76 protein-coding genes and 3 pseudogenes are annotated in these 82,918 nt (G+C 72.6%); 40 read left to right on the top strand and 39 right to left on the bottom strand.

Annotation, left to right across the window (positions count from 1 at the left end; translation table 11 throughout):
- Positions 1 to 1,277 (bottom strand): annotated as a pseudogene (locus BG482_RS28320) (hypothetical protein); the annotation flags it as partial.
- A 292-nt stretch (positions 1,278 to 1,569) separates the two neighbouring features.
- Here BG482_RS28320 and BG482_RS28315 point away from each other — a divergent pair.
- Both BG482_RS28315 and BG482_RS28310 read left to right on the top strand, forming a co-directional pair.
- The gene (locus BG482_RS28315) at positions 1,570 to 2,400 is read left to right on the top strand and encodes a DeoR/GlpR family DNA-binding transcription regulator (RefSeq protein ID WP_069771991.1); all 831 of its coding nucleotides are present in this window, start codon (positions 1,570 to 1,572) and stop codon (positions 2,398 to 2,400) included.
- 52 nt (positions 2,401 to 2,452) lie between these two features.
- A complete protein-coding gene (locus BG482_RS28310) occupies positions 2,453 to 2,923 on the top strand; it encodes an SRPBCC family protein (protein ID WP_069771990.1) in 471 nt (156 codons plus the stop codon).
- Positions 2,924 to 2,952: 29 nt separating this feature from the next.
- On the opposite strand, the gene BG482_RS28305 is transcribed toward BG482_RS28310, so the two are convergent.
- A complete protein-coding gene (locus BG482_RS28305) occupies positions 2,953 to 4,077 on the bottom strand; it encodes a PLP-dependent cysteine synthase family protein (RefSeq protein ID WP_069771989.1) in 1,125 nt (374 codons plus the stop codon).
- A gap of 343 nt (positions 4,078 to 4,420) precedes the next feature.
- On the opposite strand from BG482_RS28305, the gene BG482_RS28300 reads away from it, so the two are divergent.
- Positions 4,421 to 4,744 carry a hypothetical protein gene (locus tag BG482_RS28300; protein WP_069771988.1) on the top strand — a complete coding sequence of 108 codons (324 nt, stop codon included), beginning with the start codon at positions 4,421 to 4,423 and terminating at the stop codon, positions 4,742 to 4,744.
- A gap of 243 nt (positions 4,745 to 4,987) precedes the next feature.
- Entirely contained in the window at positions 4,988 to 5,497 is a 510-nt protein-coding gene (locus BG482_RS28295; protein WP_256096493.1) for an ATP-binding protein, read from the top strand.
- A gap of 117 nt (positions 5,498 to 5,614) precedes the next feature.
- On the opposite strand, the gene BG482_RS28290 is transcribed toward BG482_RS28295, so the two are convergent.
- Positions 5,615 to 5,890: an SHOCT domain-containing protein gene (locus BG482_RS28290; RefSeq protein ID WP_069771987.1), complete on the bottom strand. Its 276-nt coding sequence runs from the start codon at positions 5,888 to 5,890 to the stop codon at positions 5,615 to 5,617.
- Positions 5,891 to 6,175: 285 nt separating this feature from the next.
- Here BG482_RS28290 and BG482_RS28285 point away from each other — a divergent pair, with 285 nt between their 5' ends.
- On the top strand, positions 6,176 to 6,361 hold the full coding sequence (locus BG482_RS28285; RefSeq protein ID WP_069771986.1) for a DUF1272 domain-containing protein: 186 nt from the start codon (positions 6,176 to 6,178) through the stop codon (positions 6,359 to 6,361).
- Between the two features lie 73 nt (positions 6,362 to 6,434).
- Here BG482_RS28285 and BG482_RS28280 read toward each other — a convergent pair whose 3' ends face one another.
- The 3 genes from BG482_RS28280 to BG482_RS28270 all read right to left on the bottom strand — a co-directional run bounded on the left by BG482_RS28280 (position 6,435) and on the right by BG482_RS28270 (position 9,442).
- Entirely contained in the window at positions 6,435 to 7,337 is a 903-nt protein-coding gene (locus tag BG482_RS28280) for an NAD(P)-dependent oxidoreductase (protein WP_069771985.1), read from the bottom strand.
- 169 nt (positions 7,338 to 7,506) lie between these two features.
- The gene (locus BG482_RS28275) at positions 7,507 to 8,751 is read right to left on the bottom strand and encodes an ROK family protein (RefSeq protein ID WP_069771984.1); all 1,245 of its coding nucleotides are present in this window, start codon (positions 8,749 to 8,751) and stop codon (positions 7,507 to 7,509) included.
- Positions 8,752 to 8,779: 28 nt separating this feature from the next.
- A complete protein-coding gene (locus BG482_RS28270; RefSeq protein WP_069771983.1) occupies positions 8,780 to 9,442 on the bottom strand; it encodes an alpha-ketoglutarate-dependent dioxygenase AlkB in 663 nt (220 codons plus the stop codon).
- A 78-nt stretch (positions 9,443 to 9,520) separates the two neighbouring features.
- Here BG482_RS28270 and BG482_RS28265 point away from each other — a divergent pair, with 78 nt between their 5' ends.
- A complete protein-coding gene (locus tag BG482_RS28265; RefSeq protein WP_069771982.1) occupies positions 9,521 to 10,660 on the top strand; it encodes a methyltransferase in 1,140 nt (379 codons plus the stop codon).
- Here the strand turns inward: BG482_RS28265 and BG482_RS28260 are convergent.
- From BG482_RS28260 to BG482_RS28240, 5 genes are all read right to left on the bottom strand, one after another.
- On the bottom strand, positions 10,647 to 11,489 hold the full coding sequence (locus BG482_RS28260) for a ketose-bisphosphate aldolase (protein ID WP_069771981.1): 843 nt from the start codon (positions 11,487 to 11,489) through the stop codon (positions 10,647 to 10,649). The genes BG482_RS28265 and BG482_RS28260 overlap by 14 nt on opposite strands.
- A 72-nt stretch (positions 11,490 to 11,561) precedes the next feature.
- A complete protein-coding gene (locus tag BG482_RS28255; RefSeq protein WP_069771980.1) occupies positions 11,562 to 12,443 on the bottom strand; it encodes an SIS domain-containing protein in 882 nt (293 codons plus the stop codon).
- A gap of 149 nt (positions 12,444 to 12,592) precedes the next feature.
- Complete coding sequence (gene htpG, locus BG482_RS28250) at positions 12,593 to 14,530, bottom strand: molecular chaperone HtpG (protein WP_069771979.1); 1,938 nt, start codon at positions 14,528 to 14,530, stop codon at positions 12,593 to 12,595.
- Between the two features lie 109 nt (positions 14,531 to 14,639).
- Positions 14,640 to 15,488 carry a hypothetical protein gene (locus BG482_RS28245; protein WP_256096492.1) on the bottom strand — a complete coding sequence of 283 codons (849 nt, stop codon included), beginning with the start codon at positions 15,486 to 15,488 and terminating at the stop codon, positions 14,640 to 14,642.
- A 90-nt stretch (positions 15,489 to 15,578) separates the two neighbouring features.
- A complete protein-coding gene (locus BG482_RS28240) occupies positions 15,579 to 16,160 on the bottom strand; it encodes a hypothetical protein (protein ID WP_107450788.1) in 582 nt (193 codons plus the stop codon).
- Between the two features lie 199 nt (positions 16,161 to 16,359).
- Between BG482_RS28240 and BG482_RS28235 the strand changes: the two genes are divergently transcribed.
- The gene (locus BG482_RS28235; RefSeq protein WP_069771977.1) at positions 16,360 to 17,106 is read left to right on the top strand and encodes a maleylpyruvate isomerase family mycothiol-dependent enzyme; all 747 of its coding nucleotides are present in this window, start codon (positions 16,360 to 16,362) and stop codon (positions 17,104 to 17,106) included.
- A gap of 13 nt (positions 17,107 to 17,119) precedes the next feature.
- On the opposite strand, the gene BG482_RS28230 is transcribed toward BG482_RS28235, so the two are convergent.
- Positions 17,120 to 17,524 carry a MarR family winged helix-turn-helix transcriptional regulator gene (locus BG482_RS28230; protein ID WP_069771976.1) on the bottom strand — a complete coding sequence of 135 codons (405 nt, stop codon included), beginning with the start codon at positions 17,522 to 17,524 and terminating at the stop codon, positions 17,120 to 17,122.
- Between the two features lie 86 nt (positions 17,525 to 17,610).
- On the opposite strand from BG482_RS28230, the gene BG482_RS28225 reads away from it, so the two are divergent.
- Complete coding sequence (locus BG482_RS28225; protein WP_256096491.1) at positions 17,611 to 19,176, top strand: MFS transporter; 1,566 nt, start codon at positions 17,611 to 17,613, stop codon at positions 19,174 to 19,176.
- Between the two features lie 74 nt (positions 19,177 to 19,250).
- A complete protein-coding gene (locus tag BG482_RS28220; RefSeq protein ID WP_069771975.1) occupies positions 19,251 to 19,538 on the top strand; it encodes a DUF6332 family protein in 288 nt (95 codons plus the stop codon).
- Here the strand turns inward: BG482_RS28220 and BG482_RS28215 are convergent.
- The 3 genes from BG482_RS28215 to BG482_RS28205 all read right to left on the bottom strand — a co-directional run bounded on the left by BG482_RS28215 (position 19,499) and on the right by BG482_RS28205 (position 23,024).
- Positions 19,499 to 20,164: a response regulator transcription factor gene (locus BG482_RS28215; RefSeq protein ID WP_069771999.1), complete on the bottom strand. Its 666-nt coding sequence runs from the start codon at positions 20,162 to 20,164 to the stop codon at positions 19,499 to 19,501. The genes BG482_RS28220 and BG482_RS28215 overlap by 40 nt on opposite strands.
- Positions 20,165 to 20,178: 14 nt before the next feature.
- The gene (locus BG482_RS28210) at positions 20,179 to 21,426 is read right to left on the bottom strand and encodes a sensor histidine kinase (RefSeq protein ID WP_107450786.1); all 1,248 of its coding nucleotides are present in this window, start codon (positions 21,424 to 21,426) and stop codon (positions 20,179 to 20,181) included.
- Between the two features lie 311 nt (positions 21,427 to 21,737).
- Complete coding sequence (locus BG482_RS28205; RefSeq protein WP_069771973.1) at positions 21,738 to 23,024, bottom strand: geranylgeranyl reductase family protein; 1,287 nt, start codon at positions 23,022 to 23,024, stop codon at positions 21,738 to 21,740.
- Positions 23,025 to 23,225: 201 nt separating this feature from the next.
- On the opposite strand from BG482_RS28205, the gene BG482_RS28200 reads away from it, so the two are divergent.
- The gene (locus BG482_RS28200) at positions 23,226 to 24,581 is read left to right on the top strand and encodes a dipeptidase (protein ID WP_069771972.1); all 1,356 of its coding nucleotides are present in this window, start codon (positions 23,226 to 23,228) and stop codon (positions 24,579 to 24,581) included.
- 201 nt (positions 24,582 to 24,782) lie between these two features.
- Here BG482_RS28200 and BG482_RS28195 read toward each other — a convergent pair whose 3' ends face one another.
- Positions 24,783 to 25,826: an NUDIX hydrolase gene (locus tag BG482_RS28195; RefSeq protein WP_069771971.1), complete on the bottom strand. Its 1,044-nt coding sequence runs from the start codon at positions 25,824 to 25,826 to the stop codon at positions 24,783 to 24,785.
- Between the two features lie 140 nt (positions 25,827 to 25,966).
- A complete protein-coding gene (locus BG482_RS28190) occupies positions 25,967 to 26,161 on the bottom strand; it encodes a hypothetical protein (RefSeq protein WP_069771998.1) in 195 nt (64 codons plus the stop codon).
- A 144-nt stretch (positions 26,162 to 26,305) separates the two neighbouring features.
- Here BG482_RS28190 and BG482_RS28185 point away from each other — a divergent pair, with 144 nt between their 5' ends.
- Positions 26,306 to 27,241, top strand: a complete 936-nt coding sequence (locus BG482_RS28185) for an ADP-ribosylglycohydrolase family protein (protein ID WP_069771970.1) — start codon at positions 26,306 to 26,308, stop codon at positions 27,239 to 27,241.
- 71 nt (positions 27,242 to 27,312) lie between these two features.
- Here BG482_RS28185 and BG482_RS28180 read toward each other — a convergent pair whose 3' ends face one another.
- Positions 27,313 to 28,257, bottom strand: a complete 945-nt coding sequence (locus BG482_RS28180; RefSeq protein WP_069771969.1) for an ROK family protein — start codon at positions 28,255 to 28,257, stop codon at positions 27,313 to 27,315.
- 229 nt (positions 28,258 to 28,486) lie between these two features.
- Here BG482_RS28180 and BG482_RS28175 point away from each other — a divergent pair, with 229 nt between their 5' ends.
- The 3 genes from BG482_RS28175 to BG482_RS28165 all read left to right on the top strand — a co-directional run bounded on the left by BG482_RS28175 (position 28,487) and on the right by BG482_RS28165 (position 30,784).
- Entirely contained in the window at positions 28,487 to 29,524 is a 1,038-nt protein-coding gene (locus tag BG482_RS28175; protein WP_069771968.1) for a LacI family DNA-binding transcriptional regulator, read from the top strand.
- A 7-nt stretch (positions 29,525 to 29,531) separates the two neighbouring features.
- Positions 29,532 to 30,269 carry a hypothetical protein gene (locus BG482_RS28170; protein WP_069771967.1) on the top strand — a complete coding sequence of 246 codons (738 nt, stop codon included), beginning with the start codon at positions 29,532 to 29,534 and terminating at the stop codon, positions 30,267 to 30,269.
- Between the two features lie 89 nt (positions 30,270 to 30,358).
- Complete coding sequence (locus BG482_RS28165; protein ID WP_069771966.1) at positions 30,359 to 30,784, top strand: VOC family protein; 426 nt, start codon at positions 30,359 to 30,361, stop codon at positions 30,782 to 30,784.
- 132 nt (positions 30,785 to 30,916) lie between these two features.
- Here the strand turns inward: BG482_RS28165 and BG482_RS28160 are convergent, their stop codons facing one another.
- Positions 30,917 to 32,224 carry an aldolase/citrate lyase family protein gene (locus BG482_RS28160; RefSeq protein ID WP_069771965.1) on the bottom strand — a complete coding sequence of 436 codons (1,308 nt, stop codon included), beginning with the start codon at positions 32,222 to 32,224 and terminating at the stop codon, positions 30,917 to 30,919.
- 183 nt (positions 32,225 to 32,407) lie between these two features.
- Here BG482_RS28160 and BG482_RS28155 point away from each other — a divergent pair, with 183 nt between their 5' ends.
- On the top strand, positions 32,408 to 33,328 hold the full coding sequence (locus BG482_RS28155; RefSeq protein ID WP_069771964.1) for an endonuclease/exonuclease/phosphatase family protein: 921 nt from the start codon (positions 32,408 to 32,410) through the stop codon (positions 33,326 to 33,328).
- A 65-nt stretch (positions 33,329 to 33,393) separates the two neighbouring features.
- On the opposite strand, the gene BG482_RS28150 is transcribed toward BG482_RS28155, so the two are convergent.
- The 4 genes from BG482_RS28150 to BG482_RS28135 all read right to left on the bottom strand — a co-directional run bounded on the left by BG482_RS28150 (position 33,394) and on the right by BG482_RS28135 (position 36,545).
- On the bottom strand, positions 33,394 to 34,356 hold the full coding sequence (locus tag BG482_RS28150) for an electron transfer flavoprotein subunit alpha/FixB family protein (RefSeq protein WP_069771963.1): 963 nt from the start codon (positions 34,354 to 34,356) through the stop codon (positions 33,394 to 33,396).
- 51 nt (positions 34,357 to 34,407) lie between these two features.
- Positions 34,408 to 35,196, bottom strand: a complete 789-nt coding sequence (locus BG482_RS28145; RefSeq protein ID WP_069771962.1) for an electron transfer flavoprotein subunit beta/FixA family protein — start codon at positions 35,194 to 35,196, stop codon at positions 34,408 to 34,410.
- A gap of 217 nt (positions 35,197 to 35,413) precedes the next feature.
- A complete protein-coding gene (locus BG482_RS28140) occupies positions 35,414 to 35,923 on the bottom strand; it encodes a flavin reductase family protein (protein ID WP_069771997.1) in 510 nt (169 codons plus the stop codon).
- Between the two features lie 208 nt (positions 35,924 to 36,131).
- Entirely contained in the window at positions 36,132 to 36,545 is a 414-nt protein-coding gene (locus BG482_RS28135; RefSeq protein WP_069771961.1) for a thioredoxin family protein, read from the bottom strand.
- Positions 36,546 to 36,620: 75 nt separating this feature from the next.
- Here BG482_RS28135 and BG482_RS28130 point away from each other — a divergent pair, with 75 nt between their 5' ends.
- Together BG482_RS28130 and BG482_RS28125 are read left to right on the top strand one after the other, a co-directional pair.
- Positions 36,621 to 37,037, top strand: coding sequence for a DUF4395 domain-containing protein (locus tag BG482_RS28130; protein ID WP_069771960.1), 417 nt, complete (start codon positions 36,621 to 36,623; stop codon positions 37,035 to 37,037).
- Positions 37,038 to 37,223: 186 nt separating this feature from the next.
- A complete protein-coding gene (locus tag BG482_RS28125; RefSeq protein ID WP_069771959.1) occupies positions 37,224 to 37,952 on the top strand; it encodes a 1-acyl-sn-glycerol-3-phosphate acyltransferase in 729 nt (242 codons plus the stop codon).
- A gap of 30 nt (positions 37,953 to 37,982) precedes the next feature.
- On the opposite strand, the gene BG482_RS28120 is transcribed toward BG482_RS28125, so the two are convergent.
- From BG482_RS28120 to BG482_RS28105, 4 genes are all read right to left on the bottom strand, one after another.
- A complete protein-coding gene (locus tag BG482_RS28120; RefSeq protein WP_069771958.1) occupies positions 37,983 to 38,576 on the bottom strand; it encodes a transglutaminase family protein in 594 nt (197 codons plus the stop codon).
- 110 nt (positions 38,577 to 38,686) lie between these two features.
- Positions 38,687 to 39,757 (bottom strand): low specificity L-threonine aldolase, encoded by a 1,071-nt coding sequence (locus BG482_RS28115; RefSeq protein WP_069771957.1) that lies wholly within the window; start codon positions 39,755 to 39,757, stop codon positions 38,687 to 38,689.
- Positions 39,754 to 40,500 (bottom strand): SDR family oxidoreductase, encoded by a 747-nt coding sequence (locus BG482_RS28110; RefSeq protein ID WP_069771956.1) that lies wholly within the window; start codon positions 40,498 to 40,500, stop codon positions 39,754 to 39,756. Before BG482_RS28110 ends, BG482_RS28115 begins: the two co-directional genes overlap by 4 nt.
- 41 nt (positions 40,501 to 40,541) lie before the next feature.
- Positions 40,542 to 41,939, bottom strand: a complete 1,398-nt coding sequence (locus tag BG482_RS28105; protein WP_069771955.1) for a DUF6421 family protein — start codon at positions 41,937 to 41,939, stop codon at positions 40,542 to 40,544.
- Between the two features lie 259 nt (positions 41,940 to 42,198).
- Between BG482_RS28105 and BG482_RS28100 the strand changes: the two genes are divergently transcribed.
- Entirely contained in the window at positions 42,199 to 42,882 is a 684-nt protein-coding gene (locus BG482_RS28100) for a glycerophosphodiester phosphodiesterase family protein (protein ID WP_069771954.1), read from the top strand.
- Between the two features lie 16 nt (positions 42,883 to 42,898).
- Here the strand turns inward: BG482_RS28100 and BG482_RS28095 are convergent, their stop codons facing one another.
- Positions 42,899 to 43,438 (bottom strand): GNAT family N-acetyltransferase, encoded by a 540-nt coding sequence (locus BG482_RS28095; protein WP_069771953.1) that lies wholly within the window; start codon positions 43,436 to 43,438, stop codon positions 42,899 to 42,901.
- Positions 43,439 to 43,511: 73 nt separating this feature from the next.
- Between BG482_RS28095 and BG482_RS28090 the strand changes: the two genes are divergently transcribed.
- Together BG482_RS28090 and BG482_RS28085 are read left to right on the top strand one after the other, a co-directional pair.
- Complete coding sequence (locus tag BG482_RS28090; protein ID WP_069771952.1) at positions 43,512 to 43,910, top strand: VOC family protein; 399 nt, start codon at positions 43,512 to 43,514, stop codon at positions 43,908 to 43,910.
- A gap of 257 nt (positions 43,911 to 44,167) precedes the next feature.
- Positions 44,168 to 44,905 (top strand): annotated as a pseudogene (locus BG482_RS28085) (VOC family protein); the annotation flags it as partial.
- A 30-nt stretch (positions 44,906 to 44,935) separates the two neighbouring features.
- Here the strand turns inward: BG482_RS28085 and BG482_RS41540 are convergent.
- Together BG482_RS41540 and BG482_RS28080 are read right to left on the bottom strand one after the other, a co-directional pair.
- Positions 44,936 to 45,415, bottom strand: a complete 480-nt coding sequence (locus BG482_RS41540; protein WP_079142241.1) for a MarR family winged helix-turn-helix transcriptional regulator — start codon at positions 45,413 to 45,415, stop codon at positions 44,936 to 44,938.
- Positions 45,416 to 45,621: 206 nt separating this feature from the next.
- Positions 45,622 to 47,334 (bottom strand): FUSC family protein, encoded by a 1,713-nt coding sequence (locus tag BG482_RS28080; protein ID WP_079142237.1) that lies wholly within the window; start codon positions 47,332 to 47,334, stop codon positions 45,622 to 45,624.
- Between the two features lie 162 nt (positions 47,335 to 47,496).
- Between BG482_RS28080 and BG482_RS28075 the strand changes: the two genes are divergently transcribed.
- The 5 genes from BG482_RS28075 to BG482_RS28055 all read left to right on the top strand — a co-directional run bounded on the left by BG482_RS28075 (position 47,497) and on the right by BG482_RS28055 (position 51,886).
- Positions 47,497 to 48,039 carry a DUF5134 domain-containing protein gene (locus BG482_RS28075; protein ID WP_069771951.1) on the top strand — a complete coding sequence of 181 codons (543 nt, stop codon included), beginning with the start codon at positions 47,497 to 47,499 and terminating at the stop codon, positions 48,037 to 48,039.
- 84 nt (positions 48,040 to 48,123) lie between these two features.
- Positions 48,124 to 49,059 carry a M56 family metallopeptidase gene (locus BG482_RS28070; RefSeq protein WP_069771950.1) on the top strand — a complete coding sequence of 312 codons (936 nt, stop codon included), beginning with the start codon at positions 48,124 to 48,126 and terminating at the stop codon, positions 49,057 to 49,059.
- A gap of 361 nt (positions 49,060 to 49,420) precedes the next feature.
- Positions 49,421 to 50,092, top strand: coding sequence for a phosphatase PAP2 family protein (locus tag BG482_RS28065; protein ID WP_069771949.1), 672 nt, complete (start codon positions 49,421 to 49,423; stop codon positions 50,090 to 50,092).
- Positions 50,093 to 50,324: 232 nt separating this feature from the next.
- Positions 50,325 to 51,014: an HAD family hydrolase gene (locus BG482_RS28060; protein ID WP_069771948.1), complete on the top strand. Its 690-nt coding sequence runs from the start codon at positions 50,325 to 50,327 to the stop codon at positions 51,012 to 51,014.
- A gap of 197 nt (positions 51,015 to 51,211) precedes the next feature.
- Positions 51,212 to 51,886, top strand: coding sequence for a TetR/AcrR family transcriptional regulator (locus BG482_RS28055; protein WP_069771947.1), 675 nt, complete (start codon positions 51,212 to 51,214; stop codon positions 51,884 to 51,886).
- On the opposite strand, the gene BG482_RS28050 is transcribed toward BG482_RS28055, so the two are convergent.
- Positions 51,874 to 53,376, bottom strand: coding sequence for an LVIVD repeat-containing protein (locus BG482_RS28050; RefSeq protein WP_069771946.1), 1,503 nt, complete (start codon positions 53,374 to 53,376; stop codon positions 51,874 to 51,876). The two genes, BG482_RS28055 and BG482_RS28050, sit on opposite strands and share 13 nt — an antisense overlap.
- Before the next feature lie 202 nt (positions 53,377 to 53,578).
- Here BG482_RS28050 and BG482_RS28045 point away from each other — a divergent pair, with 202 nt between their 5' ends.
- Positions 53,579 to 54,217, top strand: coding sequence for a DUF305 domain-containing protein (locus BG482_RS28045; RefSeq protein ID WP_069771945.1), 639 nt, complete (start codon positions 53,579 to 53,581; stop codon positions 54,215 to 54,217).
- Positions 54,218 to 54,284: 67 nt separating this feature from the next.
- On the opposite strand, the gene BG482_RS28040 is transcribed toward BG482_RS28045, so the two are convergent.
- Positions 54,285 to 54,911 carry a DUF6214 family protein gene (locus BG482_RS28040; RefSeq protein ID WP_370745897.1) on the bottom strand — a complete coding sequence of 209 codons (627 nt, stop codon included), beginning with the start codon at positions 54,909 to 54,911 and terminating at the stop codon, positions 54,285 to 54,287.
- A 201-nt stretch (positions 54,912 to 55,112) separates the two neighbouring features.
- Between BG482_RS28040 and BG482_RS28035 the strand changes: the two genes are divergently transcribed.
- Positions 55,113 to 56,456: an FAD-dependent oxidoreductase gene (locus BG482_RS28035; RefSeq protein WP_069771944.1), complete on the top strand. Its 1,344-nt coding sequence runs from the start codon at positions 55,113 to 55,115 to the stop codon at positions 56,454 to 56,456.
- Between the two features lie 201 nt (positions 56,457 to 56,657).
- On the opposite strand, the gene BG482_RS28030 is transcribed toward BG482_RS28035, so the two are convergent.
- On the bottom strand, positions 56,658 to 57,971 hold the full coding sequence (locus tag BG482_RS28030) for a PHB depolymerase family esterase (RefSeq protein WP_069771943.1): 1,314 nt from the start codon (positions 57,969 to 57,971) through the stop codon (positions 56,658 to 56,660).
- 508 nt (positions 57,972 to 58,479) lie between these two features.
- On the opposite strand from BG482_RS28030, the gene BG482_RS28025 reads away from it, so the two are divergent.
- Positions 58,480 to 59,457 carry a polysaccharide lyase family 1 protein gene (locus BG482_RS28025; protein WP_069771942.1) on the top strand — a complete coding sequence of 326 codons (978 nt, stop codon included), beginning with the start codon at positions 58,480 to 58,482 and terminating at the stop codon, positions 59,455 to 59,457.
- Positions 59,458 to 59,659: 202 nt separating this feature from the next.
- Positions 59,660 to 60,391, top strand: coding sequence for a pectate lyase (locus tag BG482_RS28020; RefSeq protein ID WP_176741478.1), 732 nt, complete (start codon positions 59,660 to 59,662; stop codon positions 60,389 to 60,391).
- An 80-nt stretch (positions 60,392 to 60,471) separates the two neighbouring features.
- Here the strand turns inward: BG482_RS28020 and BG482_RS28015 are convergent, their stop codons facing one another.
- Positions 60,472 to 61,224 (bottom strand): PaaX family transcriptional regulator C-terminal domain-containing protein, encoded by a 753-nt coding sequence (locus BG482_RS28015; protein WP_069771941.1) that lies wholly within the window; start codon positions 61,222 to 61,224, stop codon positions 60,472 to 60,474.
- Positions 61,225 to 61,297: 73 nt separating this feature from the next.
- On the opposite strand from BG482_RS28015, the gene BG482_RS28010 reads away from it, so the two are divergent.
- Positions 61,298 to 63,058 carry an acyl-CoA dehydrogenase family protein gene (locus BG482_RS28010; protein ID WP_079142239.1) on the top strand — a complete coding sequence of 587 codons (1,761 nt, stop codon included), beginning with the start codon at positions 61,298 to 61,300 and terminating at the stop codon, positions 63,056 to 63,058.
- A 358-nt stretch (positions 63,059 to 63,416) separates the two neighbouring features.
- On the opposite strand, the gene BG482_RS28005 is transcribed toward BG482_RS28010, so the two are convergent.
- A complete protein-coding gene (locus BG482_RS28005; RefSeq protein ID WP_069771939.1) occupies positions 63,417 to 63,998 on the bottom strand; it encodes a hypothetical protein in 582 nt (193 codons plus the stop codon).
- Between the two features lie 213 nt (positions 63,999 to 64,211).
- On the opposite strand from BG482_RS28005, the gene BG482_RS28000 reads away from it, so the two are divergent.
- Positions 64,212 to 65,363: a sialidase family protein gene (locus BG482_RS28000; RefSeq protein ID WP_069771938.1), complete on the top strand. Its 1,152-nt coding sequence runs from the start codon at positions 64,212 to 64,214 to the stop codon at positions 65,361 to 65,363.
- A gap of 245 nt (positions 65,364 to 65,608) precedes the next feature.
- On the opposite strand, the pseudogene BG482_RS45425 reads toward BG482_RS28000, so the two are convergent.
- Positions 65,609 to 65,894: pseudogene (locus BG482_RS45425) on the bottom strand (dihydrofolate reductase); the annotation flags it as partial.
- A gap of 372 nt (positions 65,895 to 66,266) precedes the next feature.
- Between BG482_RS45425 and BG482_RS27995 the strand changes: the two are divergent.
- The 6 genes from BG482_RS27995 (at position 66,267) to BG482_RS27970 (ending at position 75,728) form a co-directional block, all read left to right on the top strand.
- Positions 66,267 to 67,301, top strand: a complete 1,035-nt coding sequence (locus tag BG482_RS27995) for a LacI family DNA-binding transcriptional regulator (protein WP_069771937.1) — start codon at positions 66,267 to 66,269, stop codon at positions 67,299 to 67,301.
- A gap of 185 nt (positions 67,302 to 67,486) precedes the next feature.
- Entirely contained in the window at positions 67,487 to 68,731 is a 1,245-nt protein-coding gene (locus tag BG482_RS27990; protein ID WP_069771936.1) for an extracellular solute-binding protein, read from the top strand.
- A gap of 21 nt (positions 68,732 to 68,752) precedes the next feature.
- Positions 68,753 to 69,736 carry a carbohydrate ABC transporter permease gene (locus BG482_RS27985; protein ID WP_069771935.1) on the top strand — a complete coding sequence of 328 codons (984 nt, stop codon included), beginning with the start codon at positions 68,753 to 68,755 and terminating at the stop codon, positions 69,734 to 69,736.
- Positions 69,733 to 70,575: a carbohydrate ABC transporter permease gene (locus tag BG482_RS27980; RefSeq protein ID WP_069771934.1), complete on the top strand. Its 843-nt coding sequence runs from the start codon at positions 69,733 to 69,735 to the stop codon at positions 70,573 to 70,575. The genes BG482_RS27985 and BG482_RS27980 overlap by 4 nt, the downstream gene beginning before the upstream one ends.
- Positions 70,576 to 70,684: 109 nt before the next feature.
- Positions 70,685 to 72,448: an amylo-alpha-1,6-glucosidase gene (locus BG482_RS27975; protein WP_069771933.1), complete on the top strand. Its 1,764-nt coding sequence runs from the start codon at positions 70,685 to 70,687 to the stop codon at positions 72,446 to 72,448.
- Positions 72,449 to 72,533: 85 nt separating this feature from the next.
- Entirely contained in the window at positions 72,534 to 75,728 is a 3,195-nt protein-coding gene (locus BG482_RS27970) for an RICIN domain-containing protein (protein ID WP_069771932.1), read from the top strand.
- A gap of 138 nt (positions 75,729 to 75,866) precedes the next feature.
- Here BG482_RS27970 and BG482_RS27965 read toward each other — a convergent pair whose 3' ends face one another.
- Positions 75,867 to 76,544 carry a uracil-DNA glycosylase gene (locus tag BG482_RS27965; protein ID WP_069771931.1) on the bottom strand — a complete coding sequence of 226 codons (678 nt, stop codon included), beginning with the start codon at positions 76,542 to 76,544 and terminating at the stop codon, positions 75,867 to 75,869.
- Positions 76,545 to 76,838: 294 nt separating this feature from the next.
- On the opposite strand from BG482_RS27965, the gene BG482_RS27960 reads away from it, so the two are divergent.
- Both BG482_RS27960 and BG482_RS27955 read left to right on the top strand, forming a co-directional pair.
- Positions 76,839 to 77,840 (top strand): N-acetylglucosamine kinase, encoded by a 1,002-nt coding sequence (locus BG482_RS27960; protein ID WP_256096490.1) that lies wholly within the window; start codon positions 76,839 to 76,841, stop codon positions 77,838 to 77,840.
- A gap of 188 nt (positions 77,841 to 78,028) precedes the next feature.
- Positions 78,029 to 78,952 carry a sirohydrochlorin chelatase gene (locus BG482_RS27955; RefSeq protein WP_107450785.1) on the top strand — a complete coding sequence of 308 codons (924 nt, stop codon included), beginning with the start codon at positions 78,029 to 78,031 and terminating at the stop codon, positions 78,950 to 78,952.
- A gap of 144 nt (positions 78,953 to 79,096) precedes the next feature.
- Here BG482_RS27955 and BG482_RS27950 read toward each other — a convergent pair whose 3' ends face one another.
- Positions 79,097 to 80,137, bottom strand: a complete 1,041-nt coding sequence (locus BG482_RS27950) for a lactonase family protein (RefSeq protein ID WP_069771930.1) — start codon at positions 80,135 to 80,137, stop codon at positions 79,097 to 79,099.
- 116 nt (positions 80,138 to 80,253) lie between these two features.
- Positions 80,254 to 81,765, bottom strand: coding sequence for an FUSC family protein (locus tag BG482_RS27945; protein ID WP_069771929.1), 1,512 nt, complete (start codon positions 81,763 to 81,765; stop codon positions 80,254 to 80,256).
- Between the two features lie 400 nt (positions 81,766 to 82,165).
- Between BG482_RS27945 and BG482_RS27940 the strand changes: the two genes are divergently transcribed.
- Entirely contained in the window at positions 82,166 to 82,642 is a 477-nt protein-coding gene (locus tag BG482_RS27940) for an Lrp/AsnC family transcriptional regulator (protein WP_069771928.1), read from the top strand.
- Positions 82,643 to 82,918 lie beyond the last annotated feature (276 nt).

Raw genomic sequence — 82,918 nt, 5'->3', positions numbered from 1 at the left:
GCCTCTCGCAGGACGACGGCGAGCCGGCCCGAGTCCCGCGACACGGACACCCCGCGCAGACCGACGCCGGTTCCCTCCGGCGCGTCCGGTGCGGAGGCGGGCGACCCGGACGCGGCCGTCGGGTCGCCGCGCGCCGGTGCCGGACGCTCCTGCGGGCAGCGGTGCAGGAGTCGGGCGACGACCGCGAGGGCGACGACCAGCGCACCCTGCGCGAGGGCGAGCGCGCCGAAGGTCGCGTCGCCCGGCAGGCGGCCGTCGGAGCGCCAGCCGGGACGTTCCCAGCCTGCGTACACCAGCGTGAGGACCAGCAGGGCGAGGGCGGCCGACGGCAGCCGGTGCACGAGGTGGGCGTCGAGACCACGGTCCAGCCGGTGTTCGCTGCGGCCCCGGCGGCACACCACCCAGACCGTGGCCAGCGCGCCTGCGGCCAGGGAGGCTTCCAGCAGTCGGCCCAGGACGTCGAGCAGGGCCGGGCCGCCCGCTTCGCGGTCCTGGCGCACGGCCGCGGAACCGACCGCCGCGGCCACCGTCAGCAGGCCCGCCGCGGTGTGCGCCGCGCGCAGTCGTGCCACCAGACGGCGCCCGTACCAGAAGCCGGGCCGGCTGAGCGCGGTGTGTCCGGGGCCGTTCTCCGGTTCGGGCGTGCGGTCGAGGGGTTCCTGGGACTCGTACGCGCGCCAGGTGCGGTGGGAGAGGTACCAGAGGAGGCCGACGAGAGCGGTCGGGACGAGGGCCGCGAGGGCCAGGCGGCGGCCCGGCTCGCTCCACCAGCCGTCGTTCGAGGCCGCCGGCGACAGAAAACCCAGCCAGGAGTGGCGGCGCGAGCACGCGGGCGTGCCCGCGCACTGCCAGGCGGTCAGGTCGAGGGCGACCTCGCAGGCCGCGGCGACGAGCAGCACCGTCAGGCTCAGCGCCGCCAGCCGCACCAGCAGGCCGTACAGGCGTACCGCGCGGATGCGTTCGCGCGCGGCGGGGCGCATCCAGTGGGCGAGGTTGACGACCATGAACGGCAGCAGCAACAGCCACAGGGCGCGGGTGCCGTTGCCGGAGGTGAGGTTGGACCAGACGTAGGCCTCGGGGACGGGGTCGTCGCGGCGGCGGTCGTCGCAGGGGCCGGTGTCCGCGGTGACGTCGTCGGCCCGCCGGTAGACGGCCGCCGTGTCGTCGCCGGTGATCCGCACGGTGCGCGGATCGTTCAGCATCTTCTCGGGCGTGGCGCCACCCACGCCGTGGACCAGGAGTTCCAGGGCGGCTCCGCCCGTACCGGCTGGTTTCACTGTTGGCACTTCCCCCGTGACACGCCGTCGACATGTGTCCGTGCGGGCATAAGGATCGCCGCTCGGGAGGCGTGATACACCTCCCGTCACGGAATCTCCCCGGAGCGTGCGACGGACACGCGCGGGAGGAGGGAAGACACCGTGGGTGACATGACCGCGACGGGGTGGTGGCACGGCTGTGAGCGGGCCGTGCGAGGATGGGACGCCCGCACACCCGCGTCGGCCGCCACGGCGTCGTCGGAGCAGGTGAGCAGGCCTGTCGGACGGTACGAGGGAAAGGACCGGAGCGTACGTGAGTGAGAATCAGAACCTCCTCGCGGAGCAGCGCCGCGCCCTCATCCTGGACGAGGTTCGTCGTCGTGGCGGGGTCCGGGTCAACGAGCTGACCCGCAAGCTCGGCGTGTCGGACATGACGGTGCGCCGCGATCTGGACGCCCTGGCGCGCCAGGGCGTGCTGGAGAAGGTGCACGGCGGCGCGGTGCCGGTCATGGAGGCGAGCACGCACGAGCCCGGCTTCGAGGCGAAGTCGGGCCTGGAGTTGACCGCGAAAGAGGACATCGCGAAGGCAGCGGCGCAGCTCGTCACCCCGGGCAGCGCGATCGCGCTGTCGGGCGGTACGACGACCTACGCGCTGGCGCACCATCTGGTGGACCTGCCGGACCTGACGGTGGTCACCAACTCGGTGCGGGTGGCGGACGTCTTCCACATGGCGCAGCGAACCTCCGGCCCGCGGCAGGGCGCGGCCACGGTCGTGCTGACCGGCGGGGTGCGCACCCCGTCGGACTCGCTGGTGGGGCCGGTGGCCGACCAGGCCATCGCGGCCCTCCACTTCGATGTGCTGTTCCTCGGCGTGCACGGGATATCGGCGGAGGCCGGCCTGTCCACGCCGAACCTGGCGGAGGCCGAGACCAACCGGCGTCTGGTGCAGTCGGCGCGGCGGGTCGTGGTGGTCGCGGACCACACCAAGTGGGGTGTGGTGGGGCTGAGTTCGTTCGCCGCGCTGGAACAGGTGGACACACTGGTGACGGACGCGGGGCTGCCGGGCGCGGCGCGCGCGGAGATCTCCGAGCATCTGCGGCGTCTGGTCGTCGCGGGCGAGCCCGACGAGGATGCAGACATCTGACGGCGCTGCGGCTAGGGTGACCCACCCGTCGACCGAGGGGGTTCGTGCCGCCATGGCCCGTCATCTGCGCCCGGAAGGGCTCGACTTCGTCGACAGCGCTCCCGTGCGCATGGTCTTCGCCCGGGAGGTCTCCGCTCCCCCGGAGCGGGTCTACCGGGCCCTCGCGGACGACGTCGCGGACTGGCCCGAATGGTTCCCGGCCGTGACCGCCGTCCAGCCGCTCGACGGCGGCGCGGGGCGCGACGTACGTCTGCGGGGCGGCATCCGGTTCCGGGAGACGGTCCTCGCGGCGAAGCCGCCGGAGCTGTACGCCTACCGCGTGGACGCGACCGGCGTGCCGGGGGTGCGGGCGCTCGTCGAGGAGTGGCGGCTGACGCCCGCGGGGGCCGGCACACGGGTGCGGTGGACCTTCGCGACGGACGGGACGGCCGTCTACCGGGTCCTGGCCCGGCTGGCGCGGCCGGGGCTGGGGCGGTCCTTCCGGGAAGCCGTCGCCGCCCTGGACCGGCGCCTCGCCGTGTGAGGACCGGCCGGGGCGTCACAGGCCGGGCGTCACCGCGGCCATACGCCGGTGGCCAGCAGTGACTCGATCGCGGCCGTGTAGGGGGCGATGTCCAGGCCCTGCTCGGCGAGCCAGACGTCGGAGTAGTACTTGTCGAGGTAGCGGTCGCCCGGATCGCACAGCAGGGTGACCACGCTGCCCTGACGGCCGTCCGCCACCATCTCGGCGACGATCTTGAGCGCGCTCCACAGTCCGGTGCCCGTGGAGCCGCCCGCCTTGCGGCCGATGGCCTGTTCCAGCGCGCGCACGGCGGCCACGCTGGCCGCGTCGGGGACCTTCATCATCCGGTCGACGGCCCCGGGCACGAAACTGGGTTCCATGCGCGGCCGGCCGATGCCCTCGATGCGGGAGCCGCAGTCACAGGTGACGTCCGGATCGCCGGTGGTCCACCCCTCGAAGAAGCACGAGTTCTCCGGATCGGCGACGCAGACGCGGGTGTCGCGCTGCGTGTAGTGGATGAAACGCGCGAGGGTCGCGGAGGTGCCGCCGGTGCCGGCCGTGGCCACGATCCAGGCGGGTTCCGGAAAGCGCTCCAACTCCAGCTGGCGGAAGATGGATTCGGCGATGTTGTTGTTTCCGCGCCAGTCCGTGGCCCGTTCGGCGTAGGTGAACTGGTCCATGTAGTGGCCGCCGCGGTCCGCCGCGAGACGGGCCGACTCCTCGTACAGGGTGCGGGAGTCGTCGACGAAGTGACACCGGCCGCCGTGGAACTCGATCAGGCGGATCTTCTCGGCGCTCGTCGTACGCGGCATGACGGCGATGAAGGGCACGCCGATCAGCTTCGCGAAGTAGGCCTCGGACACGGCCGTCGAGCCGCTGGAGGCCTCGATCACCGGACGGTCCGGCCGGATCCAGCCGTTGCACAGACCGTAGAGGAAGAGGGAGCGGGCGAGCCGGTGCTTGAGGCTGCCGGTGGGGTGGGTCGACTCGTCCTTGAGATACAGGTCGATGCCCCAGCGCTCGGGCAGCGGGAAGCGCAGCAGGTGCGTGTCGGCCGAGCGGTTGGCGTCCGCCTGGACCTTGCGGACGGCCTCTTTCAGCCAGTCGCGGTAGGCGGTGTCACTGCGGTCGACGTCGAGGGTGGCGCCGGTCCTGGCGGGTGGGGAGGTGGTCACGGCGGGGCTCCTTCAGGCTTCGCGCCGACGGTGGTCCGCGCGGCCGACGCATCGATCATAAACACCTTCCACACGCTTCTCACCTGCATAAACACACCTTTGACGTCCTCAAAGCCGGCCCTGGGGAGCGGGCTGGGGCGAGTGGGGGGCGCATTCGCGCGAGTGCTCCGGGCGGGCACGCCGGGAGTGTTGTGCGCACTGGTGCTCGACGCCGGGCGCGGGCAGACTGCACCGGGCGGGGCGATGGCCCCGGACGGGGTGAGAGCCTCGGCCCGGAGCCGGGTCCCGGTCGGGGGCGCACACGGGATCAGGGGAGAGATCGATCGCGAGGGGGCGGGAAAGCATGGCGGAGCCGGAGTTCACGGCTACGGGCGTGCAGATCGGCAAGCGGCTGCGTTCGCTCACCCGGGCCGGCCAGGTCCGGATCAACGACGGCAGGCTGGAGCTGCTCACCAGTTACGGCAGCGAGATCGACAGTGCGCCCGTGCAGGCGGTCCGCGCCTCCAGGCCCTGGTACGCCGCGGAGGACCGGGCGCTGGCCGATCTCAACGGCAAGCGGTACCTGCTGACCCTCGGCGACCACGATCCGGCGCCGGGCGAGCCCGGACCGCCGGCGGCGCGCCGCTTCATCGAGGCCGTGCGCAGGGCGGCGGGTCGCGGCGGCTGAGGCCGCGCGGCATCGGACGACGACGAGGCGGCCGGACCACCGCGAGTTGCGGTGCGGCACCCGCTGCGTCACTCTGATCTCACGTCACTCTGGGTTTACCGGCGATAACGCTGCGAACCAGCCCGCCGGCCATGACAGCAGGCGGCCGCCTTGCGCAGACGCCCTGCTCGATCCGAACTCCGTGTTCTTCCGGACCTCAGTCGGGGAGTCGCAGCCGTGATCACCAACCCAAGCAGGCACTGCATGGTGGAGCTTCAGGCCCTGCCGTCGCGGATCGGCCAGGTCCGCAGAATCGTATCGGCGCAACTGCGCTACTGGCATATGGACCCGTTGATAGACCGGGCCGCGCTCGGAGTGACCGAGCTGCTGACCAACGTCCACCTGCACGCCCAGCCCGACAAGACGTGCGTCGTGGAGATGGAGCTGCTGCTCGACCGGCTCACCGTCTCCGTGCGCGACCGCGACCCGCGACTGCCGGTCGTCGGGTCCGTCGACCACGAGGCCCTCGCCACCTGTGGGCGCGGGCTGGCGATGGTGGCCGCGGTGAGCGAGAGCTGGGGCGCCCGGCCGGACGGCGAGTCCGGCAAGGTCGTGTGGTTCACGCTCCCGGCGCCCTCCCCCGCCCGCGACGTGTCGGCCCGGCCGACCCGGCGCGCCCCCCGGGAGCAGACCGCGCCCCTGTTCGCGGAGGTCGTCTCCGTCGACGACCTGCTGCCCGCACACGCTCCCGCCCGGTCGGCCGTCGTCGGCTGACCGGGCGGTGACCAATGCTGGACGCACGCGCCCGCCCGGTGTGACCTCCCCCCGACGGGGCGGCCACCGGGCGGGCACGTCGTCTCCCGGCGGTCACGGGACGTCCGAGCGCTCGCCCTAGCGGCCGGACCGGCCGAACTGTTCGTCCAGGACGGACACCCGGCGCCAGTACTCGTCCTCGTCGATCTCACCGGAGGCGAAGCGGCGACCGAGGACGGCGAGCGGGGAGTCGCCGGCCGGACGGTCCACGGGGCCCCAGGGTCCGCGGCGGCCACGCCCGGCCGTGCGGCGCAACAGGGTGACCGCGCCGACGACGACGGCCGCCCAGATCAGCGGAAGGAACAGGATCCAGGGGCCGGGTCCGCCACCGCCCCAGTTCGCCAGGGTGTTCATCTCGGGTCATCTCCTCGGTGAGGTCCTCGTGGACTGCGATGCTTCGAGAGTCCCGCGAGGAAGGGGTCCCGGTCGTCGTACGGGCAGCGGCAGTCGGCGTACCCCCTGGGGAGTAGGCGCGACGCTCCACCGGCGGCGGTCAGGTCGGGCCGCGTGCGTCATGGCCCGATCGGGTCGACGTCTGTCCCGTCGACACGCTGTCCGGGGCGGGCGGGCCGGGCGAGGATGGCCGGCGAGGACGAAGCCGTACGGCCGTCGACACCACAGGTGAGGAGCAGGACAGCCATGGCTCTGGAGATGCGCGACCACTGCGAGCGCTGCGCGACGACCGCCCTGCCGCCCGACGGGCCGGCCCGGATCTGCTCCTACGAGTGCACGTTCTGCGTGCCGTGCGCCGACGCCATGGGCCAGGTCTGCCCCAACTGCGGCGGCGAGTTGACGCCCCGGCCCCGCCGGGCCCCCGCCGCGTGACGCCCCGGCTGCGCACGGGGCGGCAGCGGCGGTCCGGGCGCGGGCTGCTCGCCGGGCGGTCGTCGGTCGCGGGTCAGGCGTCGTCGGCGGATCGGGCGCTGTCGTCGAAGCTGGCGAAGTAGGCGGCGACCATGTCCTCGTCGCCGTGTCCCTGAGCCGCGGCGCGCTCCAGTCGCTCGGCGCTCGCCGCCGCCACGTCCAGCCGGACGCCGTTCCCGCGGCCGGCCTCGACGATCAGACGCGCGTCCTTGGCGGCCGTGGTCACCGCGAACTGTGCGGGCGAGAGCCGGTCGTCGAGGACCAGAGCCGTCTTCGCCTTCAGGTACCCCATGTCGAGCGGGCCGCCCTCGATCAGTTCGAAGAACGCGTGCGGGTCGACGCCCAGGGCCTGCGACAGGGCGAGCACCTCGCCGGCCGCGGCGGTGGCCGCGATGACCCAGCTGTTGGCCACCAGCTTCAGGCGGGTGGCGCTGCCCTCGGCGCCGTCCTCGCCCGTCCACACGGTCCGCGCGCCGACGGCGTCCAGGACGGGGGCCACCGCGTCACGGCCGGCCGGCGGACCCGCCGCGAGCACGGTCAGCTGACCGGCCTCGGCGGGCTGGCGGGTGCCCAGCACGGGCGCGTCGAAGAAGACGAGGTGGTGGGCGCGGGCGAAGGCGGCCAGCTCGCCCACGGCCTCGATCCCGGCGGTGGTCGACTGCACCCAGGCCGCCCCGGCGCGCAGCGCGGGCGCCGCCTCGCGCATGACGTCCAGTGCGGCGGGGCCGTCGTAGAGCATGGTCAGCACGACGTCCGCGCCCTCCACGGCCGCGGCGGGGGTGTCGACGACGTGCACTCCGTCCGCGGCGAGCGGCTCCGCCTTGGCGCGGGTGCGGTTCCAGGCGCGCACGGTGTGGCCGGCCCGGGCGAGGTTGCGGGCCATCGCGGCGCCCATGATGCCCGTGCCGAGGACGCTCACGGTCAGGTTGTCTGTCATACCGTCAACCTACTGGGACGCGGCACGGACCAGGCCGTCCAGCCACGCCTCGCGGCCGTTGGGCATCGGGGTCGGTCGCTCGGCGGCCGGCGCCACCGAATCCGCGGACTGCTGCCCTGCTCCTTCCCGCCCCTCCCCCCGCGGCAGGCCCCGCGGCGCTCCCCGTGCCTCATCCGGCGAGCAGCGCCCCCAGCGGGTCGTCCAGCACCGGCTGCCAGGCCAGCTCGGCCGCGCCGACCAGACTGTTGTGGTCGAGGGAGCAGGCGAGGATGGGCACCCCGCCGCTGTGGCCCCACAGACTGCGGTCGGAGACGACCGCGCGGAGCCGGTCGGGGTCGGCGTCCAGGAGCGTGCCGTGCAGACCGCCGAGGACGATGCGGTCGGGGTTGAGGATGTTGACCAGGCCCGCCAGGCCCAGCCCGAGCCGGTCGATCAGGGCCTCGACGGCCGTGCGGACGACCGGATCGCCGTACTCCTCGCGGACCAGTTCGTTGGCCTGCTGCAGCAGGGAGCCCTCGGGGCCGGGCTCGCGGCCGGCGGCGGTGAGGAGGGCGAGCGGATCGGCCTCGACGTCGAGACAGCCGCGGCTGCCGCAGTGGCAGGGCCGTCCCTCGGGGTTGACGGTGAGGTGGCCGACTTCGAGGGCGAGGCCCGAACTGCCCGTGTGCAGACGGCCGTCGAGCACCAGCGCGCCACCGACGCCACGGTGCCCGGTGGCCACGCACAGCAGATCGCGGGCGCCGCGTCCCGCGCCGTGCCGGTGCTCGGCGAGAGCGGCGAGATTGACGTCGTTGGCCGCGAAGGCGGGGCCGGTGACGCCCACGGACCGGATCCGTTCGGCGAAGATCTCCCGCACCGGCGCACCCGCCGGCCACGCCAGGTGCAGCGGATTCAGCGCCCGCCCCTCGGGCTCGGTAACCGCGGACGGCACGGCGAGCCCGGCGCCCACACAGCGCCTCCCGGTCCGCCGCAGCAGTTCCGCCCCGGCGTCGACGGCGGCCCCGAGGACCTTGGCCGGGTCGGCGTCCACGGTCTCGCAGCTGGGCGTCGTGGCGACGATCCGGCCGCCGAGGCCGACCAACGCGGCACGGAACCCGTCGGAGTGGACCTGTGCGGCCAGCACGACCGGACCTTCGCGTGCCACTTCCAGCCGGTGCGAGGGGCGGCCCTGCGAACCGGCCGCCGCGGCGGGCCTGGCGTCCACCCGGATCAGCCCCAGCGCCTCCAGCTCCGCGGCGACCGCGCCCGCCGTCGCCCGGGTGACGCCGAGTTCCGCGGTGAGCACGGCGCGGGTGGGCGCCCGCCCGGTGTGCACGAGCTCCAACGCGGGCCCGAGCGCTCCGCGCCCCCGGTCCAACCGCGCCCTCGAGGTGGTCCCTTCCCCCGCCGGCCGGGGGTCCGCCTTGCCGCTCATGAGGCCGAGTCTCCCATGATCCGCTTCGTCAGGCGGCGTCCGGGAAGCCGCTGACGCGCAGGGTGACGTTGAGACGTCCCGTCAGTCCCAGCCCGGCCGGGGCCGTGCCCGGCAGCACCCGCGGCACCCCGTGGTACGCGAGCCTGGACGCTCCCCCGAAGACGAACAGGTCGCCGCTGCGCAGTTCGACGTCGGTGTAGGGCCGGGCCCGCGTCCGTGGGTTGCCGAAGCGGAAGACGCAGGCGTCACCGAGGCTCAGGGAGACCACGGGCGCCGTGGACCGCTCGTCGGCGTCACGGTGCATGCCCATCCGGGCGTCGCCCTCATAGAAGTTGATCAACGCGATGTCGTACGCGGCGTCCGCGGCCTGCGCCGGGCCCAGCGCGTCGGACACGGCACGCCGGCCCAGGTCGCCCAGCCAGGCCGGGAAGGGCTTGACAGGCGTGCCGTCGCCGTCCGCGACCGTGCGGGCGTAGGCGTACGGGTACCAGTGCCAGCCCAGGCAGACCTGGCGCGCGGTCATGACGCCGCCGCCGGGTGTGCGGACCGTGCGCAGGCCGGCCGGAGGGCGGGCCCACTCCCGGCAGGCCCGCAGCAGCTCGCGCTGACGGTCGCCGTCCAGCCAGTCGGGCAGGTGGACCGCGCCCGGCGCGATCTGCGCCCGCTCCCGTGGAAACAGCTCGGTGTCCATGTCCCCATCCTCCTCCTCGGCTCCGGCACCCGGCCTGATCTGCGGCTCGGCTAGCCTTGACCCACGATGAACGACGCTATGACGACGCCGTGGGGCGAGGTCGCCCTGGCCCGCTTCCCCGAGGACCCGCGCGAGACGCTGCGCGCCTGGGACGCCGCCGACGCGTATCTGCTCAGGCATCTCGCGGCGCGGGACGTCCCCCCGTCCGGTGAAGTGGTGGTGTTCGGCGACCGCTGGGGCGCGCTGGTCACGGCGCTCGCGGCGCACCGCCCGACCCAGATCGCCGACTCGTGGCTGGGCCAGGAGGCGACCCGGGCGAACCTCGCGCGGGCCTGCGTCGGGACCGGCGCCGTCCGGCTGCTCACCACCCAGGACCCGGTGCCGGAGCGGATCGACGTGCTGCTGGTCAGGGTGCCGAAGAGTCTCGCCCTGCTGGAGGACCAGCTGCTGCGGCTGGCGCCTGCCGTGCACGCGGAAACCGTCGTCGTCGGCGCCGGCATGGTGAAGGAGATCCACACCTCGACGCTGCGGCTGTTCGAGCGGATCATCGGGCCGACCCGGACCTCTCTCGCCGAGCAGAAGGCGCGGCTGGTGTTCTGCACCCCGGACCCGTCGCTGAAGCGCCCCCGCAACCCGTGGCCGCACACCTACGACCTGCCCGACGACGTCGGCGGCGCTCTCCCGGGCCGTCCGGTCGTCAATCACGCGGGAGTGTTCTGCGCCGAACGGCTCGACATCGGCACCCGGTTCTTCCTGCGGCATCTGCCGAGGACGACGGGCCGTCGCAGGGTGGTCGACCTGGGCTGCGGCAACGGGATCGTCGGTACGGCGGTGGCGCTGGCCGACCCGGCCGCCGAGGTGCTGTTCACGGACGAGTCGTTCCAGGCGGTGGCGTCGGCGGAGGCCACCTACAAGGCGAACGGGGTTCCGGGACACGCCGAGTTCCGGGTCGGCGACGGGCTGGCGGGGGTGGCGGACGGCAGCGTGGACCTCGTGCTGAACAACCCGCCGTTCCACTCCCACCAGGCGACGACGGACGCGACGGCGTGGCGCATGTTCACCGGGGCGCGGCGCGCGCTGCGGCCGGGCGGCGAACTGTGGGTGGTGGGCAACCGGCACCTGGGCTACCACGTCAAGCTGAAGCGGCTGTTCGGCGCCTGTGAAACGATCGCGGGCGACCGCAAGTTCGTGGTGCTGAGGGCGGTCAGACCGGAGTGAGCCCCACCCCGACGACGATCCGCTCGACGGTGCGCGCCATGGCCTCGCGGCCCGCGCCGAGGTAGCGGCGGGCGTCGACGACGTCGGGGTTCGCCTCCAGGTAGGCGCGGATCGCGCCGGTCATGGCCTGGTTGAGCGCGGTGCCGACGTTGACCTTGGCGATGCCGCCGGCGACGGCCGCCCGCAGCTCGTGGTCGGGGACCCCGGAGGAACCGTGCAGGACGAGGGGCACGTCGAGGGCCGCAGCGAGCCGCCCGATCAGTTCGTGATCGAGGGCGGCGGTGCGGGCGGTCATCGCATGGACGCTGCCCACGGCCACCGCCAGGGCGTCCACCCCCGACTCGGTGACGAACGCGCGGGCCTCGGCCGGGTCCGTGCGGGCCCCGGCGACATGGGCGCCCTTGCCGCCGATCTCCCCCAGCTCCGCCTCGATCCACAGCCCTCGGGCGTGTGCCCGGACGACGGCGGCGCGCGTCGCGGCGAGGTTGGCCTCGTACGGCAGCCGGGAGGCGTCGTACATGACCGAGCTGAAGCCCGCGTCGGCAGCCTGTCCGAGCAGGGGGTCGCTCTGGACGTGGTCGAGGTGCAACGCGACGGGCACCGGGGCCCGTTCGGCGGCGGCGACGGCCGCCCGGGCCAGCGGCAGCAACCGCCCCTGACGGAACCTGACGGCGTTCTCGCTGACCTGGAGCACGACGGGTGCGCCGGCCGCCTCCGCCCCCGCGACGACGGCCTCGACGTGTTCCAGCGTGACGATGTTGAAGGCCGCGACGGCGGTCCGGGCCGCGCGGGCCCGGGTGACCAGCTCGCCGGTGGTGGTGAGGGGCACGGCGCCTCCGCTTCGGGAGCTTCCGGAGTTTCGAGGGCTTCGGGAACCGCGGGCGCTTCGGGGCAGGGGACTTCAGCGGGCGAGGACGACCGAGCGGGCGAGGTGGCGCGGGCGGTCCGGATCGAGGCCGCGCACGGCGGCGACGGCGACGGCGAGACGCTGGGCCCGGACCAGTTCGGCGAGGGGGTCCAGCGTGCCTCCCACCCACAGCGCGCCGGTGGCGCACGCCTCCTCGGCCAGGCCGTGCGGCGCCTCCCCGAACATCCAGACGGCCGTGCCCCCGGTGCTGATGCTGATGGGACCGTGCCGGTACTCCATCGCGGAGTAGGCCTCCGTCCAGGACAGTGAGGCCTCGCGCATCTTCAGCGCCGCCTCGTTCGCGAGGCCGACCGTCCAGCCTCTCCCCAGGAAGGTGAACTGCCCGCAGTCCACGAGGCCTCGGGGCAGCGGCTCGGCGAGCGCGGTGCGGGCGTCCTCGACGACGGCATCGGTGTGCAGTCCCAGGTGGGCGCGGAGCAGGGTGAGGGCGGTGGTGGCGAACCGGGTCTGCACGACGGAGCGTTCGTCGGCGTAGTCCAGGACGACGACGTGGTCGGCGGCGGTCGCGACCGGGGTGTCCGGGTCGGCGGTGATCGCGGTCGTGGCGGTGCCTCCACGCAACCGGGCGAGCAGGTCGAGGACTTCGGTGGTGGTGCCGGAGCGGGTCAGGGCGACCACCCGGTCGTAGCGGCGGCCGTGCGGGAACTCCGAGGCGGCGAAGGCGTCCGTCTCGCCGTGCCCCGCGTCCTCGCGCAGGGCTGCCGCGGCCTGGGCCATGAAGCAGGAGGTGCCGCAGCCCACGAGCGCCACCCGTTCCCCGGGCTCCGGCAACCCGTCGGCATGCCCGTCGGCTTCGGTCGCGGCCCGGCCCCAGCACGCGGGCTGGTCGCTCAGTTCGTCCTCGACGTGCGTCATGCCCCACCTCTCGCCGACGGTGTCGTGCCTGCACGGTAGAGGCGGCGCTCCCACCACATCAACCGTGCGAGCGGTCCGGGCCGCGGGGGGTCTTCATGGCGGTCGGGACTCCGGGCAGGCCCGACGCCTGCCCGGACTCCCGGCCATGGCTACAGTCCGCGTTCCAGGTGCTCGGCGACCAGCTTCACGAAGCGGCCGGGCTCCTTGGGCCGACCGCCTTCGGCGAGGACCGCGAGTCCGTGCAGCAGTTCCGCGGTCTCGGCGAGTCCCGTGCGGTCCTCACGCTCGTTGTACGCCTGGTTCAGGCCCTTCACGAGCACGTGGTCCGGGTTGAGTTCGAGGATGCGGCGGGCGCGCGGCACCTCCTGTCCCATCGCGCGGTACATGTTCTCCAGCGCCGGGGTGAGGTCGTGCGCGTCGGAGACGATGCAGGCCGGGGAGACCGTCAGGCGCGACGACAGCCGCACCTCCTTGACGTCCTCGTCGAGGTGCTCCTTCATCCAGCCGAGCAGGGCCGCGTACTCCTCGCCCTGCTTCTCCCGTTCGCCGTCGGCCTTCTCGTCGTCCTCGCCGCCGAGGTCGACCTCGCCCTTGGCCACCGACCGCAGCGGCTTGCCCTCGAACTCGCCGACCGCGTCGACCCACACCTCGTCGACCGGGTCGGTGAGGAGCAGGACCTCGATGCCCTTGGCCCGGAACGCCTCCATGTGCGGTGAGTTCTCGATGCTCTGCCGGGACTCGCCGGTCAGGTAGTAGACGGCGTCCTGCCCGTCCTTCATCCGTTCGACATAGCTCTTCAGCGTGGTCGGCTCGTCCTCGCTGTGCGTGGTCGCGAACGACGACACGGCGAGGAGGGTCTCGCGGTTGTCGGAGTCGGTCAGCAGCCCCTCCTTCAGGACGGCGCCGAACTCCCGCCAGAACGTGGCGTAGCGCTCGGGAGCCGCGGTCATCATGTCCTTGACCGTGGACACGACCTTCTTGGTGAGCCGGCGCTGCATCATCCGGATGTGCCGGTCCTGCTGGAGGATCTCGCGGGAGACGTTCAGCGAGAGATCCGCCGCGTCGACCACGCCCTTGACGAAGCGCAGATACGGCGGCAGCAGCGCCTCGCAGTCGTCCATGATGAAGACGCGCTTCACATACAGCTGCACTCCGCGCTTGTAGCCCTGGTTGTACAGGTCGTGCGGGGCGTGCGACGGGACGAACAGCAGCGCCTGGTACTCGAAGGTGCCTTCCGCCTGGAGCCGGATCGTCTCCAGCGGTTCGCGCCAGTCGTGGCTGATGTGCTTGTACAGCTCGTGGTACTCGTCGTCGGACACGTCCTCGCGCGAGCGCGCCCACAGTGCCTTCATCGAGTTCAGCGTCTCGGGTTCGCGCGCGGCGCCGGCCTCGTCGTCGGAGCCGTCGGCGGTGTCGTCGGCTCCGGAAGCGGCCGCCTTCGGCACCATCCGGATCGGCCAGGTGATGAAGTCGGAGTAGCGCTTGACGATCTCCCTGATCGTCCAGTCCGAGGTGTAGTCGTGCAGCTGGTCGTCGGAGTCGGCCGGCTTCAGGTGGAGGGTGACGGTCGTGCCCTGCGGGGCGTCGTCCACCCGCTCCAGGGTGTACGTGCCCTCGCCGCGCGAGGACCAGCGGGTGCCCTGGCCCTCGCCGGCCCGCCGGGTCAGCAGCGTCATCTCGTCGGCCACCATGAAGCCCGAGTAGAAGCCGACGCCGAACTGCCCGATGAGCCCCTCGGCCCCGGCCTCGTCCTGCGCCTCGCGGAGTTCCTGGACGAACTTCGCCGTGCCCGAGTTGGCGATGGTGCCGATCAGCCGGCCGACCTCGTCGTAGGACATGCCGATGCCGTTGTCGCGCACCGTCAGGGTGCGGGCCTCGGTGTCGGTCTCGATGTCGATGTGCAGGTCGGAGACGTCGGCGTCGAGCGTGTCGTCCCGCAGCGCGGCGAGGCGCAGCTTGTCCAGCGCGTCGGAGGCGTTGGAGACGAGCTCGCGGAGAAAGACGTCCTTGTTCGAGTAGACCGAGTGGATCATCAACTGGAGCAGCTGACGGGCCTCTACCTGGAACTCAAACGTTTCGGTCGACATGATGGGCGTGTACCTCACAGTTCCGGAGTCTCCTGAACGGGCGACAGCCACTCTAAAACACCAAGTCAGCGTGGGCTGCCCGGCGTTCTGATCGCGGCGTCGGCGGTCCTCAGCGCATGAGCGCGCCGCGCACGGTGAGGCCGTAGCCCAAGCGCAGCCGTCGCAGTTCCCACAGGGCGACCGCGGTCACCGAGAAGGGGGCGCCCAGCACGAGCAGCACCCGCAGCGGCCCCGGCACGCCTTCGTACGCCCCGGTCAGCACGTCGACGAGCGCCATCTCCCAGACGAGGACCAGCGCCAGCAGCGGCGGAACCGTCTCGTGGATGTCGGCGGTGCGGAACACGTGCGTGAGGGACATCCCGATGCCGTAGGCGACGAACGGCAGGACCCAGACCAGCATGAACAGGACGACGACGACGGTCACCGCCACCATCACCGCGTTCGTGGCGAGCCGGCCGTCCATGAGACCGGTGAGCACGGCGGCCGGGAAGAGGGCGACGCCGCCGATCAGCGCCAGGATCGCGCCGAGCGGCTTGCGGGCCCGCCGCAGCAGTTCCCGCCTCGCCGGGGGGCGGGCCATGCCGATCAGCACACCGACGACCACCGGGAAGGTCACCGACAGGACGAGGACGGCGTTCCAGGACTGGTCGAGTCGGTCGTCCGCGAGGTCCTGCACGGACGCGGCGAGTTTGTAGGAGAACGTCACCCACACCACCGCGGCGAGTCCGACGACGGTGCGGATGCGCTGCATACGGGCGACCACCGGGTCGTCGACCCGGCCGGGCCGCGAGGGGCGGAAGACCTTGCGGCCGGCCGCGATGGGCCCGACGGCATTCCACGTCCGCCGCACCAGCCCCGCCCGCCGCACGGGCGGCGGCGTCGGCTGCGGGCCGTACGGGCCGTAGGGGCGGTACGGGTCATAGGGCGGTTGGCCGCCCTGCTGGTTCCAGGCGTTCATGAGTTCGGCTCCCCCGAGTCGCGGCTGAGACTTCCGACGCGTCGCGAAATCCTAGTGGTCGCACCGGCGCATGCCGGAGATACACCGAGATCAGCGCAGAATCTCCGCCACCTCCGCGAACCCGTCGGCACGGCTCCACCGAAGCCGCGTGGACGACTCGGTGGAACCCCTGGTGAACACGAGGCCCCGCGGGTCGCCCGTGGCGGCGACCTTCGTCCAGCCGTCGAAGTCCTCGGTGAGTTTCGTGTCCCACCGGGTGAGGTCGTCCGTGCCGACCGCGGCGAGCGACTCCGTGGGCGGCTCACCGTCGTAGCAGTAGTCGCCCCAGTCCGCGATGACGGCGACCGTGTCGCCGAAGGCCTTCAGCGTGGCGCTGTGACACCGGTCCGTCCTGGTCGTGTACACCATGTGCGGCGCGCTCCACTCCCCCGAAGCCTCCCGGTGCCGCTCCGCGAGTCCGCGGCCGGCGAGGTAGACCACGCCCACGCGCCGGCCGTCGGACAGTCCGGCCTCCGCGTCGAACCGGGGGGCCGGAGCGGGGCGCGGGGAGACCCGAGCCCCCGTCGCGGTGGACGGCGCTCTTCCGGCGCCCCCTTCCGGCCCGCCGCACGCCGCCACGAGGCCCGTCGCCAGGACCGCTCCCGCCCAGGCCCGCAACCGTGGTCCGCTCATCCGCATCCCCCGATGATCCCACCGCCGCCGCGGGGCGCGGCCGCTCAGTCGATTGCGGACGGTCTTCGGCGCGGGGCGTCGACGGTGAGGCCGTCCCGCCGGGCGACGGCCGTGCCGTTCGTGGGCGCACCCGGGCGGCGGTCGGCCGCGCGCCGGATATTCCTCCTCGTGATCGCGCTCCATCCGGCAGACTCCCCCCATGGAGACTGCCGAGTTCATCCGCGTCCTGGACCGGGAGGGCCGCTCGCTGGCCGCCGCGGCTGCGCAGGCCGGCCCCGACGCGAAGGTACCGACCTGCCCGGAGTGGCAGGTGAGGGAGCTGCTGCGGCACACGGGCACGGTGCATCGCTGGGCGACCTCGTTCGTCGCCGGGGGTCACACCTCGTACCTTCCCTTCGGCGAACCGCCGGACCTCGACGGCGAACCGCTCCTGGACTGGTTCCGTGAGGGGCACCTGCGGCTGGTCGGCACCCTGTCCGACGCGTCCCCCGACCTGGCGTGCTGGCATTTTCTGCCCGCCCCGTCGCCGCTCGCGTTCTGGGCCCGGCGGCAGGCCCATGAGACGGCGGTGCATCGCGTGGACGCCGACGCGGCCCGCGGCCGCGATCTCCAGGAGGTCGCCAGGGACATGGACGCCGGCTTCGCGGCGGACGGGATCGACGAACTGCTGCGCGGGTTCCACGCGCGCGCCAAGAGCAGGGTGCGCACGGAGGAGCCAGCGGTGTTGAGGGTGCGGGCGACCGACACGTCCGACGCGGTGTGGACCGTGCGTCTGTCGGCCGAACCGCCGGTGACGGAACGCGGCTCCGAAGGGGCGGCGGACTGCGAGGTGTCGGGTCCGGCGGCGACGCTCTATCTGTCGCTGTGGAACCGGCTGCCGCTGCCCGCCGTGTCCGGCGACGCCTCGCTCGCGACGCTGTGGCGGGACGCGTCCGGCGTGAACTGACCTGCCGCTGTGGTCAGTCGGCGAGCATGCGGGTCAACACCGCGCGCTGCACGGGCCTCACGTCGGCGTGCAGCGTGCGGCCCTTCGCCGTCAACGCGACCCGGACCCCCCGGCGGTCCTCGGCGCACAGGCCGCGCTCGACCAGGCCGTCCTTCTCCAGACGGGCGACGAGCCGCGACAGCGCGCTCTGACTGAGGTGGACCCGCTCGGCGATCTCCTGGACGCGGTAGGCGCACGAGCCGTCCGGTGCGGGCGACCCGGCGAGAACGTCCAGCACCTCGAAGTCGCTTGCGCACAGGCCGTGTCGGTGCAGCGCACGGTCGAGTTCACACTGGGTGCGCGCGTGCAGGGCCAGCATGTCCCGCCACTGCTCCACGAGCGCCTGTTCGTCCCCGGCCCCGCCTCTCGTCCCCGCCATGGGGCGCACCGTAGCAGAGAACCGAATTCATTGCAGCAGAATTAAATGCCCTTGCATTCGATGCATGTGCATGTAGTGTCTTCGCCATGACCTCTCCGCTCCCCACCTCCGCGCCCCCTCTCCCCGAGGGCCGCTGGAACGCCCGCCTGTGGGGCACCCTGCTGGTGCTGTGCGCCGCGATGTTCCTGGACGCGCTCGATGTGTCCATGGTCGGCGTCGCCCTGCCGTCCATCGGCTCCGACCTCGGACTCTCCACCTCGACCCTGCAGTGGATCGTCAGCGGCTACATCCTGGGCTACGGCGGCCTGCTCCTCCTCGGCGGCCGCACGGCCGACCTGCTCGGCCGCCGCCAGGTCTTCCTGGTCGCCCTCGGCGTCTTCGCGCTGGCCTCCCTGCTCGGCGGCCTCGTCGACTCGGGCCCGCTGCTGATCGCCAGCCGCTTCATCAAGGGTCTGAGCGCGGCCTTCACGGCCCCGGCCGGTCTGTCGATCATCACCACGACGTTCCCGGAGGGCCCCCTGCGCAACCGCGCCCTCTCCATCTACACCACCTGCGCCGCCACCGGCTTCTCGATGGGGCTGGTCCTCTCCGGCCTGCTCACCGAGGCGAGTTGGCGGCTGACCATGCTGCTGCCCGCGCCGATCGCCCTGATCGCGCTGGCCGCGGGCCTCAGACTGCTGCCGCGCAGCGAACGGGAGAAGGACCACGACGGCTACGACATCCCCGGCGCCGTCCTCGGCACGGCGTCCATGCTGCTGCTGGTCTACACCGTGGTCCAGGCCCCGCAGTCCGGCTGGACGTCCGCCCGCACCCTGCTCTCCTTCCTCGCCGTCGCCGTGCTGCTGACCGTCTTCGTCTCGGTCGAGCGCCGCTCGGCGGGCCCGCTGATCCGGCTCGCAGTGCTGCGCTCCGGCAGTCAGGTCCGCGCCCAGCTCGGCGCCATGGCGTTCTTCGGCTCCTACGTCGGGTTCCAGTTCCTGGCCACCCTGTACATGCAGACACTGCTCGGCTGGTCGGCGCTGCACACGGCGCTCGCGTTCCTGCCGGCCGGCGCGCTGGTGGCGGTCTCCTCGACCAAGGTCGGCTCGATCGTGGACCGGTTCGGCACTCCTCGGCTGATCGCCGCGGGCTTCGCCTTCATGGTCGCCGGGTACGCCCTGTTCCTGCGCGTCGATCTCGACCCGGTCTACGCCTCCGTCATCCTGCCCTCGATGCTGCTGATCGGCGCGGCCTGCGCGCTGGTCTTCCCCTCCCTCAACATCCAGGCCACCAACGGAGTCGCAAACCACGAGCAGGGCATGGTCTCCGGCCTGCTGAACACGTCGGTGCAGGTGGGCGGCGCGATCTTCCTCGCGGTCGTCACGGCCGTGGTGACCGCCGGCGCCCCCGCCGACCCCACTCCGCAGGCCGTTCTCGACAGCTACCGGCCCGGACTGACGGTCGTGACGGTCATCGCCGCAGCGGGCCTGCTCATCACCCTCCCCGGCCTGCGCTCCCGCCGCGCCCCCGGCTCGGTCGTGGTCGCCAGGTCCACCGCGCCGCGGACGAGGACGGTCGCGCGGACGGACCCGCGGACGGACATCGAGGCGGCGGCCGGGACGGTGACGACCGAGACCGGCATCGAGACGGAGACCGTCGGGGCCCGCGAGTAGGGCGGGATCGCGGACGCGTGTGCGCCCGGCGGGCCGGACTGGCCCGCCGGGCGCACACCTGTGACACTCGCCCCATGAGCGGTTACGGGCAGCGGCGGCGATCGCAGGCCGAGCGGGACGCGATCACCGTCGAGATCGGATACGCGCTGTTCAGCGCGGCGTTCGCGGCGGCGGTGCTGTTCGGCGCGGCGGCCGGACCGGCGCTGCTGTTCGAACTGCCGCCCACGGTGGAGAAGTTGTCGCTGCGCACCGGTCTGGCGCTCGCTCCCCTGGTCTTCCTGGTCCGGGTGGTGTCCGTGCTGGTCCGCTTCCGCCGGGACGCTCAGCCCAGCCAGCCCGGCCGGACCAGCCCCGACTCGTAGGCCAGGACCACGAGTTGAGCCCGGTCCCGCGCGCCCAGCTTCACCATCGTGCGGCTGACATGGGTCTTCGCGGTGAGCGGGCTCACGACCAGGCGGCGGGCGATCTCCTCGTTGGAGAGGCCGATCCCGACCAGCGCCATCACCTCCCGCTCCCGCTCGGTGAGCCGGGCCAGCGCGTCGGCGGTGGCCGGCTCCTTGGAGCGGGCGGCGAACTCGGCGATGAGCCTGCGCGTCACTCCCGGCGAGAGGAGCGCGTCTCCGGCGACCACCGCCCGTACGGCACGCAGGAGTTCGTCGGGTTCGGTGTCCTTGACGAGAAAGCCGGATGCGCCCGAGCGGATCGCCTCGAAGACGTACTCGTCCAGCTCGAAGGTGGTGAGCATGACCACCCTGATTTGGGCGAGCGCCTCGTCCTCGGTGATCCTGCGGGTCGCGGCGAGCCCGTCGAGCAACGGCATCCGGATGTCCATCAGCACGACGTCGGGCCGCAGTTCCCGCACCGCCCGCACCGCTTGCGCCCCGTCGGCTGCCTCGCCGGCCACCTCGATGTCCGGCTGCGCGTCGAGCAGCGCCCGGAACCCCGCCCGGACCAACGACTGGTCGTCGGCGAGCAGTACGCGGATCACGGCTCCTCCCTCGCTCACTGGTCGACTCCGGTCCTCGTCGGGAGCACGGCAAGGACGCGGAAGCCGCCGTCGGGCCGCTGTCCCGCCTCGATCGTGCCACCGAGCGCCGCGGCCCGCTCCCGCATTCCGGCGAGACCGTTGCCGCTGCCGCCCGCCTCCGCACCGGTCGCGGGTCCGTCGTCGTCGACCCGGATCCGGAGCGTCGCGCCGCTGTCGTCGAGCCGCACGCGCGCGTGACGTGAGCCCGAGTGCCGGACGACGTTGGTGAGAGCCTCCTGGACGATCCGGAACGCGGCGAGGTCGGTGTGGGGCGGCAGCCGGGGCGCCCGGCCGGCCACGTCGACCGTGAGACCGGCGCGCCCAGCCTGTTCCACCAGCTCCGGCAGCCGGTCCAGGCCGGGGGCGGGAGCACGCGGCGCGTCGCCCGGGGTGCGCAGGGAGTCCAGCACCTGGCGCACCTCGCCCAGCGCCTCCTTGCTGGCGGACCTGATGGTGGTGAGCGCCGTGCGCGCCTGTTCCGGGTCGGAGTCGAGGAGGGCGAGGCCCACGCCCGCCTGCACATTGATGACCGAGAGGCTGTGGGCGAGGACGTCGTGCAGTTCGCGGGCGATGCGCAGCCGTTCCTCGCCTGCGCGCCGCCGGGCCGCCTGAGCGCGTTCGGCCCGCTCCCGGGCCCACTGCTCCCGGCGGATCCGGGCCAGCTCCGCGATCGCCACGATCGCCACGACCCATCCGGCGACCACGATCTCCTGCCCCAAGGGGGCCGGATGGTCCCCGGCCGGCGGCAGCCACCGGTACAGCCAGTGCGCCACCAGCAGATGGACGGCCCACAGCATGCCCAGGGCCGTCCAGGCGGCCCGGCGGCGCCCCGCGACGACGGCGGAGCAGCACGCCACCGCCACGGTGAGGAAGACCGGCCCGTACGGGTAACCCGCGCCCAGATAGACCGCCACCGCGGCGGCCGTGCCGAACACGACCGCCACAGGTCGCCGAAGCCGCCACAGCAACAGCCCGGAGGCGACGAGCAGCAGGGCCCTCGCGAAGAGATCGGGCGAGGCCCGCTCGCCGTCCTGCGCATGGGCGGCGAAGGCGGAGCCGGCGAACACGAACACGGTGATCAGCGCGGTGGAGCGCCAGGGCAGACGCCCCGCGTCCGGCTCCGCGCCCTCTCGGCCCTTCCAGGGGCGCAGCCACGGCGTCGGCCCGCGCCGCCGCCACCACCGCCGCGGGCCGCCCGGCCCGCGCACCCGCTCTTCGTCCATGTCCGCCACGCTAGACGCGCCGGGCCGGCGCGGACGTCCGCCGGGCGAGGTGAGCGGCCGTACTCCCCTGGAAGTAGGCGTGGACGGTGGACGTCCGCGGCGGGCCACACGCCCCCCGAGGAGGAGACGGGCGGACGGTCCTCAGCCGACCCCCGGCCGCCGACGCCGACCCCGATGCCGAGCCCGATCCTGGGACCAGCACCGGCACCGGCACCGACCTCGGTTGCGACCTGCTCAGCGGCACCGGCATCGGGCTCCCCTGCCGCTCCTCGTCCCCCGTCTGCCGGGGACGTCGGGCGGGGCCGCCGGCTTCAGGACTCGTCCTCGCCCTCTCCCGCCGTCGCCGTCGCCGTCGGCGTCGGCTCGGTCGTCTGCCGCCGGTCCATCGCGGTCAGCGCCCGCTGGGCCATCGGGTGGGAGCGGACGAGCTCACCCAGGGTGGTCCGGCCGCGGGTGATGTCGGTGAACGCCCTCCAGGCCGGGCGCACCCCGGTGAGGGCAACGTGGAACAGCCCGGGGCGGCGCTCGAACGCGGCGAGCATCCGCTTGCCGACGCTCATCTCCACGCCGAGCCCGGCCTTGACCGCGAAGGCGTAGTTCAGTGCCTGGCGCCGGGTGTCGACCGCGTCGTGGGCCTCCGAGATGCGGACCGCCCACTCGCCGGCGAGCCGGCCCGAACGCAGGGCGAAGGAGATGCCCTCGCGGGTCCACGGCTCCAGCAGACCCGCCGCGTCCCCGCAGACCAGCACCCGCCCGCGCGAGAGCGGCGAGTCGTCCGCCCGGCATCGGGTGAGGTGACCGGAGGAGATGCTCGGCTCGAACCCGGCGAGGCCGAGCCGCCCGATGAAGTCCTCCAGATACCGCTTGGTGGCAGCGCCCTCCCCGCGCGCGGAGATCACACCCACGGTCAGGGTGTCGCCCTTGGGGAACACCCAGCCGTAACTGCCGGGCATCGGCCCCCAGTCGATGAGGACGCGCCCCTTCCAGTCCTCGGCGACCGTCTCCGGCACCGGGATCTCCGCCTCCAGGCCGAGATCCACCTGGTCGAGCTTCACGCCGACGTGCGCCCCTATCCGGCTCGCGCTGCCGTCCGCGCCGACCACCGCGCGCGCCAGCAGCGTCTCGCCGCCCTGCAGGACCACCGCCACCGAGCGCCGGTCCGGCACCGACGAGCCGTGCTGCTCGACGCGCTGCACGGTGACGCCGGTGCGCAGTTCCGCTCCCGCCTTCTGGGCGTGCTCGACGAGCTGCTGGTCGAACTCGGGCCGGTTGATCAGCCCGAACAGCATCTGCCGCGAGCGGCGGGTCCGGGTGAAGCGCCCGTTGTTCGAGAACGTCACCGCGTGCACCCGGTCGCGGAAGGGCAGCTCGAAGCCCGGGGGCAGGGCATCGCGCGAAGGACCGATGATGCCGCCGCCGCACGTCTTGTAGCGGGGCAGCTCCGCCTTCTCCAGCAACAGCACGCGCCGCCCGGTGACCGCCGCCGCGTAGGCGGCCGAAGCCCCCGCGGGTCCCGCGCCCACCACGACGACGTCCCACACCTGCCGGGCGTCCGCCGAAGAGTTCTCGTCGTCCGCCGAAGAGTTCTCGCTGCTCACGATGGTCTACTGCTCCCGATCAAGCTGCTTGCCGCACCTGTCCCCCGCATCCTACGGCGGAGATCGCCACGGTCCGATGACGGTCCGCTGTGGCAGGATCGGCGGCGTGCGCGCCCCCACCCGGCAACGCGTACGCTCGCACGGTCCCTCGAACGGACCAGTGCCACCCCGTACAACGTCGCACCCACAAGGAGCGTGCCCATGTCGTCGAATCCGATCGCCGAGACCGTCGCCGCACTGATGCCCAGGGCGCGGGAGGAGCTCACCGAACTGGTGGCCTTCAAGTCGGTGGCGGACTTCGACCAGTTCCCCAGGAGCGAGAGCGAGGCGGCCGCCGGCTGGATCACCGCCGCGCTGCGCGCCGAGGGCTTCCAGGACGTGGCCGTCCTCGACACCCCCGACGGCACCCAGTCGGTCTACGGGTACCTGCCCGGCCCCGTCGGCGCGAAGACCGTCCTGCTCTACGCCCACTACGACGTGCAGCCCCCGCTGGACGAGGCCGCCTGGACCACCCCGCCCTTCGAGCTGACCGAGCGGGACGGCCGCTGGTACGGGCGCGGCAGCGCCGACTGCAAGGGTGGCGTGATCATGCACCTGCTCGCGCTGCGCGCCCTGAAGGCCGACGGCGGCGTCCCGGTGAACGTCAAGGTGATCGTCGAGGGCTCCGAGGAGCAGGGCACCGGCGGCCTGGAGCGGTACGCCGAGCAGCACCCCGACCTTCTGACGGCCGACACGATCGTCATCGGCGACGCGGGCAACTTCCGCGTGGGCCTGCCGACCGTCACGACCACGCTGCGCGGCATGACGATGATGCGGGTCCGGATCGATACCCTGGAGGGCAATCTGCACTCCGGTCAGTTCGGCGGGGCCGCGCCCGACGCGCTGGGCGCGCTGATCCGCGTCCTGGACTCGCTGCGCGCCGAGGACGGCTCGACGACCGTCGACGGTCTCACCGACGACTCCCGCTGGCAGGGTCTGCAGTACGACGACGCGCAGTTCCGCCAGGACGCCAAGGTCCTGGACGGCGTCGCTCTGATCGGTTCCGGCACGGTCGCCGACCGGATCTGGGCCCGCCCCGCCGTGACCGTCATCGGCATCGACTGCCCGCCGGTCGTGGGAGCCACTCCCTCCGTGCAGGCGAGCGCCCGCGCGCTGATCAGCCTGCGGGTACCGCCGGGCGTGGACGCGGCCGAGGCCACGAAACTGCTGCAGGCCCACCTGGAGGCGCACACCCCGTGGGGCGCGCGGGTGAGCACCGAACAGGTCGGCCAGGGGCAGGCGTTCAGCGCCGACACCAGCAGCCCCGCGTACGCGGCGATGGCCGAGGCGATGGCGGTCGCGTTCCCCGGGCAGGAGATGCAGTACGCGGGCCAGGGCGGATCCATCCCGCTCTGCAACACCCTCGCCGCGCTCTACCCGCGGGCGGAGATCCTCCTCATCGGCCTGAGCGAGCCCGAGGCGCAGATCCACGCGGTCGACGAGAGCGTCTCCCCGCAGGAGCTGGAGCGGCTGTCGGTGGCCGAGGCCCTGTTCCTGCGCACCTACGCGGCGAGCTGACCGCCCCCTGTCCTCCGCCCGTTCGCACCCTGGACGACGCAGACGGGCGCGCCCGGCGGGTGCAGGCGGACAGGCCAGTGGGGGCGGGCGGATGCGCGAGCGGTGCTTCGCCGACATCCTGTCGCGGGACGGTCCTGTCACCAGGTCCTGCCCGGGGCAGATCCTGCTCCGGGGCAGCGATGTCCGCGCGGGAGGGCGGGCTCAGCCTTGCGGAACGCCGGCCTCCAGGTAGAGCGCGGACCGGAGCTCACGGGCTCGCAGCGCCCAGCGCAACCGCTCGTAGCGCACGGGCGGGAGGAGATCGGCCGCCTCCTCTTCCGTGACGAAGCGCCAGGCGCGCAGTTCGGGTCCCGGCAGGAGGAGGCCGGCCGCGGCCGCGGGGTCGAGCAGGCCGCCGTCGAAGAGGAGGCGCAGGCCGCCGTAGGCGGGGGGCACCGGGCGTTCCCAGTCGACGACCAGCAGCCGGGGCACGTCCGCCAGCCGGATCCCGGTCTCCTCCTCCACCTCGCGCATCCCCGCGCGCGCGGGCGCCTCGCCGGGCTCCACCACGCCGCCCGGGAACTCCCAGCCGGGCTTGTACGTGGGGTCGACCAGCAGCACGCGATCGTGTTCGTCGAAGAGGAGCACGCCGGCGGCCACGGTCTCGGCGGTGGGCTCGGGGGTCTGCACGATGTCGCACTCGGCCGCGGCGCCGCTGCCGACGGCCTCGGCGATCCGGGCGGCCGTCTCCCGCGGGGTGAGGGCGCCGTTGTCGACCGGGTGGGCATCGGCGGTGAGCCAGGTCGCGAGGGCGGCCCGGTAGGGCTCGATGTGGTCGTACGACCACTGGCGGATGCGTATCTCGCCGTCGGGGAGGTCCGCGGGAATCTCCCGGTTGGCTATTCGCTCGCGCAGGATCGTTTCCGCCGGAGCGAGGAGCACATGCCGGACGGCGATCCGGCGAGCGGCGAGACCGCCGAAGATCTCGTCGCGGTACTCCTCGCGCAACAGCGTCATGGGAACGACGAGGGTGCCGCCCAGCTCGGCGAGCAGCGCGGCCGCCGTGTCGATCACCAGCCGGCGCCAGATCGGCAGGTCCTGGAAGTCGCCGACCTCGGCCAGGCGCTTGGCCGGCAGCAGATGCGGGAGCGCTGCCCCGATGACCTCGGGGTCGAAGAGCGTGCTGTTCGGGATCAGGTCCATCACTTCCCGTGCGGTGGTGGTCTTCCCCGCACCGAACGCGCCGTTGATCCAGACGACGGTCACGGTTCCCCCTCTTCTGTTGGCCCCCTGAGGCTTGCCCGCTCCACCCTGCCACGGAAACCAGTTCCCGTTGAGGGCGCACGAACGCGACGACGCCGGCGCCCTCGCGGTGGGCGCCGGCGCGCTGACCGGGAGGCGGCCCGTCAGTCGTTCTGCCCCAGGGCGTCGTCGTCGACGGCCAGGCTGTCGCTGGCGACGGTGTGATCGAGCGCGCTGAGGGTGTCGCCGACGTTCAGTTTGTCGAGGTCCTCGGCGCCCAGGCCGTGCGAGGGGGTGATCGCCGCGACGACGAAGCCGGTGGCGAGGGAGGCGATGGCGAGCATGCTGCGCTTCTTCATGTGCGGATCAACTGCGCGGACGCGCGCGGAGTCACGCTCGATCCGCCTGATCCGCCCGATCTGCGTGATCCGGTAATCCGTTCGCGCGGCGAAGAGGCCCGCGGCCAGAATGCCGTGATCGCACTGCCTCTGAGGAGCCTTGTCATGACCGGTCCGCAACACGCCCACGCCAGCCTGGACGGGCTCGTCATCGGCGACGCCTTCGGCGACAGCTGGTTCATCCGCTCCGACGAGCCCGCCGAGGCGCTGTGGGCCGCCCGGGAGCCGCGTCCGGCGCCCTGGCCGTGGACGGACGACTCGGCGATGGCGTTCGTTCTGTTCGCCCATCTCACGACGCACGGGGAGGTCCGTCCGGACGACCTCGCGAGGGAGTTCGCCGCCGAGTACGGCCGCGACCCGGGCCGCAAGTACGGCCCGTCCATGCACGGCGTGCTGCGGCGCGTCGCCGACGGCGAGGACCACCGGGCGGTGACCACCGAGCAGTTCGGCGGACAGGGCTCCTACGGCAACGGCGCGGCGATGCGGGTCGCCCCGCTCGGGGCCTGGTTCCGCGACGACCTGACGGCGGCCCGGGAGCAGGCCCGCCTGTCGGCGCTGGCCACGCACGCCCACCCGGAGGCGGTCGCGGGCGCGGTGGCGGTCGCGGTCGCCGCCGCGCTCGCGGCCGCGGGCCGGGGCACGGAAGCCCCGGCACGGGAGGCGTTCCTGCGGGAGGTCGCCGCGCACGTGCCGGACGGCGACGTGCGCTCCGGGCTGCTGGTGGCGGCGGGTCTGCCCGGGCACACTTCGGTACGCCATGCCGCGTCCGTGCTGGGCTCGGGGACGCTGATCTCGGCTCCGGACACGGTGCCGTTCGCCCTCTGGTCCGCGGCGGGGCACCTGGACGACCTCACCGAGGCCCTGTGGCAGACCGTGGGCGGATGGGGGGACCGTGACACGACCTGCGCCATCGCCGGAGGAGTGGTCGCGGCCCGCACCGGAACGAGCGCCGTCCCGTCCGCCTGGCGCCAGGCCCAGGAGCCCATCCCCACCTGGAGCGGCTGGACGGCCCCCACCGCCCCGACTCCGACGACCGACTGACCCCGGGCCAGAGATCGACGTTCCGGCCCCGGCTCGGGGAGCGGCGGACCGGAACGTTCCTTCTGGGTTCTTCAGACGCCCGCCGCCGGTCCGCGCGCCAGTGCGGCCGCGGCCGCTCCCACGAGTCCCGCGTCCGTCCCCATCCGCGCGTGCGTCACCGTCAGGCGCTGCACGAAGGAGAGGGTCGCGTAGTCGCGGAGGGCTCGGCGCAGAGGGGCGAAGAGGATCTCGCCCGCCTTGCCGACGCCGCCGCCGATCACCGCGATGTCGATCTCGACCAGGGTCGCCGTCGCGGCGATGCCGGCGGCCAGCGCCTGGGCGGCCCGTTCGAAGGAGGCCAGGGCGAGCGGGTCGCCCGCACGGGCGGCGGCGGCCACCGCGGCCGCCGAGGCGTCGCCGTCGGGCCCGGGCAGCCAGCCGTTCTCCAGCGCCCGACGGGCGATGTTGGGACCGCTGGCGATGCGTTCCAGGCAGCCGCGCGCCCCGCACGGGCACGGATCGCCGTCGAGGTCGACACTGATGTGGCCGATGTGGCCGGCGTTGCCCGTGGGGCCGGGGTGCAGCCGACCGCCCAGGACCAGGCCGCCGCCGACGCCCGTGGAGACCACCATGCACAGCGCGTTGTCGTGGCCGCGGGCCGCACCCTGCCAGTGCTCGGCGGCCGTGATCGCCACGCCGTCGCCGATCAGCTCGACCGGGAGGTTCCCGGTCGCCGCCCGGACCCGGTCGACCAGCGGATACGCGCGCCAGCCGGGCACGTTCACCGGGCTGACGGTGCCGGCGGAGGCGTCCACCGGACCGGCGCTGCCGATGCCGACGGCATGGACGCGCTCCCACAGCGGTGACACGGTCAACTCCCCCAGCGTCTCCTCGACGGCCCGCATGACGGTCTCGCCGTCCTCCTGGGCTGGCGTGGGGCGCTGCGCGCGGGCCAGGATCGTGCCGTCGCCGTCCACCAGCGCTCCGGCGATCTTGGTGCCGCCGATGTCGAGCGCGGCGACTAGGTCGGTGTGCATCAGTCTGGGTTCTCCCCGTCCACCAGAAAACGGCTGGCCGGTCCAGCGGTTGGGGGACGCGGGCCGGATTGCGGTGGACAGTCTCTCCCGCATCTGACAACGTTGTCCAGGCTCTATGCTCGACGCCACATCCTCATACAAACCCTGGGGCACCGCATCCCCCTCCGCGAGATCGACCGGACGGCGAGCAGGCCGGCCTCCCGCGGACGACAGGACAGGACACAGCATCGTGCCGGAGACGCAGCGCCGCCCCGAGAGCCGTTACGGCAACCGTCCCACGATGAAGGACGTCGCCGCGCGGGCCGGGGTCGGCCTCAAGACCGTGTCCCGCGTGGTCAACGGCGAGCCGGGGGTCACACCCGAGACGGAACGCCGGGTCCAGGAGTCCATCGACGCGCTCGGCTTCCGCCGCAACGACAGCGCCAGGGTGCTGCGCAAAGGCCGCACCGCCAGCATCGGCCTGGTCCTGGAGGACCTCGCCGACCCGTTCTACGGGCCGCTCAGCCGGGCGGTGGAGGAGGTCGCCCGCGCGCACGGCGCATTGCTCATCAACGGCTCCAGCGCCGAGGACCCGGACCGCGAGCAGGAACTGGCACTGGCACTGTGCGCGCGCCGGGTCGACGGCCTGGTGGTGATCCCGGCCGGTGACGACCACCGGTATCTGGAGCCCGAGATCAAGGCCGGGGTCGCCACGGTGTTCGTCGACCGTCCGGCCGGCCGGATCGACGCCGACTGCGTGCTGTCGGACAACTTCGGCGGCGCCCGCGCGGGGGTGGCCCACCTCGTCGCCCAGGGGCACCGCCGGATCGGCTTCATCGGGGACATGCCGCGCATCCACACCGCGGCGGAGCGCCTGCGCGGCTACCGCGCGGCGATGGAGGACGCGGGGATACCCGTGGCGGACGCCTGGATGTCCCTGGGCACCACGGAGCCGGCGCGGGTGCGCCGCGCGGCCGAGGAGATGCTGTCGGGGGCCGCGCCGGTCACCGCGGTCTTCTCGGGGAACAACCGGGTGACGGTCACCGTGATCCGGGTCCTCGCGGAGCAGGCCCGCCGGACCGCCCTGGTGGCCTTCGACGACCTGGAACTCGCCGACCTGCTCCAGCCGGGGGTCACCGTCGTCGCGCAGGACGCGGCCGCGCTCGGCCGTACCGCCGCCGAGCGTCTGTTCCGGCAGCTGGACGGCACGCTGCTCGTCCCGGAACGGATCGAACTGCCGACCCGGCTGATCACCCGCGGCTCGGGCGAACTGCCGCCGGCGGACTGAGCCGGCCGTGGACGCCCGCGACGGGCACCGCACGCTGGAGGCGCTGGGCCTGGCCGACGCGCCCCGCGACCACCCGCTGAGCTACCCCGGCGTCTGGCCGAGCGGGTCCGGGCTGCTCGACGGGGACGAGCTGCTGCCTCTGGAGCGCCTCTCGCATCCCGGCCGGACCCCGGTGGTGGCCGTCGGCTCCAACGCCAGCCCGGCCCAACTGCGGCACAAGATGGCCGAGTTCGACGTCGTCTCGCCCATCCCGATGGTGCGGGCACGCGTGACGGGCATCGATGTGGGCGTGTCGGCGCACATCTCCCGCCTCGGCTATGTCTCCGCCTCCCCCGTCAGAGCTCCGGGCGTCGCGAGCCGGTTGTTCGTCATCTGGCTGGACGGAGACCAACTCGCCACGCTGGACGCGACGGAGCCGAACTACGACCGGGTCCTGCTGCCCGCGCCGCAGGTCCGGGTCGAGCTGGAGGACGGCGAGGCGCTCCTCAACACCTTCGCCTACGTGAATCATCACGGTGTTCTGCACGATGGTTCGGGCGTCCCGCGCAGCCACCCCGGCCAGCGTGCCCTGATCTCCGAACTCCTCTCGGGATCGCCGGCGTTGAGGGAGCTGTTCGGCGAGACGCCCGAGGAGTTCTGCCGCCGGGCCCGGGCCGACGCGCGGCTGTGCGAGCAGGGCACACGGTTGTTCGCGGAGGAGAATCTGGTGACCGCCTCCGGCCTGGAACATCTGCGCGTCCGTTAGTAGTGTGACCGGACGGCGTCGCGTGTCGGTCACCGACCGGGTGAGGCATGGAGGCGCCCGTGAGTCTGCCCAGCGGAGGCATTCCACACATGTCAGTCGAGCTGAACCACACCATCGTCCACTCCCGTGACAACAGGGAGTCGGCCGAATTCCTCGCCCACATCCTGGGACTCGAAGTCGGAGCCGAGTGGGGCCCGTTCGTTCCCGTCGGCACGAGCAACAAGGTCACCCTGGACTTCGCCACCGTCCCGGCGGAGTCGATCGTCATGCAGCACTACGCGTTCCTCGTCTCCGACGAGGAGTTCGACGCCGCCTTCGACCGGATCGAGCGCGCCGGGATCACGTACTTCGCGGATCCGCACCGCAGGCAGCCGGGCGAGATCAACCATCACCACGGTGGCCGGGGCCTGTACTTCATGGATCCGTCGGGCCACGGGATGGAGATCATCACCACCCCGTACGCCGTGCCCACGTCACAGCAGACACCGCAGACACAGCACGCACAGCAGCGGTAACCAGTTGCTGGAGCGGGAGCGGCGGCCCATGGACGGCGGCCGTTGCCTGCGGCAGCGGTGACCGGCCGGGGCGTTCCTGGCCCGGCCGGTCACCCCCGCTCCCCCACTCGCCCGCGCTCCCGGTTTCGCGCCCTACGACGACGCCGAGGCCGTCAGATCTCCGCGGCGCGGTGCGGCGAAGCCCTCCAGGGCGGTCCGGGACAGTCCCGTCGCGCCGGTCACCTCGGCGAGGTCGAGGGCGCCGCAGTCGAGGCCGCGCAGCAGATAGCCGCTCAGGGCCTTGGCGGTCGCGGGTTCGTCCATGACGTCGCCACCGGCCCGGTGGGCGTACCGGGACAGGCGCTCGGCGGCCTGCGCGAAGCCCTCGCGGTAGAACGCGAAGACGGCCGCGTAGCGGGTGGGGAGGTGGCCGGGGTGCATGTCCCAGCCCTGGTAGTAGGCGCGGGCGAGGGCGCGGCGGGTGAGGCCGTAGTGGAGTCGCCAGGCGTCGTGGACCTTCGCGGTCGGACCGACCGGCAGGACGTTCGTGGAGCCGTCCGAGACCCGTACGCCGGTGCCGGCCGCGGCGACCTGCATGACCGCCTTGGCGTGGTCGGCGGCCGGGTGGTCGCTGGCCTGGTGGGCGGCGGACACGCCCAGGCAGGCGCTGTAGTCGAAGGTGCCGTAGTGCAGTCCGGTGGCCCGGCCCTCGGCCGCCTGGATCATGCGGGCGACGGTCGCGGTGCCGTCGGCGGCGAGGACGGCCTGGCTGGTCTCGATCTGGATCTCGAAGCCGATCCGTCCGGCGTCCAGCCCGCGCGCCTCCTCGAAGGCCTCCAGCAGCCGGACCATCGCCGTGACCTGCTCGGGATAGGTGACCTTCGGCAGGGTGAGGACCAGTCCGTCGGGCAGTCCGCCGGCCTCCGCCAGACCGGTGAGGAAGACGTCCAGCGTGCGGATGCCTCGGTCGCGCACCGCGGCCTCCATGCACTTCATACGGATGCCCATGTAGGGGGCCGCGACGCCCTTGGCGTAGGCCTCGGCGATCAGCCGGGCCGCCCGGGCGGCCGCCGCGTCCTCCTCCGCGTCGGGGCGGGGGCCGTAGCCGTCCTCGAAGTCGACGCGCAGGTCTTCCACCGGCTCGCGCTCCAGCTTGGCCCGTACGCGCGTGTACACGGGCTCGGCGAGTTCGTCGGACAGGCCGAGGCAGGCGGCGAAGGAGGCCGCGTCGGGTGCGTGCTCGTCGAGGGCCGCGAGAGCCCGGTCGCCCCAGCTGCGGATCGTGTCGGCGTCGAAGACGTCGCCGGGGACGTAGACGGTGTGGACGGGCTGACGGGTACCGGGGTCTCCGGGGTAGCGGCGGTCCAGTTCGGCGTCGACCGGGGCGAGGGAGGCGCTGATCCCCTCGCTGACGGCGCCCGCGAGACTCGTCGCCACCGTCTCCTGCTGGCCCTGACCCATGCCACACCCTCCTGTTTTCCGCTGTACGGAATCAACAATCCGCACTGCGAAGTTATCCGTGCGGCTTCGGGCAGGTCAACACCCTGTCCACGGCGTGGTCCGTTCCGTGCGCCGCCGCACCCCTGCCCTCTTCCGCACACGGGTTCTCCCCTTCATCCTGACTCACGAGACGAGGGGGAACACATGACGGGCAGGAGTGGGCCGAACCGGCGGGCGGGGCTGAGGACCGTGGTGGCCGCAGCGGCCGCCGTCCCGCTGCTCGGCATGGTGGGAGCCTCTGCCGGACGCCAGGAGAGCCGGTCGCACGGGACACTCCCGTCCGCGCCCGCGCCCCCGCTCGAGGTCATGACGTTCAACCTCCGCTTCGCGTCCCGCAGGAAGCCCAACAGCTGGGCGGTCCGCCGGCCCGTGATGAGCGCCCTGCTGCACCGCGCGGCCCCACACGTCATCGGCACCCAGGAGGGCCTGCCGCGGCAGCTGCGCGCCATCGAGGCCGATCTCGGGCCGCACTACGACTGGATCGGCGCCAGCCGCGCCGCGCGCGACGACGAGGCGGTGGCCGTCTTCTACGACACGCGCCGGCTCGCTCCGGCCGCCTACGAGCACTTCTGGCTCTCCGACACCCCGGGCGTGCGCGGCTCCAACACCTGGGGCGCAGGCCATCCCCGTATGGTCACCTGGGTCCGTTTCCGTGACCTGCGGGCGGCGGGGCGGGAGTTCCTCGTCCTCAACACCCATCTCGACAACGCGAGCGAGTACGCGCGCGTGCGTGCCGCCGCCCTGATCGCCGAGCGGATCGCCCGCTTCGACCCCGCGCTGCCGCTGCTGCTGACCGGCGACTTCAACTCCGCCGCCCACGACGGCACGGTCTACGACACGCTGCTCGCCACCGGTCTGGTGGACACCTGGGACACGGCACGCGCGCGTGGGGCGGCGTACGCCACGTTCCACGGATACAAGCCGCTGATACCGGGCGGGGAACGCATCGACTGGATTCTGGCGACGCCCGGCGTCACGGTCCACCGGGAGTGGATTGACACGTTCAGCGTCGACGGCCAGTACCCGAGCGATCACCTGCCGGTGCAGGCGTCGTTGAGCCTGTGACGCGCCGAGGCCCCCGTGACCTGCGCGGTCACGGGGGCCTCGGGCAGTCCTGCGACTGCTGGGGATCAGCCCTTGCGGGTGTTGATCTCCTCGGTGAGCTGCGGGACGACGTCGAACAGGTCGCCGACGACGCCGTAGTCGACCAGGTCGAAGATCGGGGCTTCGGCGTCCTTGTTGACGGCGACGATCGTCTTCGAGGTCTGCATGCCGGCCCGGTGCTGGATGGCGCCGGAGATGCCGTTGGCGATGTACAGCTGCGGCGAGACCGACTTGCCGGTCTGGCCCACCTGGTTGGTGTGCGGGTACCAGCCGGCGTCGACGGCGGCGCGGGAGGCGCCGACGGCCGCGCCGAGGGAGTCCGCGAGGGCCTCGATGAGCGCGAAGTTCTCGGCGCCGTTGACGCCACGGCCGCCGGAGACCACGATCGCGGCCTCGGTCAGCTCCGGGCGGCCGGTCGACTCGCGCGGCGTGCGGCCGGTGACCTTGGTGCCGGTCGCCTGGGCCGAGAAGGAGACGCTGAGCGCCTCGACGGCGCCGGCGGCCGGGGCGGCCTCGACGGCGGCCGAGTTCGGCTTGACGGTGATGACCGGGACGCCCTTGGAGACACGGGACTTGGTGGTGAAGGAGGCGGCGAACACCGACTGCGTGGCCACCGGGCCGTCGGCGCCGGCCTCGAGGTCGGTGGCGTCCGTGATGACGCCGGAGCCGATGCGCAGCGCCAGACGCGCGGCGACCTCCTTGCCCTCCGCGGAGGACGGGACGAGGACGGCGGCCGGCGAGACCGACTCGACGGCGGCCTGCAGCGCGTCCACCTTCGGTACGACGAGGTAGTCGGTGTACTCGGAGGCGTCGTGCGTGAGGACCTTGACGGCGCCGTGCTCGGCCAGCGCGGCGGCGGTGTTCTCGGCGCCCGGGCCGAGCGCGACGGCGACCGGCTCGCCGATGCGGCGGGCGAGCGTCAGCAGCTCCAGGGTGGGCTTGCGGACGGCGCCGTCCACGTGATCGACGTAGACGAGGACTTCAGCCATGGGATTTGCTCTCCTGCGAAACGAAGTTGAGGGGCGGTCGGCGTGGGGCCGTCAGATGAACTTCTGGCCCGCGAGGAACTCGGCGAGCTGCTTGCCGCCCTCGCCCTCGTCCTTGACGATCGTGCCCGCGGTGCGGGCGGGACGCGCGGTCGCGGACTCGACCTTGGTCCACGCACCCTCGAGGCCGACCTCGCCGGCCTCCAGGTCCAGGTCCGACAGGTCCCAGGACTCCACCGGCTTCTTCTTGGCGGCCATGATGCCCTTGAAGGAGGGGTAACGCGCCTCGCCGGACTGGTCGGTGACCGACACGACGGCCGGCAGGGAGGCCTCGAGCTGCTCGGAGGCGGCGTCGCCGTCGCGGCGGCCGGTGACCTTGCCGTCCTCGACCGAGACCTCGGAGAGCAGGGTCACCTGCGGGACGCCCAGGCGCTCGGCGAGCAGGGCGGGGACGACGCCCATGGTGCCGTCGGTGGAGGCCAGACCGGAGATGACCAGGTCGTAACCGGCCTTCTCGATCGCCTTGGCCAGCACCAGCGAGGTGCCGATGACGTCGGTGCCGTGCAGGTCGTCGTCCTCGACGTGGACGGCCTTGTCGGCGCCCATGGAGAGAGCCTTGCGCAGCGCGTCCTTGGCGTCCTCGGGGCCCACCGTCAGGACGGTGATCTCCACGTCGTCGTCGGAGTTCTCGGAGATCTGCAGCGCCTGCTCGACCGCGTACTCGTCGAGCTCGGAGAGCAGACCGTCCACGTCGTCCCGGTCGACGGTCAGGTCATCGGCGAAGTGCCGGTCGCCGGTGGCGTCGGGCACGTACTTCACAGTGACAACGATCCTCAAGCTCACGCCGGCTCTCCTACTGCATCGTCAGTTCTGGCTGCCTTCTTCCAGGCAGCATAGGCGTCTCAAGCGGCCGATCCCGGTTGGGGCGGCCTGCGCTCCGACCGAAATATTACTCGCCAGTACACCCAGTTCGTTCCCGCTAAGCAAGCGCTTTGAACTGTGACCTGTGCAACGCAGCGTAATCGGAACCCGACCACCCCGCAGGACGGCCGCTCCGTGATCAATCCCGCAGCGCCGTGAAACGCCCCTGGTGGTAGAGGAGCGGGCGGCCCGCGCCCGCCGGGTCGCCCAGGAGCACCTCGGCCAGCACGATGCGATGGTCCCCCGCGGGCACGCGCGCCACGACGCGGCACACCAGCCAGGCGAGCACGTCGTCCAGGACGGGGACCCCCTGCGGCCCCTCACGCCACCCGGTCGGCGCGCCGAAGCGGTCGGCGCCGCTGCGGGCGAAGGTGGCGGCCAGCGCCTGCTGGTGCTCGCCGAGTATGTGGACGCCCACGTACTCCGCCCGCGACACCGCGGGCCAGCTGGAGGCGCCGGTGCCGATGCCGAACGAGAGCATCGGAGGCTCCGCGGACACGGAGCTCAGGGAGGTGGCGGTGAAGCCGACCGGGCCGCTCTCGCCCGAGGCGGTGATCACGGCGACACCGGCCGCGTGCCGCCTGAAGACGGAGCGCAGCAGGTCGGGAGAGGCGAGCCGGGGCAGACCGAGGTCGGGCGTGGCCGTCATCAAGTCGTCCTTCTGCGGGAAGTTGCGGATCGGGCCGTGGGCGCTCAACGGACCGGACAGCGCGCGCTCGCGGTACGGAGCAGGTCGACGTGGACCCGTCCGTGGAGAAGGAGTTCCTCAGGCATACGGTCAGGCTGACGACGGCCGGCACGCGCAGTCAAGTCCGTCCCGCCAACTGGGAGATGCCTCACCGTTCCCCGCCCGCAGGTCACACCGCCTCCCCCAGCGCCGCGATGACGTCGGCCTTGCGGGGCTGGCCGGTTGCGCGCCGGACGATCCGTCCGTCGGCGTCCAGGACCAGGACGGTGGGGGTCTTGAGGATGTCGAGTTCCCGGACGAGGTCCAGCCGCGCCTCGGCGTCGATCTCGATGTGGGCGACTCCGGGAACCACCCCGGCCACCTCGCCGAGGACCCTGCGGGTGGCCCGGCACGGCGCACAGAAGGCGCTGGAGAACTGTACGAGCGTGGCCCGTTCGCCGAGTGCGCCGCCGAGCCGGTCCGCTCCCAGCCGCCTGCCGTCGTCCCGCCCGCGCACCCGCACCCTCCCGCTCCGCCGCCGATGCAGCACTCCGTAGGCGCTCGCCGCCACGAGCACCGCCACGCACACCATCAGTCCGGTCATCGGCTGTTGCAGCGTTCACGAGACTGCAAAGATTCCCGGCCGCGGGAATCTTTCTCCATGCGGAATGCTTGGTTCATGGACATCGACGCGAGGGGCCCGCGCTTCGGGGCCGCCGTGACGACCGTGGTGCTCGCGGTCGTTCTGATCACCGGGAACGCCTGGCTGCTGGGCTGGCAGACGCTGGCGTTCGCACTGGGTGCGGCGGGCGGCGTGGGACGTTCGCCGTACGGCTGGGTGTTCCGCCGGGCCGTACGGCCGCGCCTCGGACCGCCGAGCGAGTTCGAGGCCCCGGAGCCGCCGCGGTTCGCGCAGGCCGTGGGGCTGCTGTTCGCGGGCGTCGGCCTCGTCGGCCTGACCCTGGGCCCCGGTTGGCTCGGCCTCGCGGCGACCGGAGCCGCACTGGCCGCCGCGTTCCTCAATGCCGCCTTCGGGTACTGCCTCGGATGCGAGATGTACCTGCTCGTACGGCGGGTCGCGGTTCGCGTGGAGTAAAGGCCACTTAAAAGCCCAAGGTGGATCAAGGGGCGAAGTGACGAGGATCTCGCCGCCGCCGGGTGCCAGGGCTGGCTCCCCGGCCGTTCTTCGGGCACGATCTGCGAGATGCCGTAAACCTACGGCTGCGTAACTTTGCCGCCGGGAGGCATCCCCGGCAAAGAGAAGGAAGGGTTCGCCCCGCCCATGGCAGAGCTTGTCTACCGCCCCGTCGTCGGCCTAGCCCAGACCCTGTTCAAGGCCTGGGACCTCAAGATCGACTGCAAGGGGTCGGAGAACATCCCGCGCTCAGGTGGTGCCGTGCTGGTGAGCAATCACATCAGCTACCTCGACTTCATCTTCGACGGTCTGGCCGCGCTCCCGCAGAAACGTCTCGTTCGTTTCATGGCGAAGGAGTCCGTGTTCCGCCACCGGATCTCCGGTCCGCTGATGCGCGGCATGAAGCACATCCCGGTGGACCGCAACCAGGGCGAGACGGCCTATGCGCACGCGCTGGAGTCGCTGCGCTCGGGCGAGATCGTCGGGGTCTTCCCCGAGGCCACCATCTCGCAGTCGTTCACGCTGAAGAGCTTCAAGTCGGGCGCGGCCCGCATGGCCCAGGAGGCGGGCGTCCCGCTGATCCCGGTGGCCCTGTGGGGCACGCAGCGCCTGTGGACCAAGGGTCACCCGCGCAACTTCAAGCGCAGCCACACCCCGATCACCATCCGGGTGGGCGAGGCCATGGAGGCCTCGCGCGACAAGTACGCGGGGGCCATCACCCGGCAGCTGCGCGAGCGGGTCCAGGAGCTGCTGGAGGCTGCCCAGCGCGCCTACCCGGTGCGCCCCAAGGACGCGAACGACACCTGGTGGATGCCCGCCCACCTCGGCGGCACCGCGCCCACGCCGGAGCAGGTACGCGAGGCCGAGGCCCGCTGACGTCCGCCCGGGCCGCCGCGAGGCGCGTGCTCACAGCGCCGAGGGCAGCGTCCGCCACAGGGACGGGCGGTCGGGGGCGGCCTTGAGCGCGCTCAGGACCGCCGGATGCGGCGCCGCGTACAGAACCGGGTGGTCCGACTCGCCCGCCGCGGGGTCGGGCACGAAGGCCAGGCGTTCGCCGTCCAGCGAGAACCGCGCGTCCACGCCCGGTTTGTTGCCGCGCGGGTCCTGCCGGTGCCAGGCCCCGCCGAAGCGCACCGCGACCAGTCCGTGCAGGGCGTACCCGTCGCCCGCGTCATGCGCGAACCGCTGGTAGCACAGGGCCGTCGGGATGTCCTCGGCCCGCAGCAGCGCGGCCAGGGCGTGGGCCTTGGCGTGACAGATGCCCGTCCCCTGCTCCAGCACGTCCGAGGCGCGCCAGGTCACGCGCGGATCGCCGGCGTCCTGCGAGTGGGTGACGGAGTCGCGGACGTACTCGAACGCCAGCCTTGCATAGGCATACGAGTCCTCGGCATCCCTCGCGAGCCGCGCCGCCGTGGCGCGCACCAGCGGACGGTGATGGTCGATGACCTCGTCGGCGACCAGATACGCGGACAGGTCGGGGTTCTCCTGGATCAGCTCCATGAGCACGGAGCATAGGAAAACGATCACCCGATAGTCAATGACTTTTCGGATGACCGTATACCTATGCAGTCACTGCTCCAGCTGTGCCGCCGCCGCGTCGTCGCCGCCGCCTAGCGCGCCATCTCCTCCTTGACCGCCGTCACGAACGCGTCCACGTCCTCCTCGGTCGTGTCGAACGCGCACATCCAGCGCACGACGCCCGCCGCCTCGTCCCAGAAATAGAACCGGAAACGCTTCTGCAGGCGCTCGCTCACGTCGTGCGGGAGCCGGGCGAAGACGCCGTTGGCCTGCACCGGATAGAGGACCTCCACCCCGTGCACGGCGCGCACGCCCTCCGCCAGCCGCTGGGCCATCTCGTTGGCGTGACGGGCGTTGCGCAGCCACAGGTCCTTGGCGAGCAGCGCCTCCAGCTGGACCGACACGAAGCGCATCTTGGAGGCGAGCTGCATGGACAGCTTGCGCAGATGCTTCATGTGGCTGACGGCGTCCCGGTTGATCACGACGACCGCCTCGCCGAACAGCGCGCCGTTCTTCGTCCCGCCGAGGGAGAGGATGTCGACGCCCACGGCGTTGGTGAACGTCCGCATCGGGACGTCCAGCGAGGCCGCCGCGTTGGATATCCGCGAACCGTCCAGGTGGACCTTCATACCGCGCGCGTGGGCATGGTCGCAGATCGCCCGGATCTCCTCCGGCGTGTAGAGCGTGCCCAGCTCGGTGCTCTGGGTGATCGACACGGCCTGCGGCATCGCCCGGTGCTCGTCCTCCCATCCCCATGCCTGCCGGTCGATCAGCTCGGGCGTGAGCTTGCCGTCGGGTGTGGGGACGGTGAGCAGCTTCAGACCGCCCATGCGCTCGGGCGCGCCGCCCTCGTCCACGTTGATGTGGGCGCTCTCGGCGCAGATCACCGCGCCCCAGCGGTCGGTGACCGCCTGGAGCGCGACGACGTTCGCACCGGTGCCGTTGAAGACCGGGAAGGCCTCCGCCGTCGACCCGAAGTGGCTGCGGACGATCCCCTGGAGGTTCTCGGTGTAGTCGTCCTCCCCGTACGCCACCTGATGGCCGCCGTTGGCCACGGCCAGGGCGGCCAGGACCTCCGGGTGCACGCCGGCGTAGTTGTCGCTGGCGAAACCGCGGACCTCGGGGTCGTGATGGCGTCGGGCGTCGGTCTTCGGAGGGTTCACGGCTGCTCGGTGAGCCACAGACGCTGTCCGTTCACTTCGGTGGCGGGCTTCTCCCAGACCCCGGCGATGGCCTCGGCCAGGTCCTTGACGTCCGTGAAACCCGCGAACTTCGCGTTGGGGCGGTCGGCGCGCATCGCCTCGTGCACCAGCGCCTTCACCACCAGGATCGCAGCCGCGGAGGTCGGGCCGTCGGCGCCCCCCGCCTTGCGGAAGGCGTCGGCGAGCGCCAGGGTCCAGGCCTCGGCGGCGGCCTTGGCGGCGGCGTACGCGGCGTTGCCCGCGGTGGGCTTCGTGGCGCCGGAGGCGCTGATCAGCACGTACCGGCCGCGCTCGCTGCGCTGGAGGCCCTCGAAGAAGGCGAGCGAGGTGTGCTGCACGGTCTTGATGAGCAGCAGCTCCAGGAAGTCCCAGTCGTCCAGGCTGGTCTTGATGAAGGTCTCGCTGCCACGCCAGCCGCCGACGAGGTGGACCACGCCGTCGATGCGCCCGAAGTCCTTCTCGACACGGAGCGCCCAGTCACGGGTCGAGTCCAGGTCGAGCAGGTCGACGGGCTCACCGGTGACGGTGGCGCCGCCGGCCCCGTAGCGGGCCGCGTCGACGGCCTCCGCCAGACGTTCCGGGTCGTTGTCCGCGCCGACGACGGTCGCGCCCGCCTCGGCAAGCCTGAGCAGCGCCGCCCGGCCCGCGGGTCCGCCCGCGCCGGCCACCGCGATCACCGCACCGCTGAGAGCCCCGTTCCCCATGTTCCTCGCCTCCTGAGCAGTGTTCTCGGTACGCAGGTCGCTCACGCGGCGATCCGCTCGGCGCTGTCCGCCGTGATGCCCCGGGTCGAGGCGATCACGCTCTTCAGCTTCTTGGACAGTGCCTCAAAGAACATGCTCAGCGGAAACTCGTCCGGAAGCACGTCGTCCACGAGTTTGCGGGGCGGCTGGTCGAGGTCCAGGGCGTCGGGACCCTTGGCCCACTTGGAGCCCGGGTGCGGCGCGAGGTAGGTCGAGACCAGCTCGTAGCCGGCGAACCAGTGGACGAGCTTGGGGCGGTCGATGCCGTCCCGGTAGAGCTGCTCGATGTCGGCGCAGAGCTGGTTGGTGACCTGCGGGGCGCGCTGCCAGTCGATGTGCAGCTTGTTGTCGGTCCAGCGGACGACGTCGTGCTTGTGCAGGTAGGCGAAGAGCAGCTGGCCGCCGAGGCCGTCGTAGTTGCGCACGCGCTCGCCCGTGACGGGGAAGCGGAACATGCGGTCGAAGAGGACCGCGTACTGCACGTCACGGGCCTGCGGGACGCCGTCGTCCTGCAGCTTCACGGCCTCCTTGAAGGCGGTGAGGTCACAGCGCAGCTCCTCCAGGCCGTACATCCAGAACGGCTGGCGCTGCTTGATCATGAACGGGTCGAAGGGCAGGTCGCCGTGGCTGTGGGTGCGGTCGTGGATCATATCCCAGAGCACGAAGGCCTCTTCGCAGCGCTTCTGGTCGTGGACCATGGCGGCGATGTCCTCGGGCAGCTCCAGGCCCAGCACGTCGACGGCGGCGTCGGTGACCCGGCGGAAGCGGGCCGCCTCACGGTCGCAGAAGATGCCACCCCAGGAGAAACGTTCCGGCGCTTCACGGACGGCGATGGTCTCCGGGAAGAGCACGGCCGAGTTGGTGTCGTAGCCAGCCGTGAAGTCCTCGAAGGTGATGCCGCAGAACAGCGGGTTGTCGTAGCGCGTGCGCTCCAGCTCGGCCAGCCAGTCCGGCCACACCATGCGCAGCACGACCGCCTCCAGGTTGCGGTCCGGGTTGCCGTTCTGCGTGTACATCGCGAAGACGACCAGGTGCTGCAGGCCGTCCGCACGGTTCGCCGCGGGCTGGAAGGCCAGCAGCGAGTCGAGGAAGTCCGGCACCTCGAAGCCGCCGTCGGCCCAGACCCGCAGGTCCTTCGCCAGGGCACGGTGGTAGTCGGCGTCGTGCGGGAGCAGCGGGGAGAGCTCCTCGACGGCGTCGATCACCCGCTGGACCGCCTGCTCGGCGTCCGTGCGCGGCGGTGCGTCCTCGGCCGTGAAGTCGATCGATCCGTCCTTGGCCTGCCAGGGCCGGATCGCTTCCACGGCATCCTTGAGCACGCGCCACGCCGGGTGCTCCACCACCCTGGTCGTCGGAGGAACCCGATCCTCCGTAGCTGCCTGCACAAGAATTTCCGTCATGTCCCATCCTCCACTGGAGAACCTCGCGTCAGCACACCGTATGCATACGAGGTTTCCTCCAGCAAGTGGACCTTCGGGAAATTATCCTGCGTGTTCGCATCTTCACCGCACTTTTTCCTGCCGGACACCGGAAGGGCGACGCTTCCGCGCGGGCAGGGCGGGTAGGGAACTCCGAGGACGCACGCATGTCCTGGCCGGCCCACGGCCGTCGGCTCACGTGCTCCCCCCGGCCCAGCCGTCGACGGAAACGAGTCGCGCCTTGAACTTCCTCACCATCGGTCACCGCGGAGTGATGGGCGTCGAGCCCGAGAACACCCTGCGTTCCTTCGTCGCCGCCGAGCAGGCCGGCCTCGACACCATCGAACTCGATCTGCACCTGAGCAAGGACGGCGCGCTCGTGGTCATGCACGACCCCGACGTGGACCGCACGACCGACGGCGCCGGGGCCATCGCCGAGCAGACCCTCGCCGAGCTGCGGACCCTCGACGCGGGCCACGGGGAGCGCGTGCCGGTCTTCGAGGAGGTCCTGGACGCCGTGCGCTCACCGCTGCAGGCCGAGATCAAGGACGTCCAGGCGGCACGGGCGCTGGCCGAGGTGATGCACGCCCGGGACCTGGTGGAGCGGGTGGAGGTGTCCTCCTTCCACGACGAGGCCGTCGCGGAGATCGGGCGGCTGGTCCCCGGGGTGCGCACCGCGCTCATCGGCAGCCGCTACGGCCTCGACATCGTGGACCGGGCGGTGACCGCCGGGGCCGCCACGCTCTGCCTCAACCTCAGGCGCCTCACGCTGGAGATCGTCGAGGAGGCCCGCAAGCGCGACCTGCGGATCATCGGCTGGGTGGTCAACACCCAGGACCAGCTGCGGCTCGTCCGCGCCTTCGAACTCGACGGCGCGACCACCGACTACCCCGAGATCAGGCGCACCGGCCGCTTCACGGCCTGAAGACCCGGCCCGGCGCTCACGCGAGTTCCTTGACCAGCAGCTCGAACTGCAGGTCGTCGCGCTGCGGGATGCCGAAGCGCTCGTCGCCGTACGGGAAGGGGGTCATCCGTCCCGTACGGCGGTAGCCGCGGCGCTCGTACCAGGCGATGAGGTCCTCACGAACGGAGATCACGGTCATGTGCATCTCGGCGACGCCCCAGCCCTCGCGCGCCTCTCGCTCGGCCCGCGCCATGACGGCCTTGCCGAGCCCGGAGCCCTGCGCCGTGGGGCTGACCGCGAACATGCCGAAGTAGGCGTGGTCGCCGCGGTGCTCGAGCTGGCAGCAGGCGACGATCCGGCCGTCCTGCTCGACCGTGAGCAGCCTGCTGTCGGGCGCCTCGACGACCGCGAGCACGCCGTCGGGGTCGGTCCGCTGCCCCTGCAGGATGTCCGCTTCCGTCGTCCACCCGGCCCGGCTGGAGTCACCGCGGTAGGCGGACTCGATGAGCCGGACCAGGGCGTCGACGTCGGCGGCGGTGGCATCGCGGAAGGTCAGGTCGGTGGCGGCGGTGTCCATGCGGGCGATCTCCGGTCTCTGACATCTCTGGGGCACGGGTGAGCCTAACGCCGCGCCGGTAGGGTCAGGATGCATGGTGCATGTACTCAGCAGTAGGACCTTGCTCCGCCCCACCGATCCCGAACGCTCCCGTGCCTTCTACGGGGAGCGGCTGGGGCTGGCCGTCTTCCGCGAGTTCGGCACGGGACCGGAACGCGGAGTCGTCTATTTCCTCGGCGGCGGTTTTCTGGAGCTCTCCGGCCGCTCGGGGACGCCGATGCCGCCCGACCCCGCGGTACGGCTGTGGCTGCAGGTCGACGACGTGACGGCCGCGCACGACGAGCTGCGGGCCGAGGGGGTCGAGATCGTCCGTCCCCCGGTGAAGGAGCCGTGGGGGCTGGTCGAGATGTGGATCGCGGACCCGGACGGCACCCCGATCGTGCTGGTGGAAGTGCCCGCGGACCATCCGATGCGGTACCGGCCGGGCATCTGAACCACCGCGGCGGGAGGCCCGGACGAGGGGCGACGCCGCGGACGCGGATCGGTGCCGCTCCGGGTCGGAGATCCCGTCTCCGGCTCCGCGGGCGCACGCCGGTCCGACTCCGCGCCACCGGGCCCCTCCCCCGTGCCGTCCCTCCCCTGCCGCCCTTCCCGACCGAGGGGATCTCGGGCTGTCGCGGTCAGCGGATGCCTCGGTCCGGGGCGAGGCTTAGCGTGCTGGAAGGGGTCCCCTTCGTCGGAAGGAACGTCATGAAGCTCGACGCGCCCGTGCCCGGCGGGCCCTGCTGGGCCGAACTGGGGACCAGCGACCTCGAGGAGGCGAAGCGGTTCTACGCGGAGTTGTTCGGCTGGCGCGCGCAGACGGATCCGCGGCAGGAGGCGGGCGGCTACACGGTCGCGCATCTCGGCGAGACCGCCGTCGCCGCGCTCACGCCCCTGTATCAGCAGGCGCAGCCGTGCGCCTGGAGCGTGTCGTTCGCGGTGACCGACGCGGACGTGAGCGCACGGCTGGTCACGGAGGCCGGCGGCAAGGTGCTGGTCGGTCCGATGGACGTCTTCGACGTGGGCCGTTTCGTCGTCGCCCTGGATCCGGCCGGCGCCGCGTTCCAGCTGTGGCAGGCGCGGACCTTCCCGGGCGCCGGGCTGTTCAACGCGCCCGGCTCGCTCGGCTGGGTGGAGCTGCTGACCCGTGAGCCGGAGCGGGCGGAGACCTTCTACACCACCGTGTTCGGCTGGACCGTCGGCTCCTCGGAGAACTACGTGCAGTGGGGCGTGGGCGGCGCCGACTTCGGCGGCATGATCACGATGGACGAGAAGTTCCCGCCGGAGGTGCCGCCGCACTGGCTGCCGTACTTCGCGGTGGCCGACGTCGACGCCTGCACGCGGACGGCCGTCGAGGCGGGCGGCGCCGTCCTCATGGAACCGACCTCCGTGCCGGACGGTCCGCGGATCGCCGTGCTCCGGGACCCGCCGGGCGCGGTCCGCGGCGGGACGGCCCCTCGTCGACGAGCCCGCCGCTCAGACCCGCAGCGCCCGCATGTGTCCCTCCAGTCGGCTGAGCAACTCGCCCAGCAGATCCGCCAGTTCACCCTGGCTGCCGTCGTCCAGGGCGGACAGGACCGCGCTCTCGTAGGCGAGCTGCTCGGGCAGGACGCCGTCGACGAGGTCCCGGCCGGCTTCCGTGAGGCGGAGGTGCGCGACCCGGCGGTCGCGGGTGTCGCCGCGGCGTTCCACGAGGCCGCGCTCGGTGAGCTGCTTGAGGCGTTTGGTGACGGCGGCCCCGGAGGAGAACGTCTCGCGGGCCAGCTCGCCGGGGGTCAGCTCGTGGCCGGTGCGGCGCAGCGCGCCGAGCAGGTCGAACTCGGGTCGGCTCAGTCCGACTCCCCGCAGGGGCGCGTCCTCGGCCTGCTGGAGCAGGGCGGCGCAGCGGTTGACCCGGCCGATGATCTCCATGGGGCCGGTGTCCAGGTCGGGCCGGACGGTCTGCCACTGCCGCACGACGGCGGCGACCGTGTCGTTCCTCGCCGGGTCGCCGTCCTCGGCCTGGACGCCGTCATCGGCCCGGTCCCGGGTGGTGGTGCCGGTGGGGTCGCCGGTCGCGGTCGGGTCCTCGGTCGCGGGGCGTCCGCCCGGGGCGTTCCCGTCGCCGTCCGCGGAACCCTTCCGTGCCCCGTCCCCGGCCGCTGCCCGTCCCTGCGTCGCCGTCATCGCCGTACGTCCTCCGCTCTCGCGCTCGCGTCCCGGTCCAGGAGCAGCCCCTGACGCCGTACCGTCGCCGCGAGCGTACGGTGTCCCGACTGTTCGGCCGTCACGACCCGCTCCTGCGGCAGGGCGCGCTGCCACCACTCGCCGGCCGCGGCGTCGGCGGTGGCGCGGAGATCGACCAGGGCGGCGGCCAGGGCGCGGCGGGCCGCGTCCAAAGCTCCGACGGCCGGATGCGGCTCCGCCGTCAGGCGGGCCGCGTGCTCCCGGGTCCGTTCGACCGCCGTCAGGGCGTTCTCCAGACGGTCGCCGGCCCGGCGGTTGGTGACGGCCACCGCGGCGGCGAAACCGACCACGGCGCCGACCAGGGTGTCCACGAGCCGCTCGGCGATGAGCCGGCCCGGGTCCTGGACCTGAGCGAACTCGGTGATGAGCAGCGCCATCGGGGTCACGCAGACACTGCCTAGCCAGTAGTTGCGGCTGATCAGCGCCTCCGCGCCGAAGTTGAGGGCGAGACAGACCAGGACGAGGGCCGCCTGCGCGAGGTGGGCGAGCGGGACCAGCACGGCGAAGGCGAGGACGCCGACGAGGTTGCCGACGACGCGCTGAACCGCGCGGCTCCAGGTGAGGGTGACGTTCGCCTGGTAGAGGGACGCCGCGGTGACCAGGGCCCAGTACGGGCGGCCGACCCCGAGGGCGAGGGAGGCGTACCCGGCGAGGGCGCAGCCCAGGGCCGTGCGTGCCGCGATGGGCGCGAGGGGGCCGAGACGGCGCCTCAACGGCGTTCGGTCGGCGGCGGCTTCGGCGTCGACGCCGATGAGTTCGTCGTCGTCGACGAGGTCGTCGGGGCACGGGACGGGTGCGGTGCCGCGCAGATCGCGGGCCCAGTCGCGCAGCCGGGCCGGATCGGTGTCGGCGGGGGCGGCGAGGGCGATCTCGGCCCGCACGACGAGCCGCTCCAGCCCTCGGCGCGTCTCCCCGGCACGGGCCGACAGGAGGGTGTTCCAGGCGGCGTGCACGGCGGTGGCCGCGGCGGCGCGGGTCCGGCCTTCGCCTTCGCCCGCCGCATGCGCGTCGACGCGGGCGGCGGCCGCGTTCAGGGCGTGCGCGGTGGCGCGTCGCTCGGGACCGTGCGGGCGCGCCAGTCCGGGCGCCATGCCGATCAGCCAGGCCCAGCCGCCCGCGGCGAGAGCCAGCCCGAGATGGCCGGGGACCCGGTCGAGGGTCTGCGGCACGAACAGCGAGGCGGAGCTGATGAAGGTGAGGACGACGTTGGCGGGCGGCCCGAGGCGGGTCGCGTCGCACAGGGCCTTCTGAGCGGCCGCCAGGAGCGCGCCGACGGTGACCAGGGCGACGGGGGACGCGGTGAGCGAGGCGGCGACCAGGGCGACGGCCAGGCCGCCGGTCATGCCGAGCACCACCCCGGCCAGCACACGGGCCCGGGCCGCGTAAGGGCGGTTGTGGGCGTAGAGGGCGCACAGGGATCCGGCCATCGTGTACATGGCCAGGTCCAGCCGCCCGAGGGTCAGCAGGATCAGGTTCGGCGGGGCGACCGCGGCGATCACGCTCAGTGCGGGCTTGAACCAGATGTCCGAGGGGCGGCCGAGCCGCAGGACGCCGGCGAGCGGCAGCCGGAGAGCGGGGCGCTTTCGGGGTTCGGGCCGGTGCCGCGCTCGGTGTCGGGGGCGGGGGCGCTGGGGGGTCGCACTGCTCATGTGCATCAATTTAGCATGTGTTTTACTCGTGAAATATTAGCCGTCCCGTCGCATGCTCCCCGCGTACACCCTTGCGCCCGCATGCGCGCGGCACGGCGTGGGCATCGCATCCCACGACGGTGGACGCCGAGCGGTCGGTGAACGTCGAGCGGGGAGGTGCGCGTGCACGGACCGGCTTCGCCCGGCTGGCTGCTGGTCGCGCTGTGCGCGGCGACCGGGGCCTACTGCCTGCTGCGGATGCGCAGCGGGGTCGAGGAACAGCGCAGAGCCGCGGGCGGCGAGGCGCTGATGGGCTTCGGGATGGCCGCGATGGCCGTGCCGCCGGCCGTGTTCACCCCACCGGCCTGGGCGTGGCCCGCTTACGCCGTGGTCTTCGGCGCGGCGGCCCTGCGGGCGCTGTGGTCGGCTCGGGCCGGGGCACATCATCTGCATCATCTGGTGGGCGCCGGGGCGATGGTGTACATGTCGGCGGTGATGGCCGGCACGCCCGCTCACGCCCACGGACACGGCGGCTCGGGAGTCCCGCTGCTGACGGGTGCGCTGCTGGCGTACTTCACCGGCTACGTCCTCCTCGCGGGGGTGCGGCTGCTGCCGGCCGCCGGCGCGGGCGGGGCCGCCGTCGCCTGGGGCGACCGGCCCGAAGTGGCGCGGGCGTGTCGTCTGTCGATGGGCATCGGCATGCTCGCCATGCTGCTGACGATGTGATCCCGGGATCCGGGGCGTGGCCTGCGTCACTTCGCCGACGGAAGTCGTACTCCCGAGCGGTGCGCCGCTCATAAGGTGCTGCCCATGATGGTCCCCGCGGTCCTGCTGCTGTTCGGCGCGCTGACCGCCGTGGTCGCCCCCCGGCTGATCGCCCGGGCCGACTGGCCGGACCGCGAACCGGTGATCGCCCTCTGGGCGTGGCAGTGCGCGGTCGCCGCGGTCCTGCTGTGCTGTGCGCTGTCGATGACGCTCAGCGCGGCGGCCGCCTGGCAGGCGGTGCGCGGGGAGCTCTTCGCCCCGGCCCCGAGGGCTGTGGTGGAGGCGTACGCACTGGGCGCGACCGGCCCGTGGGCCCCGGCGACCGCGGTGGCGCTCGCCTGCGGCGGACTGTGGAGCGGGGCGATGCTGGTCCGGGAGGTGCTCCGCAGCCGGACCCGCCGCAGGTCCCGGACCGCCGAACTCAGCCTGCGAGCGCCGCTGTTGCCGGGCGAGGGGGCCACGCCCGCAAGCCTGCTGGTCTTGGAGGGCGAGCGGCCCGAGGCGTGGTGGCTGGCGGGTTCGCCGCCCCGACTGGTCGTGAGCACCGGCACGTTGCGTCGCCTGAAAGGACGTCAGCTGGATGCCGTGCTCGCCCACGAGCAGGGACACGCCCAGGCGCGGCACGACTGGCTGCTGCACTGTTCGACGGCGTTGGCCACCGGGTTCCCGCGGGTTGCGGTGTTCACCGCGTTCCAAGGCGAGATGCACCGGCTGGTCGAACTGTCCGCCGACGACATGGCCTCGCGCCGCTTCGGCCGGTTGACCACCGCGCTGGCCCTGGTCGAACTCAACGAGGGCCGGGGCGTGTTCGGCCCCTCCCCCGCCCCCCGGGCCCATCTCCCGCAGCGTGTGGACCGGTTGCTCACCGCACCCGACCGGCTCACCGCGGCCCGCAGGCTGCGACTGACGGCGGCGGCCTCGCTGGTTCCGGTGATCCCGGTGCTCGTGACACTGGTGCCGGGACTGCGCGCGCTGGGCTGACCTTCTGCAGGGCCGGCCGAGCGGCCCCGCCGGCGGCCGAGGGCCGACCGGTGTGCCAAGTGAGCCGAAGGCAAAGGCGGGCGGGCGGTGGAAGCATCCGACACGGCGGGGTGGACGAGCGCCCCGTGGGGCCGGGGCAGCCGGGGACGACGTCACTGGAGCCGCCCGTGCCGGCGGGCCGAAGGGCATCCCCGGACAGGGACCTGGACGACTTCCTCGACCGGGGGCGGCGGACGGCGGGCCCGGACGACGGAGCGGGCCCGCGTCCCCCGACGGCGACCGGCGGCTCGGTCGCTCGCCCGAGAGGCCCCGCCGCAACCGGGGTTCGCCTCCGGAGCCCTCGGTCGGCGAGGATCGTCGTATGCACTGCCCGACCGTCGAGTCCCCGCCCCGTACCGTTGCCCAGCGCACGGCCGCCCGCGTCGCCCTGGTCCTGGGCCTGTGCTCCGTTCTCCTCCTCGTCCCGGTCGTGGGCGAGTGGGGCCCTCTGGTCTCCGCCGACCGCGACGTCGCCCGCACCGCCCACCGCTGGGCCCTCGCCGGTCCCGGCGTCACCCGGGTCTGCCGCATCCTCACCGACTGGGTCTGGGATCCGATGACCGTGCGCCTGCTGGGCGCGGCGGTGGCCGGTTGGCTGGTGTGGCGGCACACGGACTGGTGGACCGCCGGATGGCTGGTGACCGCGGCCGCGCTGGGCACGCTGATCCAGCAGGCGCTCAAGGCTGCGGTCGGCCGTGCCCGTCCGGTCTGGCCCGACCCCGTCGACTCGGCGCACTACGCGGCATACCCCTCCGGGCACGCCCTGACCGCCACCGTGGTGGCCGGCCTCCTGCTGTGGCTGCTCCACCGGCACGGCGCGGGCCCCGTGGTGTGGCGCACGGCGCTCACGGTGGCGGTGACCTCCGTGGCGGGCGTGGGACTGACGAGGATCTGGCTGGGGGTGCACTGGCCCTCGGACGTCCTGGCCGGCTGGCTGCTCGGAGCCGCGCTGGCGGCGCTGGCGATCGCGGCACACCTGCGCTGGCGTCCCTGACCGGACGCCAGGACCACCAGGGGGCGAACCCGACGGCGCACGCCGCCGGATGAAACCCCGTCACAGCGCGGTGAGCAAACGGCTCGCGCGTTCACCACCGGAACGCACCGGCTCGCGCCGGCGCCACCGGCCCGAACTTCCGTCCCCACCGCCCACGCAGTCCGCGACGGTGGGCAGTCGGTCGCCCGGAACAGCGGGCGGTGAGGCCGGCGTGATTCATAGGATGGCTGTCATGACGAGCGTGCTGTTCGACTTCTCCGGAACCCTCTTCCGCATCGAGTCCGCCGAGTCCTGGCTGCGGTCGGTGCTGCGCGCGGCAGGCCTGGCGATGCCCGGGTCGGAGCTGGCCGAGAAGGCACGGGCCCTGGAGGCGGCCGGCGCGCTGCCGGGCGGGGCGTCTCCCGTCCGGGTGCCTGACGAGCTGGCCGAGCTGTGGCGGGTGCGGGACGAGAGTGCGGAGCTGCACCGGGCCGCGTACACCGGTCTGTGCCGGCAGGTGCCGTTGCCGGACCCGGCGTTGCACGACGCCCTGTACGAACGGCACATGGCCCCGGCGGCCTGGTCCCCGTATCCCGACGCCCTCGCCGTGCTGAGCGAGTTGCGCGAGCGCGGTCTGCGGGTGGGCGTGGTCAGCAACATCGGCTGGGATCTGCGGCCCGTGTTCCGGGAGCACGGGCTCGACGCGTACGTCGACACGTACACGCTGTCGTACGAGCACGGCGTGCAGAAGCCGGACGCACGGCTGTTCACGATCGCGTGCGAGGCGCTGGGGGCCGACCCCCGCAGGACCCTGATGGTGGGTGACAACCGGTGGGCGGACGGCGGTGCGGCCGCGCTGGGCTGTGCGGTGCACTTCGTGGACCATCTGCCGGCGGCGGAACGCCCGGACGGGCTGCGGCCGGTGCTGGAGCTGGTGGGCTGAGCCGAGGAGCCCCGTGTACGCCCCGCGTACGTCCAGGCGACGGTAGCCTCAGGACACCATGACGGGAAAAGCACGCCCACTCTGGACGATCCCCCGCGTCGCCCAGAGCAGGCGGCAGCCCGGTGGACTCCGTTTCGGAACCGACCGGGGTTCCTGAGTATAGTTGGCTGGCAGCCAGTCAACGCAGGAGTTACAGAATGTCCCCGCGCAGCGCCTCGGTCAATGAAGAATTGCGGCGGCGTTCCCGGGAACGGCTCCTGCAGGCCGCGGTGGAGCTGGTGGGCGAGCGCGGATACGAGGCCACGACCCTCGGCGACATCGCGGACCGGGCGGGCACGGCGCGCGGTCTGGTGTCGTACTACTTCCCCGGCAAGCGCCAACTGGTGCAGTCGGCGGTGCACCGCCTGATGCACCGCACGCTCGAAGAGGCGCTGGAGAGCGAGCCGCACACCGCGGACGGCCGCGAGCGCATGGCGCGGGCCATCGACGCGATCATGGGGCTGGCCCGGGACCGCACGGTGCTGATGCGTCAGCACATGGCGGGTCTGCTCCAGGCCGAGGGCTTCCTGCAGTGCCCGGAGCAGCAGCGACTGGCCGAACTCCTGCGGGAGACCGCGGCTCGGCACGGCTCACAGGACGCCGACCACGACTATCCGATGCTGCGCTCCCAACTGATGGGCGCCGTCTACTCGATGGTGCTGCCGAACGTGCCCCTGCCGCTCGTCAGACTGCGCGCCGACCTGTTCGCGCGCTATCGCCTCGACTGGGAGCAGGGGGTCCCGCCGGACGCCGAAGCACCCGGCGGGGGATGCGCCACCGATCTGTCGCGCTTCTTCGCGACGGACCTGCCGGCCGGGGATCAGCCGAAGTAGTCCGGCTGCGTCTGGACGTTGAGTTCGCGCAGACGCACCCGCTTCGCGGGGTCCGTGCGCTTGTCGTCGAGCTTCAGCACGTCGAAGCCCTTGGCGATGTCGTTGGAGTAGATGTAGCCGTTGTAGTAGTACGCCGACCACGAGCCGCCGGTCTGCAGGGTCGTGGTGTTCAGCGGGCCGCGCTCGAAGTAGGCGATCTCCTTCGGCTTCGCCGAGTCGGTGAAGTCCCATACGGAGACGCCGCCCTGGTACCAGGCCTGGACCATGAGGTCCTTGCCCTTCACCGGGATCAGGGAGCCGTTGTGGGCGACGCAGTTCTCGGTGTCCGCCTGGTGACGGGGGATCTTGTAGTAACCGCGGAAGACGAGTTTGCGCTGGTCCCCCTTGCCGACGATGTCGTAGATGCCGTCGGCGCCGCGGTTCGGGCCGGTCGCCTCGTTGCAGGTGGCGGCTCCGCCGCCGCCGAGCTCGTCGGTGAACACGACCTTGTTCGCCTTCTGGTTGAAGGTCGCGGAGTGCCAGAACGCGAAGTTGACGTTGTCCTGCACCTGGTCGATGACCTTCGGGTGCTCCGGGTCCTTGATGGAGAACAGGATCCCGTCGCCCATGCAGGCGCCGGCCGCCAGGTCCTTCTCCGGCAGCACGGTGATGTCGTGGCAGCCGGTGGTCTTGGACACGCCGGGGTTGGTCGGCCCGCCGGGGTTGCCGCCGCCGTCCGGGCCCTCACCCGGGAACAGCACGGGGAAGCTCACGACCGCCGCCTTCTCGGGCGCCTTGCGGGGCACCTTGATGACCGAGATGCCGTCGTGCGGAGGCTGGCAGTCGGGGTAGGCGGCGCTGGGCGAGTACGAGGACACGTAGATGTAGACGTTCTTGCGCTCGGGCACCAGGGTGTGGGTGTGCGAGCCGCAGGCGGTCTCCACGGCGGCGACGTACTTCGGGTTCGCCTTGTCGCTGATGTCGAAGACCTTCATGCCCTCCCAGGAGGACTTCTCGGTCACCGGCTGGGTGGTGCTGTTGCAACTGCTGTCGCTGCGCGAGGAGTCGGTCGACAGGAAGAGCAGGTCCCCCGATACGGAGACGTCGTTCTGTGAGCCGGGGCAGAGCACCTGGGCCACGGTCTTCGGCGACCTCGGGTTGCTGATGTCGAAGACGCGGAAGCCGTCGTAGTTGCCGGCGAAGGCGTACCTGCCCTGGAAGGCCAGGTCCGAGTTGGTGCCCGGCAGGGCGTCCTTGGGGATGTTCGCCAGGTGCTCGATGTTGGCGGAGTGGACGATCTCATCCTTCCCGGGTATCTCGCCGTCGGCGATCGCCGCGGCCGCGTCGGCCCTGGCGCCGGGCGAGACCTCCTGCTCCACGGCGGTTCCGTCCCCCGGGTCGGGGGTCGCGGCCGCCGGGACCGCCGTCAGGAGTGCGGCGAGGAGACCGGTGCACGCGGCGGCGACTCCCAGCCGTCTGCGTCGTGTTCGAGGATCGTTCAACAGGGTCACTGCATCCTCCCTTGTCACCGTTCACGGGGAACGGATCACGGTGCTCCGAAGTATCGTCTTCATCATGCACATATCAAGGGTTGGCAACGCACGCGTAATGAGTCTTTCTGTTCAGTGATGCGATCAGCGGTGCACAGATCCAGGCGAGGACGGCCCCGTCCTCAACCCGCCGATCCCAACTCACCTACCCCAGGAGGTAGTTGTGCCGGTCCGCCGCAAGCCCCTCGCCTCGGCCGCGCTGTTGCTGGCACTCGCCCTCGCCGGCTGCGACTCCGGCCCGGACGCCAAGCCGTCTGCGGCCGACGGCCCTTCGGTGATCGCGCCCGGCAGGCCGGGTGACGCGAACCGGACCCTTTCCCCCGAGGAAGCGGCCGAGCAGCGCACCGACGACGACACCCCGAACGCGTCCGACGTCTCGTACGCGCGGATGATGATCCAGCACCACGCCCAGGCCCTGGAGATGACCGGGCTCGTCCCGGACCGCGCCGACTCGGGCGACGTCAAGCGGCTGGCTCTGCGCATCTCCGCGGCGCAGGGGCCGGAGATCGAGGCCATGAAGGGCTGGCTCACGACGCACGGCAGGGCGTCGGCGAGCGGCGGGCACGACCACACCGCCATGCCCGGGATGGCGACCGAGGCCCAGCTGACCGAGCTGCGCGGGGCGCGCGGCAAGACGTTCGACGCCCTCTTCCTCACTTTGATGATCACCCACCACGAGGGCGCGCTCACCATGGCCGCGGACGTCAAGGCGCAGGGCAACAACGTGCAGATCGAGGAGATGGCGGACGACGTGATCGCACAGCAGACGAGCGAGATCACCCGGATGCGCGGCATGCGGTGACTTCCCCGCCCGCCGCCCGCCGCCCATCCGGGCGAACGGCGCGGAAACGGTCAGCGGCGCGCAATGGTCAGCGGCGCGCGTGGCGGGGCGTCAGGTATCCGGCGTCCCGCGCCTGCGCGATCAGTCGGAGCGATCTGCGCCGACTGTGTCCCGTCGCGCACATGACCGCGAGGACCGGGTCCACGCCCGCCTCCTGAGCGGCGCGGTACTCCTGCGCCACGAGCCGGCGCCCCTCCACGCCGCGCGGCCGGGCCGGGCGGCCCCGTCGGCCGTCGAACGCCCTGCCCGCCCCCGCCTGCTCCCCGCCCGCGTCGGCAGCCGCGCTCGGTGCGTCCGGCGCGCCTGCCGTGCCGACCGGGTCCGACGAGTGCGGTGCGTCGTGTCCATCCCGTTCATCCCGTTCATCCCGTCCGTCCCGTCCGTCCCGTGGGTGCCGTGCGCTGCGCGTGTCCTCGGCGTGGACGCCGCCCGCGTCGCACCTGTCGAACAGCGGCCCCGCGATCCAGTCCGCGAGCACCGTCAGGTCGTCGAAGGTCAGGGGCGGACGAGCCCGGACGTCCTCGACGGAGACGCGGCCGTCGCGGACCACCGCCAGCAGCTCTACGCACGCGCCGTCGGCGAAGGCCAGCCGGACCTGGAACCAGGAAGTGGCGACTCCCCCCTCCCGGACCTCCCACGCCGGCCACACGGACACCGTGCCGTCCTCGGCGGAACGATCAGAAAGATCAAGAAACGACGCTTCCGGCATACACGCAACGTAACCGCATGATCACTTTCCATACGAACGGACACGCGTACCCCGCGAGGACACAGCCCCCTGTCAGCGGAGCGGCACCGGTGCGATGCTGGAGACACCAGCGCTCATCTCCGTACCCCGCGGGCAAGGAGTTCCGCCGTGCTGCGTGTCGCCGTCGTCGGTTCAGGACCGAGTGGGGTCTATACCGCACAAAGCCTGGTCCAGCAGGATCCAGAGGTGCTCGTCGACGTCCTGGACCGCCTGCCGTGTCCCTACGGCCTCGTGCGCTACGGCGTCGCTCCCGACCACGAGAAGATCAAGTCGCTGCAGCACAGCCTGCGCACGGTCTTCGAACACGAGCGGGTGCGTTTCCTCGGCGGGGTGCGGGTCGGCGCGGACGGGGTGCCCGTGGCACGGCTGCGCGAGCTGTACCACGCGGTGGTGTACTGCATGGGCGCCGCGTCGGACCGCCGCCTCGGGGTCCCCGGCGAGGACCTGCCCGGCAGCTGGTCGGCGACGGACTTCGTGTCCTGGTACAGCGCGCACCCGGACGCCACCACCGGCGGTTTCGTCCGGGACGTCCGCGCGGCCGTCGTGGTGGGTGTCGGGAACGTCGCGGTGGACGTCACCCGGATGCTGGCCCGGGGCGCGGCCGAGCTGAGCCCCACCGACATGCCGCAGACGGCGCTGAGCGCGCTGTCCGCGAGCGGAGTGACCGAGATCCACATGGTGGGGCGGCGCGGCCCGTCCCAGGCGCGCTTCACCACCAAGGAACTGCGCGAGCTGGGCGGGCTGCCCGACACCGAGGTGGTCGTCGACGAGGCCGAGCTGGCGTCCGACCCGGCGTACGGCGATCCGTCCGGGCTGCCGGCGGCGCAGCGGCGCAACGTGGAGGTGCTGCGCGGCTGGGCCGCGACGCCGGCCCGCGGTGCCCGGCGGCGGATCCGGCTCCGGTTCTTCCTGCGGCCCGTCGGACTGCTCGCCGCGGAAGGCCGGGTGGGAGCGGTGCGCCTGGAGCGCACGGCTCCGGACGGGCGCGGCGGCGTCACGGGCACCGGCCGGTACGAGGACGTCGAGGCGCAGCTGGTGCTGCGGTCGGTGGGGTATCGCGGGGTGCCCGTGGAGGGGTTGCCGTTCGACGCGGAGAGGGGCACGGTGCCGCATCTCGCGGGGCGGGTGGTGCGCGCGGGCGAGGTCGCGCCGGGCGAGTACGTGGCGGGCTGGATCAAACGGGGACCGACCGGTGTGATCGGCACCAACCGGCCGTGCGCGAAGGAGACCGCGACGGCCCTGCTGGAGGACGCCGCCGCTCTCGCCCGGCGGCGGCTGCCCGGCGATCCGCTCGACTCGCTGCGGGCCATGGGGGCCGAGCCCGTCGGTTGGACGGGGTGGCTGGCGATCGAGCGGGCCGAGGCGGCGCTGGGCGTCTCGCTGGGGCGGGACGTGGTGAAGCTGCCGGACTGGGCGGCACTGCGGGCCGCGGCCGGGTCCGCCGACCTCTAGCACGCCGTCACCGCGGCCGGCGACCTGTCGCGTCCCGCGGACCGGCGCTCCTGACCGCGGCGGTCCGCACGGCGGGTCCCGACGCGTCGTACCGTCGACGCCCCGGCCTTCACGCCGCGTTCTGCGGCCCGTCGCAGGGAGGGGCGCTGCCCGCGCGGTCCGCAGGCGGCCGCGCCGGCCGCGCCGGCCGCCCACGGTGGCTCAACTCGCCGTACAGGCTGAACCGTTGAGCGTGAACGCGCCCGGCGCCGCGCTGTCGCCCGCATGGTTCGCCTGGTATCCGATGCTGACGCTCGCGTCGGGCGCCAGCGTGCCGTCGTAGGCCGCGTTGGTCGCCGTCACCGCTCCTGAGGCCGGGGCGTACGTGGCGCCCCAGCCGCTGGTGATGGTCTGGCCGGTGGGCAGTGTGAAGCCCAGCTTCCAGCCGTCGATCGCGGAGGCGCCGGTGTTGGTGAGGGTCACGGATGCGGTCAGGCCGGTGCTCCAGGGGCTGGTGGAGGCCGTGACCCGGCAGGCGCCGGGCTGCGGCTGGGGGTCGGGGCCGGGCGCGGGACCGGAGCCGTCGAGGCCGAAGAACCTGAGGACCCGGGCGCCCATTCCGTTGCTGTACACACCGTGCCCGACGCCCTGGACGCTGATGGCCTCGACGGGAGCGCGATCACCGGTGGCGCCGTAGCGGGTGCGGGTCCAGCCGGACACGGGCGAGTCGGTGACGGCCGGGGTCTGGCTGACGCCCTGCACGTTCGTCCACTGCTTGATCTCCTCCCCGAAGTTCGGGTACCGCAGGGTGTCGTCCTGCGTGCCGTGCCATACCTGCATCCGCGGGCGGCGGCCGGTGTAGCCGGGGTAGGCGTTGCGCACGAGGGCGCCCCACTCCTGGGGCGTGTGGATCACGGTGCCGCCGGCGCACTGGCTGTTCCACTCGGAGCCGTTGGTGGTCGCGAAGCAGCCGAACGGGACGCCCGCGAACGCGGCGCCTGCCGCGAACACGTCGGGGTAGTCGCCGAGCAGGACGTTCGTCATCATCGCCCCGGAGGAGACGCCCGTCACGAAGATCCGTCCGGTGTCGGCGGAGTACGCGCGGACGGTCCAGTCGACCATCGACTTGATGCCGACGGGATCGCTGCCGCCGCCGCGCTTGAGCGCCTGGGGTGAAGAGACGTCGAAACACTTGCTGCTGCGGGTGACCGAGGGGTAGACCACGACGAATCCGTACCGGTCGGCCAGTCGCCCGTACTCGGTGCTGGTGTACATGGCCGGTCCGGAACCCGTGCAGTAGTGCACGGCCACCAAGACGGCCGGGTGCGCGGTGACGTTCGCCGGCGCGTAGACGTACATCCGCAGGTTGCTGGGGTTCGCTCCGAACCCGGTCACCTCGGTGAGGGTGGCGGCGGGGACCGGCGCGGCCGCCTGCGGACGGGCGACGGCCGAGGGCGCGGTCAGCAGCGCCGCGGCGAGCAGGAGGAGCAGAGCGCCGAACAGGCAACGCAGCGCTCTTCCCAGGGAATCGGACACGGGGCAGTCCCTTTCTGGTGGCGGCTCGGGGGACGTCGTACGAGTGCTCGGCTCGCACCGGCGGGGTGCGTAGTCATAGGGGATGCGTGTGTCGTACGGGGTGCGTGAGCGGGCGGCGGCCAAACCGGTGCCGGGCGATCCGGATCCACGGGGCCGACCCTTCAGGGTTTCCGTGCGCGTGACCGGTGACTCGACGACGCGTGAAAGGCGGCGCGTGAAGGGAAGCGTCCGCATCGCATGGTGGCACGCGGCGGCGCACCATGGAAGCGCTCCCACGCCAACTGCCCCCACTCCCCCGCCGGTTGGCCTGGAGTAGCCCGGGGTGGCCGGATGTCTTCTGCGCAAAGCGTTGACTAGAAAGCGCTTGCCCCCTACGTTCCGTTCAGCAGTGTGACCGAGCCGCTCGAACAACCCGACACAGGTCCGCACTGCCCGTGCACGACGTTCAGAACCATGCACATCAATCACATAGCTGATCCATTCCTTCCTCCCGAAGGGACGCATCCCCATGCGCGCAGGCCCCCCACGTACACATGCGCAAAGGTCCGTTCTGGTCGCGGCGTCCGCCGCGCTCGCCACGGCGGCGGTCATGGCCCTCCCCCCATCGGCCGGCGCCGCCGAGAGCGCGCCGATCGGGTTCGGCGCCGGCACGACCGGCGGCGGGGGAGCCGGCGCGGTCACCGTGTCGACCCTGGCCGCGTTCAGGACGGCGGTGACCGGCAGCACGGCGAAGGTCGTGAAGGTCAGCGGCCTGATCTCGCTGAGCGGCCAGGTCGACGTCGGGTCCAACACCACGGTGCTCGGGGTCGGTTCGTCGTCCGGGTTCACCGGTGGCGGGCTGCGGCTGAAGAAGGTGACGAACGTGGTCATCCGCAACCTGAACATCAGCAAGCCGCTGAAGCCGGCCGACGGGATCGAGGTCCAGGCCTCGACCAAGGTGTGGATCGACCACAACTCCTTCTCGGCCGACCGCGACCACGACAAGGACCACTACGACGGACTGCTGGACATCAACCACGCCTCGGACTTCGTGACGGTGTCGTGGAACACCTTCAAGGACCACTACAAGGGCTCGCTCGTCGGCCACAGCGACAACAACGCCGGCCAGGACACCGGGCACTTGAGGGTGACGTACCACCACAACCACTTCAGCGACGTCTACTCACGCATCCCCAGCCTGCGCTTCGGCACCGGGCACTTCTACGACAACTACGTCGTCGGCGCCGAGACGGCCGTCCACTCGCGCATGGGTGCGCAGATGCTCGTCGAGAACAACGTCTTCCGTTCGACGCTGGTCGCCGTCACGACCGAGCGCGACAGCGATGTGGACGGCTACGCGAACCTGACCGGCAACGACCTCGGCGGAGCCGCGACCGAGGTGTCACGGGTCGGGACGTTCACCGAACCGCCGTACAGCTACACCGCCGAGCCCGCCTCGTCCGTCGTCGCCTCGGTGACATCGGGCGCGGGCGCCGGAAAGCTCTGACCCTCCGGAGCGCTCTCCCCACCCACCACCCCCATCCGGAAGAAGGCATCGGGACATGACTTCCTCAGCACCGTCGTCAGCACCTTCGTCAGTATCGGCACCAGCGTCTCCACCAGCGCCTCCGTCAGCGGCCGGACAGGGGGGCCGACGCCATGGGCGCGCCCTGACCGGCGGACTGGCCGCGGTCGGCCTCACGGTTGGCATGATCATGACCAGTGGTGCGCTCACCCCCGCGAGCGCCGCCAGCTGGCCCACCCCCACCAGCAGCAAGGCGGTGACCGCCACCATCTCGGTATCCGGCACCAAGGACTACGGGATGCAGCGCCTGTACGGCAGCGGTGACCTCGGCACCGGCGGCCAGAACGAGAACCAGGACCCGATCCTGGAGCTCGCGGCAGGCGCCGTCCTGAAGAACGTGATCATCGGCTCCCCGGCCGCCGACGGCATCCACTGCCTGGGCAGCTGCACGCTCCAGAACGTCTGGTGGGAGGACGTCGGCGAGGACGCGGCGACGTTCCTCGGCTCGTCGTCGTCGAACGTGTACACCGTCTCCGGCGGCGGGGCGAAGGAAGCCAGCGACAAGGTGTTCCAGTTCAACGGTGCCGGCACGCTCAACGTCTCCAACTTCGCGGTGAAGAACTTCGGGACGTTCGTGCGCAGTTGCGGCAACTGCAAGAGCGGCCAGTACAAACGCACCATCAACCTCAACACCATCGAGGCGACGTACAAGGGCGGCCGACTCGTCGGCATCAACACCAACTACGGCGACAGCGCGACCCTGAAGAAGATCACCATCGTCGGAGACAGCAGCAAGAAGATCGTTCCCTGCCAGAAGTACATCGGCAACAACACGGGCGCGGAGCCGCCCAAGAACGGCGCCGGCCCCGACGGCACCTACTGCAAGTACGCGTCGTCCGACATCACCTACAGGTAACCCCTCATCCGTTCCCCCCACGGTGAGAGGGCGGCCGTGCGAAGCGTCCCCCGCACGGCGCTTCGCACGGCCGCCCACGGTCAGGGAGCCGGCCCCAGCACCGCCGCGGAGAGCTCGCGGCGGTGCTGCTCGTACAGGGCGCGCAGCGCCGCCCCGGGCCAGTCGCCGGGAAGGAGGTCGGCGGGCAGCACGGGGTCGGCGAGCAGGTGCCGGACGACCGCCGCGAGGGCCGTGAAACGGTCGGCCGGCCGCCGCGTCCGCTCGACATGGACCAGGAGGGCCCGTGCCGTCCGTGCCCATGCGCCGAGCGGCCACAGACTCTCGGCCAGCTCCCGGGGCGGCGTGTCGGGGCGAGCGGTGAAGCGCTGGACGACCTCGTCCAGGTCGGCGGGCCAGGGCCGGCCCAGATTGGCCGGGCGCAGCCAGACGCCCTCCCGCAGCTCGGCGAGCCTGAGGGCGGTCAGCCGGGCGCGCAGTTCGGCGCGGTCGGCGGGGCCGCGGCCCGTCGCGGTGATCACCGGCATCTCCCAGTCGCCGTCCCACGCGCGCGTGTCCGGGTGCACGGCGTCGTCCTGCCGCCGCTGCCGCTCCAGCAGCCGGTCGCTGAGCCGGTAGACGCCGTCCGCCCTGCGGAGGTCGCCCGCCGCGACCATCCGGCTCAGCGCGGCCCGCACCGTCGATCCGCCCACGCCGAACGGCTCCACCCCGCGCACCAGGTCCTTCGCCGCCAGCTCGGGCGGATGCGCGCCCAGCAGCAGACTCAGGACCACCGACCGCGCGGACAGCGGAGGCAGGTCGACCTCGCCGGGCTGCGCCGACACGTTGATCCGCATGAGGACGTACTGTACGTGCGGCTTCGATGTTGCACTATTGCTACAGCCGTAGGCGGAGTGCAACATGGTCGCCATGGTCCCGACCCTCGCACAGCCCCCCGCCCCGTCCCCGTCGCCACCCCCGTCCTCGTCTCCGTCGTCCTCCCCGTCGTCGGCGCAGCCCCTTTCGCCTGCGCCGCCGCACGTGACGCACGACGTCACCAACCAGCCACCGCCCCTGGCCCCCTACGACGCCTCCGACGACACCGCTCTCCTGGAGGGGCTGCGCCGTGAGGGCGCCGGGTGGGCGGAGGCAGGCGTGCGGAGGATCGGTCTGCTGGCCGGCGGCGTCGAGGCGCAGGACTGGAGCGACCTCGCCAACCGGCACGAGCCGGTCCTGCGCACGCACGACCGGTACGGCCACCGCCTCGACGAGGTCGACTTCCACCCGAGCTGGCACCAGCTCATGCGGGTCGCGGTCGGCGCGGGTCTGGCGGGCGCACCCTGGGCGGACGACCGGCCGGGCGCCCATGTGGCGCGCACGGCGGGCGGTCTGGCCTGGGGGCACACCGAGGCCGGGCACGGCTGCCCCACGTCGATGACGTACGCGGCCGTCCCCGCCCTGCGTCGTCAGCCGGAGCTCGCCGCCGTCTACGAACCGCTCCTGACCAGCCGGGAGTACGACCCGGGGCTGCGCGAGCCGACACGGAAGCGCGGACTGCTCGCCGGCATGGGGATGACCGAGAAGCAGGGCGGCTCCGACGTCCGGACGAACACCACGGCGGCCTCGCCCACGGCGGAGCCCGGGGTGTACACCCTGCGCGGGCACAAGTGGTTCACGTCTGCGCCGATGTGCGACGTGTTCCTGGTGCTGGCGCAGGCTCCCGGCGGCCTGTCCTGCTTTCTCGTGCCGCGCGTGCTGCCCGACGGCGTCCGCAACACGTTCCGCGTGCAGCGGCTCAAGGACAAGCTGGGCAACCGCTCGAACGCGTCCTCCGAGCCGGAGTTCGACGGGACCGTGGCCTGGCTGGTCGGCCCCGAGGGCCAGGGCGTCAAGACCATCATCGAGATGGTCAACTGCACGCGGCTGGACTGCGTGATGATGTCGGCGGCCCTGATGCGCAGGACGCTCGTCGAGGCCGGACATCATGTGCGCCACCGCAGCGCGTTCGGGGCGCGTCTGCTCGACCAGCCGCTGATGCGCAACGTCCTGGCCGACCTGGCGCTGGAGTCGGAGGCCGCCACCACGCTCACGCTGCGACTGGCCGGGGCCGCCGACCGGGCGGTGCGCGGGGACGACGGCCGGGGGGACGAGCGGGCCTTCCGGCGGATCGCCACCGCCATCGGCAAGTACTGGGTGACCAAGCGGGGACCGGCCTTCACCGCGGAGGCCCTGGAGTGCCTCGGCGGCAACGGCTACGTCGAGGACTCCGGCATGCCCCGCCACTACCGTGAGGCCCCGCTGCTGTCGATCTGGGAGGGCTCGGGCAACGTCAACGCCCTCGACGTCCTGCGGGCGTTGACCCGCGAACCGGCGACCGCGGACGCGCTCTTCACCGAACTCGCCCTGGCGCGGGGTGCGGACGCCCGGCTCGACACGGCCGTCGCGAAGCTGAGGTCCCGGCTGACCACAGCGACCCCGTCCGGCGCCCGCCGGCTGGTGGAGCAGATGGCTCTCGCACTGCAGGCCTCCCTGCTGGTGCGGCACGCGCCGCCCGCCGTCGCCGACGCCTTCTGCGCCACCCGGCTGGACGGCGACTGGGGTCACTCCTTCGGCACCCTCCCGGACGCCGCCGACCTGGACGCGATCCTGGAGCGCAGCCTTCCGGAACGGACGGTTCCCGCCGCGAACTGACCTGGCTGCGCGGGTTCTGCGCGACGCACGGGCGGCCACGAGTGGCCGGCCGTCAGCACATCGTGGGGCCTTCCGCGCGTGGTGGGGCCTTCGCCGCGTGACGGGGCCCGACACGAGCGGACGGCCTGACACGGGTGGTCAGCCCGACGCGAGCGGTCGGGCTGACGCAAGTGGTCAGCCTGACGCGGGTGGTCGGGCCTTCCGCGCGTGACGGGCCCCTTGCGTGTGATGGGCCCTTCGCCGGAAGCCGGGCCTACCGCACGTCGTGGTCCGTCCCCGGGTGGTCGCGCCTTCCGGGCACGGTCGACGTCCTCACGCGCCCAATCGGCGGGGAGTCCGGCGCGCCCGTGCTGGTCGGTCAACTCGTCGGGCGGCCCCAGAGCACGGCGAAACGGGCCCACTCGATGTCCCACTGATCCTCGCGCCGACGTTCCAGACGGCTCCGCAGAACGCGCCCGCCCGCGAGGGGCAGGGTCGCCACGCCGACCCCGGCGAGGCCGCCGACGAGGGAGGCGCGCAGCCTGGCCTGCGACGCGCTGGCCGGCCGGGTCACCAGGCGGCCCTGCGGGTCCGTCCAGACCTCGACCGCGGTACCCGCGGCGCTGCCGGGTCCCACGCGGACCTGACCGGTGTGCGCGGAGCCGTCCGGCCCGGTCCAGCCCACCTTCGCCCACACCTGCTCGCCGCTGGACGAGCTGCTCGCCGCGGCCTTGCCCGGGGCCTGCTCGGTCAGCCGCCCCACGAGGGGCCGCCACTCGACGCGTTCCCGCGCCAGACCGTTTTCGACGGACCCCGCGGTCGCCGACGCCGCCAGCACCCCGGCGAGCACGGTCAGCGCCCACACGCCGAGCACGACCCAGGACTCCACCGTGTCGGCGCGACGCTTGAGCGGGTTGCGCCGCCAGCGCCACAGCCACACCTTCGGACCACGGAACGCCATCGAAGGCTGCCTCCTCATGAGCACATGAACATCCCGGCCGCCCTCCCATACGCGGCGGGCGGCCCTGATGCTCAGGCGAGTCCCCCGCCCTGACGGTCCCATGGACCCGGCAGCCCTCGCAGGCGACCCGGGGAATGTGGCCGAAGTCAAGCGGTGAGGGCCCGCCATCTCCGCCGTGACCTGCGGCGACGGCGTTTCCGGAGGTGACTGTCAGTGGCGGGGTGCAGACTGGCCGGTGTCCGAGACGACGATGTCAAGGACACAGCGGAGGTGATCGGCATGACCGAGGTACTGCTCGCCGTGGGCACGCGCAAGGGCCTGTTCATCGGGCGGCGGCGGGGCGGCGTGTGGGAGTTCGACGAGAGCCCCTACTTCAACGCACAGGCGATCTACTCGGTCGCCGTCGACATTCGCGGCGAGCATCCGCGGCTGCTGGCCGGCGGCGACAGCGCGCACTGGGGCCCGTCGGTGTTCCACTCCGACGACCTCGGCCGCACCTGGACCGAGCCGGCCAGCCCGGCCGTCAAGTTCCCGCAGGACACGGAGGCCTCGCTGGAGCGGGTGTGGCAGCTGCACCCGGCGGCGGCCGAGCCGGACGTGGTGTACGCGGGCACCGAGCCGGCCGCGCTGTACCGCTCGGAGGACCGCGGCGAGAGCTTCGAACTGGTCCGCCCGCTGTGGGAGCACCCCACCCGCTCCCGGTGGGTGCCGGGCGGCGGCGGGGAGGGCCTGCACACGATCCTCACCGACAGGCGCGACCCGCGGGCCGTGACGGTGGCGGTGTCGACCGCCGGAGTCTTCCGCACTGCGGACGGCGGGGCGAGCTGGGCGCCGTCCAACTCCGGTGTGTCGGCGGTGTTCCTGCCGGATCCGAACCCGGAGTTCGGCCAGTGCGTGCACAAGGTCGCCAGGGACGCGGCGAACCCGGACCGCCTCTACCTCCAGAACCACTGGGGTGTCTATCGCAGCGACGACGCGGGCGCCCAGTGGTCCGACATCGGCGAGGGGCTCCCCTCCACCTTCGGCTTCGCCGTCGCGGCGCATCCGACGCGCGGGGACACGGCCTACGTGTTCCCGATCAACGCCGACGCGGACCGGGTGCCCGCCGACCGCAGGTGCCGGGTCTTCCGTACGGCGGACGCCGGCAAGAGCTGGGAGCCGCTCACCGCGGGGCTGCCGCCGGAGGACCACTACGGCACGGTCCTGCGTGACGCGATGTGCACGGACGACGCGGATCCGGCGGGCGTGTACTTCGGCAACCGCAACGGCGAGGTGTTCGCCTCGGCAGACGACGGCGACAGCTGGCGGCAACTGGCCTCGCACCTGCCGGACGTGCTGTGCGTCCGGGCCGCGGTCGTCGGGTGACCCGAGCCGGTCACGCAGGACGGCCGCCCGGCGCGGCCCCGCTCTCCCGGCCGGCGCCCGGCGGCGGCGCAGAGGGCGGTGCGCGCGTCGTGTGCGGGCCGGCGGGGCGTTTTCCGCTGCCTGGCGGGAACGTCCCGGGCCGTTCTTCCCGGGGCCCGGCGGACGAGTCGCCTGGCCACGGCCGCTCTTCGGATCTCGCCGGGGGTCATCGGCCCCGTCGACGACGCTCGTGATCGATGCACCTGGCGCGCCACGCGATAGCGGAGGCAGACGACTCTCGAAGTGAACGTGCGGGTCTCGACGAGTCCGGGATCCACCCGGTGTTCGCGCCGGGGAGGGAACGGAAAGCCGCCGCCGACCGGCACCGGGTGGACCCGGGCCCGGTACTCGTCGAGCAGGCCCGACGCGTACTCGTCGATCTGGCCCGACGCGGCCGCCACGGCGGCGGGAGTGTCGCGCGCCGTCGACCGCGATGCGGCCCACACCCGGCTCGGCCCGCAATCGCTCGATCTCCTCGGTCGGGCCGCCGGAAGGCCGGTCGGGCATCGCCCCGCACCGTCGACGGCAGTCCTCCGCCCTGTGGGGCACGCAGGGCTCGTCGGGCGCGCCCACCGAGGTCCCGACGAAGACCCGGTGGATCTCCCACGGCGATCGCAGAAGCCCTAGCCGGACGAGGTCGCCATACGCCGCAGGCGCCGGTGACCACGTGCGGACCCGGGCGGTCCGGCCCCGCGCCACCGCACCCCGGCGTTTCCCGGACGTTACGAAAGATTCGGTGCGAGGCGTTGACACCTGTCCGGGTTGCTTCTAATTTCACTTCACGCGAACCGGTTCGACGAGGTGTAGCTGCAAGATCCTCTTGGAACCTCGAACCGGTTCGGACAACGACCGGGAGGAGCCCGCGTGAACATCGGTGAGATCGCCAAGCGGGCCGGTGTCTCGCGGAGCACCGTGTCGTACGCCCTGAGCGGCAAGCGGCCCGTCTCCGACGACACCCGCCGGCGGATCCAGCAGGTGATCGACGAGCTGGGCTACCGTCCCAACGCCAGCGCGCGGGCTCTGGCCAACGGGCGGACCAGCACCATCGGTCTGGTGTTCCCGCCGGCCGGGAACCACTACACCGGCATGCAGCTCGACTTCATCGGCAGCGTGGTGGAGGCCGCGGCGGCCTACGACTACGACGTGCTGCTCTCCCCGAGCGGTGTGGACAGCGACCGTTCGTTCCAGCGGCTGCTGGCCGAGCGGCGGGTCGACGGCGCGATCCTGATGGAGATCAGGCTCCAGGACGACCGCGTCGACCACCTGGCCGCCCTGGACTTTCCCTCCGTGGCCATCGGCCGCACCGCCAGCGCGGACGGCGACTGGTGGGTCGGCCTGGACCACACCGCGCTGGCGGCGGCGTGCGTCCACCACCTGGCGGATCTCGGCCACCGCCGAGTCGCCTTCGTCAACCGGCCCGAACAGCTCCTGCGGGCCGGGTACGAGTCCGCGCACCGCGGGTTGGACGGCTTCACCAAGGCCGCGGCCGAGCGCGGGCTCACCGTGCGGACGTACAGCTGCGGGGACGACGCCCCCTCCGGCCAGGCCTGCATGGAACGGATCCTGCACGACGACCCGGCCACCACGGCGCTGGTCACCCTGAACGAGGCGGCCCTGGGCGGCCTCTACCGGGGGCTCGCGCACGCCGGCCGTCATGTGCCGCGCGACTTCTCCGTCACCGGAGTGGTGGCCGGCCGGTGGGCGGAGACGGTGACCCCGCAGCTCACCGCCGCGGACGTGCCCGCCGAGGAGATGGGCCGACTGGCCGTCGACCTCCTCGTCGAACGGCTCGACCACCCCCACGCCCCACCCCGGCACCACCTCCTCGCACCGCCCATCTCCCTGCGCGCCAGCACCGGACCCGCCGGCACCGGACCCGCCGGCACACCCGCAGCCTGAGAATCAGGGCTCCGCGATCCGCCGGCGCTCCTGACGCAGGCCGCTTCCCCCCGCCCCCCTCTTCTCCCCTTCTCCCGTTGCGCCACGCGAACCGCTCACCCTCGGCCGTTCGGCGTGCCCGCACACCTCCCCGACCCCTCCCGCGGCACACCCGCACCCGGAACCCGAGAACTAAGGAATCCGCAATGCACAGATCCTCCCGGCGACGTCTCGTCGCGGCGATAGCCCTGTCGACCGTCACCGCAGTCGTCGGCACCGCCTGCTCCTCCGGTTCGGGCACCACCGACACCAAGGGCGCCGGCAGCGGCAGCTACACCGTCTGGGACCCGTATCCCCAGTTCGACAAGACCTCGGCCTGGGCGAAGCTGCTCGACGCATGCGGCACGAAGGCCGGGGTGAAGGTCAAGCGCACCGCGTTCGACACCAGCGACCTGACGAACAAGACGCTGCTGGCCGCGCAGCAGGACAACGCGCCGGACGTGCTCATCGTCGACAACCCGGTGGTGTCCACCCTGGCCGAGGCCGGCGTGCTCACCACGACCGCCGACAACAAGCTGGACACCTCCACGGTGGATCCCAACCTGCTCGCGGCCGGACAGTCGGGCGGTAAGACGTACGGCACGCCGATCGGCGCCAACACCCTCGCCCTCTACTACAACAAGGCCGTGCTGAAGGGCGCCGGCGTCGACGTCGCCTCCGTCAAGGACTGGAAGTCGCTGACGGCGGCGCTGGAGAAGGTCAAGAGCGCCGGCAAGAAGGGCATCACCTTCTCCGCGATCGGCACCGAGGAAGGCAGCTTCCAGTTCCTGCCCTGGTTCTGGGGATCGGGCGCGAAGCTCACCGAACTCGACTCCTCCCAGGGCGAGTCGGCGCTCGCGCTGTGGACCGACTGGCTGAAGAAGGGGTACGCCCCGAACTCGGTCATCAACAACACCCAGACCACCAGCTGGCAGGAGTTCGCGAGCGGCGACTACGCCTTCGCCGAGAACGGCACCTGGCAGCTCGCCAACGCCGACAAGGCGGGCTTCGACTACGGCGTCCTGCCCATCCCGGCCTCCGCGGGCGGCAACGCCTCGGCCCCGACCGGCGGCGAGTTCGTCACTCTCCCCGTCCAGGGCGACACCGGCCGTTACGCCACCTCGCAGAAGCTGGTGACCTGCCTGACCAGTACCGAGAACCTCAACGCCACCGACACCGCCCTCTCCTACGTGGCCCCCACCGCCGACGTCCAGAACAAGCAGGTCGCGGCGAAAGCCGCGCTGAAGCCCTGGGTCGAGGCGGTCAAGGCCGCCAAGGGCCGCACCAGCGACGACCTCGGCACCAAGTACCCCAAGATCTCCGAGCAGATGTGGAAGGCCGTCCAGTCCGCCCTCAGCGGGGCCGACTCACCCAAGGACGCGCTGGCAAAGGCCCAGTCCGCAGTCAAGTAGCGAGGGATTCGCGGTCCTCAGATGAACCCTACGAAGCAGCGGCCGGACCACCGGTCCGCGCCTGCCCGGAACGGGGCGGCCACCACCGCCCCGCCCCCGGCCTCCGCGCGAACACGGCGTCGTCCGGCCTCCCCGCAGTGGGCAGCCTGGGCGTTCCTCGCCCCGGTCACCGTCTACCTCGTCGTCTTCTACGCCTATCCCCTCTACCGCAACATCGACCTCAGCCTGCGCAACTACACCGTCCGCTCCTTCGTCCAGGGCAACGCGCCCTTCACGGGCCTGAAGAACTACCGGGCCGTCTTCGACGACCCGACGTTCGGGCCGGCCCTGATGCACACCGTGGTGTTCACCGCCGTCTGCCTCTTCTTCCAGTACGCCCTCGGCCTGGCCCTCGCGGTCTTCTTCCACCAGAACTTCCGCCTCTCCGCCACCCTGCGCGCCCTGTTCCTGGTGCCCTGGCTGCTGCCGCTCATCGTGTCGGCCTCCACCTGGTCGTGGATGCTCAACAGCGACTCGGGCATCGTCAACTCCGTCCTGCACGCGGTGGGCATCGGGCCGGTGAACTGGCTCACCTCACCCAACTGGTCGCTGACCTCGGTGATCATCGCCAACATCTGGATCGGCGTCCCGTTCAACCTGGTCGTTCTCCACAGCGGCCTGCAGTCCATCCCCGACAGCCTGTACGAGGCAGCCGCCCTCGACGGGGCCGGCTCCTGGCGGCGCTTCTGGAGCATCACCTTCCCGCTCCTGCGCCCGGTGTCCGCGATCACCCTGCTGCTGGGCCTGGTCTACACGCTCAAGGTCTTCGACATCATCTGGATCATGACCAAGGGCGGTCCGGCGAGCTCCTCCACCACCTTCGCCACCTGGTCCTACCAGCTCGGCTTCGGCAATCTGCTGCCCGCCTTCGGTCCCGGCGCGGCCGTCGGCAACCTGCTCGTCGTCGCCGCCCTGGCCTTCGGCCTGGTGTACCTGCGGGTCCAGCGAAAGCAGGCACTGTCATGACGACTTCACTCCCGGTCCCGAACCATCGTCGCGGCACGTGGGGAAAGACGGCCGCAGGCGTCCTGCTGACGGCGGTCATGCTGTTCCCGGTCTACTGGATGATCAACGTGTCGTTCACCCGTGACCAGGACATGCGCAAGAGTCCGCCCGGACTGTTGCCGCTCCACGGCACCCTGACCGGCTACCGCGCCGTCCTCGACGTGCAGTTGCCCTACCTCGGCACCAGTCTCGTCGTCGCCCTGGGAACCGTCGTGCTGACCGTCGCCCTGTCCGCACCCGCCGGTTACGCCCTGGCGCAGCTCCGTCCGCGCGGCGGCGGCCTCCTCGGCTTCGTGCTGCTGGCCGCGCAGATGATCCCCGGCATCATCATGGCGATGGGCTTCTACGCCATCTACCTCAGCCTGGGCCTGCTCCAGTCCGTGCCCGGCCTGATCGTCGCCGACTCCACCCTCGCGGTCCCCTTCGCCGTGCTGATCTTCACCGCGTTCATGTCCGGGATCCCCGGCGAACTGCTGCAGGCCGCGACCATGGACGGCGCCGGGACCTGGCGGACCTTCCGGTCGATCGTGCTGCCGATGAGCCGCAACTCCGTCGTCACGGTGTCCCTGTTCGCCTTCCTGTGGTCCTGGTCCGACTTCGTCTTCGCCAGCACCCTCGTCAACGGCGGCGCCCACGAGCCGATCACCCTCGGCATCTACCACTACATCGGCAACAACAACCAGCAGTGGAACGCCATCATGGCCACCGCCGTCGTGGCCTCGCTGCCGGCCGCGGTCATCCTCGTCCTGGCCCAGCGGTACGTGGCGGCCGGCGTGACCGCCGGCGCCGTGAAGGACTGACACCGGAGCGCACGCATGCGGCGGAGCTCCGCACGAGCCGCCCCGCGAGCACCCGCGCACCGACCGGCAGACCGTCGACCACCCCGCCCGAGAAATGAGTGCCTTCTCCATGACCGCCGCCCCGCCTGGCCCGGACTTCTCCGTCCACGACATCCCTTTCAGCACCTACGGATCCTGGTTCGGCATCTCTCCCGTGCTGGCGGAGAAGACGCGTGCCGAGGATCTCCACCTCGTCTCGCACCAGAACGGCATGCACGCCGTCCTGCGCCTCGTCCCCCTCGACGCGGCGACGGGCGAGCGGGCGGAGACCGCCGTGCGCGCGACGCCGTCCCTGCTCAGCTGGACCGCCGCGAACGACCGCATCGACCTCGCCTACGAGTCGCCGGACACCGTGCGCGTGCAGGGCACGGGGCTGGGCCTGCGCGTGACCGCGGCGGCGAACGCCCTGACGCCTTTCAGCGGAACCTACTTCTACCGCGACCCGGTGGACGACGCCCACACGTTCAGCTCCTACGAGACCGGCCGCCGCTACCGGATCACCGTGCTGTCCGGCACGGTCGCCGAGGTGACCGGTTCCCAGACCCTGGGCGCCGGTGAGCGCGGTCTCACGGTCACCGCCGCCGGGGCGGACGGGGCGTGGGAGGTCGCGGTCGAGGAATTCGACAGTGCACGACAGCCCTACCGCCCGTCGGCGGTCTTCGGCGAGGTCGTGGAGGCCGCGCGTCGGTCGTTCGCCGAGTTCGCCGACGAGGTCGCCCCGTGGCGCTCGTTCGAGACACCGGCCGCCGAACTCGCCGCGTACGTCCTGTGGTCGGCGACGGTCCGCCCGGCGGGCCTGGTCACCCGGCCCGCGGTGCTGATGTCCAAGCACTGGATGGACAAGGTCTGGAGCTGGGACCACTGCTTCAACGCCCTCGCGCTGGCCCCCGGTTCCCCCGGCGTCGCCTGGGACCAGTTCTCCCTGCCCTTCGACCACCAGGACGAGTCGGGAGCGCTGCCCGACTCCGTCACCCACTCCGAGGTCCTGTACAACTACGTCAAACCGCCCATCCACGGCTGGACGTTGTCCCACCTGCGCAGACGGCTACCGGAACCCCTCAGCCGGAAGGATCTCGTCGAGATCTACGGCAGGTTGGCACGGTGGACGGACTTCTGGCTCACCGCCCGCCGCGCACCCGGCGCGTCCCTGCCCCACTACCAGCACGGGAACGACAGCGGCTGGGACAACGCCACCACCTTCGACCCGGCAAGGGTGGCCGTCACCCCCGACCTCGCCGCCGTGCTGATCCTCCAGCTCGAGGAACTGGCCCGGCTGGCCGCCGAACTGGGCTTCCCGGACGACGCCCGCCGCCGCGCCGGGACAGCCGACGCCCTCCAGGTCGCCCTACTGGACGAGTTGTGGGACGGCGAGCGGTTCCTGAGCCGCCCGGCCCTCGGCGGAGCCCGCACCCCCAGCGCCAGCCTGCTCGACCTGATGCCGATCGTGCTCGGCGACCGTCTGCCCCACCCGGTCCGCGACCGGCTGGCCGAACGGATCGACGCCCACCTCACCCCTTTCGGCCTGGCCACCGAACACCCCTCCTCCCCTCACTACGAGCCCGACGGCTACTGGCGCGGACCGATCTGGGCCCCCGCCACGGTCCTCATCGAGGACGGCCTGCGCCGTGCCGGTCACGCACATCTCGCGGACGAGATCAGCGCCCGCTTCCGCGCCCTGTGCGAGACGTCCGGCTTCGCCGAGAACTTCGACGCCCTGACGGGGCGGGGACTGCGCGACCGCGCCTACACGTGGACGGCCAGCAGCTACCTGATGCTGGCCCGCGACCACCACCACCGCCGCGCGGACGCCGTGTCCGACGCCACCGTCGCCTGAAACCGCGGGCGGCACCTCACCCACACGTCCGGCACGGGGGCCGGCGCAACAGCAATCAGCCCCATCCCTGAAGGGACGCACGAACATGGCACGAATCGGGCAAAGACGCTCGGTCACCCGACGTCTTCTCCGCGGCGTCACCAGCACACTCCTCCCGCTGACCGTCGTAGCCGGTGTCACCGTCCTGTCGGCACCGTCGGCCTCCGCCGCCACCCCCACCCTCACCGTCGACCTGGGCAACAGCACCGGGGCTTTCCGCGGCGGCGCCTCCGGTGCGCTGTACGGCCTGTACGGACCGGACGTGCCGACGAACAACCTCATCGAGGGGATGGGGCTCAAGACCACCAACACCAAGTACCAGGACGGACAGCAGCACCCCGGCTCGGACGCCCTGGAGATCGCCAAGCCGTTCGCCGACAGCGGCGGCGGGGACATCCTGATCTACATGACGGACGTGTACCGCGCGAACTACGAGCGCGCGAGCTACGCGGCCTACCAGGCGACCATGAAGACCCAGGTCGAGCAGGCGATGGCCAGCCCGTACGCGAGCCACATCGTCTTCATCCCCTACAACGAACCGGACCTGAACTGGTTCAGCGGCATGAACTCCAACTCGACGGCGCTGGCCGGCTTCAACTCCGAGTGGCGCCAGACCTACGACTTCATCAAGGGCATCTGGCCCGCGGCACGGCTGGCGGGGCCCAACACCTCCAGCTACTCCACCTCCGCCCTCAACGGCTTCCTCACCTACTGCAAGGCCAACAACTGCCTGCCCGACGTCGTCACCTGGCACACCCTGGGCAGCCCGGCGGCCGTCCGCAGCACCGTCGACGCCTACCGCGCGGTGGAGACCGCCGCGGGGATCACCTCCCCGATCACCGTCAACCTCAACGAGTACGCCCACCGCTACCACCTGACCGACCCCGGCCAGATGGTCCAGTGGATCGCGGGCATCGAGGACGAGAAGGTCGACGGCAACCTGCCGTACTGGAACATCAACGGCAACCTCGGCGACTCCGCCGCGGCCCAGAACACGCCCAACGCCCAGTGGTGGCTGTACAACTGGTACAGCTCCATGAAGGGCGGCAACACCGTCAAGGTGACGAGCACCGGGGCCGGTGCCGCGTACACCCTCCAGGGTCTGGCGAGCCTCGACACGGCCAGGAAGCAGGCCCGCGTCATCCTCGCGGGCGGCGGCACCAGTGGCGCGTCCAGCACGGTGATCAAGAACATCGACCCCGCGGTCTTCGGCGGCACCGTGCACGTCAGCGTGTTCCAGGACCGCTACAGCGGCTACCTCGGCGCGGCCGCCACCCCGACCCGGCTCTCCGACGCCGACGTCGCCGTGGGCTCCGACGGTTCGATCACCCTGCCCATCACCCTCGACGCGATGTCCGCGTACGAGGTGATCGTCTCCCCGGGCGGCGCCGGCAGCGGCACCGCCTCCGACAGCACCTGGACGGGCACGTACGAAGCCGAGAACGCCACGCTCAGCGGCAGCGGCTACAACATCAACACCGAGGGCACCACCGGCAACGTCGGCAAGTTCGCCACCTCCGGCACCAAGGACGTCGGAGGCCTGCGCACCGGCTCCAGCACCGTGATCTCCTTCCCCGTCTCCGTCCCCACCACGGGCGACTACGACCTGTCGGTGTTCGGCAACAGCTACGCCAAGGCCGCCGACGTCACGGGCCCGACGAACGTGTACGCACGCGTCGACGGCGGCGCCTCGACCAGGATCGACATACCGGTCGGCTTCCAGTGGGTCGTGTGGGGGCACGCTGACACCACCGTGCACCTGACCGCCGGCAGCCACACCATCACCCTGGCCACCACCGGCGACAACGGTGCGAAGACCGCCGGGGACGCCATCATCGACAAGATCGACCTGCGGTACAAGGACGCCGCCGTCCAGGGCACCACGCTCTACGAGGCGGAGCAGGCCGACCTCTCCGACAGCGGCACCGCCACCTACACCGCGCAGGGCCAGTCCGGCGCGGGCGCGGTGAACCTCACCTCCGGCAAGTCCGCCACGTTCTGGGTCTACTCCGCACGGGACGGATACGCGGACCTGACCGCCCGCTACCGCAACACCGGCCAGGCCGACCTCACCGTCAACGGCAAGGCGGTCGACGACCAGACCCTCTCCGGCGCGACGACCGGCGCCTGGTCCACCTCCGCCGACCGGGTCCACCTCAGCGGCGGCATCAACAAGGTCAGGGTGACCGGCACCAGCGGCACCCTCGCTCTGGACGACCTGGCCGTCACCCCGTTCAGCGCCACCGACGCCGTCACCACCGGCAACGTCGTCACCTACCAGGCGGAGAACGGCACTCTCACCGGCACCGCGGCCGTCGACACCACCTACAGCCAGGCCGACGGCGGCGTCGTCACCGGCATCGGCAACGGACCCGCCAACTCCCTCACCCTCGACGTCGACGCGCCCTCGGCCGGCGCCTACGCCATGACCATGCGCTACGCCAACGCCGAGGAACTGCCCTCCAACCACTACAACCCCGACCTGTACGCCGAGCACGCCGACGTCAGCGTCAACGGCGGCGCGGCCACCCGCGTCAACTTCGCCAGCACCCTGCACTGGAACCAGTTCCAGGACTACACGGTGCCCGTCACGCTCGCCAAGGGCGCCAACGCCGTGAAGTTCACCGCCTCACAGCTGTTCAACTGGGACGGCACCACCATCGGCAAGGTCTACTCCGGCGGCGGCACCGACATCGGACAGCCCATGCGGTCCAGCTCCGCGCCCCACCTCGACCAGGTCTCCTTCGCCCCGACGAGCCTGCACATCGGCGCCCCGTCCGGCTTCTCCTCCACGGCCGTCGCCCAGCACAGCGGGCTCTGCCTCGAAGACCCCGGCCGGTCCACCGCCAACGGCGCCCAGTACCAGCAGAACACCTGCGCAGGCGGACAGGAGCAGATCTTCGACTTCCACGCCGTCACCGGCACGACCGACACCTACACCGTCGTCAACCACTCCAGCGGCAAGTGCCTGGACGTCTCGGCCCTGTCGACGGCCGACGGCGCCGCCGTCCAGCAGTGGACCTGCCTCAACGGCGCCAACCAGCGCTTCACGCTCAGGGCGGTGACCGTGCTCGGCAACAGCCACGACTACCAGCTCGTCGCCGTGCACAGCGGCAAGTGCGTCGACGTCAGCACCGTCTCCACCGCCCCCGGCGCCCTCGTCCACCAGTGGACGTGCGACGCGGCGAGCGCCCTGACCACCAAGAAGAACCAGATCTGGCGGCTCAGCGGCAAGGACTGACCCGACGCGCGCCACCGCGAACGGCAGACGAGGGGCGTCGGCCCGCCGGCACGATCCGGCGGGCCGACGCTCTTCGCGTCGGGGCGGATCCTCGTCGTACCGCCGGGCGGACGGATCCGCGGGCGGGCCCCTGGCCGCCTACGGCAGGCGCCAGTCCACGGGCGCGGCCCCCTGCCCGACCAGCAGGTCGTTCGCCCTGCTGAACGGGCGGGAGCCGAAGAAGCCGCGGTCCGCCGACATCGGGGACGGGTGCGCGGACTCGATCGCGGGCAGATCCCCGAGCAGCGGCCGCAGATTACGCGCGTCCCGTCCCCACAGGATCGACACCAGCGGCTTGCCACGCCCGGCCAACGCCCTGATCGCCTGCTCCGTGACCTCCTCCCAGCCCTTGCCGCGGTGAGCCCCCGGGCTGCGCGGCGCGGTGGTGAGCGCCCTGTTGAGCAACAGCACACCCTGCTGCGCCCACGGCGTCAGATCCCCGTTCGACGGCCTGGGCAGCCCGAGGTCGGAGTGCATCTCGCGGAAGATGTTCTCCAGACTGCCCGGCAGCGAACGCACCTCCGGCGAGACCGCGAAGCTCAACCCGATCGCCATCCCCGGCGTGGGGTAGGGATCCTGGCCGACGATCAGGACGCGCACGTCGTCGAAGGGCTGCTGGAAGGCCCGCAGGACATTCGCCCCGGACGGAAGATAGGTCCGGCCGGCCGCTATCTCGGCCCGGAGGAAGTCCCCCATGGCCGCGATGCGTTCGGCCGCAGGGTCGAGGGCCTTCGCCCAGCCTGCTTCGACAAGTTCGTGCAAGGGTCGTGGTGCCACGGCGCGTCACTCTACTGGCACACACGGACTCCCTGCATGCGCGGGGAAGTCTGAGCACAGGGGCCGGCTCCCGGACGCTACCCTTCCTGCGCGCCGGGAGCTGCGGGCCGGTCGAGCAGACCGCCCACCAGTCGCCGGGAAGGCCGCCGGGAAGGAGGAGAGCTTGTTCCGTCCGGTGTGCGAGCCGCTCCGCCCTGGCCGCCCCCCTGGCCGGCCCTGTCCGGCCACTGCCCTCGACCGAGCCGGCGGTCTCGCGATCCCGCACGGCGGTCGACCGGTCGGCGGGTGCCCGCCGTGAGCGCCGGCACCGGTCCGGGCGTCCCCGGCGTGAGCGGCGCCGGCGTGCTCGCCGTCGACTCGGGCGGCTCCGGGCTGCGGGTCGCCCTGGGAACCACGGAGCGGGGCACCCTGGGCCGGCGTTCGACGCCGGGGCCCGTGCGCACCGGTGCGCGGGGCATCGACCCCGATGACCTGCTGGCCCGGCTGGCGCCCCTGGTGAGGGCGTTGGCGGCCGACACCGGCGCCCCGCCGCCGGCCACGGCCGTCGTGGGCGCCGCCGGACTCGGCACGCTGGGCGAGGCGCTGCGCGCCGAGCTCCCGGCCGCCCTGGCGCGGGAGTTCGGGGTCCGTACGACCGCGCTCGTCGCCGACGCCGTCACCGCCTACGTCGGTGCGCTCGGCTCGCGGCCCGGTGCGGTGGTGGTCGCGGGCACCGGTCTGATCGCCATCGGCACGGACCTGACGGCGTGGCAGCGGGCGGACGGCTGGGGGCATCTGCTGGGCGACTGCGGGAGCGGCGCCTGGATCGGACGCGCCGGACTGGAAGCCGCGCTGCGCGCCCACGACGGGCGTCCCGGCGGCTCGGTCGCGCTGCTGGCCCGGGCGAAGGAGAGGTTCGGCCCGCTCCCGGGGCTGCCGGGGCTGCTCTATCCGCGCTCGGACCGCCCGGCCGTGCTCGCGTCCTTCGCTCCGTGCGTGGCTGCCTGCGCGAAGGACGACCCGGTCGCCGCGGGCGTCCTGCGTGCGGCGGCCCGGCACATGGCCGAGTCGGCGGCCACGGTGTGCCCGCCGGACGGAGAACCCCTGATCGCCCTCACCGGCGGGCTGTTCGAGATCGGCGCTCCTCTCCTCGTCCCGTTGGAGGCGGAGCTGGCGAGAGCGCTGCCGCACGCCCGGCGGGCGCCCGCCGAGGGCGACCCGCTGGACGGCGCCCTGCGCGTCGCCCTGGCGCTGGCGACGGACACGTTCGCCTGGCCGTACGAGGACACACTGCTCTCGGTGACGCACCACCCGTAACGCGTCATGCGCAGGGAACGTACGTCACCCCGCAAAAGGGGGATTACTCCCTCCGGGGGCAAGTCGCCCGGAAAACACGCTGATCACTTCTGATCCGTACGTAACTCATCAGACAAAAGCGGACGGATACCGCTCACGTGCACCCTCCCCGAACAAGGGAGCCCAAGAAGCCAGTAACATGCCACGCCATGAGCTCCCCCACTGGGCCCGCGTCCGGCCTGCCAGTACGAATGCCGCGACCTCGCCAGCCCGGGCGGCACCGCCGACCCGAGCCTCTGGCGGCTCCCGAGGGCGCGCCGGCGCTCGTCCTCGCGGTACCGGGCACGCCCGGCGCCGCCACCCGCGGCCTCGCCGAGGAGATCGTGAGCATCGCCCGCTCCGAGCTCCCCGGCCTCGACGCGCGCATCGGCTACCTCGACGGGGAGGACGCCCAGTTCCCCTCCCTGCAGTCCGTGCTGGTGCACGCCGCCGACGAGCGCACGGCCCGCTTCGAGCAGGCCCGTGCCGCCGGTCTGGACGTCAAGGAGCCCGACGGCCCGGTCGCCGTGGTCGTGCCGCTGCTGGCCGGCCCCGACAGCGCGCTGCTGCGCCAGGTCCGCCAGGCCGTCATGGAGAGCCGCATCGCGGCCGAACTGACCGACGTGCTCGGCCCGCACCCGCTGCTCGCCGAGGCGCTGCACGTACGGCTGTCCGAGGCGGGTCTGGCCCGCGCGGACCGCGCCCGGCTGTTCACCGTGGCCACGGCCGCCGACGGCATCATCCTGGCGTCCGTGGGCGGCGAGGAGGCCGTGCAGGCCGCCGGGATCACCGGCATGCTGCTGGCCGCGCGCCTCGCCGTGCCGGTCATGGCGGCGGCCCTCGACCAGGAGGGTTCCATCGCCTCCGTCGCGGAGCAGCTGCGCTCCTCCGGCTCGCAGCAGCTCGCGCTGGCGCCGTACCTGATCGGCCCGGAGATCGACGCCACGCTGATCGACGAGGCGGCCAGGGAAGCCGGCTGCCCTGCCGCCGACGCACTCGGCCCGTACCCGGCCATCGGCAAGCTCGCGCTGGGCAAGTACACGACCGCCCTCGGCATCGCGCCGCCGCAGCCGCAGGGTGCGCCGGTCCGTTGAGACAGCCGTTAGGACGCCATCAGACGCGTAGGGCCCGCTCCGGGTGAGGAGCGGGCCCTACGCGTCTGTGACGGCGGTCGGATCCCCCGGCGGCGGCTCGGGGCGGTTTCCGGGAGGAGGGCGTCGACGGGCGGCGGCCGGAGCTCAGCCGAGGACGACGCAGGACGCGGCGGGGACCGCGATCGAACCGCCGCGCCGGGGCACGCCGGTCGACGGGTCCAGGCCGAACCAGGTGACGTCGCCGGAGCGCTCGTTCGCGACATAGAGGAAGCCGCCGGACTCGGCGACCGCCCGGGGCCAGTGCCCGGCGCAGGGCACGGTTCCGACCAGCCGCAGCGCCTCCCCGTCGCCCTCCACGGCGAACACCGAGAGGACGTCCTCGCCGCGGGTCGCCGTCCAGACGAACCGCCCGTCGGGCGAGACGGCGAGGCCGGAGGGGTAGGCGTCCCCGGCCGGCGCGGCGGGCAGCACCGCGGCCTCGGCCAGCGGCTTCAGCGAGCCGTCCGCGGCGTCCCAGCGGCACACGGTGACGGTCGGGGTGAGTTCGTTGACGACGTAGGCGTACCGGCCCCCGGGGTGGAAAGCCAGGTGGCGTGGGCCGGAGCCGGGGCGCAGCGCGTGCTCCCGGTGCAGGACGGGGCTGCCGTCGCGCAGGGCGCACACCCGCACGGAGTCCGTCCCGAGGTCCACGCTGACCGCCCAGCGGCCGCTCGGGTCGGGCTGCACCTGGTGGGCGTGCGGCCCCTGCTGGCGCCGCGTGTGGGGGCCGGCCCCGGTGTGCCGCAGGACGCCGGAGGCGACGCGGGCCAGGGTGCCGTCCGCGCGGACCGGGACGGCGGTGACGCTGCCCGAGCCGTAGTTGGCGGTGAGGACGTGGCCGTCGAACACGCTCAGATGGGTGGGGCCGCTGCCGTTCACCGGCACCGGCGGGCCCGCGGGCTCCGGCACGTCGCCGGTCACCCGGTAGGCGGCCACCGCGCCGTCCGCGGTCTCGCTGACCGCGTACAGCGTCTCCCCGGTGGCGGACAGGGCGAGGTAGGAAGGGTCGGGAACGCCGTTCACCCTGCTCAGGACGGTCAGCGCTCCACTGGCCGGATCCACGGCGGCGGCCACGATCCCGGGCCCTCCAGCCGCCGTGAACGAGCCGATGAACGCGCGTCGTCGCCTTCCGCCGAGGTCTGCCACCGCTGTCCCCTCCCGGGTCGCCGCTGCCGCTGCTGACGCTGCTGCTCGGGGTGACGGTAGCAGCCGATCACCAGCGGTCTAGACCAGGCACGCTCGCCCGCCCTCGAGCCGGACGCTCAGGCCCCGAGGGGAGCGCGGCCGGAGCCGCGGAGTGGCCCGGCGAGTTCGAGGAGCGCCTGTTCCAGGGCGTGCAGATGAGCCAGCACCGGCTCGGTGGGCGTGCTGCGCGGTGCGGCGGCGGTCCGCGCCGGGCCGCGTCCGCCGCCGGTCGAGGGGGCGGTGAGCGCCTCGACCGCGGTCTCCACCCGCCGGCAGGCGGCGACGAGCCGGGCGTCGTGCGAGGCCTCCGGGTCCGCGGCGACCGCGGTCAGCCCCCGCACCTCGCGGGCGCAGTCGTCGAGCAGCGCGAGTACGTGCCGCGCCCGTCCCTTGCGCGCCCGCAGAGGGCTGAGCGGATGCACGAGCGGGGCCAGCGACAGGCGGACCCGCGCGAGGATCTGCTCCAGCTCGGCCACCCGCGGCGCCGGGTCCGCCGTCGGGGAGCCGGCGAGCCGCGCCGCGGCCTCGGCGGCGCAGACGTGCACGCAGCGCAGCGCGCGCTCGACCCAGGCGTCCGTGACGGAGTGCGTGGTGACCGGGAGCACCAGCAGCACCGCCAGCACGGCGCCCAGGGCTCCCACCGCCGTCTCCGCCGCCCGCAGGGCCAGCAGAGCGGGGTCGAGCAGGCCGAGCAGGCCGTACAGCGCGCTGGCCATGACGGTGACGGAGAGCATCATCCAGGTGTAGGAGACGGCGGCCGTGTAGAAGATCCCGAAGACGGCGATCGCGACCACCACGGCGGACGCCACCGGCTCGCCGTGCAGGGGCACGGCCACCACGAGCCCCAGGGCGATCCCGAGGACGGTTCCCAGGAACCTCCGGAACCCGCGGACCAGCGTCTCGCCGCGTGAGGCGGTGTTCACGAACACCCACCAGGTCGCGCCCACGGCCCAGTACCAGCGCTGGTCGGAGAGGGCCTGTCCGACGACGAGGGCGATCCCCGCGCCCGCGGTGGCCTGCACGGCCTGCCGGGTCGTGATGCGCGCGAGCCCGGTTCCGCCGGCAGGCGGGATGAGGGCGGCCGGCGCCGGCGAGCGCCGCTCGTAGCACCACGCCCCGAACCGCACCGCCGACGACGCCGCCAACGACAGCGCCACGGCCGCGTAGAGCTCGGGCAGCCGCGCGGGGACGGTGTGCAGGAACTGCGCGGCGAAGAAGGTCATGAAGGCGAACACCCCGAGCGAGTGACCGCGCGGACCCCACCGGCGTGCGTAGCCTCCCGCGCCGACCACGGCGAGGAAGGCGAGGTCGCGGACGACGGGGACGTCGTGCAGGAAGGCCGCGAGAGTGAGCACCGGGAGCCCGACGACGGGCAGCAGCGCGGTCGTCACGGCCTGCCCGCGCACCGTCGCGTCGGTCACCGTGAACAGTGCGAGCAGCGCGGCCAGCCCACCGGTGACGGCCGCCGCCAGGGTGTGTCCGGCCGCTCCGCACAGCGCGACGGCCAGTCCGATGCCGAGCACGGCCCGGGTCGCGAACCTCAGTCGCACCCGCCCCGGATCCGGTGCCGTGAACGCCCTCTTCAGCAAGCTGCCCCGCCCTTTCCCCACCCTGATGCGCCACCGCGGTCCCGCGTCCTGTGACACGACCCTCGAAACGAACATGCGAAAGGCGCCGCGGAGTCCGCAGCGCCATCGACCCGCCCATCTCAGCATCTGATGGGCTGGTGGTTCAACCGAAGGCGGCAGGACTGTGCCAATGGCCCAGTCACGATCCCACCGGCCCGACCGGCGGTCGGCCAACGGCCCACCCGCCCTGCGTCAAGACCGGCTCGGCCGTCGCGGCGACCCGACCCTGCGCTCACCTCGATCGCCTCGCTCGCCTCGGCCCGCTCGCGCCGCGCCGCGCCGCGCCGCGCCGCGCCGGGGCGTTGGTACTGTCGCGCTGATCGCGCGCACGAGGGGCACGAGGGAAGGGACGGGCGACGACATGGCGGTGGACGAGCTGGACACCCGCATCCTGCGTCTGCTGCTGGAGCAGCCGCGCACCAGCGTGCGCGAGTACGCCCGTCTCCTCGGCATCGCGCGCGGCACCGTGCAGGCCCGTCTCGACCGGCTGGAACGCGACGGCGTGATCACCGGCACCGGACCGTCGCTCTCGCCCGCCGCACTGGGCCATCCCGTGCTCGCGTTCGTGCACATCGAGGTCACCCAGGGCCACCTGGACGACGTGGGCGAAGCGCTGGCCTCCGTGCCGGAGATCGTCGAGGCGTTCTCCGTCACCGGCGGCGGCGATCTCGTCACCCGGGTCGTGGCGCGCGACAACGAGCATCTGGAGGACGTGGTCCAGAAGCTCATCAGCCTGCCCGGCGTGGTGCGCACCCGCACCGAGGTGGCGCTGCGCGAGCGGGTGCCGCACCGGCTGCTGCCCCTGGTGGAGTCGATCGGGCGGGCGGCCGCGAAGTAGCCTGCCCGGCGCTGCCCCGAGACCGGTGCAGTCATCTCGCGGCGCCCTTCGGGGGCGGCGTCGGAACGCGGTACGTGGACGGCACGGCCGTCGCACGCAACACGGGCATGTCACTCGTCCCGGCCGCCCTCGGCGCCCTCGCCGACCTGCCGGCTCGGCCGGTCGCACAGCCCCGGCGCGCTACGAGCGTCGACGGGGCTTTCCGCCGCCGGTGCCCCGCCGGCTCCCGCCGCCCTTCGTCCCGCCGCCGCTCTTGGCCCCGCCGCTGCGGCCGCG

Origin of the sequence: Streptomyces sp. LUP30 (assembly GCF_001746365.1) — a bacterium.
Taxonomy (GTDB): domain Bacteria; phylum Actinomycetota; class Actinomycetes; order Streptomycetales; family Streptomycetaceae; genus Streptomyces.
This window is presented reverse-complemented; position numbering and strand designations above follow the sequence as displayed.

Excerpts from the sequence above, each read along its gene's own strand:
- BG482_RS28120 (WP_069771958.1), bottom strand. The coding sequence starts at position 38,576 with ATGGAGCTGATCCAGGAGAACCCCGACCTGTCCGCGTATCTGGTCGCC.
- BG482_RS28025 (WP_069771942.1), top strand. The coding sequence starts at position 58,480 with ATGCGCGCAGGCCCCCCACGTACACATGCGCAAAGGTCCGTTCTGGTC.
- BG482_RS28065 (WP_069771949.1), top strand. The coding sequence starts at position 49,421 with ATGCACTGCCCGACCGTCGAGTCCCCGCCCCGTACCGTTGCCCAGCGC.
- BG482_RS28070 (WP_069771950.1), top strand. The coding sequence starts at position 48,124 with ATGATGGTCCCCGCGGTCCTGCTGCTGTTCGGCGCGCTGACCGCCGTG.
- BG482_RS28300 (WP_069771988.1), top strand. The coding sequence starts at position 4,421 with ATGGCGGAGCCGGAGTTCACGGCTACGGGCGTGCAGATCGGCAAGCGG.
- BG482_RS28165 (WP_069771966.1), top strand. The coding sequence starts at position 30,359 with ATGTCAGTCGAGCTGAACCACACCATCGTCCACTCCCGTGACAACAGG.
- BG482_RS28285 (WP_069771986.1), top strand. The coding sequence starts at position 6,176 with ATGGCTCTGGAGATGCGCGACCACTGCGAGCGCTGCGCGACGACCGCC.
- BG482_RS28135 (WP_069771961.1), bottom strand. The coding sequence starts at position 36,545 with ATGACCGGACTGATGGTGTGCGTGGCGGTGCTCGTGGCGGCGAGCGCC.
- BG482_RS28245 (WP_256096492.1), bottom strand. The coding sequence starts at position 15,488 with ATGAACGCCTGGAACCAGCAGGGCGGCCAACCGCCCTATGACCCGTAC.
- BG482_RS28160 (WP_069771965.1), bottom strand. The coding sequence starts at position 32,224 with ATGGGTCAGGGCCAGCAGGAGACGGTGGCGACGAGTCTCGCGGGCGCC.
- BG482_RS27955 (WP_107450785.1), top strand. The coding sequence starts at position 78,029 with ATGAGCTCCCCCACTGGGCCCGCGTCCGGCCTGCCAGTACGAATGCCG.
- BG482_RS28010 (WP_079142239.1), top strand. The coding sequence starts at position 61,298 with ATGGTCCCGACCCTCGCACAGCCCCCCGCCCCGTCCCCGTCGCCACCC.
- BG482_RS28210 (WP_107450786.1), bottom strand. The coding sequence starts at position 21,426 with ATGGACGAAGAGCGGGTGCGCGGGCCGGGCGGCCCGCGGCGGTGGTGG.
- BG482_RS28150 (WP_069771963.1), bottom strand. The coding sequence starts at position 34,356 with ATGGCTGAAGTCCTCGTCTACGTCGATCACGTGGACGGCGCCGTCCGC.
- BG482_RS28200 (WP_069771972.1), top strand. The coding sequence starts at position 23,226 with ATGTCGTCGAATCCGATCGCCGAGACCGTCGCCGCACTGATGCCCAGG.
- BG482_RS27970 (WP_069771932.1), top strand. The coding sequence starts at position 72,534 with ATGGCACGAATCGGGCAAAGACGCTCGGTCACCCGACGTCTTCTCCGC.
- BG482_RS28290 (WP_069771987.1), bottom strand. The coding sequence starts at position 5,890 with ATGAACACCCTGGCGAACTGGGGCGGTGGCGGACCCGGCCCCTGGATC.
- BG482_RS28090 (WP_069771952.1), top strand. The coding sequence starts at position 43,512 with ATGGTGCATGTACTCAGCAGTAGGACCTTGCTCCGCCCCACCGATCCC.
- BG482_RS28105 (WP_069771955.1), bottom strand. The coding sequence starts at position 41,939 with ATGACGGAAATTCTTGTGCAGGCAGCTACGGAGGATCGGGTTCCTCCG.
- BG482_RS27980 (WP_069771934.1), top strand. The coding sequence starts at position 69,733 with ATGACGACTTCACTCCCGGTCCCGAACCATCGTCGCGGCACGTGGGGA.
- BG482_RS27975 (WP_069771933.1), top strand. The coding sequence starts at position 70,685 with ATGACCGCCGCCCCGCCTGGCCCGGACTTCTCCGTCCACGACATCCCT.
- BG482_RS28155 (WP_069771964.1), top strand. The coding sequence starts at position 32,408 with ATGACGGGCAGGAGTGGGCCGAACCGGCGGGCGGGGCTGAGGACCGTG.
- BG482_RS28080 (WP_079142237.1), bottom strand. The coding sequence starts at position 47,334 with ATGAGCAGTGCGACCCCCCAGCGCCCCCGCCCCCGACACCGAGCGCGG.
- BG482_RS28055 (WP_069771947.1), top strand. The coding sequence starts at position 51,212 with ATGTCCCCGCGCAGCGCCTCGGTCAATGAAGAATTGCGGCGGCGTTCC.
- htpG (WP_069771979.1), bottom strand. The coding sequence starts at position 14,530 with ATGTCGACCGAAACGTTTGAGTTCCAGGTAGAGGCCCGTCAGCTGCTC.
- BG482_RS27985 (WP_069771935.1), top strand. The coding sequence starts at position 68,753 with ATGAACCCTACGAAGCAGCGGCCGGACCACCGGTCCGCGCCTGCCCGG.
- BG482_RS28235 (WP_069771977.1), top strand. The coding sequence starts at position 16,360 with ATGGAGACTGCCGAGTTCATCCGCGTCCTGGACCGGGAGGGCCGCTCG.
- BG482_RS28275 (WP_069771984.1), bottom strand. The coding sequence starts at position 8,751 with ATGAGCGGCAAGGCGGACCCCCGGCCGGCGGGGGAAGGGACCACCTCG.
- BG482_RS28020 (WP_176741478.1), top strand. The coding sequence starts at position 59,660 with ATGATCATGACCAGTGGTGCGCTCACCCCCGCGAGCGCCGCCAGCTGG.
- BG482_RS27990 (WP_069771936.1), top strand. The coding sequence starts at position 67,487 with ATGCACAGATCCTCCCGGCGACGTCTCGTCGCGGCGATAGCCCTGTCG.
- BG482_RS28270 (WP_069771983.1), bottom strand. The coding sequence starts at position 9,442 with ATGGACACCGAGCTGTTTCCACGGGAGCGGGCGCAGATCGCGCCGGGC.
- BG482_RS28255 (WP_069771980.1), bottom strand. The coding sequence starts at position 12,443 with ATGACGCACGTCGAGGACGAACTGAGCGACCAGCCCGCGTGCTGGGGC.
- BG482_RS28110 (WP_069771956.1), bottom strand. The coding sequence starts at position 40,500 with ATGGGGAACGGGGCTCTCAGCGGTGCGGTGATCGCGGTGGCCGGCGCG.
- BG482_RS28130 (WP_069771960.1), top strand. The coding sequence starts at position 36,621 with ATGGACATCGACGCGAGGGGCCCGCGCTTCGGGGCCGCCGTGACGACC.
- BG482_RS28140 (WP_069771997.1), bottom strand. The coding sequence starts at position 35,923 with ATGACGGCCACGCCCGACCTCGGTCTGCCCCGGCTCGCCTCTCCCGAC.
- BG482_RS28230 (WP_069771976.1), bottom strand. The coding sequence starts at position 17,524 with ATGGCGGGGACGAGAGGCGGGGCCGGGGACGAACAGGCGCTCGTGGAG.
- BG482_RS28310 (WP_069771990.1), top strand. The coding sequence starts at position 2,453 with ATGGCCCGTCATCTGCGCCCGGAAGGGCTCGACTTCGTCGACAGCGCT.
- BG482_RS28240 (WP_107450788.1), bottom strand. The coding sequence starts at position 16,160 with ATGAGCGGACCACGGTTGCGGGCCTGGGCGGGAGCGGTCCTGGCGACG.
- BG482_RS28225 (WP_256096491.1), top strand. The coding sequence starts at position 17,611 with ATGACCTCTCCGCTCCCCACCTCCGCGCCCCCTCTCCCCGAGGGCCGC.
- BG482_RS28095 (WP_069771953.1), bottom strand. The coding sequence starts at position 43,438 with ATGGACACCGCCGCCACCGACCTGACCTTCCGCGATGCCACCGCCGCC.
- BG482_RS28005 (WP_069771939.1), bottom strand. The coding sequence starts at position 63,998 with ATGGCGTTCCGTGGTCCGAAGGTGTGGCTGTGGCGCTGGCGGCGCAAC.
- BG482_RS28125 (WP_069771959.1), top strand. The coding sequence starts at position 37,224 with ATGGCAGAGCTTGTCTACCGCCCCGTCGTCGGCCTAGCCCAGACCCTG.
- BG482_RS28185 (WP_069771970.1), top strand. The coding sequence starts at position 26,306 with ATGACCGGTCCGCAACACGCCCACGCCAGCCTGGACGGGCTCGTCATC.
- BG482_RS28280 (WP_069771985.1), bottom strand. The coding sequence starts at position 7,337 with ATGACAGACAACCTGACCGTGAGCGTCCTCGGCACGGGCATCATGGGC.
- BG482_RS28015 (WP_069771941.1), bottom strand. The coding sequence starts at position 61,224 with ATGCGGATCAACGTGTCGGCGCAGCCCGGCGAGGTCGACCTGCCTCCG.
- BG482_RS28180 (WP_069771969.1), bottom strand. The coding sequence starts at position 28,257 with ATGCACACCGACCTAGTCGCCGCGCTCGACATCGGCGGCACCAAGATC.
- BG482_RS27940 (WP_069771928.1), top strand. The coding sequence starts at position 82,166 with ATGGCGGTGGACGAGCTGGACACCCGCATCCTGCGTCTGCTGCTGGAG.
- BG482_RS28060 (WP_069771948.1), top strand. The coding sequence starts at position 50,325 with ATGACGAGCGTGCTGTTCGACTTCTCCGGAACCCTCTTCCGCATCGAG.
- BG482_RS28295 (WP_256096493.1), top strand. The coding sequence starts at position 4,988 with ATGGTGGAGCTTCAGGCCCTGCCGTCGCGGATCGGCCAGGTCCGCAGA.
- BG482_RS28220 (WP_069771975.1), top strand. The coding sequence starts at position 19,251 with ATGAGCGGTTACGGGCAGCGGCGGCGATCGCAGGCCGAGCGGGACGCG.
- BG482_RS28265 (WP_069771982.1), top strand. The coding sequence starts at position 9,521 with ATGACGACGCCGTGGGGCGAGGTCGCCCTGGCCCGCTTCCCCGAGGAC.
- BG482_RS28190 (WP_069771998.1), bottom strand. The coding sequence starts at position 26,161 with ATGAAGAAGCGCAGCATGCTCGCCATCGCCTCCCTCGCCACCGGCTTC.